107 protein-coding genes and 1 pseudogene (2 of these 108 running past the window's edge) are annotated in these 114,742 nt (G+C 68.1%); 54 read left to right on the plus strand and 54 right to left on the minus strand.

Translation table 11 applies throughout. The annotated features are described in order from the left end of the window. Together HDA44_RS21375 and HDA44_RS21380 are read left to right on the plus strand one after the other, a co-directional pair. Positions 1–775 carry the 3' portion of a hypothetical protein gene (locus HDA44_RS21375; RefSeq protein WP_184837100.1) on the plus strand. 209 nt of this gene lie to the left of the window's left edge, so only the last 775 of its 984 coding nucleotides appear in the window; its start codon lies off the left edge, out of view; its stop codon occupies positions 773–775. After that, a complete protein-coding gene (locus HDA44_RS21380; protein WP_184837102.1) occupies positions 759–2,972 on the plus strand; it encodes a heavy metal translocating P-type ATPase in 2,214 nt (737 codons plus the stop codon). The genes HDA44_RS21375 and HDA44_RS21380 overlap by 17 nt, the downstream gene beginning before the upstream one ends. A gap of 48 nt (positions 2,973–3,020) precedes the next feature. On the opposite strand, the gene HDA44_RS21385 is transcribed toward HDA44_RS21380, so the two are convergent. Continuing rightward, a complete protein-coding gene (locus HDA44_RS21385; protein ID WP_184837105.1) occupies positions 3,021–4,013 on the minus strand; it encodes a LacI family DNA-binding transcriptional regulator in 993 nt (330 codons plus the stop codon). Positions 4,014–4,090: 77 nt separating this feature from the next. Here HDA44_RS21385 and HDA44_RS21390 point away from each other — a divergent pair, with 77 nt between their 5' ends. Both HDA44_RS21390 and dgoD read left to right on the plus strand, forming a co-directional pair. Further along, positions 4,091–5,359, plus strand: a complete 1,269-nt coding sequence (locus HDA44_RS21390; protein ID WP_202887478.1) for a DUF4032 domain-containing protein — start codon at positions 4,091–4,093, stop codon at positions 5,357–5,359. A gap of 33 nt (positions 5,360–5,392) precedes the next feature. Further along, positions 5,393–6,538, plus strand: coding sequence for a galactonate dehydratase (dgoD, locus tag HDA44_RS21395; RefSeq protein WP_184837109.1), 1,146 nt, complete (start codon positions 5,393–5,395; stop codon positions 6,536–6,538). A 115-nt stretch (positions 6,539–6,653) separates the two neighbouring features. Here dgoD and HDA44_RS21400 read toward each other — a convergent pair whose 3' ends face one another. The 3 genes from HDA44_RS21400 to HDA44_RS21410 all read right to left on the minus strand — a co-directional run bounded on the left by HDA44_RS21400 (position 6,654) and on the right by HDA44_RS21410 (position 10,242). Then, complete coding sequence (locus HDA44_RS21400; protein WP_184837111.1) at positions 6,654–8,084, minus strand: sialidase family protein; 1,431 nt, start codon at positions 8,082–8,084, stop codon at positions 6,654–6,656. Between the two features lie 163 nt (positions 8,085–8,247). Beyond that, complete coding sequence (locus tag HDA44_RS21405) at positions 8,248–9,015, minus strand: SDR family NAD(P)-dependent oxidoreductase (RefSeq protein ID WP_184837113.1); 768 nt, start codon at positions 9,013–9,015, stop codon at positions 8,248–8,250. A gap of 78 nt (positions 9,016–9,093) precedes the next feature. Then, complete coding sequence (locus tag HDA44_RS21410) at positions 9,094–10,242, minus strand: acyl-CoA dehydrogenase family protein (RefSeq protein WP_184837115.1); 1,149 nt, start codon at positions 10,240–10,242, stop codon at positions 9,094–9,096. Positions 10,243–10,328: 86 nt separating this feature from the next. On the opposite strand from HDA44_RS21410, the gene HDA44_RS21415 reads away from it, so the two are divergent. From HDA44_RS21415 to HDA44_RS21425, 3 genes are all read left to right on the plus strand, one after another. Beyond that, positions 10,329–10,913, plus strand: coding sequence for a TetR/AcrR family transcriptional regulator (locus HDA44_RS21415; protein WP_184837117.1), 585 nt, complete (start codon positions 10,329–10,331; stop codon positions 10,911–10,913). 85 nt (positions 10,914–10,998) lie between these two features. After that, a complete protein-coding gene (locus tag HDA44_RS21420) occupies positions 10,999–11,877 on the plus strand; it encodes a S1 family peptidase (protein WP_184837119.1) in 879 nt (292 codons plus the stop codon). 121 nt (positions 11,878–11,998) lie between these two features. After that, complete coding sequence (locus HDA44_RS21425; RefSeq protein WP_184837121.1) at positions 11,999–12,883, plus strand: S1 family peptidase; 885 nt, start codon at positions 11,999–12,001, stop codon at positions 12,881–12,883. A 57-nt stretch (positions 12,884–12,940) separates the two neighbouring features. Here the strand turns inward: HDA44_RS21425 and rlmB are convergent, their stop codons facing one another. Together rlmB and cysS are read right to left on the minus strand one after the other, a co-directional pair. Continuing rightward, positions 12,941–13,912 (minus strand): 23S rRNA (guanosine(2251)-2'-O)-methyltransferase RlmB, encoded by a 972-nt coding sequence (gene rlmB, locus HDA44_RS21430; RefSeq protein ID WP_184837123.1) that lies wholly within the window; start codon positions 13,910–13,912, stop codon positions 12,941–12,943. Position 13,913: 1 nt separating this feature from the next. Further along, positions 13,914–15,341, minus strand: coding sequence for a cysteine--tRNA ligase (cysS, locus tag HDA44_RS21435; protein ID WP_184837125.1), 1,428 nt, complete (start codon positions 15,339–15,341; stop codon positions 13,914–13,916). A 133-nt stretch (positions 15,342–15,474) separates the two neighbouring features. Between cysS and HDA44_RS21440 the strand changes: the two genes are divergently transcribed. From HDA44_RS21440 to HDA44_RS21450, 3 genes are all read left to right on the plus strand, one after another. Further along, positions 15,475–16,332, plus strand: a complete 858-nt coding sequence (locus HDA44_RS21440) for a lysozyme (RefSeq protein ID WP_337906223.1) — start codon at positions 15,475–15,477, stop codon at positions 16,330–16,332. Positions 16,333–16,363: 31 nt separating this feature from the next. Next, positions 16,364–16,921, plus strand: a complete 558-nt coding sequence (locus tag HDA44_RS21445) for a GNAT family N-acetyltransferase (protein ID WP_184837127.1) — start codon at positions 16,364–16,366, stop codon at positions 16,919–16,921. 61 nt (positions 16,922–16,982) lie between these two features. Next, positions 16,983–18,275, plus strand: a complete 1,293-nt coding sequence (locus HDA44_RS21450; protein ID WP_184837129.1) for a peptidase C39 family protein — start codon at positions 16,983–16,985, stop codon at positions 18,273–18,275. A 59-nt stretch (positions 18,276–18,334) separates the two neighbouring features. Here the strand turns inward: HDA44_RS21450 and HDA44_RS21455 are convergent, their stop codons facing one another. Then, positions 18,335–20,020, minus strand: coding sequence for a DUF2207 family protein (locus HDA44_RS21455; RefSeq protein WP_184837131.1), 1,686 nt, complete (start codon positions 20,018–20,020; stop codon positions 18,335–18,337). Positions 20,021–20,396: 376 nt separating this feature from the next. Between HDA44_RS21455 and HDA44_RS21460 the strand changes: the two genes are divergently transcribed. Together HDA44_RS21460 and HDA44_RS21465 are read left to right on the plus strand one after the other, a co-directional pair. Then, positions 20,397–21,386: a neutral zinc metallopeptidase gene (locus tag HDA44_RS21460; RefSeq protein ID WP_184837133.1), complete on the plus strand. Its 990-nt coding sequence runs from the start codon at positions 20,397–20,399 to the stop codon at positions 21,384–21,386. 1,439 nt (positions 21,387–22,825) lie between these two features. Then, positions 22,826–23,827: a neutral zinc metallopeptidase gene (locus HDA44_RS21465; RefSeq protein ID WP_184837135.1), complete on the plus strand. Its 1,002-nt coding sequence runs from the start codon at positions 22,826–22,828 to the stop codon at positions 23,825–23,827. 24 nt (positions 23,828–23,851) lie between these two features. Here HDA44_RS21465 and HDA44_RS21470 read toward each other — a convergent pair whose 3' ends face one another. Further along, positions 23,852–25,576, minus strand: a complete 1,725-nt coding sequence (locus tag HDA44_RS21470; protein ID WP_184837137.1) for a DUF2207 domain-containing protein — start codon at positions 25,574–25,576, stop codon at positions 23,852–23,854. Positions 25,577–25,858: 282 nt separating this feature from the next. On the opposite strand from HDA44_RS21470, the gene HDA44_RS21475 reads away from it, so the two are divergent. From HDA44_RS21475 to HDA44_RS21490, 4 genes are all read left to right on the plus strand, one after another. Next, positions 25,859–26,872: a neutral zinc metallopeptidase gene (locus HDA44_RS21475; protein ID WP_202887479.1), complete on the plus strand. Its 1,014-nt coding sequence runs from the start codon at positions 25,859–25,861 to the stop codon at positions 26,870–26,872. Positions 26,873–26,947: 75 nt separating this feature from the next. Continuing rightward, positions 26,948–30,898 (plus strand): Pls/PosA family non-ribosomal peptide synthetase, encoded by a 3,951-nt coding sequence (locus tag HDA44_RS21480; protein ID WP_184837142.1) that lies wholly within the window; start codon positions 26,948–26,950, stop codon positions 30,896–30,898. Further along, the gene (locus HDA44_RS21485; protein WP_184837144.1) at positions 30,898–32,196 is read left to right on the plus strand and encodes a M1 family metallopeptidase; all 1,299 of its coding nucleotides are present in this window, start codon (positions 30,898–30,900) and stop codon (positions 32,194–32,196) included. The genes HDA44_RS21480 and HDA44_RS21485 overlap by 1 nt, the downstream gene beginning before the upstream one ends. Further along, positions 32,196–32,864 carry a hypothetical protein gene (locus tag HDA44_RS21490; protein ID WP_184837146.1) on the plus strand — a complete coding sequence of 223 codons (669 nt, stop codon included), beginning with the start codon at positions 32,196–32,198 and terminating at the stop codon, positions 32,862–32,864. The genes HDA44_RS21485 and HDA44_RS21490 overlap by 1 nt, the downstream gene beginning before the upstream one ends. Here the strand turns inward: HDA44_RS21490 and HDA44_RS21495 are convergent. Further along, on the minus strand, positions 32,861–33,754 hold the full coding sequence (locus HDA44_RS21495; protein ID WP_184837148.1) for a LysR family transcriptional regulator: 894 nt from the start codon (positions 33,752–33,754) through the stop codon (positions 32,861–32,863). The two genes, HDA44_RS21490 and HDA44_RS21495, sit on opposite strands and share 4 nt — an antisense overlap. A 70-nt stretch (positions 33,755–33,824) precedes the next feature. Here HDA44_RS21495 and HDA44_RS21500 point away from each other — a divergent pair, with 70 nt between their 5' ends. Next, positions 33,825–34,853, plus strand: a complete 1,029-nt coding sequence (locus tag HDA44_RS21500; RefSeq protein WP_184837150.1) for a nitrilase family protein — start codon at positions 33,825–33,827, stop codon at positions 34,851–34,853. Here HDA44_RS21500 and ispF read toward each other — a convergent pair. The 3 genes from ispF to HDA44_RS21515 are packed head-to-tail and all read right to left on the minus strand — an operon-like array spanning position 34,847 to position 36,649. Then, positions 34,847–35,317 (minus strand): 2-C-methyl-D-erythritol 2,4-cyclodiphosphate synthase, encoded by a 471-nt coding sequence (gene ispF / locus HDA44_RS21505; RefSeq protein ID WP_184837152.1) that lies wholly within the window; start codon positions 35,315–35,317, stop codon positions 34,847–34,849. The two genes, HDA44_RS21500 and ispF, sit on opposite strands and share 7 nt — an antisense overlap. Beyond that, a complete protein-coding gene (ispD, locus tag HDA44_RS21510; RefSeq protein ID WP_184837155.1) occupies positions 35,314–36,132 on the minus strand; it encodes a 2-C-methyl-D-erythritol 4-phosphate cytidylyltransferase in 819 nt (272 codons plus the stop codon). The genes ispF and ispD overlap by 4 nt, the downstream gene beginning before the upstream one ends. Before the next feature lie 31 nt (positions 36,133–36,163). Continuing rightward, positions 36,164–36,649: a CarD family transcriptional regulator gene (locus HDA44_RS21515; RefSeq protein WP_130446326.1), complete on the minus strand. Its 486-nt coding sequence runs from the start codon at positions 36,647–36,649 to the stop codon at positions 36,164–36,166. 287 nt (positions 36,650–36,936) lie between these two features. On the opposite strand from HDA44_RS21515, the gene HDA44_RS21520 reads away from it, so the two are divergent. Then, the gene (locus HDA44_RS21520) at positions 36,937–37,647 is read left to right on the plus strand and encodes a hypothetical protein (protein ID WP_184837157.1); all 711 of its coding nucleotides are present in this window, start codon (positions 36,937–36,939) and stop codon (positions 37,645–37,647) included. A gap of 120 nt (positions 37,648–37,767) precedes the next feature. On the opposite strand, the gene HDA44_RS21525 is transcribed toward HDA44_RS21520, so the two are convergent. From HDA44_RS21525 to HDA44_RS21540, 6 genes and pseudogenes are all read right to left on the minus strand, one after another. After that, on the minus strand, positions 37,768–38,670 hold the full coding sequence (locus HDA44_RS21525) for an IS3 family transposase (protein WP_337906823.1): 903 nt from the start codon (positions 38,668–38,670) through the stop codon (positions 37,768–37,770). Next, the gene (locus HDA44_RS37430; protein WP_238352485.1) at positions 38,637–38,978 is read right to left on the minus strand and encodes a helix-turn-helix domain-containing protein; all 342 of its coding nucleotides are present in this window, start codon (positions 38,976–38,978) and stop codon (positions 38,637–38,639) included. Before HDA44_RS37430 ends, HDA44_RS21525 begins: the two co-directional genes overlap by 34 nt. Before the next feature lie 30 nt (positions 38,979–39,008). Next, positions 39,009–39,146: pseudogene (locus HDA44_RS38960) on the minus strand (helix-turn-helix domain-containing protein); the annotation flags it as partial. Positions 39,147–39,236: 90 nt separating this feature from the next. After that, the gene (locus tag HDA44_RS21530) at positions 39,237–40,253 is read right to left on the minus strand and encodes an iron-siderophore ABC transporter substrate-binding protein (RefSeq protein WP_184837159.1); all 1,017 of its coding nucleotides are present in this window, start codon (positions 40,251–40,253) and stop codon (positions 39,237–39,239) included. Between the two features lie 83 nt (positions 40,254–40,336). After that, positions 40,337–41,014: a response regulator gene (locus HDA44_RS21535; RefSeq protein WP_184837161.1), complete on the minus strand. Its 678-nt coding sequence runs from the start codon at positions 41,012–41,014 to the stop codon at positions 40,337–40,339. Positions 41,015–41,121: 107 nt separating this feature from the next. Further along, complete coding sequence (locus HDA44_RS21540; protein WP_184837163.1) at positions 41,122–42,393, minus strand: ATP-binding protein; 1,272 nt, start codon at positions 42,391–42,393, stop codon at positions 41,122–41,124. Positions 42,394–42,588: 195 nt separating this feature from the next. On the opposite strand from HDA44_RS21540, the gene phoU reads away from it, so the two are divergent. Then, positions 42,589–43,296 carry a phosphate signaling complex protein PhoU gene (gene phoU, locus HDA44_RS21545; RefSeq protein WP_184837165.1) on the plus strand — a complete coding sequence of 236 codons (708 nt, stop codon included), beginning with the start codon at positions 42,589–42,591 and terminating at the stop codon, positions 43,294–43,296. A gap of 164 nt (positions 43,297–43,460) precedes the next feature. Here the strand turns inward: phoU and HDA44_RS21550 are convergent, their stop codons facing one another. The 4 genes from HDA44_RS21550 to mshA form a co-directional block, all read right to left on the minus strand. Beyond that, positions 43,461–45,494, minus strand: coding sequence for a hypothetical protein (locus tag HDA44_RS21550; RefSeq protein WP_184837168.1), 2,034 nt, complete (start codon positions 45,492–45,494; stop codon positions 43,461–43,463). Positions 45,495–45,658: 164 nt separating this feature from the next. Further along, positions 45,659–46,405 (minus strand): phosphoglyceromutase, encoded by a 747-nt coding sequence (locus HDA44_RS21555; RefSeq protein ID WP_184837170.1) that lies wholly within the window; start codon positions 46,403–46,405, stop codon positions 45,659–45,661. A gap of 9 nt (positions 46,406–46,414) precedes the next feature. Continuing rightward, a complete protein-coding gene (locus HDA44_RS21560) occupies positions 46,415–46,903 on the minus strand; it encodes a type III secretion system chaperone family protein (RefSeq protein WP_184844023.1) in 489 nt (162 codons plus the stop codon). 30 nt (positions 46,904–46,933) lie between these two features. Then, a complete protein-coding gene (gene mshA, locus HDA44_RS21565; protein ID WP_337906224.1) occupies positions 46,934–48,226 on the minus strand; it encodes a D-inositol-3-phosphate glycosyltransferase in 1,293 nt (430 codons plus the stop codon). A 104-nt stretch (positions 48,227–48,330) separates the two neighbouring features. Between mshA and HDA44_RS21570 the strand changes: the two genes are divergently transcribed. The 5 genes from HDA44_RS21570 (at position 48,331) to HDA44_RS21590 (ending at position 51,667) form a co-directional block, all read left to right on the plus strand. Continuing rightward, positions 48,331–49,326, plus strand: coding sequence for a hypothetical protein (locus HDA44_RS21570; protein WP_184837172.1), 996 nt, complete (start codon positions 48,331–48,333; stop codon positions 49,324–49,326). 89 nt (positions 49,327–49,415) lie between these two features. Then, positions 49,416–50,165: an SDR family NAD(P)-dependent oxidoreductase gene (locus tag HDA44_RS21575; RefSeq protein WP_184837174.1), complete on the plus strand. Its 750-nt coding sequence runs from the start codon at positions 49,416–49,418 to the stop codon at positions 50,163–50,165. 92 nt (positions 50,166–50,257) lie between these two features. After that, positions 50,258–50,644: a helix-turn-helix domain-containing protein gene (locus HDA44_RS21580; RefSeq protein ID WP_184837176.1), complete on the plus strand. Its 387-nt coding sequence runs from the start codon at positions 50,258–50,260 to the stop codon at positions 50,642–50,644. A 36-nt stretch (positions 50,645–50,680) separates the two neighbouring features. Beyond that, the gene (locus HDA44_RS21585) at positions 50,681–51,214 is read left to right on the plus strand and encodes a hypothetical protein (protein WP_184837178.1); all 534 of its coding nucleotides are present in this window, start codon (positions 50,681–50,683) and stop codon (positions 51,212–51,214) included. 108 nt (positions 51,215–51,322) lie between these two features. Then, positions 51,323–51,667, plus strand: coding sequence for a DUF2516 family protein (locus tag HDA44_RS21590; protein WP_184837180.1), 345 nt, complete (start codon positions 51,323–51,325; stop codon positions 51,665–51,667). Between the two features lie 100 nt (positions 51,668–51,767). Here HDA44_RS21590 and HDA44_RS21595 read toward each other — a convergent pair whose 3' ends face one another. The 4 genes from HDA44_RS21595 to typA form a co-directional block, all read right to left on the minus strand. Further along, positions 51,768–52,559 (minus strand): L,D-transpeptidase family protein, encoded by a 792-nt coding sequence (locus HDA44_RS21595; protein WP_184837182.1) that lies wholly within the window; start codon positions 52,557–52,559, stop codon positions 51,768–51,770. Positions 52,560–52,711: 152 nt separating this feature from the next. Next, the gene (locus tag HDA44_RS21600; RefSeq protein ID WP_184837184.1) at positions 52,712–53,308 is read right to left on the minus strand and encodes a L,D-transpeptidase; all 597 of its coding nucleotides are present in this window, start codon (positions 53,306–53,308) and stop codon (positions 52,712–52,714) included. A gap of 183 nt (positions 53,309–53,491) precedes the next feature. After that, positions 53,492–55,174 carry a glutamate--tRNA ligase gene (locus HDA44_RS21605; RefSeq protein ID WP_184837185.1) on the minus strand — a complete coding sequence of 561 codons (1,683 nt, stop codon included), beginning with the start codon at positions 55,172–55,174 and terminating at the stop codon, positions 53,492–53,494. Positions 55,175–55,237: 63 nt separating this feature from the next. Next, positions 55,238–57,100, minus strand: coding sequence for a translational GTPase TypA (gene typA, locus HDA44_RS21610; RefSeq protein ID WP_184837187.1), 1,863 nt, complete (start codon positions 57,098–57,100; stop codon positions 55,238–55,240). Positions 57,101–57,363: 263 nt separating this feature from the next. On the opposite strand from typA, the gene HDA44_RS21615 reads away from it, so the two are divergent. Further along, complete coding sequence (locus HDA44_RS21615) at positions 57,364–57,999, plus strand: TetR family transcriptional regulator (RefSeq protein ID WP_184837190.1); 636 nt, start codon at positions 57,364–57,366, stop codon at positions 57,997–57,999. A gap of 58 nt (positions 58,000–58,057) precedes the next feature. Here the strand turns inward: HDA44_RS21615 and HDA44_RS21620 are convergent, their stop codons facing one another. Together HDA44_RS21620 and ygfZ are read right to left on the minus strand one after the other, a co-directional pair. Then, positions 58,058–59,062: an asparaginase gene (locus tag HDA44_RS21620; protein WP_184837192.1), complete on the minus strand. Its 1,005-nt coding sequence runs from the start codon at positions 59,060–59,062 to the stop codon at positions 58,058–58,060. 261 nt (positions 59,063–59,323) lie between these two features. Continuing rightward, positions 59,324–60,316: a CAF17-like 4Fe-4S cluster assembly/insertion protein YgfZ gene (ygfZ, locus tag HDA44_RS21625; protein WP_184837194.1), complete on the minus strand. Its 993-nt coding sequence runs from the start codon at positions 60,314–60,316 to the stop codon at positions 59,324–59,326. A 109-nt stretch (positions 60,317–60,425) separates the two neighbouring features. Between ygfZ and HDA44_RS21630 the strand changes: the two genes are divergently transcribed. Beyond that, positions 60,426–61,247 carry an LLM class flavin-dependent oxidoreductase gene (locus tag HDA44_RS21630; protein WP_184837196.1) on the plus strand — a complete coding sequence of 274 codons (822 nt, stop codon included), beginning with the start codon at positions 60,426–60,428 and terminating at the stop codon, positions 61,245–61,247. 62 nt (positions 61,248–61,309) lie between these two features. On the opposite strand, the gene HDA44_RS21635 is transcribed toward HDA44_RS21630, so the two are convergent. Then, complete coding sequence (locus HDA44_RS21635; RefSeq protein WP_184837198.1) at positions 61,310–62,677, minus strand: cation:dicarboxylate symporter family transporter; 1,368 nt, start codon at positions 62,675–62,677, stop codon at positions 61,310–61,312. A gap of 131 nt (positions 62,678–62,808) precedes the next feature. On the opposite strand from HDA44_RS21635, the gene HDA44_RS21640 reads away from it, so the two are divergent. Then, positions 62,809–64,065: a sensor histidine kinase gene (locus tag HDA44_RS21640; RefSeq protein WP_184837200.1), complete on the plus strand. Its 1,257-nt coding sequence runs from the start codon at positions 62,809–62,811 to the stop codon at positions 64,063–64,065. Next, positions 64,058–64,735: a response regulator gene (locus tag HDA44_RS21645; RefSeq protein WP_184837201.1), complete on the plus strand. Its 678-nt coding sequence runs from the start codon at positions 64,058–64,060 to the stop codon at positions 64,733–64,735. The genes HDA44_RS21640 and HDA44_RS21645 overlap by 8 nt, the downstream gene beginning before the upstream one ends. 10 nt (positions 64,736–64,745) lie before the next feature. Here the strand turns inward: HDA44_RS21645 and HDA44_RS21650 are convergent, their stop codons facing one another. The 3 genes from HDA44_RS21650 to HDA44_RS21660 form a co-directional block, all read right to left on the minus strand. Next, positions 64,746–65,240 carry a heme-binding beta-barrel domain-containing protein gene (locus HDA44_RS21650; protein WP_184837203.1) on the minus strand — a complete coding sequence of 165 codons (495 nt, stop codon included), beginning with the start codon at positions 65,238–65,240 and terminating at the stop codon, positions 64,746–64,748. Positions 65,241–65,495: 255 nt separating this feature from the next. Next, positions 65,496–65,843 carry a DsrE family protein gene (locus tag HDA44_RS21655; protein ID WP_319038425.1) on the minus strand — a complete coding sequence of 116 codons (348 nt, stop codon included), beginning with the start codon at positions 65,841–65,843 and terminating at the stop codon, positions 65,496–65,498. A gap of 138 nt (positions 65,844–65,981) precedes the next feature. After that, positions 65,982–67,241, minus strand: coding sequence for an FAD-dependent oxidoreductase (locus HDA44_RS21660; protein WP_184837207.1), 1,260 nt, complete (start codon positions 67,239–67,241; stop codon positions 65,982–65,984). A 91-nt stretch (positions 67,242–67,332) separates the two neighbouring features. Between HDA44_RS21660 and HDA44_RS21665 the strand changes: the two genes are divergently transcribed. Further along, positions 67,333–68,340: a helix-turn-helix transcriptional regulator gene (locus HDA44_RS21665; protein ID WP_184837209.1), complete on the plus strand. Its 1,008-nt coding sequence runs from the start codon at positions 67,333–67,335 to the stop codon at positions 68,338–68,340. A 2,547-nt stretch (positions 68,341–70,887) separates the two neighbouring features. Here HDA44_RS21665 and HDA44_RS21670 read toward each other — a convergent pair. Together HDA44_RS21670 and HDA44_RS21675 are read right to left on the minus strand one after the other, a co-directional pair. Then, complete coding sequence (locus tag HDA44_RS21670; RefSeq protein ID WP_184837211.1) at positions 70,888–72,843, minus strand: hypothetical protein; 1,956 nt, start codon at positions 72,841–72,843, stop codon at positions 70,888–70,890. Next, complete coding sequence (locus tag HDA44_RS21675; protein ID WP_319038430.1) at positions 72,843–73,400, minus strand: hypothetical protein; 558 nt, start codon at positions 73,398–73,400, stop codon at positions 72,843–72,845. The genes HDA44_RS21670 and HDA44_RS21675 overlap by 1 nt, the downstream gene beginning before the upstream one ends. Before the next feature lie 162 nt (positions 73,401–73,562). On the opposite strand from HDA44_RS21675, the gene HDA44_RS21680 reads away from it, so the two are divergent. Together HDA44_RS21680 and HDA44_RS21685 are read left to right on the plus strand one after the other, a co-directional pair. Beyond that, positions 73,563–74,714 carry a molybdopterin-dependent oxidoreductase gene (locus tag HDA44_RS21680; RefSeq protein ID WP_184837213.1) on the plus strand — a complete coding sequence of 384 codons (1,152 nt, stop codon included), beginning with the start codon at positions 73,563–73,565 and terminating at the stop codon, positions 74,712–74,714. Further along, positions 74,711–75,166: a hypothetical protein gene (locus HDA44_RS21685; protein WP_184837215.1), complete on the plus strand. Its 456-nt coding sequence runs from the start codon at positions 74,711–74,713 to the stop codon at positions 75,164–75,166. The genes HDA44_RS21680 and HDA44_RS21685 overlap by 4 nt, the downstream gene beginning before the upstream one ends. Here the strand turns inward: HDA44_RS21685 and HDA44_RS21690 are convergent. Then, positions 75,103–75,933, minus strand: a complete 831-nt coding sequence (locus tag HDA44_RS21690) for a beta-keto acid cleavage family enzyme (RefSeq protein WP_184837216.1) — start codon at positions 75,931–75,933, stop codon at positions 75,103–75,105. The two genes, HDA44_RS21685 and HDA44_RS21690, sit on opposite strands and share 64 nt — an antisense overlap. A gap of 92 nt (positions 75,934–76,025) precedes the next feature. Between HDA44_RS21690 and dtd the strand changes: the two genes are divergently transcribed. After that, positions 76,026–76,451 carry a D-aminoacyl-tRNA deacylase gene (dtd, locus tag HDA44_RS21695; RefSeq protein WP_184837218.1) on the plus strand — a complete coding sequence of 142 codons (426 nt, stop codon included), beginning with the start codon at positions 76,026–76,028 and terminating at the stop codon, positions 76,449–76,451. Between the two features lie 186 nt (positions 76,452–76,637). Here dtd and HDA44_RS21700 read toward each other — a convergent pair whose 3' ends face one another. The 6 genes from HDA44_RS21700 to HDA44_RS21725 all read right to left on the minus strand — a co-directional run bounded on the left by HDA44_RS21700 (position 76,638) and on the right by HDA44_RS21725 (position 81,438). After that, a complete protein-coding gene (locus HDA44_RS21700; RefSeq protein WP_184837220.1) occupies positions 76,638–77,864 on the minus strand; it encodes a choice-of-anchor P family protein in 1,227 nt (408 codons plus the stop codon). A 302-nt stretch (positions 77,865–78,166) separates the two neighbouring features. Continuing rightward, on the minus strand, positions 78,167–78,463 hold the full coding sequence (locus HDA44_RS21705; RefSeq protein ID WP_184837223.1) for a DUF1416 domain-containing protein: 297 nt from the start codon (positions 78,461–78,463) through the stop codon (positions 78,167–78,169). Positions 78,464–78,465: 2 nt separating this feature from the next. Further along, complete coding sequence (locus HDA44_RS21710) at positions 78,466–79,314, minus strand: sulfurtransferase (RefSeq protein ID WP_184837225.1); 849 nt, start codon at positions 79,312–79,314, stop codon at positions 78,466–78,468. Between the two features lie 12 nt (positions 79,315–79,326). Continuing rightward, on the minus strand, positions 79,327–79,773 hold the full coding sequence (locus HDA44_RS21715) for a DUF4395 domain-containing protein (RefSeq protein WP_184837227.1): 447 nt from the start codon (positions 79,771–79,773) through the stop codon (positions 79,327–79,329). Positions 79,774–80,047: 274 nt separating this feature from the next. Further along, positions 80,048–80,956, minus strand: coding sequence for an RDD family protein (locus HDA44_RS38640; protein WP_184837229.1), 909 nt, complete (start codon positions 80,954–80,956; stop codon positions 80,048–80,050). Between the two features lie 47 nt (positions 80,957–81,003). Then, positions 81,004–81,438: a thioredoxin domain-containing protein gene (locus tag HDA44_RS21725; protein WP_184837231.1), complete on the minus strand. Its 435-nt coding sequence runs from the start codon at positions 81,436–81,438 to the stop codon at positions 81,004–81,006. A 79-nt stretch (positions 81,439–81,517) separates the two neighbouring features. Between HDA44_RS21725 and arfB the strand changes: the two genes are divergently transcribed. Genes arfB through HDA44_RS21745 form a run of 4 tightly spaced genes read left to right on the plus strand, consistent with a single transcriptional unit; the run spans position 81,518 to position 83,801 of the window. After that, the gene (gene arfB, locus HDA44_RS21730; RefSeq protein WP_184837233.1) at positions 81,518–81,943 is read left to right on the plus strand and encodes an alternative ribosome rescue aminoacyl-tRNA hydrolase ArfB; all 426 of its coding nucleotides are present in this window, start codon (positions 81,518–81,520) and stop codon (positions 81,941–81,943) included. Positions 81,944–82,003: 60 nt separating this feature from the next. Beyond that, positions 82,004–82,636 carry a hypothetical protein gene (locus tag HDA44_RS21735; RefSeq protein ID WP_184837235.1) on the plus strand — a complete coding sequence of 211 codons (633 nt, stop codon included), beginning with the start codon at positions 82,004–82,006 and terminating at the stop codon, positions 82,634–82,636. After that, complete coding sequence (locus HDA44_RS21740; RefSeq protein ID WP_184837237.1) at positions 82,633–83,199, plus strand: hypothetical protein; 567 nt, start codon at positions 82,633–82,635, stop codon at positions 83,197–83,199. The genes HDA44_RS21735 and HDA44_RS21740 overlap by 4 nt, the downstream gene beginning before the upstream one ends. Next, positions 83,196–83,801 (plus strand): hypothetical protein, encoded by a 606-nt coding sequence (locus tag HDA44_RS21745; protein WP_184837239.1) that lies wholly within the window; start codon positions 83,196–83,198, stop codon positions 83,799–83,801. The genes HDA44_RS21740 and HDA44_RS21745 overlap by 4 nt, the downstream gene beginning before the upstream one ends. On the opposite strand, the gene HDA44_RS21750 is transcribed toward HDA44_RS21745, so the two are convergent. Continuing rightward, positions 83,764–85,128 carry a hypothetical protein gene (locus HDA44_RS21750; RefSeq protein WP_238353222.1) on the minus strand — a complete coding sequence of 455 codons (1,365 nt, stop codon included), beginning with the start codon at positions 85,126–85,128 and terminating at the stop codon, positions 83,764–83,766. The two genes, HDA44_RS21745 and HDA44_RS21750, sit on opposite strands and share 38 nt — an antisense overlap. A 50-nt stretch (positions 85,129–85,178) precedes the next feature. Continuing rightward, the gene (locus HDA44_RS21755) at positions 85,179–85,418 is read right to left on the minus strand and encodes a MoaD/ThiS family protein (protein ID WP_184837241.1); all 240 of its coding nucleotides are present in this window, start codon (positions 85,416–85,418) and stop codon (positions 85,179–85,181) included. Positions 85,419–85,580: 162 nt separating this feature from the next. On the opposite strand from HDA44_RS21755, the gene HDA44_RS21760 reads away from it, so the two are divergent. Further along, positions 85,581–86,294, plus strand: a complete 714-nt coding sequence (locus tag HDA44_RS21760; protein WP_184837244.1) for a winged helix-turn-helix domain-containing protein — start codon at positions 85,581–85,583, stop codon at positions 86,292–86,294. Positions 86,295–86,341: 47 nt separating this feature from the next. Here HDA44_RS21760 and HDA44_RS21765 read toward each other — a convergent pair whose 3' ends face one another. Together HDA44_RS21765 and HDA44_RS21770 are read right to left on the minus strand one after the other, a co-directional pair. Then, positions 86,342–86,650 carry a hypothetical protein gene (locus HDA44_RS21765; RefSeq protein WP_184837246.1) on the minus strand — a complete coding sequence of 103 codons (309 nt, stop codon included), beginning with the start codon at positions 86,648–86,650 and terminating at the stop codon, positions 86,342–86,344. 108 nt (positions 86,651–86,758) lie between these two features. Next, positions 86,759–88,573: a bifunctional metallophosphatase/5'-nucleotidase gene (locus tag HDA44_RS21770; RefSeq protein WP_337906229.1), complete on the minus strand. Its 1,815-nt coding sequence runs from the start codon at positions 88,571–88,573 to the stop codon at positions 86,759–86,761. Positions 88,574–88,888: 315 nt separating this feature from the next. On the opposite strand from HDA44_RS21770, the gene mshD reads away from it, so the two are divergent. From mshD to HDA44_RS21780, 3 genes are all read left to right on the plus strand, one after another. Then, positions 88,889–89,809 (plus strand): mycothiol synthase, encoded by a 921-nt coding sequence (mshD, locus tag HDA44_RS21775; protein ID WP_184837250.1) that lies wholly within the window; start codon positions 88,889–88,891, stop codon positions 89,807–89,809. A 945-nt stretch (positions 89,810–90,754) separates the two neighbouring features. Beyond that, positions 90,755–91,237: a DUF6318 family protein gene (locus tag HDA44_RS38965; RefSeq protein ID WP_420488541.1), complete on the plus strand. Its 483-nt coding sequence runs from the start codon at positions 90,755–90,757 to the stop codon at positions 91,235–91,237. 116 nt (positions 91,238–91,353) lie between these two features. Then, positions 91,354–92,112 carry a PKD domain-containing protein gene (locus tag HDA44_RS21780; RefSeq protein ID WP_184837252.1) on the plus strand — a complete coding sequence of 253 codons (759 nt, stop codon included), beginning with the start codon at positions 91,354–91,356 and terminating at the stop codon, positions 92,110–92,112. A gap of 304 nt (positions 92,113–92,416) precedes the next feature. Here the strand turns inward: HDA44_RS21780 and HDA44_RS21785 are convergent, their stop codons facing one another. Next, on the minus strand, positions 92,417–93,706 hold the full coding sequence (locus HDA44_RS21785; protein WP_337906230.1) for an alpha/beta hydrolase: 1,290 nt from the start codon (positions 93,704–93,706) through the stop codon (positions 92,417–92,419). A gap of 177 nt (positions 93,707–93,883) precedes the next feature. Here HDA44_RS21785 and HDA44_RS21790 point away from each other — a divergent pair, with 177 nt between their 5' ends. The 10 genes from HDA44_RS21790 (at position 93,884) to HDA44_RS36760 (ending at position 105,487) form a co-directional block, all read left to right on the plus strand. Beyond that, entirely contained in the window at positions 93,884–95,971 is a 2,088-nt protein-coding gene (locus HDA44_RS21790; protein WP_319038535.1) for an RNA degradosome polyphosphate kinase, read from the plus strand. 108 nt (positions 95,972–96,079) lie between these two features. Further along, on the plus strand, positions 96,080–96,958 hold the full coding sequence (locus tag HDA44_RS21795) for an NUDIX hydrolase (protein ID WP_184837254.1): 879 nt from the start codon (positions 96,080–96,082) through the stop codon (positions 96,956–96,958). A 153-nt stretch (positions 96,959–97,111) separates the two neighbouring features. Further along, positions 97,112–97,585 carry a bifunctional nuclease family protein gene (locus HDA44_RS21800; protein WP_272956429.1) on the plus strand — a complete coding sequence of 158 codons (474 nt, stop codon included), beginning with the start codon at positions 97,112–97,114 and terminating at the stop codon, positions 97,583–97,585. A gap of 93 nt (positions 97,586–97,678) precedes the next feature. Beyond that, on the plus strand, positions 97,679–98,977 hold the full coding sequence (locus HDA44_RS21805) for a hypothetical protein (protein WP_184837259.1): 1,299 nt from the start codon (positions 97,679–97,681) through the stop codon (positions 98,975–98,977). Further along, positions 98,977–100,257 (plus strand): hypothetical protein, encoded by a 1,281-nt coding sequence (locus tag HDA44_RS21810; protein WP_184837261.1) that lies wholly within the window; start codon positions 98,977–98,979, stop codon positions 100,255–100,257. The genes HDA44_RS21805 and HDA44_RS21810 overlap by 1 nt, the downstream gene beginning before the upstream one ends. Positions 100,258–100,474: 217 nt before the next feature. Further along, positions 100,475–101,587 (plus strand): phosphate ABC transporter substrate-binding protein PstS, encoded by a 1,113-nt coding sequence (gene pstS, locus HDA44_RS21815; RefSeq protein WP_184837263.1) that lies wholly within the window; start codon positions 100,475–100,477, stop codon positions 101,585–101,587. Between the two features lie 119 nt (positions 101,588–101,706). Beyond that, positions 101,707–102,945 (plus strand): phosphate ABC transporter permease subunit PstC, encoded by a 1,239-nt coding sequence (gene pstC, locus HDA44_RS21820; RefSeq protein ID WP_238352511.1) that lies wholly within the window; start codon positions 101,707–101,709, stop codon positions 102,943–102,945. Next, positions 102,942–103,862 carry a phosphate ABC transporter permease PstA gene (gene pstA / locus HDA44_RS21825; protein WP_184837265.1) on the plus strand — a complete coding sequence of 307 codons (921 nt, stop codon included), beginning with the start codon at positions 102,942–102,944 and terminating at the stop codon, positions 103,860–103,862. The genes pstC and pstA overlap by 4 nt, the downstream gene beginning before the upstream one ends. Positions 103,863–103,884: 22 nt before the next feature. Next, on the plus strand, positions 103,885–104,661 hold the full coding sequence (pstB, locus tag HDA44_RS21830) for a phosphate ABC transporter ATP-binding protein PstB (RefSeq protein WP_184837267.1): 777 nt from the start codon (positions 103,885–103,887) through the stop codon (positions 104,659–104,661). Positions 104,662–104,836: 175 nt separating this feature from the next. Further along, positions 104,837–105,487 (plus strand): DUF4190 domain-containing protein, encoded by a 651-nt coding sequence (locus HDA44_RS36760; protein WP_202887487.1) that lies wholly within the window; start codon positions 104,837–104,839, stop codon positions 105,485–105,487. Positions 105,488–105,504: 17 nt separating this feature from the next. On the opposite strand, the gene HDA44_RS21840 is transcribed toward HDA44_RS36760, so the two are convergent. Beyond that, positions 105,505–105,945, minus strand: coding sequence for a DUF2752 domain-containing protein (locus HDA44_RS21840; RefSeq protein ID WP_319038451.1), 441 nt, complete (start codon positions 105,943–105,945; stop codon positions 105,505–105,507). A 104-nt stretch (positions 105,946–106,049) separates the two neighbouring features. Here HDA44_RS21840 and HDA44_RS38645 point away from each other — a divergent pair, with 104 nt between their 5' ends. Both HDA44_RS38645 and HDA44_RS37450 read left to right on the plus strand, forming a co-directional pair. Continuing rightward, the gene (locus tag HDA44_RS38645; RefSeq protein ID WP_184837269.1) at positions 106,050–106,733 is read left to right on the plus strand and encodes an RDD family protein; all 684 of its coding nucleotides are present in this window, start codon (positions 106,050–106,052) and stop codon (positions 106,731–106,733) included. A gap of 134 nt (positions 106,734–106,867) precedes the next feature. After that, entirely contained in the window at positions 106,868–107,299 is a 432-nt protein-coding gene (locus tag HDA44_RS37450; protein ID WP_337906232.1) for an RDD family protein, read from the plus strand. A gap of 13 nt (positions 107,300–107,312) precedes the next feature. On the opposite strand, the gene HDA44_RS21855 is transcribed toward HDA44_RS37450, so the two are convergent. The 3 genes from HDA44_RS21855 to thiC form a co-directional block, all read right to left on the minus strand. After that, positions 107,313–107,867, minus strand: coding sequence for a hypothetical protein (locus HDA44_RS21855; protein WP_184837272.1), 555 nt, complete (start codon positions 107,865–107,867; stop codon positions 107,313–107,315). Then, on the minus strand, positions 107,864–108,463 hold the full coding sequence (locus tag HDA44_RS21860) for a transposase (RefSeq protein WP_184837274.1): 600 nt from the start codon (positions 108,461–108,463) through the stop codon (positions 107,864–107,866). The genes HDA44_RS21855 and HDA44_RS21860 overlap by 4 nt, the downstream gene beginning before the upstream one ends. Before the next feature lie 185 nt (positions 108,464–108,648). After that, positions 108,649–110,250, minus strand: a complete 1,602-nt coding sequence (thiC, locus tag HDA44_RS21865; protein WP_184837276.1) for a phosphomethylpyrimidine synthase ThiC — start codon at positions 110,248–110,250, stop codon at positions 108,649–108,651. 139 nt (positions 110,251–110,389) lie between these two features. Here thiC and HDA44_RS21870 point away from each other — a divergent pair, with 139 nt between their 5' ends. Continuing rightward, positions 110,390–111,136 (plus strand): lysophospholipid acyltransferase family protein, encoded by a 747-nt coding sequence (locus HDA44_RS21870; RefSeq protein WP_184837277.1) that lies wholly within the window; start codon positions 110,390–110,392, stop codon positions 111,134–111,136. Between the two features lie 139 nt (positions 111,137–111,275). Then, on the plus strand, positions 111,276–111,830 hold the full coding sequence (locus HDA44_RS21875; RefSeq protein WP_184837279.1) for a hypothetical protein: 555 nt from the start codon (positions 111,276–111,278) through the stop codon (positions 111,828–111,830). 10 nt (positions 111,831–111,840) lie between these two features. Here HDA44_RS21875 and HDA44_RS21880 read toward each other — a convergent pair whose 3' ends face one another. From HDA44_RS21880 to HDA44_RS21895, 4 genes are all read right to left on the minus strand, one after another. Then, complete coding sequence (locus tag HDA44_RS21880; protein WP_184837281.1) at positions 111,841–112,074, minus strand: hypothetical protein; 234 nt, start codon at positions 112,072–112,074, stop codon at positions 111,841–111,843. Between the two features lie 13 nt (positions 112,075–112,087). Further along, positions 112,088–113,224, minus strand: coding sequence for an inorganic phosphate transporter (locus tag HDA44_RS21885; protein WP_184837283.1), 1,137 nt, complete (start codon positions 113,222–113,224; stop codon positions 112,088–112,090). 89 nt (positions 113,225–113,313) lie between these two features. Further along, positions 113,314–114,312 carry an inorganic phosphate transporter gene (locus tag HDA44_RS21890; RefSeq protein WP_184837285.1) on the minus strand — a complete coding sequence of 333 codons (999 nt, stop codon included), beginning with the start codon at positions 114,310–114,312 and terminating at the stop codon, positions 113,314–113,316. A gap of 2 nt (positions 114,313–114,314) precedes the next feature. After that, positions 114,315–114,742 carry the 3' portion of a DUF47 domain-containing protein gene (locus HDA44_RS21895; protein ID WP_184837287.1) on the minus strand. Its footprint extends 205 nt past the window's final position, so 428 of the gene's 633 nt are visible here — the last part of the coding sequence; its start codon lies beyond the right edge, outside the window; it ends in the stop codon at positions 114,315–114,317.

Below are 114,742 nucleotides of genomic sequence, written 5' to 3' on the forward strand. Positions count from 1 at the left end.
GGCGGTGTCCGACGCCGGCTACACGTTCGCACCGGCGGCGACGTTCTTCAGTCCTGGTACGAAGAACGAGTTGCGCTTCACGATCCAGGGACCGGACGGCAAGCCCGTCACGAAGTACACGAAGACGCACGAGAAGGACCTGCACCTGATCGTGGTGCGGCGGGACATGTCCGGGTTCCGGCACGTGCACCCGGAGCGGGCCGCGGACGGTACGTGGAGCATCCCGTTCACGTTCACCGCGGGCGGTACCTGGCGGATGTACGCCGACTTCCAGCCGGCCGGGTTCGACAGCACGATCACCTTGGGTACGGACGTGAACGTGTCCGGACTGTACATCCCGGTCCCGCTGAACGACCCGGCTCCGGTGACCAACGTGCACGGGTACGACGTGACGCTGGCGGGTACGCCGATCGCCGGCAAGGAATCCGAACTGACTTTCAAGATCAGCAAGAACGGTAAGCCGGTCACGGATCTGCAGCCGTACCTCGGCGCTTTCGGGCACCTGGTTTCGTTGCGGAGCGGCGATCTCGCGTACCTGCACAACCACCCGGCCGAGCATGCGGAGCCGGGTACGAAGGGCGGGCCGGCGATCAAGTTCGGGACAACTTTCCCGACCGCCGGAACGTACAGCCTGTTCCTGGACTTCCAGCACGCGGGCGCCGTACACACCGCCGAGTTCACCGTGAAGGTCGACGCGACCGGTACGGCGATCGTTCCACCGGGCACACCACCAAGTCACGCGGAGGAGGCACACGAACATGAGCCAGTCGGTTGAGCTCATCATCGGGGGGATGACGTGCGCCTCCTGCGCGGCGCGGGTGGAGAAGAAGCTGAACCGGATGGACGGGGTGACGGCGACCGTCAACTACTCCACCGAGAAGGCGAAAGTGACTTTCCCGGAGGGCGTTTCGACCGATGAACTGGTCGCGACGGTCGAGCAGACCGGGTACACGGCGGCGCTGCCGTCGCCGGCCGTCGAACCGTCCGCGACCGAGCCGGACGAGCTGAAGCCCCTGCGGGACCGGCTGACGGCGAGCATCGTGCTCGCGGTTCCGGTGATCGCGTTCGGGATGATTCCGGCGCTGCAGTTCGACTCGTGGCAGTGGGCGTCGCTGACGCTGGCGTTCCCGGTGGTGACGTGGGCGGCGTGGCCGTTCCACAAGGCCGCCTGGACGAACCTGCGGCACGGCGCCGCGACGATGGACACGCTGATCTCGCTGGGCGTGGTGAGCGCGTTCCTGTGGTCGCTGTACGCGCTGTTCTTCGGCTCGGCCGGCGCGCCGGGGATGAAGATGCCGTTCACGCTGATCCCGTCCCGGGGCGGCGGCGCCGAGGAGATCTACCTTGAGGTCGCGGCCGGCGTGACCACGTTCATCCTGGCCGGACGGTACTTCGAGGCCCGGGCGAAGCGCCGGTCGGGGGCCGCGCTGCGGGCCCTGCTGGAGCTGGGCGCGAAGGATGTCGCGGTTCTGCGGGACGGCACCGAGACCCGGATTCCGGCCGACCAGCTGGTCGTCGGTGACGAGTTCGTGGTCCGGCCGGGCGAGAAGATCGCCACCGACGGGATCGTTGTCACGGGCAACAGTGCGGTCGATGCGTCCATGCTCACCGGCGAATCCGTACCGGTCGAGGTCGGTCCGGAGGACGCGGTCGTTGGTGCGACCGTCAATGCGGGCGGCCGGTTGGTCGTACGGGCGACCCGCGTCGGCTCGGACACCCAGCTTGCGCAGATGGCACGGCTCGTGGAGGACGCGCAGAACGGGAAGGCCGCCGTACAGCGGCTGGCCGACCGGGTGTCGGGCATCTTCGTACCGATCGTGATCGGGCTTTCGCTGATCACGCTCGGTTTCTGGCTGGGCAACGGTTCACCGCTGACGGTCGCGTTCACGGCCGCGGTCGCCGTACTGATCATCGCCTGCCCGTGTGCGTTGGGACTGGCGACACCGACCGCGCTGATGGTCGGTACCGGGCGGGGCGCTCAACTGGGCATCCTGATCAAGGGGCCTGAGGTACTGGAGTCCACGCGGCGGGTCGACACGGTCGTACTGGACAAGACCGGCACTGTGACCACGGGCCGGATGGATCTGGTCGACGTACTGCTGGCTCCGGGCCAGGACCGGGCCGAGGTACTGCGGTTGGCGGGTGCGCTGGAGAATTCGAGCGAGCACCCGATCGCGCAGGCCGTCGCCCGCGCCGCGCTGGAAGCCGGGAAACTGCCGGAAGTCGAGGACTTCGGGAACGTCGAAGGCCTTGGCGTCCAAGGAATCGTCGACGGGCACGCCGTACTCGTCGGACGAACCCGGTTGCTGGAGGAGTGGAGCCAGTACCTGCCGGAGGAGCTCGCACATGCCAAGGAGCACGCCGAAGCCGAAGGCAGTACCGCGGTCGCGGTCGGCTGGGACGGTCAGGCGCGGGCGGTGCTCGTCGTCGCGGACACGGTGAAACCCACGTCCGTGGAGGCGATCGCTCAACTGAAGTCGCTGGGGCTGCGGCCGGTGCTGCTGACCGGGGACAACGAAGCGGTCGCGACGAAGGTGGCTGCCGAGGTCGGTATCGACGAGGTGATCGCGGAGGTCCTGCCGGCCGGCAAGGTCGACGCGGTGAAGAAACTGCAGGACGAGGGCCGCGTGGTCGCGATGGTCGGCGACGGCGTCAACGACGCGGCCGCCCTGGCCCAGGCCGACCTGGGCCTGAGCATGGGCACCGGCACCGACGTGGCGATCGAAGCCAGCGACCTCACCCTGGTCCGAGGCGACCTCCGCGCCGCCGCCGACGCCATCCGCCTCTCCCGCAGCACCCTCCGCACCATCAAGGGCAACCTGTTCTGGGCCTTCGCCTACAACGTAGCCGCCCTCCCCCTCGCCGCCGCCGGCCTCCTCAACCCCATGCTCGCCGGCGCCGCCATGGCCTTCAGCTCAGTCTTCGTAGTAACCAACAGCCTCCGCCTCCGCCGCTTCAAACCGCTGTCTTAGACGGAGATTGCAAGAATCTGACTATCGACGGCAGATTATTTGCGAGCGCTAGCCGCGGGGGCGGGTGGTGGAGGCTCGGACGATCAGTTCGGGTTCGAAGAGTAGTTCGTCGGGTGGGACGGTGGCTCGTTCGATCAGGGCGGTGAGGAGGGCTACGGCGGCTTGGCCCATGGCGTTGATCGGCTGGCGGACGGTGGTCAGGGGTGGGTCGGTGCAGTTCATCATCGCGGAGTCGTCGTGCCCGATCACCGAGACGTCCTCGGGTACGGAGAGGCCGGTACGGCGGGACGCTCGGATCGCGCCGAGGGCGAGGGTGTCGCTGGCGCAGACGATGCCGGTGACGCCGCGATGCACCAGTTTGGTCGCGGCCGCGTGGCCGCCTTCCAGGGAGAACATCGCATGCTCGACCAGCTCCGGGTCGGCGTCGGCGGTGGCCAGGAAGGCGGCCAGTTTGCGTCGCGACGGGATGTGGTCGCGGGGGCCGAGCACCATCCCGATCCGCTGGTGGCCAAGGGCCCGCAGGTGACCGATCGCGATCTCGGTGGCCACCTGATCATCCGACGAGACCTGCGGAAACCCGAGGTGGTCGACGGCCGCGTTGACCAGTACGGCCGGCAGTTTGCGCTCCTGGATCAGCTCGTAATGCTGATGCGGCGCGTCCGCCTGCGCGTAGTACCCGCCGGCGAACACGACGCCGGACACCTGCTGCTGAAGTAGCAGGTCGACGTAGTCCGCTTCGGACACGCCGCCGAGCGTCCGCGTACACAGCAGGGACGTGAAGCCCTGTTGCGCGAGCGCTCCCGCGACCACCTCGGCGAACGCGGGGAAGATCGGGTTCCGCAGCTCGGGCAGTACCAGGCCGACCAGCCTGGCCCGGTCGCCGCGAAGCTGGGTCGGGCGCTCGTACCCGAGCACGTCGAGCGCGGTCAGCACCGACTCCCGGGTCACCTCGGACACGCCCGGTTTCCCGTTCAGGACGCGGCTCACGGTGGCTTCGCTGACGCCGACCTTCTTGGCCACCTCTGCGAGCCGTCGTGTCATGCCGCAAATTCTATGTCTGATCACGCAAGTTCTTGCAAGAGGTTGCGGCACCCGGCGCCTGACGTTTCGCGGTGCGGATGCGCTGCCTGAGAGGTCAGGATGCTGACAGACTGGTACCCGTGCCCCGATTCGTCGCCACCCGCCCCGACACCGGACTGCTGTCGCTGCCCTGGGACGTCCCGCTGGAGGACTGGCCCGAGGACCAGCTGGTCGCGCTGCCGCGCGGTATCTCGCGGCACGTGGTCCGGTTCGTCCGGGTCAACGGCAGCGTGTACGCGATCAAGGAGGTACTCGAGCATCTCGCCATGCACGAGTACCGGCTGCTCCGCGACCTCGAACGGCTGGAGGCCCCGGCGGTCGAACCGGTCGGCGTGATCACCGACCGGGTGGACCGCAACGGCGAGCCGATCGACTCGATCCTGATCACCCGGCACCTGCAGTTCTCGCTGCCGTACCGCGCGCTGTTCTCCAGCACGCTCCGGCCGGACACGGTGAACCGGCTGATCGACGCGCTGGTCGCGCTGATCGTCCGGCTGCACCTGCTCGGCTTCTTCTGGGGCGACTGCTCGCTGTCGAACACGCTGTTCCGCCGTGACGCCGGCGCGTTCGCCGCGTACCTGGTGGATGCCGAGACCGGTGAGCTGCACCAGGACATCTCCGACGGACAACGCGCGCACGACCTGTACACGGCCGAGATCAACCTGTTCGGCGAACTGCTCGACCTGCAGGAGGGCGGGCTGCTCGACGAGTCGATCGACCCGCAGGAGACGGTCGAGTCGATCCAGAAGCGGTACGAGGCGCTCTGGGCCGAGCTGACCGCGCCGGAGGAGTTCGCGGGAGACGAGATGCACCGGCTGGACTCCCGGATCCGGCGGCTGAACGAGCTCGGCTTCGACGTCGCCGAGATCGACATCATCACCGACTGGGACGGCAGCCAGGTCCGCATCCAGCCGAAGGTCGTGGACGCCGGCCACCACTCCCGCCGCCTGCTCCGCCTCACCGGTCTGGACGTCGAGGAGAACCAGGCGCGCCGGCTGCTGAACGACCTGGACTCGTTCGCCGCCGCCACCGACCAGCAGAACGAGGACGAGGAGATCGTCGCGCACCAGTGGCTGACCGACGTCTTCGAGCCGGTGGTCCGCTCGGTCCCGCGCGACCTGAACCGCAAGCTCGAGCCGGCCGAGATCTTCCACGAGGTCCTCGAGCACCGCTGGTTCCTGTCCGAGGAGGCCGGGCACGAGGTCGACACGATGCAGGCGGCCCGCTCGTACGTGCAGGACGTACTGGCCGCGAAACCCGACGAGAAGCTGGCGCTGCCGACACCAGGTGCCCCCGAGCTGGACTGACCCGCGCGCCGCGCCGACCCTTAGGGTCGAGACGTGAAAATCGTCGGATACGAAACCTTCCTGGTGGCGCCGCGCTGGCAGTTCCTGCGGATCGACACCGATGCGGGCATCAGCGGCTGGGGCGAGCCGATCGTCGAGGGCCGGGCGGAGGCGGTCCAGGGCGCGGTCGCGGCAATGATGGAGAACCTGGTCGGCGCCGATCCGCTGCGGACCGAAGAGCACTGGCAGGTGCTGGCCAAGGGCGGCTTCTACCGCGGCGGCGCGGTGCTGTCGAGCGCGCTGGCGGGCATCGACCAGGCGCTGTGGGACATCAAAGGCCGGTTCCACGACGTGCCCGTCCACGAGTTGCTCGGCGGCCCGGTGCGAGATCGGGTACGCGTGTACACCTGGGTGCACGGCGCGGACAACGCCGAGCTGGTCGACCAGGCGCAGGCCAAGGTCGCCAAGGGCTTCACCGCGATGAAGCTGAACCTGTCCGAGGCGCTGCCGCCGATCCCGTCGGCCGCGCAGCTGCGCGCCGCGGTCAGCCGGGTCGAGGCGCTGCGCTCGGCGCTGGGTGACGACATCGACATCGCCCTCGACTTCCACGGCCGGTTCAGTACGGCGGCGACCCGGCAGATCCTGCCCTTGCTGGAGCCGCTGCTGCCGATGTTCGTCGAGGAGCCGGTCACCCCGGAGTACTCGCGGGACCTGCGCCGGATCACCGAATCCACCAGCATCCCGATCGCGGTCGGCGAGCGGCTGTTCTCCCGCTGGGACTTCCGGGACGTACTACCGACCGGGATCGCGGTCGCCCAGCCGGACATCTCCCACGCCGGCGGCATCTCCGAGCTGCGCCGGATCGCCGCGATGGCGGAGGCGTACGACGTGAACGTCGCGCCGCACTGCCCGCTCGGCCCGATCACCTTGGCGGCGAGCCTGCAGATCGACTTCGCCATCCCGAACTTCCTGATCCAGGAGCAGAGCCTCGGCATCGAGTACGGCGGCGGCAACGAGCTGCTCGACTACTTGGTCGACCCAACGGTCTTCGCCTTCGCCGACGGGCACGTACGGCGGCCGACCGGCCCCGGGCTGGGGATCGAGGTCAACGAGGAGGTCGTCCGCGCGGCAGCCGCCGAACCGCATCGCTGGCGATCACCGGTACTCCGGCACGACGACGGATCATTCGCCGAGTGGTGAAGCCGGGATGACATAAGCAACTCGACAGGAGGTGTCGCCCGGTTCGGGACCCACGCACGCGGGAGTAGGTGTGCGGGGCCTGCGGAGCCGGCGATACCTCCTGTCGAGCTGCCGATCAGAAGGTGGTGCTGTGCAGGTCTACCGGGTTGTTGGTGTTGCCGGTGGCGACGCTGTAGACGGCTACGAAGGACTTACCGGTGGAGACCAGGCCGGTGTAGTCGCCGAGCATTCGGCCGGAGCTGGTTGCCGGTACCTTGCGTGCGTCGAACGGTCCTTCGAGGTGCTTCTCGGTCCAAGAGCCGGCCGTGGTGCAGGCCGACTTGCAGGTGATGGCCCAGAAGTCCGTCGGCAGGCTCGAGTCGGCGGTGTTGTTGCGGAAGTCGTAGTACGTGATCGCGGCTGTCCCGTCGGACGAAACGGCGATTGCCGGTACGGCCGCCGAGCCCTTCGGGGTCTTGTCCACACGCGCCGGAGCGGACCAGGTCTTGCCGCTGTCGGCTGAGCGGGCGTACGCCACGTGGAACGTACCGTCGGCGGCTTGGCTCTGCCAGGTGGCGTGTACGACCTTGGTCCCGGGTTGAGCAGCTAGCAAAGGCAAGCTGGCATTGCGGATCGGGTCGCTGCCGCCGTCCGGGTCCGGGATGCGGGTGGTGACTGCGAGTGGGGCCGGTGCGTTCAGCGTCGGCTTCGACCAGGTCGCGCCGCCGTCGGTGGAGCGGATCACCTGCGTGGCGCCTGCTGTCGCGGTGAGGTAGTGCATGCCGATCAGCAAGGTGCCGTCCGCGAGCGGGGTCAGCACCGTGCCGATGGTGCCGGTGTTGTCCGGTACGTCGTAGATCTTCTTCGCTTTGGACCAGGTACGGCCGTCGTCGGTCGACTTGGACAGGTAGACCGGCTGCACCGAATGCTCCGCGCTGTCGGTGGAGGTGTCCTCGACGCGGTCCCACACCGTGTACACGACGCCGGGGTGGTACGGGTCCGCGGTGACGGCCGGGCGGTCGTTGAACAGCTTCGAGGTGGTGTCGCGTTGCAGGGTCACCGCGTCGGCCCAATGCTCGCCGCCGTCGCCGGAGCGGGCGACCTGCATCGCGGTGATCTCGCCGTCGCGGGACAGTGAGAACGAGGCCGCGATCGCCGCGCCCGATGGTGTGATCGTGAGCCAGTGGTCGGTGGTGACGTCGTACGCCCCGCCTGTGCAGGCAGAGAACGGGGGCAGTGCCGCGGACCGGTGCCAGCTCGCGCCCCCGTCGTTCGAGACGGAGGTGACCGCGCCGTTGCTGCCGTACCGGTTCCAGCGGTCCTGCTGGTACGCGGTGACCAGATGCGACGGGTGTTTCGGGTCGACGGCGAGGTGCGGCTGGACCTCGGTGTTCGGGTAGAGCGTGTAGCCGTCGGCCGGGCCGGCGCCACAGCCGGCCTGCAGCGGGCTGGTACCGGAGACCGGAACCGCGGCGGAAACACCGGTCGCGCTGGACTGCGCGACGACGGCGGAAGTAGCCAGGATGACCGCGGCCGAAAGCAGCAGCCGAGAACGGGTAGTCGTCAAGTGAGCCTCACAGTCTCCGGACAGCCGAACAGGACAGTGCGTTCCCCCAGGGTGCGCGCCATCTTGACCCAACCCGCGACCATCCCGCCACGTTCACTGCCCAGCTAGCTACCGCCTCAACAAGTTCCTCCCAAACCACCCAGAAACCGGCACTGGCCCGCACTCAGCGTGGGGGCATGCGGAGGGCTCCGTCGAGGCGGATTACCTCGCCGTTGAGGAGTTGGTTGTCGAGGATGTGGCGGACCAGGGCGGCGTACTCCGACGGTTTGCCGAGGCGGGACGGGTGTGGGATCTGCTGTTCCAGGACCGTGCGGGTTTCCTCGGGGAGGCCGGCCAGCATCGGGGTTTCCATGGTGCCGGGGGCAATGGTGACGACCCTGATGCCCTTGTCCGCAAGGTCGCGGGCGGCGGTGAGGGTGAGGGCGACGATCCCGCCCTTGCTCGACGCGTACGCTGCCTGCCCGACCTGGCCGTCGTACGCCGCGATCGACGCCGTCATCACCACGACGCCGCGGTCACCGTCAGCGGACGGGTCAGCGGCGAGCATCCGCTCGGCGGCCAGCCGGAGTACGTTGAAGGTGCCGATCAGGTTCACCTCGATCACCTGCCGGAAAGTTGCCAGCGGCAACGGACCTTTCCGGCCGACGACCCGGCCGGGGGTCGCGACCCCGGCGCAGGTCACCAGCACCCGCAACGTCCCGAGCGCCGCCGCCGCGTCCAGCGCCGCCGTCACCGCGGCCTCGTCGGTGACATCGGCGGGCGCGAACACCACCCGATCTCCCAGCTCGTCCGCGAGCGCCTTGCCCGCGGACGACGGCAGATCGACGATCACCACGCCGAGCCCGTCCGCGGCCAGCCGCCGGACCGTCGCCTCCCCGAGCCCCGATCCACCACCGGTGACCAGAGCGACATCGGACGGGCTGAACTCCATCACAGACTCCTCAACAGTCGACTCACACACTGCACGACAGATCACGCGGCCCACACGCTTCACACCAGATCGCGCGACTCACACGCCCCGCAACAGGTCGCGGCTGATGACCAACCGCTGGATCTGGTTCGTACCTTCGAAGATCTGGGTCACCTTGGCCTCGCGCATGTACCGCTCGGCCGGGAACTCCCGGGTGTAACCGTACCCACCGAGCACCTGGACCGCGTCGGTGGTGACCTTCATCGCGGCGTCCGTACAGACCAGCTTCGCGATCGCCGCCTCCCGGGTGAACGTCCGGCCGAGGTCCCGCCGGCGCGCGGCGTGCAGGTACGTAGCGCGCCCGGACTCGACCGCCGCGGCCATGTCCGCGAGCAGGAACTGCACCCCTTGGAACTCGGCGATCGACTGCCCGAACTGCTGCCGCTCCCGCGCGTACGCGGTCGCGAGGTCGAGCGCCGCCTGACCGAGACCGATCGCGCACGCGGCGATCCCGAGCCGCCCGGAGTCGAGCGCGGACAACGCGATCCGCATCCCGTCGCCCTCGGCCCCGATCCGGTTCGCCGCCGGAATCCGTACGTCGTCGTAGTTCACCAGCGTCGTGGTCGACCCGGTCAGCCCCATCTTCCGCTCCGGCGCGCCGAAGCTCAGCCCGGCCGTACCAGCGGGCACGTGGAACGCGGAGATCCCGTGCTTCGGATCATCCGACGTACGCGCGAAGGTGGTGAAGAAGTCCGCGTACGGCCCGTGGCTGATCCACGCCTTGGTCCCGTTCAGCACGTACGAATCACCGTCCCGGACCGCCCGCGTGGTCATCGAGCTGATGTCGGAACCCGCCTGCGGTTCGGACAGCGCGTACGCGCCGAGGAGCTCGCCGCCGACCATGTCCGGCAGCAGCCGCGCCTTCTGTTCGTCGCTACCGAACGTCGCCAGCCCGTAGCTCGTCATCGTGTGCACCGAGACGCCGACCCCGACCGACATCCAGGCGGACGCGATCTCCTCGAGCATCTGCAGGTACACCTCGTACGGCTGCTCCGCGCCGCCGTACTGCTCCGGGTAGGGCAGGCCGAGCAGACCGGCCTTGCCGAGCGTACGGAACGCGTCCCGCGGGAAGGTCTCGCTCTCTTCGGCCTTCGCCGCGTACGGGGCGAGTTCGTGCTCACACAGGTCACGCACCAGCGCGAGCAGATCAACGGATTCGTCAGTGGGCAGGAGTCGGTCGACCGTCATCAGGGGCCCCCTTTCGACAACTACCAAAATGATACTCAGAACGATACTGGCGCACCTAATTTAGTATCGTTCTATGCTGTCTCGATATGACAACAGTCGTTCCGGGGCGGCGTACCCGCCGACAGTCCGAGCTCCTCGACCGGCTCCTGTCGCTGTTCCTCGAGCAGGGGTTCAGCCGGTTCACCCTGGATGACCTGGCCGCCGAGCTGCGCTGCAGCAAGACCACCCTGTACGCGCTCGCGCGGAGCAAGGAGCAGCTCGCCGTCGAGGTGGTGAAGCACTACTTCAAGAATGCCACCGCCCAGGTGGAGTCGGCGGTCGCCCGGCAGACCCGGCACGACCGGCGGATCGCCGCGTACCTGAACGCGGTCGCGGACGCGCTCCGGCCGGCCAGCCGGACCTTCCTCGACGACGTGGCCACGTTCGCCCCGGCCCGGTCGGTGTACGAGCGGAACACCCGGATCGCCGCCGAACGGGTCCGGCAGCTGATCGAGGACGGGATCAACAGCAAGACCTTCCGGCAGGTCGACATCGCGTTCGCGGCCGAGATGATCGCGCACACGATGCAGGCGATCCAGCGCGGCGACATCGCCCGTCGTACCGGGCTGAACGACGCCGAGGCGTACCGCGAGCTGGCGTCCTTCGTCCTGCACTCCCTGCGCCTCGACTGAACCACCTGTCCCCTTAGGGTGGGTGACCGTCCTCTTGCTGCCACACCGTGCATCAGAGCCGTACGCCCCGGAAGGCTGATGACCTATGAGATCTCTTCGACGCGCCGCGGCGCTGGTGGTGGCCGCCGGTCTCACCCTGGCCGCTGCCGTACCGGCCAGCGCGGACCCGGTGAAGCCGCCCAAGCTGTCCGCCCGGGCGATCACGGCGACGCTGAACGACCAGATCCACACCGCCGGTACGGCCTGGATGACCAAACCGGACGGCACCGTGGTCGTTTCGTACGATCCGACCGTCACCGGCACGAAGCTGACGAAGCTGACCGGTCTGACCAAGCAGCTCGGTTCGAACGTCACGCTGGAGAAGCTGCCGGGCAAGCTGCAGAAGTACATCAGCGGCGGGATGGCCACGTACGGCGGTGAGTACAAGTGCACCGTGGGCTTCAACGTGCAGCGGCGCGGGAAGTACTACTTCCTCACCGCCGGTCACTGCGGCGTTGACGCGGCACGCTGGTACCAGGACCCGAACCACCGGGTGTACGCCGGCGCGGTGCACCACGCCAGCTACCCGTGGAACGACTACGCGCTGGTCGTGTACCGCACCGACATCAAGATGAAGACGCCGGGCGGCAGCGTGTACCTGTACAACGGGCGCTCGCAGGACATCACCAAGGCGATGACACCGGGTGTCGGACAGCTGGTGTACCGCTCCGGTGCGACCAGCGGCCTGCACAGCGGGCGGGTCACCGGGCTGAACGCGGTCGTGAACTACGGCGACGGGCGCGTGGCCGGCCTGATCCGTACCAACGTGTGCGCCGAGCAGGGCGACTCCGGCGGGCCGCTGTTCTACCGGCAGTGGGCGTTCGGGCTGACGTCCGGTGGTTCGGGCGACTGCAAGAGCGGTGGCGTGACCTACTTCCAGCCGGTGGTGGAAGCCCTCAACGCGTACGGCGTGTACATCTACTGACGCAGGATTCCCCACTCTCCGGATTCACCTGAATACTCAGGGCGAGAGTGGGTAGGACCCCTCACGGTTGAAGTCAAGGACGCCCCGCCCCGGGCGTCCAACTCGTGAGGAGGCTGAAACCATGAACCTGTCCCCACTCCGCCGTACCACCGCCCTCCTGGCCGCGGCCGGGCTGGCCGCCGCCGGACTGCTGGCGTCGCAGGCGTCGGCCGCACCGGTCAACCCGTCCGCGCTGTCCGCGGCGGCGATCACGTCCACGCTGAGCAAGGACGCGACCATCCCGGGTACGGCCTGGGAGACCGCTCCGGACGGCCGGATCATCGTGTCGTACGACGACACCGTGACCGGTGCGAAGCTGTCCAAGCTGACCGGTGTGACCAAGCAGTTCGGTCAGCGGGTCACGCTGGAGAAGATGAAGGGCAAGCTGACCAAGTACATCGCCGGTGGTGACGCCATCTACGGCGGCCAGTACCGGTGCTCGCTCGGTTTCAACGTACGCAGTGGCAGCACGTACTACTTCCTGACCGCTGGTCACTGCGGCAACATCGCATCCAGCTGGTACTCGAACTCCGCCAAGACCACGCTGCTCGGTACCACGTACGGATCGAGCTTCCCCGGGAACGACTACGCGATCGTGCAGTACAGCTCGTCGTACACGAACCACCCCGGCACGGTCGACCTGTACAACGGCTCCTCGCAGGACATCACGTCCGCCGGCAACGCGACCGTCGGCCAGGCGGTCAAGCGCAGCGGTAGCACCACCGGCGTACACAGCGGCAGCGTCACCGGCCTGAACGCCACGGTGAACTACGCCGAAGGCACCGTCAGCGGCCTGATCCGCACCAACGTCTGCGCCGAAGGCGGCGACTCCGGCGGCGCGCTCTTCGCCGGCACCGTAGCCCTCGGCCTCACCTCCGGCGGCTCCGGCAACTGCACCTCCGGCGGCACGACCTACTTCCAGCCCGTAACCGAAGCCCTGTCCCGCTACGGCGTCAGCGTCTACTGACCCGGCGCCCTGCGAAACGAAACGCCCGGTCCGGGGCTTCCCGGCCGGGCGTTCCCGTCAGCTCTCGGTGGCGCGGCGGCGGGAGATTTCGTAGAGGGTTACGCCGGCGGCTATGCCGGCGTTGAGGGATTCGGTGGCGGTGGTCATCGGGATCGAGACGATCAGGTCGCAGTTCTCCCGGACCAGGCGGGCCAGGCCTTTGCCTTCGGAACCGATCACCAGGACGATCGGCTCGGTCGCCGCCTCGAACTCGGGCAGGTCGACGGCGCCGTTCATGTCCAGGCCGATCACCAGCAGGCCGGCGTCCTTGTAGGACTTGAGCGCGCGGTTCAGGTTCCCGGCGCGGGCGACCGGGATACGGGCGGCGGCGCCGGCGGACGTCTTCCAGGCCGACGCGGACATCGACGCGGTCCGGCGCTCGGGTACGACCACGCCGTGCGCCCCGAAGGCAGCCGCCGACCGGGTGATGGCGCCCAGGTTGCGCGGGTCGGTGACACCGTCGAGCGCGACGATCAGCGGCACCTCGCCCGCGTCGTACGCCCGCTGCAGCAGGTCGTCCGGATGCGCGTACTCGTACGGCGGGATCTGCAGCGCGACGCCCTGATGCGCGCCACCGGCGGTGACCCGGTCGAGCTCCGTACGCGGCACCTCGAGCACCGAGACACCGGTCTCGACCGCGACCAGCAGCGCCTCGCGCAGCCGGGCGTCCCGCTCGGTGCCCTCGGCGACGTGCAGCGCCGACGCCGGTACGCCGGCCCGCAGCGCCTCGACCACCGGGTTCCGCCCGTAGACCCACTCGACGCTGGCGTCGTTGTCCTTGCGGGCCGGGCGACGGCCGCGCTGCTCGCGATCCTTGGCCCGCTCGGCCGCCTTGGCCCGCTTGTGCGCGGGGTGCTTGACCCGGTCGACCGCCTTCGGCGTCGGGCCCTTGCCCTCGAGACCGCGGCGGACCCGGCCCCCGGACCCGGCCGTCGGGTTGCCCCGCGGCTTCTTCCGGATGGCACCCTTGCGCTGGCTACTGCCTGGCACGTCAGCTTCCTTCGTCTGTAGTTGCGAGGGACCATCGCGGCCCCTGCGGGGTGTCCTCGACGACGACGCCGAGCGCCTTCAACCGGTCGCGGACGGCGTCCGCGGCGGCGTAGTCCTTGCGGCCGCGCGCGGCCTGCCGCTGCTCCAGCAGCGCCTTGACCAGCCCGTCGACCACCTCGGTGAGCTCGTCGCTGCCACCGGCCCGCGAAACCCACGGCTCCGACAGCGGGTCCAGCCCGAGCACCACGAGCATGCCCCGGACCGCCGCCAGCGCCTCGCGCAGCGCCGCCGAGTCACCGTCGGCGACCAGTTTGTTCCCGTCGCGGACGGTGTTGTGCAGAACCGCGATCGCGGCCGGCGTACCCAGGTCGTCGTCCATCGCCGTGACGAAGTCGGCCGGCAGCTCGCCCGCGGGATCGACCCCGCCGGTCACCTCGGCGGCCCGGGTGACGAAACCTTCGATCCGCTGGAAGCTCTTCGCCGCCTCCTCCAGCGCCTCGAACGAGAACTCCACCACCGACCGGTAGTGCGACTGCACCAGGTAGTAGCGCAGCTCGAGCGGGCGGACCCGCTCGACCACGTTGCGGACGACGGCGCTGTTGCCCATCGACTTCGACATCTTCTCGCCGGCCGTGGTGACGAGCGCGTTGTGCATCCAGAACCGGGCGAACTTCTGCCCGACCGCGGTCGACTGGGCCAGCTCGTTCTCGTGGTGCGGGAACCGCAGGTCCAGCCCGCCGCCGTGGATGTCGAACTCGGTGCCGAGGTACTTGCCCGCCATCGCCGAGCACTCCAGGTGCCAGCCCGGGCGGCCACGGCCCCACGGGGTCGGCCAGGAGGCGGTCCGCGGCGTGCCCTCGACGTAGCCCTTCCACAGGGCGAAGTCGCGCGGGTCGCGTTTGCCCCGCGGGTCGGCGTCCTCGGCGGCTTCCATGTCGTCGATCCGCTGGTGCGACAGCGCGCCGTACTCCGGCCAGGACCGGACGTCGAAGTACACGTCACCCGAGCCGTCCGGCGCCACGTACGCGTGCCCGCGCTCGATCAGCTGCTCGATCATCTCGAGCATCTCCGGGATGTGCCCGGTGGCGCGCGGCTCGTACGTCGGCGGGCGGCAGCCGAGCACGTCGTACGCCCAGTGCAGCTCGCGCTCGAACTCGTACGCGTGCGCCCACCACGGGACGCCGCGCTCGGCCGACTTGGCCAGGATCTTGTCCTCGATGTCGGTCACGTTCGCGATCACGGTGACCTCGTACCCGGACCGCTCCAGCCAGCGGCGGAGGACGTCGAAGACCACTTCCTTGTAGATGTGCCCGACGTGCGGCGCACCCTGCACCGTCAGCCCACAGTGGTAGATCCCGACCTGGCCCGGCTGGACCGGCACGAAATCTCGCACTGCTGCTGTCGCGGTGTCGTACAAGCGAAGTGTCACCGGTCAAGGGTAACGGGAGGCGACGCCGGTAAATAACCACCGAACTCTACGGCCGAGGGGTTGATTCTTTCCAGAGTCGGGTAAGAATCGGATCAGAGCGCTCTGTCCGCCCCTCATCGCTCTGGAGGAAACCGTGAAGTCCGCCCTTTTCACGGGTGCCGCCGTCACTCTTGGCCTGATCCTGGCCTCGATCGGCTCCGCCCAAGCAAACGCCGCAAGCCCTGCCGACGCAGGTAGCCGTGCCGCCGCCCACCAGCCCACCGCCCAGGCCCGTCAGCACGGGATCGAGAAGGCCGGCGACGCGTACATGGGCTGGCTGGCCAACAACTCCATGACGCCCGCTGCCGCCGCCCCGGCCGTGATGGCGCCCGCCGCGACCGTCGAAGGCATCGACGTCGCGAGTCACCAGGGAAACGTCGACTGGACCGCGCAGTGGAACGCCGGCCGGCGGTTCGCGTACGTGAAGGCGACCGAAGGCAACTACTACACGAACCCGTACTTCGCCCAGCAGTACAACGGGTCCTACAACGTCGGGATGATCCGCGGCGCCTACCACTTCGCCACCCCGAACGACTCCAGCGGCGCCAACCAGGCCACGTACTTCGTGGCTCACGGTGGTGGCTGGTCCAGGGACGGCAAGACCCTGCCCGGCGCGCTCGACATCGAGTACAACCCGTACGGCGCGACCTGCTACGGGCTGAGTGCATCCGCGATGGTCAGCTGGATCAGGGACTTCGCCAACACCTACAAGGCCAAGACCGGTCGTGACGTACCGATCTACACCAACCTGGACTGGTGGACCCGCTGCACCGGCAACAGCACCGCGTTCAACACCACCAACCCGCTGTGGGTGGCGAAGTACGCGTCCTCGCCGGGCACGCTGCCTGGTGGCTGGGGCTTCCACACCATCTGGCAGTACAGCTCGACACCGATCGACCAGGACAGGTTCAACGGGGACATGTCCCGGCTGCAGGCACTGGCCAACGGCTAATTCGGTTGCAGAGGTCGCATAGTCTCGATCGGTGAGCTACTCGCTGCCGATCGAGACCGACCGACTGACTCTGCGCCGGTACGTCGAGGACGACTATGACGACCTGCTGAAACTGCAGTCCAACCCTGATGTGACCCGTTTCCTGCTCTACGACGTACGTACGCCAGAGCAGGTGAAACAAGCACTCACCGGCCGGCTGGCCGACGTCCCGATGGACACGGACGGACAGGCGCTCACCGCTGCTGTGATCCGGCGGGACACCGGTCAGCATGTCGGTGAGGTCACGCTGTTCGTGAACAACGCCGAGCAGCGCACCGGCGAGCTCGGGTACGTGTTCCACCCCGAGTCACACGGCCACGGGTACGCGGCCGAGGCTGCGGTCGAGCTGCTCCGGCTCGGGTTCGAGGAGCTCGGGATGCACCGGATCATCGCCCGGCTGGACTACCGGAACACCGGCTCGGTGAAGCTGCTGCAGCGCCTCGGCCTGCGCGAAGAGGCGCATTTCGTCCGGAACGAGTACCTGAAGGGCGAGTGGACCGACGAACTGGTCTTCGCCATGCTCGCCGACGAGTGGAACAAACGCTCGTAAGTATTTTCCGCGCCACGCCGTCCCAGTGACAGCGACTGCCGTGCGGGCTAACGTCGAAAATATGACCACCGCCCGTTCCGTCATCGCGCTGTTTCTCGGCGCGTTCGTGCTCACTGCCGGCGCGTTGCCGAGCCAGGCAGTCAAGGTCGCGCCCGACCGGCAGGTCGCGTACCGCGGTTGGACGTCGGCCAGTGACTTCCTGGCCGGCGAACAGTCCGGTACCAGCGTCACCGGCGACGCGCTCACCATCGGTACGCCGACCGGCACCAGGTCGTACGTCGACCCGTTCGGCGACGGCACCGCCAAGACGTACGACCAGGCCAGCTGGATCTCGCCGCATGTCAGCACCGGCTTCGGGCTGACCGAGCTGATCGCGTCCTGGAACGCCACCACCCCACCTGGTACCTGGGTGGAGGTGTCGATGGCAGGTACTACCAACCTGGGCGTTGCCACCAAGTGGTACGTACTCGGCCGCTGGTCCAGTGGCGACAACACTGCCGCCGGAGACATCCACCGCACGTCCGTACCGAGCCAGGGCGATGCCAACGGGTCCGTAGCCGTCGACACCTTCCAGGCCGCGTCCGGAGGCTGGCTGGACCGCTGGCAGCTCAAAGTCACGCTGTACCGGCTCAGTGGTACGACGCAGTCTCCGGTGGTTCGTTCTGTTGGTGCCATGGCCTCCCGGCTGCCGTCCGACAAGAAGGTTGCCGCGAGCCCCCTTGGCGGCGCGGAGGGCATCGTTCTCGACGTACCGACGTACTCCCAGGAGACGCACATCGGCCACTACCCGCAGTGGGACGGCGGTGGCGAGGCATGGTGCTCCGCCACCTCGACTGCGATGGTGCTGGACTACTACGGCGCCGGACCGACACGTACCGAGACCGCATGGGTCGATCCGTCCGACGCCGACCCACAGGTGGACCACTCCGCCCGTTCGGTGTTCGACTACTCGTACGACGGTGCCGGCAACTGGCCGTTCAACACCGCGTACGCCGGGAGCCGCGGGGTGGATGGCTTCATCACCAGACTGCGCTCTCTGACCGAGGCGGAACAGTTCATCAAGGCTGGTATCCCACTGGTCGCTTCGCTGTCGTTCAAGAAGGGTGACCTGCCCGGAGCGGGCTACGGAACCAACGGACATCTCATGGTGATCGTCGGCTTCGACAAGGACGGCAACGTAGTCGTGAACGATCCGGCGTCACACCTGATCCCCAGCAACGACCAGGTGCGTACGACGTACGACCGGACCGCGTTCGAGAACGCCTGGGTACCGCACTCGGGCGGACTGGTTTATGTGATCCACCCGGAAGGGCTGCCGCTACCAGCGCCGTCCGACCCGCAGCACAACTGGTAAGAGACGACAGAGCCCGCCACGCCGGGGCGGCGTGGCGGGCTCTGTTTGTCCGACTACTACTACCGGGCGAACAGCGCGCCGGTCAGGCTGGTCGTCAGGTTGCGGAGCGAGTCCGGCAGGTACTGCAGGTGCCAGCCGCGCGGACCGCGGTACCAGGGGAAACCCTCGTCCGCTTCGCCCGGTGTGGTGTCAGTCGCGACCAGTGCGTCGATCCAGCGTTCCGAGCCGCCGAGCACTACCGCGTACGGCAGGGCGCGGGAGCACAGCTCGGCGTGCTGGTCGGTCGGCAGCTCGCTGACATCCATCTCCAGCAGCTCACCGCGGATCGCAGCGACCTGACCGAGTACGCGGCCGGCCGCGGGTGCCTTGGCCGGCATGTAGCGGCCCACCACGAGCAGACCGACACCGAGCAGGGTGATCGCGATACCGAGCAGACCCCAGGTCGACAGCAGTGCCAGCAGCACAGTCGCCACCACCCCGACCACGGTGGTCGCGATACCGATCGTTGCCCACAGCGACCGAGTCCGGTCCGGGCGCTCGGTGAACCAGCCACGCTTGACCACGCCGTCGTACAGCGCGTCCTGGACCTGCTCGAGGTTCTCGCGGACCTGCCGGCCCAGCTCGGACACAAGCACCGAGTCGGAGTCACCGAACAGCGCCCGGATCAGTACGTTCTCGTAGCGGTGCAGCTCCTCGGCCGGCGCGTTCTTGACCCGGCGCAGCTCCCAGTCACCCCGGGCGAACTCGCTCTGCCGCTCCAGCTCGGTGATCGTGATGTGACCACGGACCGCCAGGTCGATGATCGTCGCGGTCACGTCGACCGGGTCGATCACCTCGTCGATCAGCGTGCCCACCTCACCCGGTCGCAGATCCGACGGCGGAGTGAAGTCGATCCGCGCATCCGTACCCAGGCTGAACAGCGATGCCGGCACGACGCGACTCGGGTCGACCTGATCCCGGCCACGCAGCCGGTACAGCACGAACAGCGCGATCGCGCCGAGCAGCAGCAGCGCCAGCGCGGTGATCAGCTGTGCCGCATCGGTGGAGAACGCGCGCTTGAAGGTGTGGCGGTACTCGACGATCGAGTTCGCCGCGATCTGGCCCTCGGGGAAGCCGACCGACATCTTCACCGTGTTGCCCGGCGGCAGACCGGTCTGCTGGAACGTCGGGCCGGACGTCTCACCGATCTGCGCCAGCGTGCACGGGGTGTTGCTGTCCAGCGCACCGGCGAAGCAGGAGACGTGCGTTACCTCGGGGACACTGAAGACGATGTTCGCCTGCTGGACCGGGAGGTTGATCCCGGTCAGCGGCACGAACTCCACCTCGGTGCCGTTCAGCGACTTCGACACCGCGCCCTTCACGGTGTAGCTGAACTCCAGCTGGGTGGTGCCGCTGGTGACATCCGGTACGGCGATCGAGGTGACGTCGCCGTCCACCTTCAGCTCGGCCTTCTTCTCCTGGCCGCCCGCCTTCACCTGCAGGTCACCGACCTCCTGCACGTGGTCGACGTCGTTCGGCAGGTGCTCGCGGGTGACGATGAACCGGTTGAAGGTCCCGTTCACGTTGCTGAGCTTCCAGGTCTCGGCGACCCGGAGCAGGCCGTCCCGTTCCACCCGGACCTGGCTGTCGTAGTTGGTCACCACCGGATCGGCGGCAGCGCTCGTGACGGCCGCGCCGGCCGGTACAGCGGTCAGGCCAAGCAGGCCGAGGGCACACAGGGACAGCCCGAGGAGACGTAGACGCATCGCCCAATCACACCGTAGAAAGAGGGTCAGGTTGACACCGGGCACCCTAGCCGCTGCTCAGTTCAGCCCAGCACCCGCCCGTATCTTGAGCCAACGCTCCGGTAGCGTCCTTCATGTGTCAGGCAACCAATGGGGTCCTCCGCCCGGAAACCAGTACCCGCCGCAACAGCCGCCTCCACCCTGGCAGTCCGGCCCCGGGTACAACGGCCCACCCCCTGGCCAGTCCGGCCCGCCGTTCCAAGGGCCTGGGCAGCCGTTTCGGGGGCCGTACCAAGGGCCGCCGCCGCCAGGTCCGGGGCCGCAGTTCGGCTGGGGCGCACCTCCAGGTGGACCACCTCGGCCGCCGAAGAAGGGCGGCAAGGGCGGACTGATTGCCGTGTTCGTCATCCTCGGCGTACTCGTCGCCGGTGCGGTCGGCCTGAAGATCGTCTCGTCCGTACTGAAGGGCCACGGCGACCCGTCGTACGCCGAACCGACGACCACCTCGTCGTACAGCCCCACCAACGAGCCGAGCACCGAGCCGTCCGGTCAGCCGACCAGCGGGGCGACCACCCGGCCGACCGCGACGCGGACCACCCAGCAGCCAGTACCCACGGTCACCCGCTCCACGACCACCAGCAAGCCCACGACGAAGCCAGGTCCGAGCGACAGCGACCTGGTAGTGCGTAACAAGCTGTACACGGTCGGTGCGATGCGCGCGGTGAGCTGCAAGGAGTCCGACTCGCGGCCCAGCTCCGCGGCCGGCGCCCGGGCCAACTACAAGAACCTGTGGGGCTGCCTGAACAAGGCGTGGGCACCGATGGTGGCGAAGGCCGGCGGCCGGTTCCGCCCGCCGAACGTGGCGACCTTCACCGGTACCGTCCAATCGCCCTGCGGATCGATGCGCGACACCGGCCCGCCGTTCTACTGCGGCACCAACGACACCATCTACATGAACCTCACCCAGGACGTCGGCAACTACAACCGGTACCAGCAGTCGTACAGCAAGGTGTGGGCGCGGATGTGGATGCTGCACCAGTTCGCCCACGAGTACGGGCACCACGTGCAGAACATGACCGGGATCCTGTCGGCGTACAACCGCATCCGGTACGAGCGGGCGACGTACGCGAAGGGGCTGGAGGACAGCCGGCGGCTCGAACTGCAGGCGTCCTGCTTCTCCGACATCTTCATCGGGTCGAACCGGCGGACCTACCCGATCACCGGGAACTCACTGGTCCAGTGGAAGTGGCTGATCGCCAACACCATCGACCTCGGGCACGACCACGGCGCGCCGCCGATCCACAAGTACTGGGCGCAGCGCGGGTGGGACGCCCGGAACCCAGTGGCGTGCAACACGTTCGCCGCGTCCCCGAGACAGGTGCAGTGAGGCCTGCTCGACGCTCGTGGTGGTCTACTTCGCAACGACTGGCCGGGATAGCTGGCCTGGCCGGTCCGGATCGCGCAGAGTATGCCGCAAGATATGTCAGGGGGAGGCAGCTTCGGCACCTCACCAGCCTGCAGCTACACCCAGCAAGGTCGTGAGGAGCATTGATGTCGGACAACTGGAACCAGCCCCCGGGAAGCGAACCGGCTGACCCCCAGCCACCCCGCCCCCCGGAAGCGGGAACCGGGCAGGGTGAGCCGGACCCTGGGCAGGGTAGAGCCGGGCAGGGCGGGCAGGGTAGAGCCGGGCAGGGCGAGGCCGGGCAGGGTGGGGCCGGCGCGGAGCGGCCGGCGACGTGGTGGACCGGTGAGACCGAGGCGAAGCGGGAGTTCCAGAACCCGGCCCAGGGTGAGCCGCCGGCCAACAACTGGTTCGACGGCGGCTGGGAAACCAACCGCCGCGAACACCCGGACCAGACCCCCACCCAGCAACCACAACAATCAACCCACCGCCCCCAACCCACCTCCGCCAACCCCCAACCGCCCCAGCCCACACCCGGCAACTTCCAGCCGTCCCAGCCCACACCTGGCAACCTCCAGCCGTCCCGGCCCACTCCCGGCAACCTGCAACCGTCTCAGCCCACACCGGCCAACACCCCGCCGTCCCAGCCCGCCTCCACCAACCCGCGGTCCAACCGGCCGCAACCCACGCAGCCCCAGCCTGGCCAGCCACAGCCCGGCCCGGGTCGTACGAGCCAGCCACCACAGGACTCCTGGCAGTCAGCGCCTGCCCAGCCCAGCCACCCCCAACCGGCCCAGCCCCAGCCGCCTCAGTCCCAGCCGGGTCAGCCCCAGCCGGGTCAGTCGCAGCCGGGTCAGACCCACCTGGGTCAGTCGCAGCCTGGGCAGTCTCAGTCGGGTGGTCCGCAGTCTGGTGCCGGCCGCCCAGGGCAGCCGGGCCAAGGCTCCTGGCAACCCGGTCCGGCGCAGCCCACCCAGTGGCAACCGGCACAGCAGCCGAGCCGCACCGGACAATCGGGTCCCGCACAAGCAGGCGCTGGGCCGCGGCAGGGTGGGCAGTCTGGGTCTAGTGCTTGGCAGGCGGGGCCGTCGCAGGCTGCGGCTCGGCAGCAGAACGGGCCGCGGTCCGAGGACTCATATCTGTGGGGTACTCCCGGTCAGGCACCGCAGTCGGGCCAGCAGTCCGGTGGGGAGCAGTCGCCCTGGAGCCAGGCACTGGGCGGACAACAGAGCGGACAACAGGGCGGCGGACGCCACGCGGCACCCCAGGTCGGCCACGGCGGCCCAGCCGGACCCGGCGACCCGAGCGGCCGCGGGCCAGCCGGACCAGGCGGCCAGGGCCCGGCAGGCGGACCCGGCGGCCAAGGTGCAGCAGGCGGATCTGGGCCTGGTGGGCCCGGTGGGGGTGGGCAGATTGGGCCGATGGGGCAGCCGGTGCAGCAGGCGGCTGATTGGCAGTATCCGCCTATTCCTATTCCGCAGCCGCCGGGTGGGCGTCGGCGGAAGCCCAAGAAGGTCTCCCGCGGGTTGCTGATCGGCCTGGTAGTGCTCGCGGTTCTGGTAGTCGGCTCCGGCGTCACCCTGCTGGTACGCGGCCTGAGCGGCGACAAACCGGAAGCCAACCCGGCACCCACGGCCCCGGCATCCGAAACCCCGTCGCAGACCCCGTCCGAGACTCCGAGCACGCCCAGCGCGCCGCGTGGTCCGACGGCTGACGAGGTGGTGAAGGGCAGCAAGCTGTACTCGATCGGCCCGGTCGCGGCCTCCAAGTGCGTCGAGCCGCCGTTCGCCCCGGTGACGGTGCCGGCCTCGCAGGCGTACTACACCCGCCTGCTGCGCTGTCTGAACTACACCTGGTACTCGGCGCTGAAGAAGCAGAACCTCCCGTTCCGCGTCCCGAAGGCGGTCGTGTACGCCGGCAACGCCCCGTCCCCGTGCGGCATCCAGCGCAGCGTACGAGCGGCGTACTGCGCGGCGAACGAGACGATCTACCTCCCCTTCACCGTCGACGCCAAGTACTACAAGTCGAACCCGGGGTATGCCCGCGCGATCATGCTCAACACGTTCGCCCACGAGTACGGGCACCACGTACAGAAGCTGACCGGGATCCTCAGCTCGTCGATGACCCGGCAGAAGAGCATGACGCCGAACCAGAAGCTGACCGAGAGCCGCCGCCGCGAACTGCAGGCGACCTGTCTCGGCTCGGTGTACCTCGGCGCCAACGCGGCGTTCACGCCGATGAGCGGCGCGCTGCTGACCAACTGGCGGTTCCTGATCGCGCACTCCGGCGACGACTACGCGCGGCCGCGGGTGCACGACCACGGCAACCGGGTCAGCAACTACCAGTGGTCGATCGCCGGCTTCAACGGCAAGAAGCCGGACTCCTGCAACACCTTCACGGCGGCCGACGTCCGCGTCAACTGAGTCGGGTCACGCCGGCCACCGCCCTCAGCCGAACAGGCGCCGGGCGGTGGTCAGCGTCCCGCCGAACGTGGTGACGAAGTTGCTCAGCGACTCCCCGATGTCGGACAGGTGCCAGTTCTCCGGTCCGGAGTACCAGCCGATGCCGGCGTCGGGGTCGTCGTCGTCATCGGTCGCCGCGATCTCCAGCGCCCACTTCTCGGTCAGCCCGAGCACGGCGGCGTACGGAAGGCAGCGCGACGCGAACTCCAGCCGGTGGCTCTCCGGCAGGTCGGCCGAGCTTTCGTTGGCCAGGTAGTGCTGCAGACCAGCCACTCGTCCCAGCACCGCCGCACCACGCGCCGTACGCGCCGGCGCCGCCTGGCCGATCAGTGCGAGCACCACACCGGCAGCCATGACCGCGAAACCAACCAGACCGAACTTGCTGACGATGGCCAGCACGATGGTCAGCACCACGCCCGCACCGAGCAGTACCAGACCCGCCGTGGTCCAGCGGTTCCGGTCGGCGTCCGGTCGGCTCGTGAACCAGCCCTGCGTGACGACATCCGAGTACAGCTCTTCGCGGACCACGTTGAGCCGCGGTCGCAGCGCCGGTCCGAGTGCGGAGACAAGCACAGCGTCGCCGTCCGCGAACACCGCGTCCAGCAGCGCCTTCTCGTACGGCAGTAGCTCCGGACCGCCCTGGTGCAGTCGCTGCAGCTCCCAGTCCAGCCGGCCGAAGTGCGAGTCGCGTGGCTGTTCGACGATGGTCAGGTAGTTGCGTACGGCAAGGTCCAGCAGCGTGGCGGTGATGTCGACGACGTCGGCGCTCTCGTCCACCACAGTGCCGACCTGCCCCGGCCGGATACCGTCCGGCGCGGCGAACTGCGGTCCGTCCGTACCGTCCAGCACTGGTCGCTCCGGTCCACCAGGACCGACCTTCGCGGCGTCCCGGCCACGGAAGAACCACATCCCGACCGCACCCAACAGGCCGAGCCCGAACACGATCACGGCCAGACCGGCGGTGCTGGAGTCGACCGTGAACGCCTTGCCGAGCGACCAGTGGTTCGCGTACTTGGCGTTCGGCTGCACGGTGGCGCGGTCGCTCAGCCCGGTCAGGAAGGTCACGCGGCCACCTGCCGGTACACCGTTCTGCTCGATCTCCAGCTCGGCCGACTCGGCCAGTTGCGACGACGTACACGGCATGCTCGACCCGATCCGGCCGGCGAAGCAGGTGACCCAGGTGGCGAACGGTACGTTCACGTTCAGTTTGGCGGTCGGGATCGCCGAGCTGAAGCCCTGCACGACCGGCCAGCTCACCTCCCGGCCCTCGATCGAGTCGGCGACCACGTTGTCCACGGTGTAGCTGTAGACGATCCGCGACTTGCCGGACACGTTCACCGTCAGCTTGCGGCCGTCGTCGGTGCTCTCGTTCTTGAAGCCCTGGGCCGGCTGACCGTTCACCGTCGCGGACACGTCCTTGAGCCCGTACGTCCGGTCCCGCTCGGAGTCGGACCGCACCTTGGTGGCCAGCGTCCGGCTGAACGTCGCACCCCCGGCGGCCAGGTCCACTGTCTCCTTGACCTGCAGCGCACCGTTCTTGGTCAGCGTCGCGTCCGCCGTGTACGCCGTGATCTGGTCATCCGCCTGACCGGCCGCGTACGCGGGCACCGGGCCGGCAGCAACAAACCCAGCGGCAACGAACAGGGCGGCGACCGGGGCGGTCAGGGGGATCAGCAGGGCAGCCGGAAGGAGGCGGCGCTTCGGTGACATGGGTCGAGAGTAGTCTCGTGCCGGTTCGTGCAGTGAACCCGAGGGAACTCGGCAGCACACGACAGACCGGCAGGTACGACCACACGGAGGCCAAGAGCTGTGAGCAGCCCGTACGGCTACGGTGGCCCCCCACAAGGCCCACCACAAGGTCCCAACCAAGGGCCGTATCCACAGCAGGGCCCACCGCAAGGCAGACCGCTCGGCCCGCCGCCCGGTGTCCTACCACCACCCCAGGGCGCACCCTGGCCACCACAGCAGGGCCAGTACCCGCCGGGACCGCCAATGCAAGGGCAGTACCCGCCGCAAGGGCAGTACCCGCCGCCGCAGGGGCAGTACCCAGGTCAGTGGGGTCAGCCCTACTACGGCCCCGGTCAGTTCAACAGCTTCCACCCACCGCGCCGGCGCGGCGGCCCGCTCCGCCTGGTCCTGCTCGGCTCGGTCCTACTTATCTTCATCGGCGTGTCGGTAGCAGTGCTGGCAGCTCTGCTCGGCAACCAGAGCACTGACGACACAGCTGAGCCGGAGGTGTCCGGTCCGTCGATCGTCCCGACCGCGACGACGACACCGGAGAAGGGCACCGCCGAGGACTTCCTGCTGAACGCCGACATCTACCGGACCGGCTCGCTGGTGGAGCAGAACTGCAAGGCGGCGCCACTCGGCAACGGCAGCCTGGCCGCGCAGAAGGTGTACTACACCAAGCTGTTCAAGTGCCTGAACGACGGCTGGCGCCCGATCTTCCATGACCTCGGCCAGGACAAACCGGACCCGGGCCTGGTCGTGTTCGACCAGCCGGTCAAGACCCCGTGCGGAAACTTCGAACCGCTGTCCGGCCGCGTACTGGCGTTCTACTGCTACGGCAACCAGGTCATGTACGTGGACGTGAAGCAGATGAACCGTGCCTTCGGACCGAAGCAGGACCTGGCGTACCTGATGACGATCGCGCACGAGTACGGACACCACGTCCAAGGCGTGAGCGGGCTGTTCTACGCCCGGATGGCGTACCTGCAGGATCACCCGGAGCAGAAACTCGAGAGCTCCCGCCGGAACGAGGTGCAGGCGTCCTGTTTCGCCGGGGTGTTCAGCAAGTCGGTCGAGAAGTCGTACCCGCTGACCAACCGGCTGGACGAGTTCAAGCAGCAGTCCAGCAACAGCTTCGGCGATTCACCGGACTCGCCCGCGGACGAGCGCACCCACGGCCAGGCCACCACGCAGGGCTTCTGGATTCAGAACGGCTTCAACATCGGCGCCAACAAGGCCTGCGACACGTACGCGGTTTCGGCCGACCTGGTGAAGTAACAAGCGATTGATGGACTGTCCCGCGCGTTTGCTTCGCGTTATCGAACTGGTAACTGGGCGGCGTATTATCCGCCCGTGACGTTGCGACGCGGGGAGTTGGCGACGGGCGCGCGGACGTTGGTGCAGGTGCTGGAGGAAACAGCCGACCGGTACGCCGACGAGCCCGCGCTGGATGACGGCAGCGTCAGCCTGAGTTATCGCGAGCTGCTGGTGCAGACCGGCAAGTTCGCGCACCGGCTGACCGCGGCCGGGATCGGGCCGGGTGACCGCGTCGGCATCCGGATCTCGTCCGGCCACAACGACCTGTATGTCGCGATTCTCGGCACTCTCCAAGCCGGCGCCGCGTACGTACCGGTCGACGCCGACGACCCGGACGAGCGCGCCGAGCTGGTCTTCGGCGAGGCGGCCGTCGCGGCGACGGTCGGTGACGACCTGACCCTGACCCTGACCCGTTCGCAACCGGCGCCGATCACGGACAACGACGCTGCCAACGGCACGTTCGACTACCCGTACTCGGCCCGGATGGACGGCAGCAGCACCACGGGTTCAGTACGCGACACGCCCGGCCCGGAGCCGACCGACGACGCGTGGATCATCTTCACCTCGGGCTCGACCGGCGTACCGAAAGGTGTCGCGGTCACGCATCGCTCGGCGGCAGCGTTCGTCGACGCCGAGGCGCGGCTGTTCCTGCAGAGCGAGCCGATCGGTCCGGACGACCGGGTCCTGGCCGGCCTGTCGGTCGCGTTCGACGCTTCCTGCGAGGAGATGTGGCTGGCCTGGCGGCACGGTGCCTGCCTGGTCCCGGCGCCCCGCTCGCTGGTCCGTACCGGGATGGACCTCGGCCCGTGGTTGGTTGCCCAGGGCATCACTATCGTCTCCACCGTGCCGACGCTGGCCGCGCTCTGGCCGGCCGACGCGCTGGACCAGGTCCGGCTGCTGATCTTCGGTGGCGAGGCCTGTCCGCCGGAGCTCGCCGAGCGGCTGGCGATCGACGGCCGCGAGGTCTGGAACACGTACGGCCCGACCGAGGCGACCGTGGTCGCGTGCGCCGCGCGGCTGACCGGCGAAGGACCGGTTCGGATCGGTTTGCCGTTGGACGGCTGGGACCTGGCGGTAGTAGATGCTGCCGGCAACGAAGTCGGCGACGGCGAGATCGGTGAGCTGATCATCGGCGGCGTCGGGCTGGCCCGGTACCTGGACCCGGTCAAGGACGCCGAGAAGTTCGCGCCGATGCCCACCCTCGGCTGGGACCGCGCGTACCGCAGCGGTGACCTGGTCCGATCCGACCCGTTGGGCCTGCTCTTCCAGGGCCGCGCCGACGAGCAGGTCAAGTTGGGCGGTCGCCGGATCGAGCTCGGCGAGGTGGATGCCGCGCTGCAGGCCCTGCCGGGCGTCACCGGCGCGGCGGCCGCGGTACGCAACAGTGCCGCTGGTAATCAGCTTCTGGTCGGGTACATCGTGCCGGACGACCCTGCCGCTTTTGACAACGCGAAAGCGACCGAACGGCTCCGGGAAGCACTGCCCGCGGCTCTCGTGCCGCTGCTCGCCGTCGTCGACACGTTGCCGACCAGGACGTCCGGCAAGGTCGACCGCAACGCGCTCCCCTGGCCGCTGCCCGGCATGGACAGCGACGGCCCAGCAGCCGAGCTGAGCGGTACCGCCGGCTGGCTGGCCGAGCGGTGGACGACGGTCCTCGGTGCCAAGGTCACCGGCCCGGACAACGACTTCTTCCTGCACGGCGGTGGCAGTCTGGCCGCGGCTCAGCTGGTCTCGGTGCTCCGCGAGCGGTACCCGGAGGCGACGGTCGGTGACATCTACGAGTACCCGCGGCTCGGTGCGCTCGCCGAACGGCTCGACGAGTTCCGGCCGGCCGCCGTCGAACCGGTCGAGTTGCGCGAGATCCGGCCGACGCCGAAGAGCACCCAGCTGCTGCAGACCGCGCTCACCCTGATCCTGCAGACCGTCGTCGGCGTTCGCTGGCTGGTCTATCTGTTCACGCTGAACAACCTGCTCGCCGAGCTGGTCGATCCGCTGCCCTGGGCGCGGACCGTCTCCTGGTGGTGGATTCTGGTCGGCTGGCTGTTGCTGATCAGTCCGGCCGGCCGGATGGGCATCGCCGTCGTCGGTGCCCGGATCCTGCTGCGCGGCCTGCAGCCCGGAACGTACCCGCGTGGTGGCAACGTGCACGTCCGGCTCTGGGCAGCCGAGAACCTCGCCGACGCGGCCGGCGCCGCGAACCTGGCGGGCGCGCCCTGGATCGCGTACTACGCCCGCGCGCTCGGCGCCAAGGTCGGCCGCGGCGTCGACCTGCACACACTGCCGCCGGTCACCGGCATGCTGACGATGGGCCGTGGCGCCTCGATCGAGCCCGAGGTCGACTTGGCCGGGTACTGGATCGACGGCGACCAACTGCACGTCGGCCCGGTCATGGTCGGCGCCGAGGCCGTCGTCGGTTCCCGCAGCACGCTGCTGCCCGGCGCCGAGATCGGCCGGAACGCCGAGATCATGGCCGGCTCCGCCGTCTCCGGAAAGGTCCCGGCGAGCGAGCGCTGGTCCGGCTCGCCGGCGGCCCGGATCGGCCGCGCCCGGCACCCGTGGCCGGACCACCGCCCGGACCGCGCGCCCTGGTGGGTCGCCGCGTACGGAGCGCAGTCCGCGCTGATGTCGTTGATCCCGGTCGCCGGCGCGGCCGCCGCGTTCCTCGTACTCGGCCATGCCCTGCGCGGCACCCAGACGCTCGGCGACGCCGCGCTCAAGGCGCTGACCGCGATCCCGCTGATGACGCTGGTCGGCTTCGCCACGATCGCGGTGCTGACACTGGTCGGTGTCCGCATTCTCGGGATCGGCATCAAGCCCGGTCATTACCCGGTCCGGAGCCGGATCGGGTGGCAGGTCTGGGCGACGGAGCGGTTGCTCGACTCGGCCCGTACGCTGCTGTTCCCGCTGTACGCGAGCCTGCTGACGCCGTGGTGGCTGCGGGCGCTCGGCGCGAAGATCGGCCGCGATGTCGAGGCGTCGACGGTGCTGCTGCTGCCGAAGATGACCACGGTCGGCGAGGGCGCGTTCCTGGCCGACGACACGATGATCGCCTCGTACGAGCTCGGCGGCGGCTGGCTGCACGTGGCCGGCGCGAAGGTGGGCAAGCGGGCCTTCCTCGGCAACTCGGGGATGACCGCGCCGGGCCGTGCGGTACCGAAGAACGGCCTCGTCGCGGTGCTGTCCGCGGCACCGAAGAAGTCGAAGGCGGGGACGTCCTGGCTCGGCTCGCCACCGGTGAAGCTGCGCCGGCAAGCGGTGTCGGGCGACCAGAGCCGGACGTTCAATCCGCCGTTCAAACTGAAGGTGGCGCGGGCGCTGGTCGAGCTGTGCCGGTTCGTGCCGATGATGTGTACGGTGCTGATCGCGCTCGGCGTCCTGTTCGCGCTGCAGGCACTCGACATCTGGCTCGGTCCCTGGCTGACCGTACTGCTGTCCGGCGCGGTGATCCTGGCCGCCGGCGCGGTCGCGGGCGGGATGGCGACAGTCGCGAAATGGCTGATCGTCGGTAGGACGCGCGCGGTCGAGTACCCGCTGTGGAGTTCGTTCGTCTGGCGCAACGAGGTCGTCGACAGCTTCGTCGAGCTGGTCGCCGCGCCCTGGTTCGCGAACGCGGCCGCCGGGACGCCGGTGCTCGCGCTCTGGTTGCGCTCACTCGGCGCCAAGATCGGCAAGGGCGTCTGGTGCGAGACGTACTGGCTGCCGGAGGCGGATCTGATCACCCTGGGCGACGGTGCCACGGTGAATCGCGGTTGCGTGCTGCAGACGCACCTTTTTCATGATCGAGTTCTCTCCATGAACACAGTCACCTTCGGCCCCGGAGCGACCCTCGGGCCTCACGGCATCGTCCTACCGGCCGCCGGCCTCGGCGCGGGGGCTACCATCGGCCCGGTGTCTCTGGTGATGCGTGGCGAAGGTGTTCCGGCGGGGACGCGGTGGGCGGGAAACCCCATCGCACCCTGGCAAGACAGGGCACCGTGGCAGGGCTGATGGTTGATCCGTATGTGCCGACCCATGGAAACGCCGGTTACAAGGTCGAGTCGTACGACCTCGAGCTCGACTACCGGGTCAACAGCAACCGGCTGAACGGCAAAGCGACGATCACTGCCGTCGCCGGCCAGGCGCTGTCCCGGTTCAGCTTCGACCTGTCCGGTCTGCGGGTGTCGAAGGTGACGGTGAACGGCCGCCGCCCGCAGCGGTACACGCAGCGGTCCGGCAAGCTGTACATCACCGCGAACATCGCGGACGGCTCCGAGTTCTCGGTCGACATCCAGTACGGCGGCAATCCGAAGCCCGAGGACAGCCCGTGGGGCGAGCTCGGCTGGGAGGAACTGACCGAGGGCGTGATCGTCGCGAGTCAGCCGAGTGGCGCGGCCACGTGGTTCCCGTGCAACGACCACCCCGGCGACAAGGCGCATTACCGGATCGCGATCACGACCGACTCGCCGTATCGGGTGGTCGCGAACGGGCGGCTCGTGTCGCGCCGGGTGAAAGCGAGCCGGACCACCTGGGTGTTCGATCAGGCGGCGCCGATGGCCACGTACCTGGCGACGGTCCAGATCGGGCCGTACGACGAGGTGCAACTGGCGACCTCGCCGGTGACGATCCGGGGTGTACTGCCCGGCCGGCAGGTGCGGGAGTTCCGGCACGACTTCGCGCGGCAGCAGGACATGATGAAGCTGTTCTGCCGGCAGTTCGGGCCGTACCCGTTCGGTGGGTACACGGTCGTGGTGACGGACGATCCGCTGGAGATTCCGCTGGAGGCGCAGGGCATCTCGGTGTTCGGCAGCAACCACGTGGACGGCCGGAACGGGTCCGAGCGGCTGGTGGCGCACGAGCTGGCGCACCAGTGGTTCGGGAACAGCCTGACCCCGTCGAGCTGGCAGCACATCTGGCTGAACGAGGGTTTCGCCTGCTACGCCGAGTGGTTGTGGTCGGAGGAGTCGGGCGGTCTGTCCGCCGACCAGCAGGTCTCGAAGGCACACTCGCGGCTGAAGGGCCTTCCACAAGATCTGCTGCTGGCCGATCCCGGTCCGGAGCTGATGTTCGACGACCGCTTGTACAAGCGCGGTGCGATCACATTGCACGTACTCCGCAAGCACCTCGGCGACGAGGCATTCTTCAACTTGCTGCGTACGTGGACCAGAACCCACCGCCACGGCTCGGTCACCACCGCCGAATTCATCGCCCTGGCGGCAACATTCAGTCCGGACGAGGATGCGCTCGGGCGCCTGTTCGGAGCCTGGCTGGACTCCTACGAGCTACCGCCACTGCCCAGGAAACGCTGATGAAGTACGCACCACTGGTGTTCTTCCTCGGGGTCGCCGCGATCCTCGCGATCGTGATCGTCGCCGGGAAGCCGCTCCGGCGGCGCGGGTCGCCGCACGGGCCGATGTGGCGCTACATCGCTCTCGGTGCGGTGCTCTTCCTGCTCGCGGGCGTGCTGTACACGTTCCCGCCGCATTCGACCCTGTTTGCCTGTCTGGTGATGGTGCTTGGGGTCGGGTTCTTCTGTGTCGGCATCGCGATTCTCGGCGGCGGGTACTACACGTACCTCGGTGCGGTCGCGAGTGGCTTGGCTGCGGTGCCGTTCGTGATGACTCCTACACCGGTCGGGCTGTCGCGAGTCGGTCAGACGTTGACTTGCACGATCCGCGACTACAAGTCGTACGGCGTCTCGGAATTCACCGCGGACTGCCCGAACGGGCACAGCTATCCGTTCACCGTGCAGGGGCTGCGTCAATTCCCCGCTGGGAAGTTGCAGGTCATCGTGGACCCGCATGGGCTGCTGCGAGCACAGTTCGTCGGGCAGGCCCACGTACGCATCGATCTGATCGCGGGCATCCTGTGCCTGCTCGGCGCGACGGCCATCGTGATCGCGGCCCCTCTGCACCGCCGGAAGCTGGGCGGCCAGGTCAAACCGGCGATGAATCCACGGCCGTTCTCGGGCCGCTAGCCGTTACCTGTTCGCGGCTCGGTGCGCGCGGCTCGGGCGACCTCGGCGGCGGCTTTGACGAAGCGTTCGGTGAGCGGCGTGCGGGTGGACCAGGCGACGCCTGTCCACCAGGTCGCGGCGCGGCCGGGTAGCGGGACCAGGCGGACCTCGGGTGGTGCGATCCGTTCCGCTGTTGAGGGTACGACGGCCGGTGCCACGCCGGCGGCGACCAGCGCCAGTACCGTCTGCAGGTCCCCGGACTCCTGGAGTACTTGCGGACGGCAACCAAGCTCCGCGTACAGGCTGTCGATCTGGGCAGTCAGCCCGGGGCCCCGGGCCGGGGTCAACCGCACCAGCGGGCGCGCGTCGATCCAGCGCGCCAGGTCGCGGGGGACGCGCTGCGCGGCCGGCACCGCGAGTGACAGCCGATCGCGCCGCAGCCGGTGGTGCTCGAGACCGGCCGGCACCGGCAGCCGGACGAACCCGATCTGCAAGCCCCCGGTCAGCAGCCGCTCGAACTGCACCGCCGACGGCAGGTCTTCGAGCGAGACCGTCACCCCCGGCCACCGGCTCCGGAACACCGCCACAGCCCGCGGCGCCAGCTCGATCCCGGACAGCCCGAACCCGATCGCCAAGGATCCCTCGGCGCCGGACGCGACCTGATCGGCACGCCGGTCGAAGGCCTCGGACCGCTCCAGCAGCTCCAGCGCGTCCGGGAGCAGCAGCTCACCGGCCGGGGTCAGCCGGGCACCGTGCCGGCCTCGGTCGAACAGGACCGCACCGACCCGTCGCTCCAGCACCTGGATCTGCTTGGTGAGCGCCGGCTGACTCGTCGACAGCTCCGCCGCGGCGGCACCGAAGTTGCCCAGCCGCGCCACCGTGACGTACGCCCGGAGCAATCGAAGATCCATAACCTCAGGATATGGAAGCTGAGCAAACAACTATTGGACGCCATGGATGCCCCAGAGTTTTCATGGGCCCATGACGTCCTTTCGCGCCGCCGTCGTCCAGTTCGAAGCGACCCCTGATGACACCGCGGCGAACCTTCGCACCGTCGAGCGGCTGGCCCGCGAGGCGGTCGGCGACGGTGCGCGCCTGGTGGTGTTCCCGGAGCTGTGCCTGCTCGGGTACTGGCACCTGCGCCGGCACACCGCCGCGCGGCTGCACGAACTCGCCTCGCCGGCCGATGGGCCGCTGATCGGCCAGGTCCTCGCACTGGCTCAGAAGCTCGGCGCCGGGATCGGGGCCGGTTTTCTGGAGGAGTCCGGCGGTACGTTGTTCAACTCGTACGCGGTGTGCTTGCCGGACGGTCAGGTACACGTCCACCGGAAGCTGCATGCGTTCGAACACGAGGCGATCGCGAGCGGCTCCACGTACACGGTGTTCGACACGCCGTGGGGGTTCCGGGCCGGGGTGCTGATCTGCTGGGACAACAACCTGGTCGAGAACGTCCGGATCACCGCGTTGCTCGGGGCGACGGTGCTGATCGCGCCGCATCAGACCGGCGGAACGAAGTCGCGCAGTCCGTACGGGATGAAGCCGATCCCGCTGCCGGTCTGGGAGAACCGGGAGACCGATCCGGCGGGCGTTGAGGAGGCGTTCAACGGGCCGAACGGGCGCGGCTGGCTGATGCGGTGGCTGCCGGCGCGGGCGCACGACAACGGTCTGTTCGTCCTGTTCAGCAATGGTGTCGGGCGGGATGACGACGAGGTACGGACGGGGAACGCGATGATCCTCGACCCGTACGGCCGGATCGTGGCCGAGACGCCCGTACCAGCCGAGTCGGTCGTGACCGCCGACCTGGACCTCGACCTGGTCCCCCTCTCGACCGGCCGCCGCTGGCTCCGCGGCCGCCGCCCAGACCTGTACGCGCCGCTAACCCACCCCACGGGCACAGAACTGGACCCCAGAGCCGCCCGCTTCTCCCCCGATCCGGTGCAGGTGGAGGGACTTGCGGATCAGCAAGACCCGCTCGCCCCCTCCCGCATCCTGTGGAAGGTGGATCAGTAGATGAGAGCAGTCGCGAAGGCTGCGATGCCTTCGCCTCGGCCGGTCAAGCCGAGACCATCGGTCGTCGTCGCGCTGACGGACACATCCGCGCCGCAAGCCGCGGCGAGTGCCTTCTCCGCTTCCTCGCGGCGGGCGGCGAACCGCGGCCGGTTGGCGACGATCTGCACCGACACGTTCCCGATCTCGAACCCGGCGGCGCGTACTCGGCGCGCCGCCTCCGCCAGCAACGCGGCACCCGACGCGCCGGCCCACTCCGGCTCGGCGGTCCCGAAGTTCGACCCGAGATCACCCAACCTGGCCGCGCTCAGCAACGCGTCACAGATCGCATGCGCCGCGACATCACCGTCCGAATGCCCCGACGGCCCCGACTGCTCCTCCGGCCAATGCAAACCAGCCAGCCACATCGGGCGGCCTGCTTCCAACGGGTGCACGTCGACCCCGTTGCCAACCCGTGGAACCTTCACCCGGCCTGTCCTCCGCCCGACCCGTCACCCGGCCACCCGCTTGGCTGACCGATCACTCGCTCTTCCCTTTCAGGCGCAGCTGCCGGTCCGGTGCCGGCGTTCGGCTGCCCGCCCAGTTGCTCCCGCTCGCGGCGGGCCAGCAGCGCCTCCGCCAGGACAAGATCCTGTGGCCGGGTCACCTTGAACGCGTCCGGCGAACCCTCGACCGTCTGCACCGTCACGCCGAGCCGCTCGCACATCATCGCGTCATCGGTCACCGCCGCATCGGCACCAGCGGCATGCGCGCGCCGCAGCACCTCAGGACTGAACCCCTGCGGCGTCTGCACGGCAACCAGCGTCGACCGATCCGGCGTGTCGACCACCTCGCCGTGCGGACCGACCACCTTGATCGTGTCGGTCACCGGCACCACCGGCACGACCGCATCAGCACCGGCCCGGACCGTCGCGAACACCCGCTCGATCACCTCGGCAGGTACGAACGCGCGCGCCGCGTCGTGCACCAGGATGCAGTCGATCCCGTCGACCGGAACCACGTCCAGCGCGGCTCGTACCGAAGCAGGTCGCTCCGCGCCACCGGCGACGACGAGCAGCCGGGCGTCCCCGACGTACGGCGCCAGTTCTTTGCCGACCGTCTCCTCGGAACCGGGCGGCACCGCGACCACGAAACAGACGAGGTCGGCGGCGGACGCTGCCCGCAGTCCACGCACCGCGTGAACCAGCAGCGAATCGCCACCGACCTCTCGAAATGCTTTTGGTGTCTCACCACCCAGCCGCAGCCCGAGCCCGGCCGCGGGAATCACGACCGCGCTACTCATGCTGGGTTACTTCGGACAGGTTCGCCCGAAGTCAGGAGGCGAGAACCTCGTCAAGGATGGCTTCCGCCTTGTCCTCGTTGGTGTGCTCGGCCAGGGCCAGCTCGGAGACCAGGATCTGGCGAGCCTTCGCCAGCATCCGCTTCTCACCGGCGGACAGTCCACGGTCACGCTCACGGCGCCACAGGTCGCGAACGACCTCTGCCACCTTCAGCACGTCACCGGAGTGCAGTTTTTCGAGGTTCGCCTTGTAGCGTCGCGACCAGTTGGTCGGCTCCTCCGTGTGCGGTGCGCGCAGCACGTCGAAGACGCGCTCCAGGCCGGCCTGATCCACGACGTCACGCACGCCGACAAGATCGAGGTTGCACGCGGGAACCCGAACGACCAGGTCGTTCTGAGCGACGATCCTCAAGACCAGGTAGGTCTTGTCCTCACCTTTGATCTGACGGGTCTCGATGTCCTCGATGACGGCCGCTCCGTGATTGGGGTAAACAACCGTCTCGCCGACTGTGAAAGTCATGTGTGAAGTGCCCCTTTCCGAGATCCATACTACCACGTGACGGATGGTCCGGTCGGGGCGTTTGCGCTGGTCAGGGCCCACTTCGTGCCTTGACAAACGCTCGGTGCCGTGCCTCGTGCGCGCGTACACCGTTGCCCTGGACATCGCTTCGAGGATCGCACCGGACGGCGCCGGTGGCATCCCGGCGTCCGGCCCGGGTTCGCCGCGGGCTACGCTGTGGGGCGCCGGAGGCCGCTGCCCGACGGTGTTCGCAGTTGCCGAATCAGCTTTGCACGAGAGGGATTCCAGTGCCGATCACGTTGTCCTCGCGGTTCGCCCGGCGCGCCGCGCTGGCTGGTGCCGCCGCCACTCTCAGTCTCGCGCTGGGAGCGTGCAGCGCGAGCTTCAATGCGCCGACCCTGCAGCCGTACCAGGCCGCCGAGGGCACCAACCTCGAGTCCGGTCAGCTCAAGCTCCGGAACCTGCTGGTCCTGGCCGACGCCCAGGGCAAGGGCGAGCTGCACGGCGTGATCGTGAACGACGGGGACAACGCCGACACGCTGGTCGGCATCGCCCAGGCCGCGGCCGGTACGCAGGACGGACAGAGCGGCGGCTGGCAGCCCGGCGAGGTCACCTTCGCCGGCATCAAGGGCCCGATCGAGCTGCAGCCGAGCGCCGCCCTGCTGCTCGCCGGCACCACCGCCGCCGAGGCCGCCGGGACCGCCACCACCCAGCCGGCCACCCCGAGCACCCCGGCGACGTCCGGCGCCCCGTCGACACCGGCCACCCCGAAGACGTCCGGCGCTCCGTCGACCCCGACCAGCCCCGCGGCGACCGAGACCCCCTCGGCCTCGTCCCCCGGCGCCGAGAACAACGGACCGGCGATCACCGTGACCGGCGCCAAGCCCGGCCAGATGGTCAACGTGACCATCACCTTCGGCCAGGCCGCCCCCATCTCCGCCTACGTCCCCGTCCTGACGGACGACCACTACTCCCCCACCCCGCTACCGGCCGGCTAGGGGTTGCGCTCCGGCCGGCCGGAGCTTGCCCCCTCAATTGACCCCATGCCCCCTCGAATTCCGAGGGGGCAACCCTGCACTGAACTGGTCCCCGAAAGTTGGACTGGCTGGGTAGGGAGCCTATGCCGTGAGGGTCTGGGTGCGGTATTGCACTGGGCTCAGGCCCTTGAGTGTTGTTGAGGTGCGGTGGTTGTTGTACCAGTGGATGTAGTCGGCGAGTGCGGTGGTGAACGCGTCGGCGCTGGTGAAGGTGGTGTGGTGGAAGAGTTCTTCTTTGAGGTGTCCGAAGAAGTTCTCGATGATGGCGTTGTCGTAGCAGTTGGCTTTGCGGGACATCGACTGGGTCGCGCGGGCGGTGGTGAGTAGGGCCTGCCAGGAGTGGTGCTGGTATTGGAAGCCTTGGTCGGAGTGGACCAGCAGGCCGGGGCTGGGGCGCTGGGTGGTGAGTGCTTGTTGCAGGCTGGAGTTGGTGAGTTGCAGGTTAGGTGAGTCGCTGGTTGTGTAGGCGATGATCTGGCGGTCGAACAGGTCCATGACCGGCGACAGGTAGAGCTTGCGGCCGGCGATGGCGAACTCGGTCACATCGGTGACCCACTTGCGGTTCGGAGCGGTGGCGGTGAAGTCACGGGCCAGCAGGTTCGGTGCGGTCTTGCCAGTCGCGCCGGTCGTGCTGGTCTGGCCTTTGAACGAGTTGTAGCGGCGGCGGCGCCGGACCAGGCAGACCAGCCCGAGGCGCCGCATCAGCGCCAGGACGGTCTTCTTCGCGACCCGCCAGCCGGCGGTCACCAGTTCGCGGTGGACGCGACGATGCCCGTAACGGCCTTTGTTGTTCTCGAACACTTCCCGGATGGCGGTCTTCAGGGCGGCGCGTGGGTCCGGCGAGGCGAGGCGGGCCTGGTGGTAGAAGAACGTCGACCGGGCCAGACCAGCAACCTCCAGCAATACCTCGAGGCGGTGGTCAGCCTTGAGAGCGGTGACGGCCTGGGCCTTCAGCGTCGTTGCTGGGCTCTCAAGGCACGCAATTTTCCCAGGTAGGCGTTTTCGGCCCGCAGCCGCTCGTTCTCGCGACGCAACCGCTCCAACTCACTCACCTCACCCAATTCACCCGCAGACCGGCCACGATCACCACCACCGGCACCCGGTGGGCGGCCCGGACGTTTCGGGCGCAACCCGTCATCACCCTCGTCGCGGTACTTACGGGCCCAGTTCTCGATCAATTTCGGCGACGACAACTCGAACTCCCGCGCGAGCGCGACCTTCGTCTCGCCCGCGAGAAACCGCCGGACCACCTCGCGCTTGACCTCGAACGAGAAGACCCGTTTCCCCGGCATCGCCACCAACGCTCCCGTACCTCGAACACGCCACCGGTCGTACAACCGGTTCACCGCTGAAGCACTCCCACTCAGCCGCACCGCGACCGCCTGCCGGCCCCAGCCAGCCTCGAACAACGCTACCGCCTCACACCGCTGCTCCTCAGACAACGAACTACCACCACGCATACAACCACTCCCCAGAATCAGAACTGAATTTCTCAGTCCAACTTCTGGGGAGCAGTTCACACTTCAGGGGGCACCCCTTGAAGTGCAGGGTTAGTTCTTCGCGGCCGCGGCGGCCTTGGTCAGGCCGGGGAGCATCTTGTCGAGGACCCAGGGCACGCTCAGTACGCTGACCGCGCTCATCCCGGAGATCACCTGCTGGTCCTGCAGGGCGTACGCGCCGCCGCTCTTGACCGCGTGCAGCGAGGAGTAGACCGGGTCGGACAAGAACTTCCGCGTACCGATCCCGTCCACGTACGCGATCAGTACGTCCGCGTCGACGTCCGCGACCTTCTCCTTGCTGATCGTCAGCGAGAACTCCTTCTTGGTGTTCGTCTTCTCCAGCGCGTCGACGCCGGGCGCGTTCTTGAAGCCCATCTCGTTCAGGATCCGTACCCGCGGATCGCCCGGCATGTAGATGTAGTTCTCGGCGCCGAACGAGCCGACCGTGACGGTCTTGCCCTTGAATTCCGGGTGCTCGGCGGCGACCTGCTTGATCTTGTCCTGGATGCCGGTGATCAGCTTCTCGGCGTCGGCCTTCTTGCCGAGCGCCTCGCCGACGAGCAGGGTCTGGTCCTGCCAGGTGGTCTGCCACGGCGCGCCCGGGTACGCGACCGTCGGCGCGATGTCGCTGAGCGTCTTGTACGTGGCCGCGTCGAAGCCTTCGTACGGTGCCAGGATGACGTCCGGGTTCAGCGCGGCGATCTTCTCGAACGGGTACTTGTCGCCGGTGTCGAGCAGCGTCGTCTTGGTCTTGTCGAACTTCGCGGCGTCCCAGGCGGTGACACCGTCGGCGGTCTGCCCGTAGGTGACCTTCGGGATCGCGACCGGGGTCTCGCCGAGCGCGTAGACCACGTCCTGCGCGTTCCAGCCGAGCGTGACGATCCGCTCCGGCTTCTTGGTGATGGTGGTATCGCCGAACGTGTTCTTCAGGGTGACCGGGAACCCCGACGACGATGCGTCCGCCGGGCCGGCGGACTCCTTGCCGTCGCTGCCGCAGGCGGCCAGTGTGGTCGTGGCGAGCAGCACGGCGGTGACCGCGCTGACGACCTTCGGACGGGACCAGGACATGGTGAACTCTCCTCAGACGATTGCCTCAACTAAGGAGAGCCTAAGCTAACCCGAGCGGCCGTCGCGACCTGCCCGGATGTGAGTCAGGACTCGAACTTGTACCCCAGACCACGCACCGTGACCAGATGCGCCGGGTTCGACGGGTCCTTCTCCAGCTTGGAACGGAGCCGCTTCACGTGCACGTCCAGGGTCTTGGTGTCGCCCACGTAGTCGGCGCCCCAGATCCGGTCGATCAGCTGGCCGCGCGTGAGCACCCGGCCGGTGTTCCGGAGCAGCATCTCGAGCAGCTCGAACTCCTTCAGCGGCAACCGGATCTCGGTCCCCGCGACGGTCACCACGTGCCGCTCGACGTCCATCCGGACCGGCCCCGCCTCCAGGGTGTCCGGCAGCAGCTCGACGTCCTGCCCCCGGCGGAGCACGGCGCGTACGCGGGCCAGCAGCTCCCGCGGACTGTACGGCTTGGTGACGTAGTCGTCCGCGCCCAGTTCGAGCCCGACCACCTTGTCCACCTCGGTGTCCTTGGCGCTGACGATGATCACCGGTACGTTGCCCCGGCTGCGCAACGCCCGGCAGACCTCCGTACCGGACAGGCCCGGCAGCATCAGGTCGAGCAGGACGATGTCCGCACCGGCGCGGTCGTACTCGTCCAGCGCGTCCGGCCCGGTCTCCGCGACGGCGACCTCGAAACCTTCCTTGCGCAGCACGTACGACAGCGCGTCGCTGTAGCTCTCTTCGTCTTCGACGACCAGCACTCGGGTCACGAAGCTGTCTCCTTTGCAATCCAGCAGCCTGCATCGCAGGATGCTTCAGTAGCGGCGGTGTCCAGGCGGGTGCATCGCAAGGCGGAGGAGGTGCCTCGATGCGGGTTTCATCGTGGCTCCTCCTCCAACGCGGCGAGGTGCCCGCCTGGGCGCCGCCGCTGCGAAGGATCCTGCGATGCAGGCTGCCTGCCTGACGGGGTAGGCGTCAGGTTTACGGCCGTCTCCTCCTGGCTGGTGGAGCCGGTCTGGCCCGGCGCGGGTTCGAACCGCAACGGGAGTCTCACGGTGAAGGTCGAGCCCTGGCCCTCGACACTCCAGACCCGTACGTCGCCACCGTGGATGGAGGCGATGTGCTTGACGATCGACAGGCCGAGGCCGGTGCCGCCGGTCTCCCGGCTGCGGGCCCGGTCGACCCGGTAGAACCGCTCGAAGATCCGCTCCAGGTCACCGCTCGGGATGCCGACGCCCTGGTCGGAGACGGTCACCTCGACCAGGTCGCCGATCGGGTGCGCGGCGACCGCGACCCGGGTGCCGTCGGGGCTGTAGTTGATCGCGTTCTCGACCAGGTTGCCGATCGCCATCGCCAGCTGGTCCTGGCTGCCCAGCACCTCGAGCTCCGGCTCGGTCTTGACCACGATCTTGATGTCGCGGTCCTCGGCGTCGATCCGGCAGCGGTCCACCGCGGTCTCGATCACCGCGTTGATGTCGACCGGGCCGGGGTTCTCCAGCGGGTCGTCGCCCTGCAGCCGGGACAGCTCGATGATCTCCTTGACCAGCCGGCTCAGCCGGGACGCCTCGACCCGCATCCGGTCCGAGAACCGCTGCACCGCCTCCGGGTCGTCGGACGCCTCGGAGACCGCGTCGGCGAGCAGGATCAGCGCGCCGACCGGGGTCTTCAGCTCGTGGCTGACGTTGACGGTGAAGTCCCGCCGGATCGCGTCCAGGCGGCGCTCCCGGGTCCGGTCCTCGACCAGTACGAGCACCAGCTGGCTGCCCAGCGGCGCGACCCGGGCGCTGACGTACTGGGTGGCGCCGAGCCGGCCACGGACGATCTCCAGGTCCTGCTGGCGGATCTCACCGTCCCGGCGGACCTGGCGGACCATGATCAGGATGTCCTCGACCACCAGCCGCTCACCGCGGACGATACCCAGTACGTGCGCCGGCGCGCTGGCCTGCAGCACCTGGTCCTCCGGGCCCATCACCACCGCCGACGACCGCAGCACCGACAGTACGGTCGCGACGCCGGACGGAACCGCCGGCTCCGGGGACTCCGGGATCTTGCGCTGGGCCCGCTCGGACAGCATCATCGCGCCGAGCGAAAGCAGGGCCAGGGCCGCGCCGATGACGCCGCCCAGCACCGCAGCCAGCGTGGGGTCCACGGCATCGATGCTACGCGGGCAACCAGCAGGGAAAGACCGAATGAGCACCGGATGACCGGGACGCGTCTCAACTGTTCATCGGGCGTTCACCACTCGTCGCCGATCGGCAACCTCGACGGCATACGGTCACCGCAGGGCGGGTACCGTGCTGGTGCCCCGCCCGGCACCGGACACCACAGATCGGATTCGAACACCATGCGTGACAGCTACCACGAGCAGCTCGACGACATCCTCGCCGAGCTGGAACGGATGACGCGGACGGTGTCCACCGCCGTACGCCGCTCCACGGCGGCGCTGCTGGAGGCGGACATCCGCAAGGCCGAAGAGGTCATCGCGGCCGACATCCAGCTCGATGCCGCCGGCGAGGGTGTCGAGGAGAAGGTCTTCGAGCTGATGGCCCGGCAGTCGCCGGTCGCCAACGAGCTGCGGATGCTGGTCGCCGGGCTGCGGATGGTGGCCGACCTGGAGCGGATGGGCGACCTGGCCGCGCACGTGTCGAAGATCGCCCGGATGCGCTACCCGGCCCCGGCGATCCCGACCGAGCTGCACGACGTGATCGAGTCGATGGGGTCGGTGGCCGGCAAGATGGTGGACGCGGCCGGTGACGTGATCGCCACCCGCGACGTCGAGGCGGCCGGCAAGCTCGAGGCCACCGACGACGAGATGGACAAGCTCCGGTCGAACCAGTTCCGGCTGATGATGGACGCCGACTGGCCGCACGGCGTCGAGGTGGCGGTCGACATGGCGCTGCTGAGCCGTTACTACGAGCGGATCTCCGACCACGCGGTCGCGATGGCCCGCCGGGTCGTCTACCTGGTCACCGGTGAGCTCCCGGTCGCCGTCGGCGGCACCGCGGCCGGCTCGGGCGCGGGCGCCTCGGCCCCGAACCCGAACGGCAACTGACCGCACTGAGCCCGACGCCCGATCCGCACCGCCCGAGCCCGCCCCAAACCGGTTCGGGGAGGCCTACCCGCCCAAAACAGGCAGTTGCCCGCCCCAAACCGGTTTGGGGCGGGCTCGGCCCCGGGCGATTGGTTGCCGGGGGCGCCTGTTTGTTCTGCTGATGCTCAGCGGGCGATGTCGATCGCCGCGGTCAGCGGTTTGTCGGCGGTCAGCGTCCAGGCCGACCGGTTCTCGAAGCCGGTGTTGTGGATGTCGAGGTTGATCCCTTCGATGTGGTCGAAGTTGACGAACAGGCCGGGGCTGGTGGCCGCCTGCCGGGTACAGATCCCGAACTGGATCGACACCGAGGACTTGCCCTTCACCAGGTCCGTCACATCGATCCCGCCCTGGTGGTCGGACGCGTTCATGTAGAACCACGGCCAGTAGTCACCGGCGTCCCGGCTCCAGATCAGCTGCCCATCGACCCACAACTGCTTGAACATCTCGCCGAACCGCGCCTGTTCCGGATCCGCGTGCCAGAACGACACCTCGTACCGGGACTGGCCCGGTTTCACCCGCACCTGCTGGCTGGCGGTGGCACAGGTGTTCGCCGGGATCGGCCCGTTCGGAACCGTGAATGTGAGCCACCCGTTCCCGTACATCGCCCGGTTGGCCGGTTCGATCCGTACCGAACTCGCGCGCGGCCCCTGCACCGGCCAGTACGACTGATGCTGGTACCGGGCGTACGCGGCGCCGATCGCGTTGAAGATCCGCGCCGGGCGATCGACCGAGTAGATGTCGATGTACGGCTGCATCGTCGGCTGGTTGCGGGTCAGCGTCCAGTCCCGGTCCCGCTCGAAGCCACCGTTGCGTACGACCACGCCACGGCCCGTGACGTCGTCGATGCTCCAGTCCAGCGGCCACCAGCCGACCCCGCGCTGATGGAACAACCGGAACGTGACCTTGGCGGAGGTCTTGCCCTGGAACGCAGCGGTCAGGTCGACCGTTGTCGTCTCCCAGGTCTCCTTCGGATCGACCTCCACATCGCTCTGCCACACCACCTGGTCGTCGACCAGTACCTGTTTGAACTGATACCCCTGCAAGCCACCGACGTCCGGATCTCTTTGTTTGAAGGTGATCGATCGCGGTCCGTTGCCGGTGACAATCATCTGTTGCGATGCGGCGGCGTAGCTTCCGTCGACGGTCGGCGTGAAGTTGCCGACGCTCAGACTCAACCGCCCGTTTCCGGTGTGTCCCCAGTAGTCCCAGCTCGGCTGTTGCAGATCGATCCGCACCGGGGCGCCGTACGCGATGACGCCGTCCAAGCGACCATCGGCCAGGTACGGCGTGGCGCGCCGCAGTACGTCGGCCACGTACCGTTCGTCCGGATGGATCATGCCGTCGAGGAAGCGGCCGGTGTACACGAGTAGCGCCAGGCTGAGGCCTCTTGGACGCAGGACGTCGAGCGAGGCGTCCAGCCGTGGTTCCAGCCAGGTCGGGTCGATCGAGCTGTTCGCGTAGCCGGTGTACGGGTAGATCACGCCGTCCAGAGCGCCCTTGATCTTGTCGGCGGTCGCGGGCGTGATGTCCCAGGAGTACAGCGTCACGTACCACTTGAGCCGTGGGTTGACCGCGTCCTGCGCGGCCCGGACCTGACCGAGGTACTCCTTGGTGAACAGCGTGCTGTTCGAGCCGACCAGGAAGTCGTCGATACCCCACGACTTCACGTTCGGGTACGTCAGCGAGAGCTTGGCGAGCTCGGTCGCCCAGCGGAGGTAGTCGGTGTCGAAGGGTCGTGAGCAGCGCCCGTCGAGGTACCGGACCGGGTTCCGGAAACACTCCGACGGCGGCACCAGGTACACCATGATGTCGATCCCGGCCCGCGCAGCCGCCGGCGCGAACTCCAGCCGGAGGTCGTCCCAGTCGGTCGCCTTGTCCCAGATCCCGAACGTGTACATGGTCGCGTGCATTTGCCGGAGCCGGCGGATCGTGGCCGGCGTATCGATGTGGCGGAAGCCGTCCGCCCGCGGTCTGGTCTCGCGAATCTTCGCCTCGACCGTGTTCCCGCCCTCCATCGCGGACAGGAACGGTCGCTTGGCCACCTGATCGGGCGGACCCGCCGAGGGCGGACCCACCATGGGTGGCCCGGCCGCGGCCCGCGGCACCACCACCATCGGGATCAGCAGGAACGCCAGTAACAGGATCCGGGCACGTCGCATCATTCCGTCCTCCAGAGCGGTGGAATACGGATATCTTCGAAATACGGGAACTATATCCCGTAAATAAGAGATTAAGACGCGATTCGCCCACCGGCAAGACCTCGGCCCGGCACGAAAAAACGCTCCCGGCCGAAGCCGGGAGCGTCAGTGCGGTTTTGGTTTGGTCAGCGGCCCTGGTTCTTGACTGCCTCGATGGCGTTCTTGGCGGCCTGCGGGTCGAGGTACTCGCCGCCGGGCGTGACCGGGTTGAAGTCCTCGTCCAGCTCGTAGTACAGCGGGATGCCGGTCGGGATGTTCAGGCCGACCACGGTCTTCTCGTCCAGGTTGTCCAGGTGCTTGACCAGGGCGCGCAGCGAGTTGCCGTGCGCGGTCACCAGCACGGTCTTGCCGGTCCGCAGATCCGGCACGATCGCGTCGTACCAGTACGGCAGCATCCGCTCGACGACGTCCTTCAGGCACTCGGTCGCGGGCAGCAGCTCCGGCGGCAGTCCGGCGTACCGCGGGTCGCCGGCCTGGTCGTACTCGGAACCGCGCTCGATCGCCGGCGGCGGGGTGTCGTACGAGCGGCGGAACAGCATGAACTGCTCCTCGCCGAGCTCGTCAAGGGTCTGCTTCTTGTCCTTGCCCTGCAGGGCGCCGTAGTGCCGCTCGTTCAGCCGCCAGGACCGGCGGACGTCGATCCACTGCCGCTCGGCGACCTCGAGGGCGATGTTCGCGGTCCGGATCGCGCGGCGCAGCAGCGAGGTGTGCAGGACGTCCGGCAGCAGGTCGCGGTCACGGAGCAGCTCGCCACCGCGCTGCGCCTCCTCGACGCCCTGGGCGTTCAGGTCGACGTCGACCCAGCCGGTGAACAGGTTCTTGGCGTTCCAGTCGCTGTGGCCGTGGCGGAGCAGGATCAGGCGATAGGTCATGGCGGGATTCTATCGAGGCTCCAGCCAGCCCTTGAACGCGTCCAGGTTCCGGGTCGATTCGCCGCGGGACAACCGCCACTCGTACTCCTTGCGGATCGAGGACGCGAACCCGAGTTCGAGGATGGTGTTGAAGGACGTGTCCGCGTACTCCAGCACCGCGCCGAGCAGCCGATCGACCTCGGCCGGCGTGATCGCGTGCAGCGGCACCCGGCCGTCGAGGTGGATGTCGCCGAGATGGTCGACCGCGAACGCGACGCCGTACATCTTCAGGTTCCGCTCCAGCAGCCAGCGGTACACGGCGGCGTGGTTCTCGTCCGGATGCCGGGCCACGAACGCGTGCACCTGCACCGCCTGCGCCCCGACCGTCAGCGTCACGGTCGTCTTCAGCTTCCGTTCACCGGGCAGATCAGCGGTGAACGCGCCCGGCGCCGATTCGGTGAACTCGATCTCGTTCTCGGTCAGCACCTGACGGATCACGTCCGCCGCCGCGACCCTCACAGCACTCTCACCCAACTACCTCCATGACTCTCACCCGGCCACCTCGGCCGCGATCTCCGCCGCCATCGTCTCCGCGGCGGTCCGGTACGCCGCCAGCGTCTTCCGCGCGGTCAGCTCCCAGCCGAACCGCCGTGCATGCTCGACCGCCGCGTGGCTCATGCTCTCGCGGACGGCCGTGTCCGTCGCGATCCGGGCCAGCGCGTCGGCGAAGTCGTCGACCCGGTGACCATGCACCAGGTACCCGGTTCGCCCGTCCAGAACCGCGGTACTCAGACCGCCGACCGCCGCGGCCACCACCGGCGTACCGCAGGCTTGTGCCTCCAGCGCGACCAGCCCGAAGGACTCCGAGTACGACGGTACGCACACCACCGACGCCGCCCGGTACCAGTCGGCCAGCCGCGCCCTTTCCATCGGCTTCACGAACCGGGTCACCTCGCCGATCCCGAGCGCCCGCGCGAGCTCGGCGTGCGATTCGGGATGCTCCATCCCGTTGCCGGACGGACCGCCGATGATCGCCACCACCAGGCGGTCCCGGAGCGCCGGGTCGCGTTCGAGCATCCGCGCCGCGGCCCGGATCAGCAGGTCCGGCGCCTTCAACGGCTGGATGCGGCCGACGAACGCGAGTACGACGGCGTCTGCCGGCAGCCCGGCTGCTTGACGGGCGGCGCGCTGGTCACCGGGGCCGAACAGCTCCAGATCCACACCCGGATTGACCACGCCGACCTTCGCGGGCAGCGCGCCGTACAGGTCGATCAGCTCGCGCGCCTCGTCGTCGGTGTTGGCCAGCAGCCGATCCGCGGACTCCACCACCTGCTCCTCACCGAGCAAGCGGGCCGGCGGTTCGGGTACGTCGTCCTCGGCCAGGCTGGCGTTCTTCACCTTCGCCATCGTGTGCATCGTGTGAACAAGTGGGATCGCCCAACGATCGCGGGCGAGCAGACCGACCTGGCCGGACAACCAGTAGTGCGAGTGGATCACGTCGTACCAGCCGGGCTCGTGGATCGCTTCGGCCCGAAGGACGGCGCGGGCGAACGTACACAGCTGGGCCGGCAGTTCGTTCTTGGTCAGTCCCTCGTACGGGCCGGCGGCGACGTTGCGTACCGTCACGCCCGGCAGCAGCTCGACCCGGGCCGGCAGCGCCGACGCGGTCGCCCGGGTGAACACGTCGACCTCGATGCCCAGACCGGCCAGCTGTTTGGACAGCTCGACGACGTAGACATTCATCCCGCCCGCGTCGCCCGTACCCGGCTGATCCAGCGGCGAGGTGTGCAGGCTGATCATCGCGACCCGCCGAAGCGGACGCTCAGCGGCGGTTTCGGTCACCTCGTCAGGGTAGCTCCGCAGTGTTCTCGGGGTGGGTCTACCACCACCTGCACTGGCGGACTCGGCCCACTGTGCCGGCGGCCGTCCGGCGAAAGCATTGAGTCATGCGAACAGTCCTCGAAGAAGTGAAGTCCTGGCACCGGCCGTTGATGCTGATGGTGCTGGCGATGGCCGGTCTGGTCCTGACCGCCGGCGTCGGGCTGCTGGTCGACCACCGCGAGATTCTCAACGAGTCGGTTTGGCTCAAGCCGTTCAAGTTCGGCATTTCCTTCGTCATCTACGGCGCCACGCTCGCGTGGTTGCTGTCCAAACTGCGCAAGGCGCGACGGCTCGGCTGGTTGACCGGCACGGTGTTCGCGCTGACCGGCATCGTGGACGTCGGCTTCATCGCCATCCAGGGCGCCCGGGGTACCTTCAGCCACTTCAACACCAACACCGACACCTTCAACCAGGTCGGTCAGAAGATCTTCGCGAGCGGCGTATTCGGACTGTTCGGCGCCAGCCTCGTGGTGGCGATCATGCTGCTCTTCCAGCGCATCGGCGACGCACCGCTGAACCGCGCGATCCGGACCGGGATCGCCCTCGCGACGGCCGGCATGGCGCTGGCGTTCTACCTGGTCGGCGCGAACCAGGACAAGTACCAGGTGTCCGACGCTTCCGGCCACCCGGTCACGCTGGCCGGCAGTCACGGCATCGGCGTCGAGCCCGGCGGTCCCGGAATGCCGTTGACGAACTGGAGCACGGTCGGCGGCGACCTGCGCATCCCGCACTTCGTCGGTCTGCACGCGATTCAGGTGCTGCTGTTCACCGTACTCGCGCTGAGCCTGCTGGCCGCGCGGGTCGAGTGGCTGCGTCCTGAGCGGGTCCGTACCCGGCTGGTCGGGGTCGCCGCGTTCGGGTACACCGGGTTGATGGTGACCGTGACGGTGCAGGCGTTCCGGGGTCAGTCGCTGATTCATCCGGACGGGCAGACCTGGACGATGTTGGGTGGGTTCACCGCGCTCACGCTCGCGGCATTGGCGCTCGTCGTCGCGACCGCCCGGCGGCAGGCCCCCGTACCCACCGAGCGGGTGGAAACTCGCCGGCCGGTCGGCGTCTGACCAGCTCGGACCTGAGGTGCAAGGCAGCCCGGTCGGGCGCAGTCTGAGACTGCCCGGCCGGGCAGCTGCACGTTTGAGAGACTCGGAGCATGACTTCGAGCGCGCGTCCTCTTGCCGTCGTGACCGGAGCCAGCAGCGGGATCGGGGCCGCCTCCGCGCGGCACCTGGCCCGGGCCGGCTTCGAGGTGATCTGCGCCGCCCGGCGGCTGGACCGGATCGAGGCGCTGGCGAAGGAGATCGACGGCCGCGCGGTGCAGTGCGACGTGACCTCGGCCGAGGACGTCGCCGCCCTGACCGCGGCCGTCGGCGGCAACCTGCAGGTGCTGCTGAACAACGCCGGCGGCGCCTTCGGCCTGGAGCCCGTCGCCGAGGCGGACCTGGACGCCTGGCGGCAGATGTACGAAGTGAACGTGATCGCCGTCGCCGCGGTGACAAAGTCGTTGCTTCCGGCCCTTATCGCCGGACAGGGCACCATCATCGTGATGGGTTCGACCGCCGGCCAGGTCGCGTACGAGGGCGGCGGCGGGTACGTCGCGGCCAAGCACGGCGCCAAGGCCGTCGTCGACACGCTCCGCCTGGAGCTCTACGACCAGCCGGTCCGGGTCACCGAGATCGCCCCCGGCATGGTGCAGAGCGAAGGCTTCGCCCTGACCCGCTTCAAGGGCGACCAGGCCAAGGCGGACGCCGTGTACGCGGGCGTCCGCGAACCCCTCACCGCCGACGACATCGCGGACATCGTCACGTACGTCGCCACCCGCCCCGCCCACGTCAACCTGGACCGCATCACCGTCCGCCCCCGCGCCCAGGCCGCGCAGCACAAGGTCTTCCGGCAGCCCTGACACGGAGGTCCTGACACCGGCCGGCGGAGCTGGTGAGCGGGGTCACGGGGTGGGTGCTTGCAATTGCAAGCAGGTGCAAGCAGACTGGTGTCATGGCCAGGTTGAGTGACAAGGCGGCTGGGGCGGTGGGCTCCCTCGGGGAGTACCTCGCCGAGCAGCGGCGGCACGCGCAGCTGTCGTTGCGGCAGCTGTCGGACCTGGCCGGCGTGTCGAACCCGTACCTCAGTCAGATCGAGCGCGGCCTGCGGAAACCGTCGGCGGACGTACTGCAGCAGCTCGCGAAGGCGTTGCGGATCTCCGCGGAGACCCTCTACGTACGGGCCGGCATTCTCGATCCGGAAGACAGTCCGGACGGAACTGGGCGTACTTCCGGGGGCGTGGTCGACGCCGTCCTGCTCGACCCCGCGCTGAACGAGCGGCAGAAACGCGTCCTGCTGGACGTGTACGCGTCGTTCGTCCGGGAGAACACGTCCGACTGACCTCACACTGCTGAAAACCCTCCGAGGAGAAGCCTGATGGCTACCCGTACGCCCGTTACCCCGTTCTACGCGATCGCCGGCGCCGGCGACCTCGCGGTGGAGAAGGTTCGCGCCACCGCCGGGGACGTGTCCGCCCGGTTCGCGAAGCTCGACCAGAAGACGCTGCAGGCCGAGCTGACCAAGGCGCAGGGCGAGCTGACCAAGCGCTTCGAGGCGATCGTCGCCGACGCCCGGACCGCTCCGGCCCGGCTGCGCGAGCTGCCGAAGACCGCGTCCGCCGGCTTCACCACCGTGCTCGGCCAGGCCGAGGAGACGTACGAGGACCTGGCCGGCCGTGGAAAGGAGCTGGTCGAGCGGATTCGCCACCAGCAGGCCACCGAGGACCTGGTCGGCACCGCGAAGACCACGGTCAGCAAGGCGAAGGCGACCCGGACGTCCGCCAAGAAGACGGCCCAGAAGACCGCCCAGACCGCGAGCCGGAACGTGAAGGCGACCGCGACCAGCGCCCGCAAGACTGCCAAGGCCGCCGCGAAGGCCGCCGAGTCCGCCGCCGACAAGGTCGGCGACTGACTTCCGTCACCACACACGGTGACGAGTGACTGACCTTTGCGTGAAGGGCGGTCCACAGCTGCCACTCGGCAGAGGTGGACCGCCCGGTCCGTCGGCTAGGCTCGTAACATGATCACCTTCCAGAGCCTGATCCCCGGGTTCACAGATCCGCTGTCGGTCATCTGGTGGGTGCTGCTCGGGTTCAAACTGGTCGCCCTGCTGGACGCGGCGTTCCGGCCGCGGGCGGTGTTCATCGCCGCCGACAAGCTCACCAAGCCCGGCTGGGTGCTGATCCTGGGCGTGTTCACGCTCAGTCAGTTCTTCCAGGGCTGGCTCAGCTTCTTCGGCCTGATCGGCATCGTCGCGTCGGCGGTCTACCTGGTCGACGCCCGCCCGGCGCTGCGGGCCGCGACCGGCCGGGGCCGGGGCGGCTGGGGCGGAATCCGCCGCCGCCGGGGTCCCCGCCCGCTGTAGACAAACCGCCCCAAACCGGTTCGGGGCGGACAACTGTCCTTTTCGGGCGGGCAGGCCTCCCCAAACCGGTTCGGGGAGGTTCGGGAGGGCGGCGAACTGGTTACGAGCGGTAGACGATGACCTTGTCGCCGACGTGTACCTCGTCGAAGAGGACCTTGATCTTGCCCAGGTCACGGACGTTCACGCAGCCGTGCGACGCGCCGTTGTACCCGCGGGCGGCGAAGTCCGACGAGTAGTGCACCGCCTGGCCGCCGCTGAAGAACATCGCGTACGGCATCTTCGAGTCGTACAGCTTGGAGACGTGGTTCCGGCTCTTCCAGCCGACCGTGAAACTCCCCTCGCGGGTCGCGGTCTTCACGGCGCCGAACCGTACGTCCAGTTGCATCTTCACCACGCCGTCGACCACGTACCGGAGTTTGCGGGTGCTCTTGTCGATGCACAGCGCCACCCCGGTCGCGCAGCGCGCGTCGAGCTTCTTGCCGTCCACCACCGGCGCCGGCGGGTACAGCTCGGTCTGGGTCGGCTCGTGGGTGACCTTGGCGAGCTGGTCCAGGGTGTTCTGGTCCACGTACCCGAGCTGCGGGATGTCCTTCGACTTCTGGAACTTCTTCACCGCGGACCGGGTCATGGTCCCGAAGTCGTCGTCCAGGTAGCGCTTCTCGAGCAGTTTGAGCTGGACGAGCCGGGCCTCGACCTTGCGTACGTTCGCGCCGCTGGAGCCGTTCTTCCAGAGCGCCTTCGGGTAGATCGGAAGTTCACCGCTGATCTCGAACGGCACCGCCTGCACGTCGGCCGGAGCAGCATCCGCGCTGGTGCCTGCGGTCAGCAGGCCCGCGAGTACGCCACCGACGACCAGCCCACCGACCAGCTTCCGAACAAACAGCCCACGCATCGGACACCCCTCCGTCGCCCCAGACCTACCTTGGTAGGACGCCCCAACCCCGCCATTAGTTGACTTCCCAGCGTACCGGACGCTCTACCAGGCGTGGCGGGAACGCAACAGCGGCCGAGGGTTGAGCCCCCGGCCGCCGGTGATCAGCTGATTCACTTGCTGTAGACGAGGACCTTGTCGCCGACGCGCACCCGGGCGAACACCCAGGCGATCTTGTTCTTGTCGCGAACGTTGACGCAGCCGTGCGAGGCGCCGTTGTAGCCGCGGGCGCGGAAGTCCGACGAGTAGTGCACTGCCTGGCCGCCGCTGAAGAACATCGCGTACGGCATCTTCGAGTGGTACAGCGTCGAGACGTGATTCTTCGACTTGCGCTGGATCTTGAAGGAGCCGTTGCGGGTCGGCGTCTTCATCGCGCCGAACCGGACGTCCATCACCTGAACGGCCTTGCCGTTCACCAGGTACACCAGCTTGCGGGTCTTCTTGTTGATGCAGAGGACCCGGCCCTTCGTCATACAACGGCTGTCCAGCCGGTACTTGGCCATCGTCGCCTTCGTGGACGAGGCCGGAGTGGCCTTCTTCGCCGCGGCTGCCCGCGGCGGCTGGCCGACCGGTGCCGGAGCCGTTGCCGTTTTCTGCGCCGCCCCCACGACCTGTGGCGCGGCCTCAGCAGATGTGGTCGCCGAAAGCGCCCCGACGCCCACGAACGCGGCGGCCGTCAGAGTCGCGCAGACCTTACGCAGAATGCCCATGATTCCCTTGTCCTTCCCCCAAAGAGTGCTTCCACAAGACAGACGTCGCTACTGAACGTCTGGTTGGTAACGATCCGGAACTTCTAAAACAACCTCTTGCCCCCGAGACCGGCCGAAGAATGGTGTATCACATAGCAGAGCGATGTATCTCATCGGCCGGACGACCGTTTCCGGTTCGTGCCCTTAGCTGTTGCCGTCGGACCCGTTCTGCTCCGGGCCGATCAGCGCGCGCAGCCGGCGCAGCACCTCGGCCGCGCCGAGCGCCTGCGCGGTCGCATGCAGGTCCGGACTGCGGGTCGCCCCGGTGATCGCGACCCGAACCAGCTGAGACGCCTCCCGGATCGAGCCCACGTACGCGTCCGGGTTCTTCTTGTACTCCTTGGCGTTCGGCGCGAAACCATGCGCACCGGCCAGGGACCTGATCTGGTTGAACCACTCCTGCGAATCGTCACCGTGCTCGTACCCGGTGACCAGCTCGCGCGCGAAGGCCGTGACGACCTCCGGCGCGACCCCCAGCGGCACGAGGCGATCGTCGGTAGGACCATCAACCGGTACGAAGATCTCCGGGAAGAAGAAGCCGTACTCGGCCCGGAAGTCCGACCACTTGCGCAGGTCTTTGCGCGGGTTGTCGACCCCTTCGCGCTCGACCGCGAGCGCCCGCAGCGCGAGCTCGTTCTCCTTGTCCAGCACGGGTACGAGCTCGGCGTCGTACTCCGTGGCCCACTCCCGTACCGCCGCGAGGATCTGCGGACCGCTCAGCGTCGCGATGTGGTCGGCGCTGATGTCCTCCAGCTTGACCAGGTCGACGAGCGGTCCGGCAACGCCGCACTGACTCAGGTCGAGCGGTGTCGCCAACGCGGTCTCGAGCGGCATTTCAGCCAGCCGGCCGTTGGCCAGACCACGCAGGTAGTACAGGACCGCGGCGGCCGGGTACCCGGCGCCGATGTAGAAGTCGACGCTCGCCTCAGGGTCCTTGCGCTTCGACAGCTTGCGCTTGCCGCCCGGGATCTGCTTCATCAGCGGCGCGATGTGCGCGTACGTGATCGGGTCGAACTCGAGCGCCGCGAACAACTGCTGGTGCAGCGGAACCGAGGAGATCCACTCGTCGCCGCGGATCACCAGGTTGATCCGCATCAGGTGATCGTCGACCGCGTGCGCGAAGTGGTACGTCGGCAGCCGCGGCGACTGGTCGGACGCCTTCAGGATGACCGCGTCGTTCCGGTTCGCCTCGTGCTCGAGCCGGCCCCGGATCGCGTCCACGAACCGCGCCCGCTGCCCGTCCGCGTCATCGGGCGCGCGGAACCGCACCACGTACGGCGTACCCGCGGCCAGCTTCGCCGTCACGTCGGCCGGGTCGGCGTCGCGCCACAGCGCCCAACGGCCGTAGTACCCGGTCGGTACTTTCGCTGCCTGCTGCCGCGCGGTGATGTCGGCCAGCTCGTCCTTGGTCGCGAAGCACAAGTACGCCTTGCCCTGCCGCAGCAGGTGCCGGACGTACGTGAGGTAGATCTGCTCACGCCGCGACTGCAAGTACGGCCCGTACGCCCCGTGGTCATCGCTCTCGTCGGCGTTGATGCCGAAGTACCCGAACCCGCGCGCGAACTGCTCCCGTGCGCCCTCGACCTCGCGGGACTGGTCGGTGTCCTCGACCCGGACCAGGTACACGCCACCGGAATGGGTGGCGATGTCCCGGTCGATCATCGCCGCGTAGATGCCGCCGATGTGGATGAAACCGGTCGGCGAGGGACCCAACCGCGTGACCTTCGCGCCGTCGGGCAGGTCACGCCGCGGATACTGCTGCTCCCAGTGCGCGGGCTCCGGCAGGTCGCTCGGGAACAGGTCGTCGATGACCGCACGGTCCAGCATGGTTCGGTGTCTCTCGCTTCCGGTTTCAGTTGTCGGCGGTACGGCCGGTGCCCGGCCTGGTACTCAGCTCTTGGACTTACGGCCCAGCTTGGCGCGCTCGATCTGGGTCAGCGCGACCTTGCGCATCCGGATCGCGTCCGGGGTGACCTCGACGCACTCGTCCTCGCGGCAGAACTCCAGCGACTGCTCCAGCGAGAGCTTCCGGGCCGGGACCAGCTTCTCGAACTCGTCCGCGTTCGAACGGACGTTGGTCATCTTCTTTTCCTTGGTGATGTTCACGTCCATGTCGTCGGAGCGCGAGTTCTCACCGATGATCATGCCCTCGTACACCTCGGTGGCCGGCTCCACGAACATGGTGCCGCGCTCCTGCAGGTTGATCATCGCGTACGAGGTGGCGGCGCCGGCCCGGTCCGAAACCAGCGAGCCGGACGGACGCGTACGCAGCTCGCCGAACCACGGCTCGTACCCCTCGAACACGTGGTGCGCGATACCGGTACCGCGGGTGTCGGTGAGGAACTCGGTGCGGAAGCCGATCAGGCCACGCGCCGGGACCAGGAACTCCATCCGGACCCAGCCGGTGCCGTGGTTGGTCATCTGCTCCATCCGGCCCTTGCGGACCGCGAGCAGCTGGGTGACGGTCCCGAGGTACTCCTCCGGGCAGTCGATGGTCAGCCGCTCGACCGGCTCGTGCCGCTTGCCGTCGATCTCGCGGGTGACCACCTGCGGCTTGCCGACGGTCAGCTCGTACCCCTCGCGGCGCATCTGCTCGACCAGGATGGCCAGCGCCAGCTCACCACGACCCTGCACCTCCCACGCGTCCGGACGCTCGGTCGGCAGCACCTTCAGCGACACGTTGCCGACGAGCTCGCGGTCCAGCCGGTCCTTGACCAGGCGCGCGGTCACCTTGGTGCCCTTCACCCGGCCGGCCAGCGGCGAGGTGTTGGTACCGATCGTCATCGAGATGGCCGGCTCGTCCACCGTGATCAGCGGCAGCGGCTTCGGGTTCTCCGGGTCGGTCAGGGTGTCGCCGATCATGATCTCCGGGATACCGGCGATCGCGACGATGTCACCCGGGCCGGCCGAGTCGCCGGGGACTCGCTCGAGCGCCTCGGTGACCAGCAGCTCGGTGATCTTCACCTTCTGGATCGAGCCGTCGTGGCGGCACCAGGCGACCTGGGCGCCCTTCTTCAGCGTGCCTTCGTGCACCCGGACCAGGGCGAGCCGGCCGAGGAACGGCGACGCGTCCAGGTTCGTGACGTGCGCCTGCAGCGGCGCGTCCTCGGTGTACTCCGGGGCGGGCACGTTCTTCAGGATGGTCTCGAACAGCGGCTCGAGGTCCTCGGAGTCCGGCAGTCCGCCGTCGGCCGGCTGGTTCAGCGAAGCGCGGCCGGCCCGGGCGGACGCGTACACGACCGGGAAATCCAGCGCGCTCTGGTCCGCGTCGTGGTCGAGCAGGTCCAGGAACAGTTCGTACGTCTCGTCGACCACCTCGGCGATCCGGGCGTCCGGCCGGTCCACCTTGTTCACCACCAGGATCACCGGCATCTTCCGGGCCAGCGCCTTGCGGAGCACGAACCGGGTCTGCGGCAGCGGGCCCTCGGAGGCGTCCACCAGCAGCACGATCGCGTCCACCATCGACAGGCCGCGCTCGACCTCACCACCGAAGTCGGCGTGGCCGGGGGTGTCGATGATGTTGATCGTCATCTGCTCGCCGTTCGCCATCTTGTGGCGGACGGCGGTGTTCTTGGCCAGGATCGTGATGCCCTTCTCACGCTCCAGGTCACCGGAGTCCATCGCACGCTCGTCGACGTGCTGGTGGGCCCCGAACGCGCCGGACTGCCACAGCATCGCGTCGACGAGAGTGGTCTTCCCGTGGTCGACGTGGGCCACGATCGCGACATTGCGCAGGTCGTTACGGACAGGCATGAGGAAGCGCTCCAAGCAGTCAGTGGGTTCTGGCGGTGGCTACGGCTGGTTTCACGTGCCACTCGACACAGGGCGCAGCCCCGTCATCTTACCTGTCACCGTCCGTGTCCAGAAAACGGGACGGCCTTTGACTTTGGTTGACTGGACGTCCAGTCTATAGACGGCGCCTGGGGAGGGGCCGAAAAACGGGGGGTCAGCCCGAAGCGCCGGGCACACGATGGGGGTTGCCCGGCGCTTGGGGCCAGGACCGGAAGAAGGGGACAGTGCCGCGTTCGGCCACCGTCAACCAGGAATTACGGGAACGTTCCCGGGAACGCATCCTGACCGCGGCGCTGGAAACCTTCGCCGCCAAGGGCTACGAGGCCGCGTCGATCTCCGACATCACCGCCGCCGCCGGCGTCTCCCGCGGCCTGGTCGCCTACTACTTCGGCACCAAGGAACAACTCGCTGCCGAACTCCTGGACCGCTGGCTCGACGGCATCGCCGCCCTGCTCACCCTCCAGGGCACCCCCGACGAACGCCTCGCCGCCATCATCGACGCCACCCTGCTGGCCGCCGCCACCACGCTCCCGGTCCAGCGCCTGGCCATCACCCTGATGATGCAACCCACCACCCACGCCGTCTTCGCCCGCGTCGAACAGGCCAAGACCGCCCGCCTGACCGAGGTCGAAGACACCCTCCGCGACATCTTCGCCGCCCGCGGCGCCCCCGACCCGGCCACCGAAGAAATGTTGCTAAGAGCAACCTTAGAAGGAATCACCGTAAAACTGGCGATCTACCCCGAAACCTTCCCCCTGGAAGCAATCCGCCACCGCCTGTACACGTCCTATGCGCTACCGGCACCGCCCACGCCCCTCCCGATCCGGTCCCCCGCGGTCGACCGCCTCCGGGCCAGGTAGCGCTCTACGGAAAAGAAACCGTCACCAGGCGGCTGAAGAGTTCCGGAAAGCGTTGGGTTCAGCCGAAGAGCTCGGGGTTCGGGCGGGTTTCGCCGACGCGGACGCCGCCGCCGAGTACCGGCAGGCTGATGTGCCGGTCGATCACGTCACCCGTGATCCCGAGGCGCCGCAGCGTGGCGGCCAGAACCACCTCGCGGGCACGCTTGCCATCACCGTCCTCGACCTTGATCGCGATACCCCTGCCGTCGGCGAGCCCGGCCGCGTACACGCCTTCCGCGCCGACCTTGCAGAACAGACCGTCGACCTGGCGGATGAAGTCCGCCTCGTCGCGCCTGGTCCCGCTGGCGTACTCCGGGTGCGCGCGGAACGCGTCCGCGATCCGGCCCTCGTCGGTGTCCGGTGCCGCTGCCGCGAACAGACCGAAGGACCGCGCCAGACCGGCCAGACTGATCGCGAAGATTGGGGCACCACAGCCGTCCACCGCGACGTACGAGACCTTCTCGCCGGCCGTGTCCTCGACGGCAGTACGAATCGCCTGCTGCAACGGATGACCGGGCGAACGGTAATCGTCGGCACCCCAGCGCGCCTGCGGGTCGTTCTCGGTCGCCGGATCGTGGATCTGCCAGCCGTTGAGCGTACTGGTCAGAATCATCGCCGCGTGCTTGCCGGAACAATTCATCGCGACCTGCCGCGGTTCACGATCCGCCCGGATCCAGGCCGCGTGCGCATCCTCGTCCAGCGGGTACGCGACCGGCGTACGCAGCGCGGACTCGTCGAGGTCCGCCTTCGCCAGGATCTCGCGTACGCCGTCCAGGTGGAACTGTTCGCCGGAGTGGGAGGCGGCGGCGAGGGCCAGTAAGTTGGCTTCGAGGGGGAGGCCGTGGCGGAGCATGGCCAGGGCCTGCATCGGCTTGTTGGAGGAGCGGGGGAACATCGGCTCCGCCACGATGCCTGCGGACCAGCTGACGGTGCCGTCGGGCTCGGTCACCACGACGGAGCCGCGGTGGTGGCCTTCGACGAAGCCGTTGCGGACGACGTCGGCCAGGATCACAGGTTCGGTCACGGCTGAACTGTACAGGTGCAAAACCGTCGGACGTGAATGATTCTGGGCAGCTCATCCGCGGCTGGAGTCGCGGTGAAACAGGTCACAGTTGGGTCGTCGGGCGTGAGGATAGCGGGGGCGGGCGGGTCCAACTCACGGACCGCATCAGCCCCAGGCGCAGGTGGCCGGTGCGGCACGTCGGCGGGCGTTCAGGGGCGCCCGCCGACCCACCTTCGGCCAGGTGCGCGTGGTGCGGGTGTGCCGGCGGTGGGCACGGGCCGGTTACAGGCGGGCGCGGACGTGTAGGCCAGCTTCGGGGTCCACCAGGAGTTCTTGGGTGGCGGTGACCGTGGGCTGGTCGTCGGCGGTTACTTCCAGCGTCGCGCTGGGGTCGACGTTGCGCTTCACGACGGCGAGGGCGATCGGGCCGAGCTCGTGGTGGCGGGCCGCGGACCCGATGAAGCCGACCTGCTTGTCGCCGACCCGCACGGCGTACCCGTGCGCAGGCAGGTGGTCGACCGAACCGTCCAAGTGCAGCCGAACCAACCGACGCGGCGGCCGGCCGAGGTTGTGTACGCGAGCCACCGTCTCCTGACCGCGATAACACCCCTTGTTCAAATGCACCCCAACCCCGAGCCAGCCCAACTCGTTCGGGATCGCCCGCTCGTCGCTGTCCAACCCGAACCGCGGCACGCCGGCCTCGATCCGGAGCGCCTCGTACGCCCAGACGCCCGCCGCCGGACCCGCCAGCCCAGCTAGGTCCGCCCGCGGCAGAAACACCTCAAACCCGCCCAGCGAATCCGCGCCACTACGAGTCAGGTACTCACCGCTCGGCGCCCCGAAGCGCCAAACGATCGCGTAGTCGTCGGTCACGTCAGCGATCTCGACCCGCGACATGAAGACCATCTTCCGCAGCCAGTCGATCAGCGCCTCGGCCGCACCCGGCTCCGTGTGGAACCAGAACGTTTCGCCGTCGTCCACCCCGTACATCACATGCTCGACGTGGCCGGTCGGCGAGAGCAGCAGCGCGGTCGTCGACGTACCAGGTTTGAGACCCTCGAAGTACTGCGTGGTCAGCGCGTGCAACCAGGTCAAACGGTCCGGCCCGGTGATCGTGACCACGTCGCGGTGGGACAGATCGGCGAACGCCTTGCCGTCGATCAGCGCGCGCTGTTCGCGCAGGTCGGAGCCGTAGTGCGCCGCGACCCCGGCGTCGAGTCCGTCGGCCTCGACCGCACCGGGCCGGTCCAGCAGGGGGCTGCGGTTGCGTGACATGTCACCAGAGTACGTCGGCCGGCGTACGTGGAACGCCTCCCGTCGTGGGATGTGGACAACGCCACGAATCCGCCACTCTGGAATCAACACACGACCGAGGGGACGAATGATGAGTGACAGGCGATTCCGGTTCGGCATTGTCGGGAGTCCGAGATCCGGCGCGGAATGGACCAAGACCGTCCGGCAGGCGGCCGACCTCGGCTACACGACCGTGCTGATGCCCGACGGCCTGCAGCTGCCGTCACCGTTCCCGTCGCTGGCGATGGCCGCTGCGGTCGCCGATATCAGGGTCGGTACGTTCGTCGCGGCGGCCCCGCTGCGTACGCCCCGCGCCGCCGCCTGGGAGGCGCACACGCTGACCGTACTCACCGACGGGCGGTTCGACTTCGGTATCGGCACCGGCCGGCCGGTGGCGGAGCAGCAGACCGCGGAGCTCGGACTGCCGTGGGGTTCGCCAAGAGAACGTCGCGACCAGGTTCGGGAGACGCTCGATCACCTGGTAAAGCTCGACGGCGAGCAGCGTACGCCGATCATGCTCGCCGCCGGAGGCCCGCGAGCACTCGCGCTCGCCGCGGCCCGGGCCGACATCGTCTCGCTCGCCAAGGACGCGCTGACGCCGCGGGCCGAGGTCGCTCAACTCGTCCACGACCTGCGCGAACTGGCCGGTCCGCGCGCCGACGACATCGAACTGGCGATGAACCTGTTCGCGGCCGGCACGCGGGAGCTGCCCCCGTGGACCAAGCAGGCGGCCGGCGTCGACCCGGACGTACTGGAGGCAACCGACTCGCTGATGATGCTCCGCGGCACCCCGCAACAGATGGCCGACGAGCTGCAACGCCGCCGCGACGAGTTCGGCACCTCCTACATCACCGTCAACTCCACCTTCCTGGAAGACCTGGCCCCCGCGGTAGAGCTCCTGCACGGCAAGTAGATCGGCACAGCGCTGCCCGCCGGTCTGTGGCCCGGCGGGCAGCGCCTGGAGGGGGAAGGTGGCTAGTGGGCCGCGCCGGCCGGGGCGGTGGTCTGCGCGGGCTCGCTGCCGTGGGTGTCACCGGCGGCGAAGGCGACCTCGTCGAACGGATCGTTGCCCGCGAACACCTTCCGGGCCTGTTCCTTGTCGAACTCGCCGACCCAATGCCCGACCAGCAGCGTCGCCACCGCATTGCCGGCGAAGTTCGTCAACGCGCGGGCCTCCGACATGAACCGGTCGATACCGACGATCAGGCCGACACCATCCACCAGCTCCGGCCGGTGCGACTGCAGACCGCCCGCCAGGGTGGCCAGCCCGGCACCGGTGACGCCGGCCGCGCCCTTCGACGCGACGATCATGAACAGCAGCAGCGACACCTGCTGCCCGAGCGAGAACGGCGTGTTCATCGCCTCCGCGATGAACAAGGACGCCATCGTCAGATAGATCGCCGTACCGTCCAGGTTGAACGAGTACCCGGTCGGTACGGTGATGCCGACCACCGACTTGTCGACGCCGAGGTGTTCCATCTTTCCGATCAGCCGGGGCAGGGCGGTCTCCGACGACGAACTGGACACGATCAGCAGGAACTCACGGCCGAGGTACCGCAACAGCTGGAAGATCGACAGCCCCGTGACCAGCCGCAGAATGGTGCCCAGGACAACGACCACGAACAGCAGACAGGTCAGGTAGAAGGCGAGCATGATCTTGCCGAGGCTGATCAGCGCATCCGTACCGGTCGCGCCGACGACCGCCGCGATCGCGCCGAACGCACCGACCGGCGCGACCCACATGATCATCGACAGGATCTTGAACACCAGCCGCTGAATGTGCGCGATCCCGGTCAGGATCGGCTGGCCCTTCGTACCCATTGCCTGCAACGCGAAGCCGACGAGCAGCGCGACCAGTACGGTCTGCAGCACCTCGCCCTCGGTCAGCGAGGAGAGCAGTGACTTCGGGATGATCCCGATGATGAAGTCGCTCGTACTCTCGTGGGCGCCGGCGGCCTGCTTCTGGCCGGCCTCCCGGAGCTTGTCGGTCAGGTTCAGGCCGGAGCCGGGCTGGACCAGGTTGCCGACCAACAGGCCGATGGCGAGCGCGACCGTCGACATCACCAGGAAGTAGACGAGCGCCAGACCGCCGACCTTGCCGACGCTGGCGGCCTGCCGGACCGAACCGATACCGAGCACCAGCGTGCAGAAGATGATCGGGCTGATCAGCATCTTGATCAGGTTCACGAAGCCGGTACCGAGCGGCTTCAGCTCGGTCGCGAAGTGCGGGAACAGGAACCCGACACCGATACCGAGCAGCACGGCGACGATGACGGCGATGTAGAGGAAATGGGTCCGGTCGTTGCGGACCGGCGTGGGGCGGGGTTCGGTCGGGCTCGACATTGGTGGGACTCCTGTATCGGCCGGGCGGAGGGGTGTTTGGGGTACTTGGTGGGCCTGGTCAGTAACTGTGACGTGACGCACAGGAGAAGTGAGCATTTCGTTCATATCGTTCGCCGTGCAGACTGTTCGCCATGAAGCATCGACCGTGGGAGCTGCGCCGCCAGGTGTTCTGGCTGCAGACCGTCACGGTCACCGTACTGATCGCGATGGCGTGGATCACCATGGTCAGCCGGACCCGGGCCCAGGCGCTGCGGGACGCGGCCGCGAGCGGACTGCCCGCGCCGACCTGGTGGGAGCTGGTCCGGCTCGACCTGCGCTCGATGCTCGGGATCGCCAGCCTGATGCTCGGCATCGCGATCGCCGGCAACGCGCTCGTCACCTGGCGGGTCCGCCGCGCGACGCGCGGGATCGGTACGCAGTCGCTGGCCCGGATGCTCGACTTCTACGAGGGCGTACTGCACGCTGCCCGCGAAGGCCTGATCCTGCTCGACCTGGACGGCCGCGTCCAGCTCGCGAACGACGAAGCGCTGACCCTGCTCGGCCTTCGCGAGGTCGCGCCGGGCACCCCACTCGAGGAACTGCACCTCGGCGCACCCCTCGCGGAACTGCTCGCGACCGGCCGGACCGCGTACGACGAACTGCACCTCGGCGCGCGCGGTGTCGTGGTCGTGAACCAGCAACCGTCCGGACGCGGCCGGATCGTCACCCTGCGGGACCACACCGAGCTGCAACGACTCCTCGGCGAGCTGGACGCGGTACGGAGTTTGGCGGAATCCCTGCAGGCACAGAATCATGAGGCGTCGAACCGGCTGCACACCGTCGTCAGCCTGATCGAGATCGGAAAACCGGAACGGGCACGGGAGTTCGCGGTGTCGGAGTTGCAGTTCGCGCAGGCGATGACCGACCGGGTGGTCGGTACGGTCGGCGACCCCGTACTCGCCTCGCTGCTGCTCGCGAAACTGGCTCAGGCCCAGGAGCGTGGCGTCGTACTGTCCCTCGATCTCGGCCACGAAACGCTGAACACCCGGCTGCCGGCCCAGGACGTGGTCACCGTGGTCGGAAACCTGCTGGACAACGCGATCGAGGCCGCGCGCGGCGGTCCGGCACCGCGAAAGGTCGAGTTCCGGGCCGCGACCACGCCGGACGCCGTCGACCTGATCGTCACCAACACCGGCGCCGAGCTCGGTTCGGTGGAGCTGGCGCACATGTTCGAGCGCGGCTGGACCACGAAGGCGGAGCCAGGTCACGGGCTCGGGCTGGTACTCGTACGCGGCACGGTCGAACGATGGCAAGGTTCACTGATGGTCGATCCCGATTCCGAGCTGGACGAGGTACCGGCGCTGACCGTACGCGTCCGCCTGCCCCGAGCGGTGAGCGCCAGTGCCTGATCTCCGGGTCCTCGTCGTCGAAGACGATCCGGTCGCGGCGGAAGCCCACCGTACGTACGTGGACCGGCTGCCGGGGTTCGTCTGCGCCGGAATCGCCGGCACCGCCGGCCGGGCCCTCCAGGTCCTTGCCCGCGGCAACATCGACCTGGTACTGCTCGACATGCACCTGCCGGACGGTCACGGCCTCGACGTCGTCCACCGAATGCGGGCCCTGGGCAACCAGGTCGACGTGGTCGCGGTGACGTCGGCGCGCGAGGTCGCCGCGGTCCAGGCCGCGGCACGGATCGGCGTGGTTCAGTACGTGCTGAAACCCTTTGCTTTCGAGACATTGCGCGATCGGCTGTCCGCGTACGCCCGCCGGCGCCGCGCGGCCGAATCCGGCCAGGTGGTGGCCGATCAGGACGAAGTGGACCGCTTGTTGCACCCAGCAACTATCTCGTCGGTCCCGAAAGGGCTCGCCGGTCCCGTACTCGATCGGGTGGTTCAGCTGTTGGGTAATCGTGAAGGGTGGACGGCCGAGGAAGTGGCGACGTCGTTGGGTACGTCACGGATCACGGCGCGCCGGTACCTCGAACACCTCGCGGACCAGGGGCAGGCGCTTCGTACGCAGCGCTATGACGGGCGCAGCGGGCGGCCGAAAGTGGAGTACTCCTGGGTCGCGGAAAGCTGACCTTCGCCGGTCAGGACCGGACGAGGGTGGCCCAGAGGTGCGGCTGAAGCGCCTGGCCCTCGGCTGCCATGTCGTACGCCCAGAGCAGCTCGCCGTTGACCAGCCCGTACAGGCGGTGTCCGGCGGTGACTTCCTTCGCCGACACCGTACGCGCGACCATGTCCGTCTGCAGCTCGATCTTCGCGCCGTCGATGTCGCCGTACCAGATCTCCGCGAACCCGGTCGGATGCGCCAGGATCACCTCGATCTTGTTGTCCGGCCGCGGCCGCCAGAACCCGGTCTCGACCGCGAGCGGACGCTGCTTGGTCCCATCCTCGCCGACCACGAACGTCTGGCTGACATAGTGCAGGTACGGCTTCCCGTTGTGGGTGAAGTCGATCTGCTGCCCGAACTCGAACTTCTCGATCGTCGGGTAGTCCCCGTGCCCGCGTCCCTCCCAGCGCCCGAGCAGCCACGCCAGCGGCACCAGGTCCGGATGCAGATCCTGCGGGATCTCGAACGCCATCGAACCCCTCAGCTCGCGTTCCGGCCGCGGTACAGCCGATAGACGACAAACGCCGAGAACCAGCCCATGAACACACAGACCAGCACCAGCAACGAGGTAAAGACGACGTGCAACACGTTGGCCAGTCTAGAGGATGCCGCCCCTCCCCCGAGGCCCCCACCGACGTGACCTCCCGCACCACCTGGGTTCCCGCACGACCGTCAGCCCGCGTGGGCTCACGCGCCATCGTCAGCCCGCGTGGGCCGCGCGCGGCCGTCAGTACACGATCGCCTGGGCGCCGTCGGCGAGGATCTCCTCGACGAAGGCGGGCGCGCCGGCGATCCGCGTACCCGGGATCAGATCCGCCTCGGTCAGCTCCCGCCGCTTGGCGCACTGCGTACAAACCGTCAGCCGGCCGCCCTCCAGCACCGCCGCGACCAAGTCCGCCAGCGGCGCGGCGTGCGGCAACTCAAACCCCTCGGCCCGCCCCGGCACGGCGAAGAAGACCGCATCCCCGGTCAACCAGAACGACACCGAGGCCCCCGCCGCAACCGCGCTGGCCCCCACCGTGAACGCCTGATTAACCCGCTCCGCCTCGCCGGCCCCCGCCGTCAACTTAATCACCAAAGCCCGCTCCACCCCACAACGCTAACCGACCTCACTCCTCCCCAGGTACGCCCCGACACTTCGGCTCGAAGCGGGCCCCGCTCTCCGGCTCGGGGCCGGCCCCGCTCTCACGCTCGACGGAGCCGGCCCCAGCAGTTACTTGTGGTGACCGGCTCCCAGGAGCGCGGTCGGGAGGCGAAGCCGAGCGCCGGCCGCGAGCAGCGGGCTCAGGGTGGCGGTAGCCACAGCACCCAGCGTCCCGTCCGTCGCCAGAATCAGCCGAACCGTTTTCATGGCAGCCGTGAGCACCTCCGCACCACGCTGCCGCGCCTGCTCCTCGTACCGACCGACCGCCTCCGGAATGGCTTCGTGCGTACCCAGCTGGCCAATCAGATCGGCAGCATCCTGGATCGCCGCACCAGCGCCCATCCCCGCGGTCGGCGGCGTGGCATGCACCGCATCACCCAGCGCGGTGATCCGACCAGCGGACCATGGCGCGAGATCAACCGCACTAGTCGAGGCAGCATTGAACCGGAACGCCGCCACGCTGCCCGGATCGGCGCGCGCGATCACCTCCAGCGTGTGATCGGCCCACCGATGCTCCCTGAATCGATCGACCAGCGCGGTCTGCAGCGCGGCACCATGCAGGTCGCGCAGCGAAGCGGTCCGTTCGGACTCAGGAAACATCGCCCCCCAGATGTACGTCGGTCCAGTGGTGACCGACCTGCTCAACTCAGGAGCATCGAGCGCCGCGTTCCCGACCGGATCAAGGAACCCGACGTACATCGCGGCACCCCGCGGACCGATCCCCATCGACGAACGCGTACCGAGACGGTCCACCTCAGCCGTACTCAGGTCCGCCCGCACGGTACGACCGGAGAACCCGATGATGCCGACCGGACGATTGGTCCGCGCTCCCGCCAGGTGACGAGCGACGATCGAATGAGTCCCATCGGCACCAACCACCAAGTCCGCCGAAACCGACGTGCCATCGACAAAGCTGACCTGCGGCGTACCGCGTCCGTCAGTACCCACACTCGCGACGGTCTGCCCAAGCCTCAGGTCTTCACCAGCAGCCTCAGCCAGCAGCGTACGCAAGGTAATGCGGTCAACATCGATGCTCGAACTACCGGACAGATCTGGACCATGCCCGAGCACGCGGCCGCGGTAATCCCAGAACACGTCGCGATCCCTCGCGCGCAATGCCGACGCGGAAGCCAAGAGCCGGCGCATGGTCTCCGGTTCGACCAGCCGTCCCAGCGCCGACTGGGCTCGCTGATCGAGGGTGATGTGGTACCCGCCGGTTGCAGTGACGTCGGTATCGCGGTCATACACCGTCACCTCGTACCCGCTCCGCCGCAACCCCGCCCCCAGAGCGAGCCCGCCGATCCCTCCGCCAACCACGACAACCTGCATTCCCAACCGCCTTTCGTCCACTGCCCGTCGAGTCCGACTCTGACACCAGTACTGGCCATCGAGTGACCAGTACTCCTGGCAAGATGAACTAATGGCGACCACGTCACACCGCGCGCTACAACTGCTGTCGTTGCTCGGAACCGGCCGGACCTGGCCGCTACGCGACCTCGCCGCCAAGCTCGAAGTCAGCGAACGCACCGCGCGCCGCGACCTCGACACCTTGCGCGAGCTCGGATACCCGGTCGCGACCGTCCGCGGCCCACACGGCGGCTACCGCCTCGGCACTGGCCACACCCTGCCGCCACTGCTGTTCGACCACGAGCAGGCACTCGCGATCGCCATCGCGCTACAAACCGCCCCGCGATCCGTGTACGGCCTGCAAGACGGCACCGCCCGTGCCCTGGTCACCGTGCAACAAGCCATGCCCGCCACACTCCGCGCCGCGATGGAATCCCTGCGCCTGACCAGACTGCGCAACTACTGGGAGTTCCCCGGACCCCCGATCGACCCCGCCGCACTGACCACCGTCGGCACCGCCGTCCGCCTCCACCACATCCTCACCGCCGAAGTCCTACGCCCCGACGGCACCCGCATCGCCCCTGATAAGGCCGACTTCGCCGCCCCACACCGCCTCGAGCCCCACCACCTCGTCGTCTGGACAGGCCGGTGGTACCTCATCGCGTACGACCTGAACGACCAGTGCTGGCGAGTAGACCGCGTAGACCGCCTGCACCCACGCCCCACCGGCCGCGCCTTCACACCCCGCGAACTCCCCGGCGGCGACCTGGCCCACTTCGTCATGACCAGCCCCGACCGCGGCGACACCCCCGCCGCCGACTGGCCCTGCACCGGCAGCGCCCGCCTGAACCTCCCCGCCCAAGTAGTCGCCCACTGGGCCCCCGGCGGCTCCGTAGTAGAGCACCTCGACCCCCACCACAGCCGCCTAACCCTAGGCGCCTGGTCCTGGGCCGGCGTAGCCGGAATCCTCGCCACCTTCGACACCGACCTAACAGACCTACACCCACCCGCCCTAACCCAAGCCTGCCAACAAATAGCCCACCGCTACACCACCCTCCAACCAACACCCCCACCGACCTAGCCCCACCCGCACCCGCCCCACCGACTCGCCCCGCCTCACCCGACGCCAAACACACCCCGCCACAGCTCTGCTCCCATACCGCCATCCATCACCTACCCACGCGCCGCGCCACACCGCCGCCCGCAACCAACCTCTGACCCCACCCACACGCGCTCCACGCCACCGAACACGCACCGTCACGACGGTTCGGCTCTCCACCCGCCGCCGGGGCACCGCAGGGCACCCCGTGCCCGCCCGGCCATACCGGGCCACCCAAGCCCCACCAAGGCAACCCGGGGCAGACCCACTCCCCACCAACACCAGCACCCGACCGCGCCGGACCACACGCCACCGCCCTTGGTGGGGGCAGCCGATCCACCCCGCTCGGACAGGCCCTGCCCTTCCCAGCCCCGTCAGGCCCACTCCTACCGATCAGGCCAGTCCGCGTACGGCACACCGCCAGCCAGAACACCCTCCGTACAGAACAGATTGGTGAGGGCAGAACCGGCCTACCCACATCCTGGGGCGGGCACGGCGTACATAGATCTCGGCCAGGCGGCCGACGTACCGAACGAGTGCAGACGCGACCTACGCCTGCCAGACGACGTACCGCACAAAGCTCGCCTGGGGCAGACGACCTACACCTCGGACCTCGACTGAACACTCGGCGTACCCGCCCGCAGCCCCGCGCTGATCGAACCGGCCCGAGACGCGCTACGCACCTGGAGTGCTCGACGGGGCAGCCCTACCTCAGTCCAGGGCAGATGTTGCGCATCGGGGCAGCTCATCCAGACGGCTAGCGACCCGCACTTCCGGCACGAGCAGAACACTCGGCGTACTACGCGGGGCTGAGCCGGCCACCCGGCCCACAACACACGGGCAGCAGGCGCGTCGAACCCGGCCAGGGATCGCCGCGCGCCGCCCTCGACGGCTGGGCCTGGGCGGCGTACACCCTGCGGGGAGAGCGGGCCACGCCTGACGGCTGGGCCGGGCAGGGCACTGGGGATTGGCCTGTATGTAGCAACGGACCGGCCAGATCGCGCGGACAGGAAGTAGACGCGTGCCAAGGCAGAGCTGCACGGATGCACCTGCCGGGCGCGTACGCAGCGCAGGCGAGTACGCAGCGCAGGCGAGTACGCAGCGCAGGCGAGTACGCAGCGCAGGCGAGTACGCAGCGCAGGCGGGTACGCCGCGCAGGCGGGTGCGCGCAGGACGGGGTGCGCATCGCAGGCGGGTGTGCGCAGGGCGGTTGTGCGCCCGCCCGGGGTGGGCGGTCAGCAAGTCGAGCGCCAACGTACGCGGATGGCCAGCTGAGTCGGGCAGAGGCTGTGCATGAACGGCAGCTGACTTAGGCGGGCATGTGCCGGACACCGAATGGTTAGCTGGCCCGCGGCCGGGGGCGGGAAGACCGAGTGCTGCATGGAGGCCGTCGCTGCGCGTTCCGTCAAGCCGTGGTTGGACTTGGAGTTGATCGAGGCTTGCCCCCTCAATGACAGGGTTGCCCCCTGAATATTCGAGGGGGCAACCCTGCATCTAAGGGGATGCCCCTCAAGCGGACGGCTGGCCGGCGGGCGGCGGCGGGGCAGCCGCGGGGCGGCGGGCAGCGGGCAGCCGACGGCGCGCGGGTCTAGCTGTTCGCGGCAGGACACCAGCTCCTCGCGGCGGGAGGTTTGCCGCGTAGGCAGGGATGTTTGGCCCGTTGTGCAGGTCGTTTGGCGCTTGGGGCAGGCGGTGGGTGGACGGGCCTCGGTGAGCGGGCCTCGGTGGGGCAGGCGGCGGGTGGGCCTCGGTGAGCGGGCCTCGGTGGGGCAGGCGGCGGGTGGGCCTCGGTGAGCGGGCCTCGGTGGGGCAGGCGGCGGGTGGGCCTCGGTGAGCGGGCCTCGGTGGGGCAGGCGGCGGGTGGGCGGGCCTCGGTGGGGCAGGCCGGCGGGTTGGGGTGGGCAGCGTACTGGGCCGGGCGGGCGGGCGCTGGCGGCGTGGTGGGGTGGGTGCGGTGGCGCTCGGTGAGGGTGTCCGCGTACGCGGTGGGCGTGGGCGGCCGACTGGTTTGTCGGGCGGCGTGCTGGGTGGGAGTGGAGGGCGCACTCGGTTGCGGGCAGGCGCGTACTCCGTGGGAGTGGGCGCGTAGTGGTGAGGGTGGGCGCCGAGTTGGTGGAGTGGCTGAGTACTCGGTGCGGCGCGGCGTACCTGGCGGGTGGCGTTGGTCGGGCGCGCCGGCGGGCGGACTCGGTCGGAGGCGCCCCCGGGCGGAGTTCGGGGGCGCCTCCAGTGAGGTGCCGGGGCGATGTGGCGCGGTGCTGCTGAGTGATGCGACGCGGCGTGCCTCGCGGGTGGCGTTGGTCGGGCGCGCCGGCGGGCGGACTCGGTCGGAGGCGCCCCCGGGTGGAGTTCGGGGGCGCCTCCGGTGAGGGGGTGGGGCGATGTCGTGCGGTGCTGCTGGGTGGTGCGGTGCTACTGAGTGGTGCAGGCCCGCTGAGTGGTGCAGGCCCGCTGGGTGGTGCAGGCCCGCTGGGTGGTGGGGGCTGCGGGTTGGGGGCCTGCGGGTGGTGGGGGCCTGCGGGTGGTGGGTTACTCGCCTCGGCCTCGGCCGGTGTCTTGTTGGGGGGCTCGGGGGGAGGCGGTTCGGGTGTCGCGGAGGTGGTCGGGGCGTTCGCCGGCGGCGCTGGGGGTTGTGCTGGGGGCGTGGCTGGGGGCGGCGGAAGCGCTGGCGAGGCCGTCTTGGGTGCGGTGTCGCTGGGCGTCCTGCTCCTCGCGGGTCATGGTGGAGGTTCGGCCTTGTTGACCGCCGTTGCGGGCCGCCTGCTGGGCACGTTCTTCGCGATGGCCGTCTAGGAGCGGCTCTTCTGCGGCGCGGACGGGTTGGGTGTTCTGGCCGGATGGCTGGGCCGCGCCGTTCTCACCGAAGTTGATGTCGCCGCCGTCGGCCTGGATCGCCGGGCCCGGCTGATCGCTGACTTGGGTCGGTCCCTGGGTGTCCTGGTCCTGCGCCAGGCTCTGGGTGTCCTGGCCTTGAGCCAAGCTCTGGGTGTCCTGGGCTTGTCCCGGGGCCTGGGTGTCTTGGGCCAAGGGTTGGGCGTCGGGGCCTTGAGTTGGGCCTTGGGCGTCTTGGGCTTGGGCCAGGGTTTGGGCGTTCTCGGTTTGGGTCGGGCCTTCCAGGTCCTCCGGATCGGCCTCGAGTTCCTGGTCCTGGTTCAGGGTTCGGGTGGTTCCTGGTCGGTCTGGGGATTCGAGGTCTGGGGATTGCTCGGCCTCGGCTGCCGTGTCGGTGACGTACGGGTTCGACTCTGGCTGCTGCTCGGCCTCGACCGCCGTGTCGGTCACGTACGGATCCGACGCCGGGACCTGCTCAGGCTGCTGCTCTGCCTCGACCGTCGAGTCCGTCACGTACGGGTCCGACGCCGGGACCTGCTCAGGCTGCTGCTCTGCCTCGGCGGCGGTGTCGGTGACGTACGGGTTGGGCTGGGTGTTGTCTGTTTCTAGGGGTGGGTTGTCTTGGTCGAAGACCTCGTTTGTCAAAGGGTCGTTGTAGGAGTCCCACGGGTTGACCTGCTTGGCCTCGGGGTTCGGCGGGGCGCCTTGTTCTTCGACGGCGGGGATGGCTTCGGTTTGTTCGCGGAGGGGGTCGGTGGTGTCCTGGGCGGTTGCGTCGACCGCGTCGGGACTCTGCGGGGAATCGCCGCTCACGACGTTGTAGCCAAAGCGAGAATTTCCGTCGCCACTGATGACTTGAGTATTGTCGCCAAAGGTCATATTGACCGTACCCTGTTGGTCGACGCTGTCGGTCAGCTCGCCGGTCTCGGCGTTCGCCGCGGTGTCGACGCCGGGCTCATCGCTGCCTGGCTGGTCGGCATCGGTGCCCTCGTCCAGCCGGTCCTCGACTTCTTCGGCTGCTACCGCGGCACCAGCCGCTGTTCCGGCCGCGCCGGCAGCGTCGGCGGCGTCGGGGCCCTCGCGACCTGACTCCTTCTTCTGCTTGGCGTCCTCTTGGCGCTGCTGTTCGTCGTGTTCACGATCCAGGCTGTCGACCACGCCGTTGTTGTCCAGGTCGCTCGCATCGGCGTTCTGCTGCACCTGCGCATCCCGGACGCGGTTCTGCTCATCCGTCCGGACGTCGGCGTCACGATTGTCGTCGACACCGTTGTGGTTGCCATCGGTCCGATTCAGCTCAGCGTTCTGATCGGCAAGCAGTTGTTCCTGCGCCCGCAGTCGCTCCTCGGTGACGGCCTGTTGCGCCTGCAGTTCCGCGGTCTGGCGGCGCAGGTCGTCGTTCTGAGCGTTCACGCCCTCGAGCTGCCGGGCCGTGCGGTCCAGCTGGCCGTACAGCTCGCGCTCATCGACGTTGGCGGTCTGCTGCTGGACCGGGGGCTCCCATCGTCTGCCGTGGGCCACGCGTTCGGCCGCGGCACGGCGCATCTGGGTCCGGTTCAGCCGGCCCCGCAGATACTTTCGCAGGATCTGGTAGATCTGGCGCACCTGACCCGCGACCGTCATCAGCATCTCGTCCGCTTGACCCTCAGTTGCCATCAGGCCACCTCGCTGGAGTAGACGGAGTAAGCAAACCCGGCTGCGGTGTCTTCCGGTCCGGGCTGGGACGCGAACAGGTGGATCTCGGCGCCGGGCCGGAGCCACACGGCCAAGTGCCGGCGGCGGCCGCGCCACTCGGGCGGAACCCGCAGGTCGTTGCCTGATCCGACGAAGACGGGTGGACCCCAGTAGCGGCGGCCCAGCGCGAGTTGCTCCGGCCAGTGCGCGTCCAGGCCTTCCTCGGCCTGGGGCAGCTCGGCCGCGGCGATGTCGTACGCCGACCAGCCGCTGCGCGGGCTCTCCGGGATCACCGCGTCCGGAAGCACCAGCATCACGGTCTCGCGCTGCGTGACCAGACCCCAGGTGTACCGGTCAGGATCGATGTCGCCCGGCGCCCAGGGGCGCCAGCCGGTGGCGGCTGTGACGCGGTTGACCAAGGCGCGGATGGCGTCCATGCCGGTGGCCGGCGGTCCCCAGACCGGCCGCCAGTCCACGACCTCGGCCAGATCCGCCATCGCGCGCTCGTCGTCCTCGGACGACCGCTCCTGCGTCTTCACTCCGCCACACTCCCTTCGTCAAGTTTGCACAGAGTATGCCCCGATCGGTGCCACCATCTCCTGTACAGACGCAAACCTGTGGACAACGGCTCCACCCAGCCGTTCGCGACCAGTAATCGGCTCTCGCCGTCCACAGGTCTCCGGTTGGGCTGTAGTGGAAACATGAAGCTGCCGGAGGCTCCGACGGAGAAGTCGTTCCGTTCCGCTCTGCACCATCCACGGGTGGCGACAGTGCTCGGGCGCTGGCTGGGGACAGCCGTGGCGGTCTGCTTCCTGACCGGCCTCTACAGCCATTTCCAGCAGAACACGCCCGGCTGGCTGCACCTCCCGAGCCGTCCTGCCGAGTTGTACCGCGTGAGCCAGGGACTGCACGTCCTGAGCGGAACCATCGCCGTTCCGTTGCTGTTGGCAAAGTTGTGGACGGTCTACCCGAAGCTGTTCGCGAAACCACCCTGGCCGCCGAGCCGAAAGGCCGTCCGCATCCTGCTCGAACGAGCATCGATCCTCGTCCTGGTGTCCGCGCTGGCCCTGGAACTCTTCATCGGCTTCGTCAACACCCTGCAGTGGTACCCGTGGCCGTTCCCGTTCCGCCAGACGCACTACGCGCTGGCGTGGATCATCATCGGCGCGCTCTTCGTGCACCTCGCCGTCAAACTCCCGTTGGTCAGGGCGCATTGGCGGCGTACGCCGAACGCACGTCCGGAGACACTGCCCGCGGGGGTCACCGGGCTCACCCGTCGAGGCCTGTTCCGTACGGTCGCCGGCTCCGCCACGCTGGTCGGCATCACCTCGGTCGGTCAATCGGTACCGACGCTGGGCCCGATCGCCGTACTCGCGCCCCGCAAACCCAACATCGGCCCGCAAGGCGTACCCGTGAACCGTACGGCGGAAGCGGCCGGCGTCACCGGAATCGACGTGAACTGGCGCTTCACCATCAACGGCCCTCGGCAACTGTCGTACACACTCGACGAATTGAGAGCCCTCCCACAGAGCCGCTCCGACCTGCCGATTGCATGCGTCGAAGGGTGGAGTCAAGGCGCCAACTGGGAGGGCGTACGCATGCGCGACCTGCTCCGCCTCTGCGGCGCCCCGCCGAACGCCAGAGTCCGTGTCGTGTCAATGGAACAAGGCGGCTTCTACGCGACGAGCGAGCTCCCGCCCGAGTTCGCCGCCGATCCGCTGACTCTGCTCGCGCTCCGCCTGAACGGCGCGGAACTCGCACTCGACCACGGTTTCCCCGCCCGGATCATCGCGCCGAACCGGCCCGGCGTACTGCAGACCAAGTGGGTCCACCGCCTCGAGGTGATCGAATGAAGACGCGGGCGGCACTCGCGACGATCGGCGTCGGCTTCGGACTTTGGGGACTGTGGCTTCTGCTCACGGCTGTGGATAACCACGGTCTGATCCGGCTGCCGATCTGGCTGGCGGGCGCTGTAATCGCCGACGACTTCATCCTCGTACCGCTCACGCTGGCGGTCAGCTGGCTGCTCACCCGCTGGTCGACCGGCCCCGATCGGCACCGAACAGTGGCAGCCGTACGAACCACGCTGCTCTCGATCGGGATCACCACGTTGCTCGCGCTGCCGCTGCTCATCCGGCAGGGCAAAGGCGCCAACTTGACCGTGCTCCCGCGCGACTACCTCCGCGACTGGTTATTGCTGGAAGCAACAATCATCGCGGCCGGCGTCGCGGCGTACGTAGTTCAGCGATCGCGCTTCACGTTGAGCAGGTCACGGGCCTCGTCCGGCGACATCGGCGGCCGCTGAGCCAGCGTCGCGAGCACGGCCGCGCGTTCGACCAGTTCGGCGTTGTGCGTGACCGGCTGACCCTTCGCCAGCGTGAGCGTGTCTTCCATGCCGACCCGGAGGTTGCCGTCCTTCGAAAGCGCGGCCATCGCGACCGGGAGCGCCGTACGCCCGATGCCGGTGGCTGACCAGGACGTGACCTCGTCCGGTAGTGCGTTCACTGCGGCGACGAGCGCATCCGTCGTACCGGGCATGCCGCCTGGTACGCCCATCACCAGGTCGCAGTGCACCCGCCCGCCGTACGGCAGACCGTACTTGTCCAGCAGCCGATGCAGCGCGGCCACCTGACCGAGATCGAACAGCTCGAACTCAGGCACGACCTCGCGCTCCTGTGTCAGCTGGTAGAGCTCCGTGACGAACGGCCAGGGGTTCATGAACACGTCGTCGCCGAAGTTCACCGTGCCCATCGTCAACGAGCAGGAGTCGGGTACGGCATCCAGTACGCGGAGCCGATGCTCGTACGGATCCGTGACTGCTCCGCCGGTCGAGAGCTGCACGATCAGCGCCGTGTTTTCCCGGACCGCGGCGACCGTGTCGGTGAGCCGGTCCAGATCGAGCGTCGGCCGGTGCTCGCCGTCGCGGATGTGAATGTGGATCATCGCCGCGCCGGCTGCCTCGCAGCGTTTCGCGGTCTCGACCAGCTCGTCGAGCGTGGTCGGCAACGCCGGGCAATCCGCCTTCGCGGTCTCGGCACCGGTGGGAGCAACTGTGATCAGAGTCGACGCCATGGATGAATCCTGCCAGATCGCATCTCGAAACGGATATTTGCCTGTCCACAGCACTGTTCACCGGACGATCTCCGGTACGCGAGGATGTTGTCATGAGAGCCGTAGTACAGCGAGTCAGCACCGCGTCGGTCACCGTGGACGGCGAGGTGGTCGGGGCGATCGAGGAACCGGGACTGCTCGTCCTGGTCGGCGTCACCCATGACGACACCCCCGAGCAGGCGGCCGCGCTGGCCGCCAAGATCTGGACCCTGCGCATCCTGGAGGGCGAGCGCTCCGCCGCCGACGAACAAGCGCCGATCCTCGCGATCAGCCAGTTCACGTTGTACGCGGACACGCGCAAGGGCCGCCGTCCTTCCTGGAGCGCGGCCGCTCCGGGCCCGGTGTCGGAACCGCTCTACGACGCGTTCTGCGCCGCCCTGACCGGGCTCGGCGCCAAGGTCGAACGCGGCCGCTTCGGCGCCGACATGCAGGTCGCCCTCGTCAACGACGGCCCCGTCACCCTCATCCTCGACGCCTGACACCCTCACACCCCGCGCCCGAGTCGGCTTCGAGAAGCCACCGCGCAAAAATCCGCTCCGGAAACGCGCGGTGGCTTCTCAAAGTGGGAGGCAGGCCGGAGAACAGAAACGGCCCCCGGTTCCGTGTGGAACCGGGGGCCGGATTCTGGAGTCGGTGAGGTTCGACTCAGACCGTGCCTACTGCATTCAGCTGACGACGCCGGCGGCCGAGTGGCCGACGATGACCTTCGTGTTCAGGCTGTAGACGTCGATGACCAGCGCGTTGACCTCGATGTAGCGCTTCTGCCGCATCACCTGGTTGAAGGTCAGCTTGGCGACACCCGGGATGTCCAGGGTGGCGTTCTCGCCGGTCTTCACCGGGTAGGTCTTGTTGCCGACCTTGATCGACGCGATGCTCGAGGACGAGCTCACGCCGGCCTTGCCGTCCTTGGTCTTCCAGGCGGAAGCCGCGGACTCGATGGCGCCGATGGACAGGTTGCCCACCTTGACACCAGCGACGTGCGAGGTGAAGTCGATGTACGACTTGTCCTCGCCGATGGCGCCCTTCTTGGTGGTGTAGACACCGCCGACGTAGGCGACCTTCGGGATGTTCAGCTCGCCGACGGCGACCTTCACGGTCTTGCCCTCAGTCCCCTGGCAGGTGGTCTGGAGCGACGTCGGGCCGGACACGACCAGCTTGTCGGCCTTGGCCTGGGTGCCGTACGCCGACCCGATCACCAGCGCGGTGGCCGGCTTCGAGATCTCCGCACGGGTCTTCAGCACCGCGACGTCGACGCCCTGCGGGATGAACTGGTTCTTCACCGTCGCGTGCAGCACGACCGCCTGCGCGTACGAGTAGATGCCCGACGCGGTCTTCACGCCGCCGACGCGGTTCAGCACGATGTAGCCCAGGCCCGGAACCGCGACCTTGGTGTTCGGGCCCGGCTTCAGCAGCGACGGAACCGCGATGTTACCGATCTTCACGCCGGCGAAGCTGGTGTCGCCGGTGTAGGACAGCTGGCCCTTCGAGTACCGCGCCGTGGTGGTGGTCTTCACACCCGTCAGCGTGAGCAGGTTGCCCACCTTGACGTCGGCAGCGGTCGCGGTGCTGGTGACGCCCGTACCGCTCTTGTCGTTGAACGCGTGCGTGTCGGTCTTCACCGTCCGCGCGATCGCCTGCTGGTTCACGTTCGCCGTGGCCAGGTCGTTCTTGTCAGCCTTGGTGGCGTCCGTGGTGCAGCCGAACTTGCTGACCACCTGCGGGCCGCTGTTCGCCAGACCGGTTTCGACGTCGGTGCCGTACGAGTAACCGCTGTATCCGAAAACCGGCGAGGCGGATGCCGAACCCGAGGTCAGCGCGATCGTAGAAGCCACGCCGACTACCGCCGCAACTCCGACGGCGGCGAGCTTCTTGTATCCGATGCGGGGTCGCATTGACCCCTCCTCCCTGAGTGATGACGTGACCCGAAGCGCGGGTCAGGACACAGACACAACTTGGCCGATTGCGGTAGGTAACGAGAAAATTCCGCTCCGAGACCAAACCGTTACATTGGCAGTTCGTTGCCCGCGACATCAACGTCACCCGGTAACCCCGGAGCGATGACCGGAACCCATGCCAGGCAAGGCGGTTCCGGACATGCCGAAGGGTCCGGACGCGCAAGGTCCGGACCCTTCGGTGCTTACTTCAGGGTGGGCCACCTCGGGTGGTGGTGGCACCTTGTGTAACGAGCAACCACTCAGACGGTGACGGCCACTTCCGCGACTTCGCCGTACTGCGCGACTACTTCGTTGTCGACCGGCTGGGCCTTCGGCGCCAGCGTGCGCAGCGTCCAGTTGCCCGGCGCCGCGAAGAACCGGAAGTGCCCGGTGGCCGAGGTGGGTACCTCCGCCGTGAACTCACCGCTGGAGTCCAGCAGCCGCACGTACGCGCCGCCGACCGGCTCCTCGCCGCGCAGCACCTGGCCCTGGATCACGGCTTCCTTGTCGACGTCGACGCCCTTGAGGTCGAGGCCGCCCTTCTTCGCTCCGCACATGGTCAGGCCTCCCCGGGCTCGTCGCCGAGGGCAACGGGTACGCCGACCAGCGAACCCCACTCGGTCCAGGAACCGTCGTAGTTCTTCACGTTCTCCTGGCCGAGGATCTCGTGCAGGACGAACCAGGTGTGCGCGGAACGCTCACCGATCCGGCAGTACGCGATGGTGTCCTTGCCGAAGTCCACGCCGGCGTCGGCGTACAGCTGCTTCAGCTCGGCGTCCGCGCGGAACGTACCGTCGTCGTTGGCCGCCTTGCTCCACGGGATGTTCGCCGCGGTCGGGATGTGACCCGCGCGCTGCGCCTGCTCCTGCGGCAGGTGGGCCGGGGCGAGCAGCCGGCCGGCGTACTCGTCCGGGCTGCGGACGTCGACCAGGTTCTTCACGCCGATGGCTTCGTTGACCTCGTCGCGGAAGGCGCGGATGTCCAGGTTCGGGTCCTTGGCCTGGTACTCGGTGGCGTCGCGCTTGACGACCTCGTCGGTCAGTTCGCGGCTGTCCAGCTCCCAGCGCTTGCGGCCGCCGTCGAGCAGCCGGACGTCGCCGTGGCCGTAGAGCTTGAAGTACCAGTACGCGTACGCGGCGAACCAGTTGTTGTTGCCGCCGTACAGCACGACGGTGTCGTCGTTCTTGACGCCCCGCTCGGACAGCAGCGCGCTGAACTGCTCCTGGTTGACGAAGTCGCGACGGACGGCGTCCTGCAGGTCGTCCTTCCAGTCCAGCTTGATCGCACCGGCGATGTGGCCGGCGTCGTACGCCGAGACGTCTTCGTCGACCTCGATCAGGACGACGCCGGCGTCGGACTTGTGTTCCTCGACCCAGTCGGCCGAGACGAGAGCGGATTCCCTGCTCATGTGTGCTGCCTCTCAGTTGGTAGCGGTTGTTGGCGTACGAATGCGATGGATCAGCAGATAGGCCTCGCAACCGAGGCAGAGCCCGACCGCGGCGTTCACGAACGCCGCGACCAGGGCGAATCCGGTGGCAACCACGCCGAGCACGGTCGCACCGGTCAGGTACCCGACCAGCCCGACGACCGCGAAGACGAGGCCGACCAGCTGGGCGAACCGCGGTGGCGCCGCGTCCTCCAGCTCCTTCGGCGGGGCCAGCCGGGGCCGGACCAGCCGCTTGAACAGCCACCCGTACGGCGACGCCTGGACGCCGAACGCGACCGAGACCGCGAACACCACGGCCTGTACCGCGAGCGGCCAGGGGCTGTTGAGTACGAGCGTCAGCGCAAGAACGACGGAGGTGATGCCGGCCGCGAACCGGAGTCCGCGCGGATCGACCTGCCGCACCGCCTGTTGTTCGGACATGACAACTCCAGGAGTTGGAGGATGTCGAGCCGGAACCCGCCCGAATCCGCGGGAGGCGACGTACGCGAAACCGTGCTCAGCGACCGGTTCCGCAGCGCTCGGGACGCCGCCTGGTCAGCGGCGTCGACACAGGGACGAGCGCACCCGGCAGTTGTCCACTGCCCGGCGCTTCGTCAGCCATGTCCGGTAAACCACGCATCGAGCGTACGGAACGTAGGCGGATGCGCCGGCCGTTGTCCCATTGAGTGAGACAACTGATCATATTATGGGATATCTACTTCCGGACCACGTTGGTGGCTGCCACCTTGTCGTGCAGTGCCTGCTTCTTGTCGTCCCAGAGCGGCCACAGGTAGTCGAGCAGCGCGGCGAAGCCGGTCAGCGTACCGATCAGTGGAATCAGACCCAGCACGCTCAGCCCGATCTGGAAGCCGTACCGCTTGGCGACCGCGGAGCCGGGCGGGTTGCCCGGTACGTCCCGGAGCCGGACCGCGATACCGAGCGCCATCTTGCCCGGAGTGGCGCCCTTCTTCGTCACGAACAGGTACTCGTACACGAACGAGACCAGGAAGCCGATCAGGACCGCCGGGATCATCCACTTGTAGACCTCTGGTGGCAGCGTGGTCGTGGTGGCCGGGTTACCGGCCTCTGCCTGGTCCAGGGTGTTCCTGAAGTAGTCCCAGAGCACCTGGGAGTACTGGTAGTAGAAGTAGCCGGTCAGCGGGAGCCCGATGATGCCGACGATGATCGAGTCGATGATCCGCGCGAACACCCGCCGCCACCAGCCGGACAGCATTTGGCCATCCGGAGTGGTGTGTGGGCGCTGCCCCGGATAGCCATAGCCCTGCTGGCCCGGCTGCTGACCCGTGTACTGGCCGTACTGCTGCTGGCCGTACTGCTGTTGGCCAGCCTGCTGTTGCTGCTGGGGCTGTTGTTGCGCGTACTGCCCGTACTGCGGTTGCTGCGGCTGGGCGTACTGGCCGTACTGCGGTTGGGCCGGGCGGCTCTGCTGGGTCGGTGCGGGACCGCCGTACACCTGCCCGTGCTGTGCCGCTTGGCCGTACTGGCCCTGGTACGGCGGCGGGGTCTGCTGGGGGCGGCGCTGATCCGTCCAGGTGCTGCCGTCCCAGTACCGCTGCTGGGTCTGGTCCTCGGGATCGTCGTACCAACCGGCTGGAGAGCTCACCCGGAGAGTCTTACTTACGCAGCGGTGATTCCGCCATCCGGTGGCACTTACCGGACGCCGGTGGGCTCGATCGCGGTAGCCAGCGCGGCAATAACGTCCGGCTTCCGGGGCGCACCGCTGGCCCGCTTCACGACCGCTCCGGTGCTGTCGAGCACCAGCGTGGTCGGCGTACGCAGGATGTCCAGCCGCCGGACCAGCTCCAGATGTGACTCGGCATCCAGCTCGACGTGCCGTACGCCGTCGACCATGCCCTCCACCTCGGCGAGCGTCCGCCGGGTGGCCCGGCAGGGCGCACAGAACGCCGACGAGAACTGCAGCAGCGTCGCCCGCTCCCCCAGCTCCGCACCAACCTCAGCCGCCGTCACCCGCTCCACGCCGACCTCACTCTTCCCCCGAAACCGTCCGTCCACCCAGGCCTTGAGCACACTGAGCACCGCACCGACGACCACCGCGCCGGCCAGCACCCACAACCCAAGACTCACAATCACCCACGGTACGACTCCCCGTACACCTTTCAACCACCCGTTTCACCCACTGAGAACCGTCTGACTTAATAGGGGTGTGGACAGTGGGCTGGTGGTGCGGGAGGGGGTGGTGGTGCCTGAGGGGGAGTTGATGTGGCGGTTCTCGCGGTCCGGTGGGCCGGGTGGGCAGTCGGTGAACACGACTGACAGCCGGGTGGAGTTGAGTTTCGATGTGGCCGGTACGGCGGCGTTGAGTGACGTACTGAAGGCCCGGGCGCTGGAGCGGCTGCGGGCGCGGCTGGTCGACGGGGTGGTGACGATCGCGGCGTCGGAGTACAAGTCGCAGTGGCGCAACCGGGAAGCAGCACGGGAGCGGCTGGCTCAGCTGTTGCGGGAGGCGATCGCACCGCCACCACGGAAGCGCCGGCCGACCAAACCGAGCAAGGGCTCGGTGCGGCGCCGGCTGGACGACAAGAAGCGCCGCGGCCAGACGAAGCGCCTCCGCGGCCGTCCCGACGACTGAGCGACCACCGCAGGCCCGATCAGCGCAGCGGGCGGCCCTCTGGGTGGTTACGCTGCGGGCGTGCAGGAAACGGGGACCGGGGGGTCTGAGCAGGAGGAGCCGGAAGAGCTCCCGGAGCTCAAGGATCTGAAGGTACGGGGCCGAACGCTCCGTACCTGGGTCATCGGCGCGGTCGTACTGCTCCTCGCCGTCTCCGCGGTCTTCGGCGGACTGAAGAAGGCCGGCGAGGAAACCCCACAGGTGGCAGCCGGTGACGCGATCGACGCGGGCCGGTTCGACGTCACCGTCCAGCGCGTCGTCGCCGTGAAGGACCTGAAGCCGCTGTTCACCCCCGACCAGGGCGGTGCGCTGATCGCGGTCGTGACGAAGCTCAAGGTCACCGACGCCACCGGTACGACCCCACCGCTCGATCTGATCCGCCTCGTCGGCGTACCCGGCGTCGACGAGACCGCACGGCCTCTCGGCACCACCAACCTCCGCGACCAGACGATGAACCCGGTCCTCACCCCGGACGCGGCCGAGGACGTCGCGTACGTCTGGAAGCTGCCCAAGGCAACCGATCTGCCGACCGAGGTCCACCTGACCGTGCAGGGTTACAGCTTCGGGGAGTCGATCCTCGACCACCACGACAAGTGGTCGCAGGACAAGCTCGCCGCCGAGAGCACGGTCCCGGTGAAGGACAACGTCAAGTGACCGGCCGCAGACTGCTGAACGTCGGCCTCACCCTGGCCGTCCTGGTCGCGATCGTCGGCCTGTACCGGCTGACGCCGACGCAGAAGGACATCCAGCAGCCCACTCCGGTCCGCGGCATCGTCGGCCGCGCCGTACAGACACCGCGCTTCGACCTGACCGTCGACAGCATCCGGATCGGCAAGCAGCTCCGGATTCCGCACTCGACGCCGGATCGGGACACGCTGACCGATTTCGTCGTCGTCGACGCCTCCGTCACCGCCAACCGTGAGCCGCTGCACATCGCCGACGTCCGGATCCGGTCCGCCGACGGCGTCACGTACCTCGGCTCCAACCGCAACGGTCTCGACCAGGTCGACCTGACCGGTACCGAGTTCGCGCCGGACATCCCGGTCCGCGGCTCGTTCGTGGTCGAGATGCCCGCCGACAAGGTGCCGGGGGCAACGTTGCTGGTGATGGAGAAGCCGATCCTGAACGACCTGGAACCACAGGTGACCGTTCCGCTCGGCTCCGACGCCCCACCGGTACAGGACGTGGTGGCACTGACTGCTGCGAGTGACACGTGACCGGCGCGCGCCGCGCCCGCCGCGGCTGGTTCCAGCGAAACCGCGTCGCATTCGGCGTACTGGTGCTGGCGATCCCCCTGGCCGGCTGGTGGACCACCCGGAGCGACTACACCTCCTGGTACGACGCTGAGCCCCGTGACGCCGTGACGGTGTCATCCGGTGGTACTGCGTACAACGGCGCCACCTGGTACGCCACCAGCGTCGAGGAGAACCCACAGCCCAGTGAGAGTGGTCAACAGGACGCACTGCCACAAGGAACTACGCGCATCCGCGTGTACTACCGGCTGCAGGTAGACAAGCTGTCCGCACTGGATGGACTGGGCGGTTGCCAGCTGCACCTACGTGCACCGGACGGCAGGGTGTGGGATGAGACGCAGGTCGCGGATGCCTTCCAGGACCGTCCGACCGGCTGCACAGGTGGTTCCGATGACAAGCCGGCCAGCTGGCGTGGGGCGGCCGGGCAGTACTACTTGAAGCCCGTGGCCGGTAAGCCGTTCGAAACAGTGGCGATCTTCGTCGTACCGACATCCGTGGCCGGCAGCGTGCAACCGACGATCACGTGGGCTACGACGCTCCCTCAGTATTTGGCATTCCCGAGGTAGCCGCAGTCAGGTCCGTGACGCCCTGGTCACCTGCTGGTTGGCTGTGTACCGCACGCGTCCTGGGACTCAGGTAGCCGGCCAGTCCGCCGATCATCCGGTCGTACGCGGCCGCCAGCAGGCTGACTTGCAGCATGATCTTCAGTCCGTCGGTGACCAGGTTCAACGGCTCGTCAATAACCAGCCAGAACTGCAATGTGTGCGGTCCGAGCACCCAGAGCTTCAGAACGATCCAGACTGCACTGGCGGCGAACGTGACAACCGCCCAGGCCAGGAAGTACCCCAGCATCGGTCGCAGGCCGGACCGAACGACCAGCCGGAACGCATCCATCACCGGAGTCCAGCGGTCCTTCCAGTCGGCCACCACAGAGTTACCCGCGACCCGTACGATCCGTGGCGTCTGCTGCCACCGGTTGGTGAACCGGTCGAACCGCCAGCGTGGTTTCTCCAGCTTCTGCAGGGCTCTGCCGTAGATGACCGCGGTCATCGTGATCCACATCAGCGGAAGTACAGCCGCACTCCACAGGTCGCCGATGCCCGCCGCAATGAACCCAGTGACCGCATCCCACACCTCACGTACCTGGTTGACGCCGAGGACGTGGTCCAGCACCCAGTTGTACCCGTCGTGCAGCCACTGCCAGGCCACACGTTCCTTCAGCCAGGTCATCGGTGGCGGAATCACGGACGACGCCTGGTACGCGACCACGAAGATCCAGAGCGCCTCCAGGTACGTGATGAACAGCTTCCGTACCGGGCCTTCCTTCTCCTTCTTCCACTTCTTGAACACGAAGCGGAGCAGGTACGCGGTGACACCCAAACCGAGGAACAGCCACGCGGACAGCGACTGCAGTCCTTCCGACTGCTGTGGAACAGTCCCGCCACTCAGTACGGTCGCGGCGGTCTCATTCGCCTGGTGTGCGGCGAGTCGGTACTCGTAATCGAGTGCCTCGTTCTGCAGGAACTTGTAGGCCGCGTAGAACGCCAGGAACGGCAGCATCGCCGCAGCGATCGCGTCCAGCGGCTTGTGCTCGTTACCTGGCTCGACACCGTCCGGTGCGAGTACGCCCTCGGACACGGCCCGCCGGTGGAACGGCAGCTCACCGCGCAACACCAGGAACATGCCGACGTACATAGCGAGCGACACAACGACGAGCAGCGCCAGTACCGCGATACCGGCTGCCTCCGCCTTGGCTCCTGCTTGTACCGCTACCCACTGCAAACCCCGGTGCACCAGTTGTGCGACCAGGAAGACCGCGAGGAGGCGTGGCCAGGCCTTCCCGAACAGAACCCCCGCGCGCCCCACTGTCGTGAGCAGCGTCCCCGACTCCATCGCCACGCGAGGAATCTACCTCTCCGGAGGTATCACCCGGGTCGGTGAAGTCAGCCGCCGGCGAACGGCGGCAGCGCGTCCACCAATGCGCCCTGCGTGAGCGGTGTGCTCGACTCGGCCCGCTCCCCATCCATCAGGAAGGTGCAGATCGACAGCACCCGCGCCAGCTCCGGACGGTCGACCGAAACAGTCGTCACCAGGTCACCGATCGACCTGGCCTCGGCGGTCGCCGACGACTCCCCGGCCGCCGAACGCGCGGCAGCGAAGTACCTGATGGTCACTTCCGGCATCTGGTCCGCGCCTCACTCATCGGTTACGTCATCCGCTATTATGTCAGCTTGCTGTTACTACCCAGTGTGTCCCAGACCCCCGGCAACGACGCCGTCGGGGCCTGACGTGCACGAGGACCGGGTCACATCGCCAAGATCCGATGATCAGCACCGGGAGACGGCGTGAGCACGTTACTTCTGCTGACGAATGCTTTGCAGGCCTCCACCGAGGTGCTGCCCTCGCTCGCCCTGCTCCCGCACCAGATCCGGATTCTGCCACCTGAGATCTCCGCGCTCGTCGACGCGCCCGAGGCGGACGCGGTCCTGCTGGACGCCCGCCGCGACCTGGTCGCCGTCCGCGCCGCGTCCCGGCTGATCCGCACCACCGGCATCGACGTACCGCTGATCCTGGTCGTGACCGAGGGCGGCCTGACCGCGGTGAACGCGGACTGGGGCGCCGACGACGTCATGCTCGACACCGCCGGCCCGGCCGAGATCGAGGCCCGGCTGCGGCTGGTGATCGGACGGCTCGCCGCGACCCGCGACGTCGAGCCCGAGTCGACGCTGATTCGCAGCGGTGACGTGGTGATCGACGAGGCTTCGTACACCGCCAAACTGAACGGGCGCGCGCTGGACCTGACGTACAAGGAATTCGAGCTGTTCAAGTTCCTCGCGCAGCACCCCGGGCGGGTCTTCACCCGTGAACAGTTGCTCCAGGAAGTGTGGGGGTACGACTACTTCGGCGGTACGCGGACGGTCGACGTGCACGTACGCCGCCTGCGCGCGAAGCTCGGCCCGGAGCACGAATCGCTGATCGGTACGGTCCGCAACGTCGGCTACCGGTTCGTCGTACCGCCCGCGCCGAGCACCCGGGAGCCGGCCGAAGCCAAGTCCTGAGGCGCTTGCCCCAGGAATCCCGCGCCCCAGAAATCCAGGAATCCTGCTCAGAAGAAGAACTTGAGCAGGGTGAACGCGAGCCCGGCGCCGGCCAGCAGCGCGGCCTTCCAGGAGCCGAGCCCCTGCCGGAACCCGGTCACGAACGTGCCGATCGTGACCGGAACCAGCATCACCAGCAGCGTCACCCCGGCCGCGTGTACGCCGACATGCGACTGCGCCGTCAGGATCCACCCGACGACGAACGCGAACGCCAGTCCGAGCCAGCTCGTGATCCGGATCGATCCGTCATCGCTGCGATGTCCGCGGTGCGACGCGCGCGCGGGGCGTCGATGCGAAGTCGGAGCAACGTGGGCCATCGCTCACCTTCCGTAAATACTTGAGTACGCAAGGTACCAGCATCCCCGTCCGGAGCGAAAACCCTCCGGGACGCCGGGCGGACGGCCCGCCCAGCGCCCCGGGAGCGGCTACGAACCGATCGAGATCCGGTCGGTGGCGACCGGCGTGTACGGGTCGTGCGCGGTCAGGTAACTCGCGAACGCGTCGATGTCGAGACCGCCGAACACCTTGTTCGTGGCGGTGGTGAAGGCCGGGAAACCGTCACCGCCGTCGGACAGGAAGTTGTTCGTGACGATCCGGTACGACGTACCGTCCACCAGCGGCTGGCCGCCGATCTTGATCGAACCGGCCACGATCTTCGAGCCGGCCGCGGCCGCCGGGTTCCAGGTGTAGGTGATACCCGCGACCTGCAGCACCTTGAACTTCGCCGCCTCCGGACCGTTCACGCCGGAGAACTGCTGCTCCAGCAGGGCCTTCAGCTGCGTACCGGTCATGTCCATCGAGACCAGGAAGTTGTTGAACGGCTGCACCGTGAACGCCTTGCCGAAGGTGACCTCACCGTTGTTCGACGCGAGGTCGGCGCGGATACCGCCCGGGTTCATGAACGCGACCACCGGCTTCTTCCCGCCGGACACCACGGACGGATCGGCCAGCTGCGCGTCCGCGATCAGGTTACCCAGCGGCGATTCCAGCGAGTCATCGTTGGTACGCACAACGGACGGCGTGGTGAGATGACCGATCACCTTGCTCTCGATCGGCGCGACCAGCTTCTTGTACTTGTCGATCAACTTCGTCGTCTGCCGGTCCGGCACCACGTCCTGGGTGACGATCTGGTTGTTCGCCAGCGTGTTCACCCGGTCGACGTCACCGGTGGCGTTGTCGATGCTCAGCCGTACCTCGGTGATCAGGCGGCCGAACGACGACGCGCTGGTGATCAGCCGCGGCTTGCCCGCCTTGTCCGGCAGCGAGCAGTTGTACGCCTGGTGGGTGTGACCCGAGACGATCGCGTCGATCTCCGGGTCCAGGCCGGCGTTGATGTCCACGATCGGGCCGGAGATCCCGGGGCAGCTGTTGTACGCCTTCGGGTCGGCCGGGAAACCACCCTCGTGCAGCAGCACGACGATCGACTTCACGCCCTGCTTCTTGAGCTCCGGGACCAGCGCGTTCGCGGTCTCGACCTCGTCCTTGAAGCTGAGGCCCTTGACGCCGGCCGCGGTGACGATGTTCGGCGTGTTCTCCAGCGTCATGCCGATGAAGCCGACCTTCTTGCCGTCCTTGAAGGTCTTGATCGTGTACGGCGCGAACAGCGTCTTGTGGGTGCTCTCGAGGAACACGTTCGCGGACAGGTACTTGTACTTCGCGCCCTTGAACGGGTGCTTCGGGTCCGGGCAGGAGTTCTGGTTGTTCTGCCCGTCGCCGTCCGGCAGGCAGCCGCCGGTCTGCATCCGGAGCAGTTCCTTCCAGCCCTCGTCGAACTCGTGGTTGCCCACCGACGCAGCCTCGAGGCCCATTCCGCTCAGCGCCTCCACCGTCGGCTCGTCGTGGAACGCGGCCGACAGCAGCGGCGACGCGCCGATCAGGTCACCGGCAGCGACCGTGACCGAGTCCTGGCCCTTCGCCTTCGCCTCGGCGCGCAACTGCTTCAGGTGTGTCGCCAGGTAGGCCGCGCCGCCGGCCGGGATGTCGTTGATCTTGCCGCCTGAACCGGTGGCCGGCTCCAGGTTGCCGTGGAAGTCGTTGATCGCCAGCAGCTGGATCTGGGTGTGCGTCGGCTTCGGCTTCTTCGACTGGTCCGCCTGGGCCTGGGCCGCCTGGCCTGTCTGCTCTGCCTGTGCTTGAGCTGCCTGGGCTGCCTGGGTCGCGGCTGCTTGCTGGGTCTGCAGCGCCTGCTGGGCCTGCTGGGTCGCAGCGGCCGTCCCCGGCGCGGCTCCTGCCTGGCTCACGGATCCCCCCGTGGCCAAGGCGAGCGCCACGGCGGATCCGGCAGCGAGCAGTCCGACCACTCGCCGACCCCCCAGCCGCGCTCCGTCTCGTCCTGTCAGAGCCATGTCTTCTCCGTCGTCCTCTCGGCACCGCGGTAGCGGTGGCCTCTCGGCACCGCCGTCAGGGTCGCCTGTCGGCCCTGCGGTCGCGGTGGCCTCTCGGCGCCGCGGTGGCGGTGGCGCGGAATCATCCGCGGTTCCGGGCAAGGTACCGGCGGCGACGCGACCTTGCCAGGACCTGAGCATGAACTCGACCGGACCTTTTACGGTATTCGAGTGACTCTCGAAGCCGTACCCTCACCGTTGCCCCCGGCCACCGCCGCCGCCGTCACGGAGCTCGCTCACGCCGCCGCTCAGAGCGACGGCGTCCACCCGCTCTCCGAACGCACCCTGCTGCACCTGGACGGCGAGCACCCCGACGACGTCCACGTCCTCGCGTACGTCGGCGACCCTGGCACCATCGAGGTCTCCGGCCTGCAGAGCGCCCGCAACCTGGCCGGGTACGCAGCACTCGCCGCCGACGGCTCAGCCGAACTGTTCGTCGCGCCCACCTACCGCCGCCAAGGATTCGGTACGGCGCTGTTGCGCATGCTCCTGGACCACGGCGGCGCCCGTACCCGGGTGTGGGCCCACGGCCGCCTGCCCGGCTCCGACGAACTCGCCCAGCACCTCGGCCTCGAAGTGACGCGCGAGCTGTACTTCCTCCGCCGCACCCGCGCCGACCTACCAGATCCCGTCTGGCCGGACGGCATCACCGTACGCACCTTCGTACCCGGTCAGGACGACGCCGCCTGGCTAGAACTCAACGCCCAGGCCTTCGCCGACCACCCCGAACAAGGCAGCTGGACCGCCAAGGACCTCGCCGAACGCCGCCAGCAACCATGGTTCGACCCCGAAGGCTTCTTCCTCGCCGTCGACCCCACCGGCACCCTCGCCGGCTTCCACTGGACCAAAGTCGAAGACGGCGTCGGCGAGGTCTACGTAGTAGGTGTCTCCCCCACACACCAAGGCATGGGCCTCGGCAAAGCCCTAACCCTCCAGGGCCTCCACCACCTACAAACCACCCGCGCCCTCAACACCATCGTCCTCTACGTAGACGGCACCAACACCCCCGCCCGCACCCTGTACACCCACTTGGGCTTCCAAACCGCCACCCTGGACGTCCAATACGCCCCCACCACCCAACCTCCGACATAACCCACCTACACCCGCCCCCTGCACAGCCACCCTCCACCCAACCCGACCCAGCCACCCCTCCGCCGACTAGGCCCAGCCACCGCTCCACCCGAGCACCTCGCCGCTCAGCTCGGCACAGGCACTCCCGGTTAGCTCCACGCGAGCACCCCTCGGGGTCTCGGCCTGAACACGCCCCCGCGAACCGGATGTGACAACGCCCGACCCAACCCCGGCACGACCACACCCAACCCAAGTTGGAGTGACCTTGCCCCGCCGAGCCCAGTCCGGGCACGCCCTTCGGCGGCTTGGCGCATCCGCGGTCACCGGGGCGATCGGCCGTGCGGTCAGCAGTACGAGCGAATGCGCAGGTCCGCGCCTCCACCTGTGAACGACATCACAGCGAATCCACCCCCTCACCCCGCGTCATAACTCCCCACCCCACCCGTCCCACCACCAACCAGGAGCCGCCCGAGCCTCTAACCCCCCAGCCGGACGGCTCCTGGTCCCATCACCTCGCACAGCGACTCGCGCCGCGCCCACACCGACACCTGGTTCATTCCCCAGCGGCACCCCTCCCCGCCCCCAAGCACCCGCCGATGTCCTCGATGTCGGCGACGATCGCCTCGAGCTCCCCCAACCGCTCCGATCACCCAGCCCACCAAGCCGCAGCACTCAACCACCGCCCCGCACCACTCGACCACCGCCCCCGCACCACTCGACCGCCGACCGACCCCGGGGTTATCCACAGCCTGCACCTTTTGGCATCGACCCACCCCACCCTCCCGATACGATCAAATCGACTACGGAGGGCAGACACCCGTGACATTCCGCAACATCCCCACCCAGGCCCTACTACTAGCCTGCCTAACCACCACCCTCCTAACCGCCTGCACCCCCAACCCCAAAGCCGGCCACCCCAACCCAGCCCCGCCACCGTCCACGTCGGCGAGCACGTCGCGAACGCCTGTGTCGCCAACCGGTTCTGCCACACCAGGCAGCCCCGGGTCAGGCACACCAGGCACCGCTCCACAGCGACCGAAGACAGCGACAGGTCTGAGCCTGTCGGCTGGCGAAGCATTCGTCAGGTACTACGTCAGCCTTCTGAACTACGCCTCCACCACTGGCGACAGCGAGCCGATGATGTCGGCGGCAACAGGTGAATGCAGCCAGTGCAAGCTGTACGCGGACTATGTGTCGAAGGTCAACGCCGCAAATGGGGGTCTGACCGGGGACTACTTCGAGCGCGTGAATGACGTTCCGGATCTCTTCCGCGGAGAAGGTGGGCTCCTGGGTGGACACGCAACCGTGACAATTGGCGCGTATACGTCGAAGGACTCCCCATCCGCGAAGCCTGTGACGAGCATGGTGCGGAAGTACAAGCGCGAGTTCACGCTGTCTCCCCAACAGGGGTCCTGGGTCATGTCCGCCATGCGATTGGTACCGCAGTGAGATCGCATCCGCGCTCGGCCGGTCTGATGCTGGCAACGGCCGCAGGCCTGATAGCCAGCACGTGCGCTCCAGCGAGCGCACAGGATCATGCACCTGCCACCAAGCCTTCATCGCCGGTGGTGATCGTCAACCCGATCCGTGAAGGCATCCAAGCGAGCTCGAAAGGCATCATCAGACGTCACGGAACAAAACCTTCAGATACGTCGCAGGCCAGCGGCGGCAAGCGCCAGCGTGACAACAAGCAGGTGCGGGACAATCGGCCACAGACGGTTGAAGACGACCTCAAGCTGAATATTGGTATTTGTGGGCGTGTGCTGGCTGATGGGACTGTGCCTGGGCCTAATCGGTGTCAGCCGGTGGTGCCGGGGGAGACTCGGGGGGCGGTGCGTTCGTTGCCGCCGGGGGTGGTTCGGGTTCGGGCTCGGGATGTTACTTGGGAGCAGGTGCTTGCGGAGACCAAGAGTGTGGTTTTTCCGGGGCTTACCGTGAAAGTGCAGCCGAAGGATCGTACGTTGGTGAATTTTGAGAACAACGTTTACACCGACGACAGCAAGGTGTCGGATACGACCGTCACTTTGCTGGGGTTTCCGGTGGAAGTTCAGGCCACGCCGATCAGTTATACCTGGCGCTTTGGCGACGGGACGCCCGCGCTCACCACCAGTACGCCGGGCAAGGCGTCCCCCGGAAAAGAGATCATCCACAAGTACCTGAAGCGCGGCAATGTCAGACTGACGGTCACGACCAATTACGCCGCGCGCTACAACGTCGCCGGGACCGGCTGGCAGTACGTACCCGGCACCGTACCGATCACGGGCCCAGCCACCCCGCTCGCCATCCACGAGGCAATCCCTGTGCTCGTCGACCCCGAACGCTGATCGGTCGACACCAGCGCCTGGTTCTGCTGGGTGTCGGCAGTCAGCACGGGACGCAGGCGGAGTACGTAGCCACGGTCGACGCCGCGTACGGGCTGCTGAGCTGGGACGACGTCCCGGTCATGCGCTCAGGGAACGGACAGGTGCTGGGTCAGGATCGCTGACTACGGCGACTGCCTCGTCGCGCCAGCGAGGTGCGGCTCAGTGCGGCGTTCTGTTCGGCGGGGGAGGTTTCCGCACGCGTTGCGCGGAGGTCGGCTTCCTTGTTGTGGGAGGCGCGGTTGGCTATACCAGGTGCGGTGAGGGGCTATTGGAGGGTGGTGCGGAGGTGGTTGGTCAGGTGTTGGTGGGCTTCTTGGGTGGTGCCGGGGACCGTGCGGAGGTTGGCGTGGCCGTGCGGGAGGGTGGGGTGGAGGACGTGGGTGATGGCGTTGCCGGCTGCTTTGAGGGCCTCGGCGTACTCGTTGCCTTCGTCGCGGAGGGGGTCGAAGCCGGCGGTGGTGAGGTACGTCGGGGGGAGGCCGGTCAGGTCCCCGGCGCGGAGCGGGGAGACGATCGGGTCGGGGCGGAGGGCGGGGTCGGGGGTGTAGTGGTCGCGGTACCAGATGATGTCAGCCTCGGTGAGGATGAAGCCGTCGGAGAAGAGGTCCCGGCTGGGGCGGCGGGCGACCAGGTCGAGGGACGGGTAGATGAGGACCTGGAGCGCGGGCAGCGGGAGGTCGCGGCGTACGCACTGCTGGGCGACGACCGCGGCCAGGTTGCCGCCGGAGCTGTCGCCGCCTACTGCGACGAGTGAGGGGTCGGCGCCGAGGTCCTCGGCGTGGTCGACGGCCCAGGTGAAGGCGGCGATCGCGTCCTCGGCGGCTGTCGGGGCGGGCGCCTCGGGGGCGCGGCGGTAGTCGACGGCGAGGACGCGGATGCCGGAGTCGGCGGCGATCGCACGGCAGAGCGTGTCGTGGGTGTCGAGATCCCCGACCACCCACCCGCCCCCATGGAAGAACACCAACAACCCCCGAGAACCACCCGGCCTCCGCGAACCACCAGAACCCCGCGAACCACCAGATGCCGGCGACGCCGGCGACGCCGGCGAACCGCCCGAAGCCGCTGCAGCGCCGGTGGCGCCCGGAGCGCCGGACGGGCCCGAAGTCCCCGCGGCATCCGAAGTCCTCAGAGCGCCGGTGGCGCCCGGAGTGTCGGACGGGCCCGAAGTCCCCGCGGCATCCGAAGTCCTCGGAGCACCGGGTGCGCGGGAAGTGTTGAAGGGGATGTAGAGGCGGGCGCCTAGTTGGCCGGCGGCGCCGCGGACTGTCAGGTCGGTTACTCGTTGTAGTTCGGGTGGGGTGCCGGGGATGAGTTTGCACAGGTTGCGGAAGTGCGTGCGGGCGCTGGCGGCGTCCTTTTTGGTTGTGTGTGGCAACAAGTTTTCCAGCCGGAGCATGAGCTGGATCTCGGGGTCGAGGGTGTTCCCGTCGATCTGGATCGGCCGGCCGGCCAGCCGGCGGCGGACCGCGGTGGGCAGGGCGTACAGCGGGGTCAGCGCGTTGGCCTGGACGGCCGTGAGCGTGTCGCGGAGTACCGAGTCCAGTCGTGGGTTCACAAGGAGTGACGCTAGCAACGATGGCCGCGGTAGTGGTCCGGAGGCAACGAAAACGTCACATCGGCCAACGCGCGGACGGCTACCCTATGTTCATCAAAGGGTGCGATCCTGGTCAGCGTGGCTGGAGACTTGCTGGCATCCCACAACCGGGAGTACGACGTCGAGCCGCCGTACGACATCAGTGCGGCCGGCGATCTTCCCCCGGACCGGTTCTCGGACCGGGAGCTGAGCTGGCTGACGTTCAACCAGCGGGTGCTGGAGCTGGCGGAGAACGACCGCATCCCGCTGCTGGAGCGGGCCAAGTTCCTGGCCATTTTCGCGAGCAACCTGGACGAGTTCTACATGGTCCGCGTCGCCGGGCTGAAGCGGCGGATCGCGGCCGGTGTCGCGGTGAAGGCAGCCAGCGGCCTGCTGCCCCGTGAGGTGCTGGACCGCAGCCTGGCGAAGAGCCGGGAGCTGATGGACCGGCACGCGGAGACCTGGCGGAAGTCGGTTCAGCCGGCGCTGACCGAGCAGGGCATCGACATCCTGCGCTGGGACGAGTTGGAGCACAGCGAGCGCGAGGACATGACCCGGTTCTTCCGGGACCGGGTGTTCCCGGTGCTGACCCCGCTGGCGGTCGACCCGTCACACCCGTTCCCGTACATCTCCGGCCTGAGCCTGAACCTGGCTGTCGTGGTCCGTAATCCCAGCTCGGGCGGTGAGCATTTCGCCCGGGTCAAGGTGCCGCCGCTGCTGCCGCGGTTCGTGAACGTCGCGGAGGGCCGGTTCGTACCGCTGGAAGATGTCATCGCCACTCATCTGGGCCAGCTGTTCCCGGGGATGGAGGTCATTCAGCACCACACCTTCCGGGTGACCCGCAATGAGGACCTCGAGGTCGAGGAGGACGACGCGGAGAACCTGCTGGCAGCTCTGGAGAAGGAGCTGCTGCGCCGCCGGTTCGGTCCGCCGGTACGGCTCGAGGTCGAGGAGTCGATCGACCCGCAGGTGAAGGCGCTGTTGCTGTCCGAGCTGGGTGTCACCCAGGCAGAGGTGTTCGAGCTCCCCGGGCCGCTGGACCTGCGTGGTCTGTTCACCATCGCCAGCCTGGACCGGGCCGAGCTGAAGTACCCGGCGTTCGTACCGTCCACACACCCGCATCTGGCGGAGGTGGAGACTGCCAACCCGGCGGACATGTTCCACGCGCTCAAGCAGCGTGACGTACTGGTCCATCACCCGTATGACTCGTTCTCGACCAGCGTCCAGCGCTTCATCGAGCAAGCAGCCGCCGACCCGCACGTGCTGGCGATCAAGCAGACGCTCTACCGGACCAGCGGTGACTCCCCCATCGTCGACGCACTGATCGATGCGGCTGAAGCCGGCAAGCAGGTGCTGGTACTGGTGGAGATCCAGGCCCGCTTCGACGAGCAGGCGAACATCAAGTGGGCCCGTCAGCTGGAGCATGCCGGCTGCCACGTCGTGTACGGCGTGATCGGTCTGAAGACGCACTGCAAGCTGTCAATGGTCGTGCGGGACGAGCCAGACGGTCTGCGCCGCTATGCGCACATCGGCACTGGTAACTACCACCCGAAGACCGCCCGGCTGTACGAGGACCTCGGACTGCTCACCAGCGACAAGGTGGTGACGGAGGACGTCGCACTGCTCTTCAACCACCTGTCCGGCTTCGGCCGCAGCGCCGGCTACCGCCGCATCCTGGTTGCACCCCAGTCGGTGCGGCGTGGTCTGCTGGACCGGATCGACCGCGAGATCCAGCACCACCACGCGGGCCGTCCGGCGCGGATCCGGATCAAGGTGAACAGTCTGGTCGACGAGGCGCTGTGCGATGCGCTGTACCGGGCGTCACAGGCCGGCGTACCCGTCGACCTGTGGATACGCGGCATCTGCACGCTCCGGCCGGGTATACCGGGTCTGTCGGAGAACATCCAGGTACGCAGCATCTTGGGGCGCTTCCTGGAGCACAGCCGGGTGTTCTTGTTCGCGAACGGTGGTGAGCCGGAGGTGTGGATCGGGTCCGCCGACCTGATGCACCGGAACCTGGACCGCCGGGTCGAGGTGCTGGTGCAGCTGAAGGAGCCGGACCATGTCACCGAGCTGAGCGACATGTTCGACCTGGCGATGGACGACAGCACCGGTTCGTGGTGGTTGCAGGCTGACGACTCCTGGCAGCCCAGACTGAGCGGACCGGACGGTGAGCCGCTCCGTGACCTGCAGGAACGCCTGATCCGTTCCCGTGGCCGCCGCCGGGCGATAGACCCCATCAGCTAGCTACGGAGCACGTTCCTAGGGTGAGAACATGAGTGAGCGCAGCGAGCTCATCATCAAGCACAGCCTTTCTCGTGCCTCATGCGCGCCCGGAGCGAAGCGAGGACGTGCATGAGCTTCCCGGCGACGGTTATCGCCGCGGGTGGTGTTGTTTGGCGGGAGCGCCGCGGCACCCGTCAGGTGTTGCTGGTCCACCGGCCGCGCTACGACGACTGGTCGCTGCCGAAGGGCAAGCTGACGGCACATGAGCACGTACTGCTCGGTGCGCGGCGTGAGATCGAGGAAGAGACCGGGCTGCAGGTAGTACTCGGCCCACCGCTCGGTGTGCAGCGCTACACCATCCGGAAGAACGGTGCGACCGCGCAGAAGCTGGTGCACTACTGGTCAGCCGTACCGGTTGACGACAGTGAGTTCGAGCCGAACGACGAAGTGGACGAGATCAGCTGGCTGCCGGTGGACAAGGCCCGCGGCAAGCTGAGCTACCCACGTGACGTGGACATCCTGGACGCACTGGACGGTGTGGTGCCGGTAGTGGCCACGCTGGTTGTCGTACGGCATGCGGAGGCGGTGAAACGGAAGGACTGGGATGGCAAGGACGCCGTCCGGCCGCTGAACAGCACCGGCGCTGAAGTAGCAGAGCGACTGACCGGCGTACTGGCGGCTCTTGGTGTGAACCGCATCATCAGTAGCGATGCGGAGCGGTGCGTCGCCACGGTCACGCCGTACGCCGCGGCGATCGACCGGCACATCCACCTCTGGCCGGAGATCTCCGAGCGGGGGTACGACGCCGCCCCGGACGGACTGCACGGCCTGGGTGAGCGAGCGTGGCGGACCGGCAAGGTGACTGCTGTCTGCTCGCACCGGCCGGTACTGCCCGCGCTGGCCCGGGAGCTCGGTCTGAAAGTGGGCAAGTTCTCCACCGGAGCGTTCCTGGTCGCGCACCGGCTGGCTGACGGCCGGGTGGTACACGAACGCTTCAGCGCACCGTAAAACACCCGAACCGGTCCGCCGTGACACGGCTCGGTGACGATCCAGGCACACCCGACGGGGTGGCCGGGTGACACTGGAGGTGACGGGTATGTTCCTACCCGAGGAGCCGGCGCCCCACCGGGTGCCGGTCTGAGGAGAGGTTCGGGGCGCACCATGACGATGATGCGAGAACTGACACTGATCGGGATCCGGATGGAATCACCCAACCGGGCCCCGGTGATGATGCTGCGCGAGTCCGAGGGCTACCGCTACCTGCCGATCTCGATCGGTTCGGTCGAGGCGACCGCGATCGCGTACGAGGAGCAGGGCCTGCGCCCGTCGCGGCCGCTCACCCACGACCTGATGCGCGACCTGATCCAGGCGTTCGACGTGGAGATCGAGGCGGTCGAGATCGTCGAGCTGCGGGACTCGGTGTTCTACGCCGAGCTGGTACTGGCCAACGGCGCCCGGGTGTCGGCCCGCCCCAGCGACTCGGTGGCGCTGGCGGTACGGCTCGGTACGCCGATCCGCTGCACCGAGGAGGTGCTCCGCGAGGCCGGTGTCGCCACTCCGGAGGAGGAGCAGGCCGAGCTGGAGCGTTTCCGTCAGTTCCTGGACAGCGTCGCCCCGGAGGACTTCTCCAGCTGACTGTCGCGCGGGTGCCGGACAGTGCGCTACCGTTCGATCGCGCGCTGTCGGCAGGGGTGACCGCCAGGCGCACGTCACCTGGGGGATTCCCGCATGCGCAAGCTCGTCGCCACCACGAGCGCTGTACTCCTGTTGGCCGGCACACAGGCCATCAGCACCTCCGCAGCGACAGCGGCTGCACCAGCCGCACCGACCGACGTCAAGATCGCCTGGACGGACAGCGGCAAGCTCCGCATCAGCTGGCAGGACAGCGGCGAACAGAACTACATCCGGGCCGAGTACCCCGATCGCAACCAGACAATGCTGCTCGACCTGACTACTGCGGACGAACCCAACGAGCTCGTCATCCCCGGCGCCATGCTCGACGAGGACCGGGTCCGAGTGACGGTCACCTCCCGCGACGGGACGGTGGAGAGCGCAGCGGCTCCGACTGCTTGGTTCGATGCCCGGACGCCGGCGTACCCGTTCGTCCAGGACGCCGAGCTGCTGCCGGACCTGTCAGTACGGATCACCTGGAAGCAGGCAGTTCGCGGCGCGGACACCACACCTGGCGATCCGCTGGACCGCCCTGACTCCGACGAGTGGCTCAAGACGACGGTCCAGAGCGGTGAGAAGACACAGGTCATTCCGCTCCCACCAGGTACGAGTCAGGCGATCCTGCCGGCGGTCAGCCGACCGGCGTCGATCCGGCTCTCCACTGGGAACGAGTGGGGTACGACGGGCAAGCGGGTGGATGAGCCGACGGCCCGCAATGTAATCGTCGGCAACTTGACCGCCAGGACGACTGTTCCGGCTCAGACGACGTTCGGCACCTATGTACCCATCACCACCTCGCTGGACGAGTACTGGTGCATCTGCGCCGAGCAGGCCGACTACGGAATCCCCGTCTGGCTGCAGGCACGTGCGAACAGCAGTACTGCCTGGCGGACCGTTGGTAAGTACACAGGGTCCACTACACGGCCGTTCTCCACGCGCATCACTTCAGTGGGCGGACGGCAGTTCCGGATCTGGGTACCGGCTCGCAAGAGCATCAGCCAGCAGGCCATCTCCTTGACGCCCGCCTCCTCTACGACCGCGCGCTCATCCAGCACGCTCGCACAGTTCCGCACCGCCGGTTTCGACGTGGCCAGTGCACGAGCCGGCCAACTGGTGAAGCTGACCGTGGACGTACGCCCTGGCGGAACGGTCAAGGGTGCCCTGCAACGCTGGGACGGCAAGAGCTGGCGCAGCGTACTCACAGTGCCAATAACCAAAGGGAAGGCGACCATGTACATACGCGCGGCCGGCCGAGGTACCACGACGTACTACCGCGTCGCTGTGCCCGCCATGACCTACTACGGCCTCCCCATCGCAACCACCGGCAGCAAGTCGTTCAAGCTGGCGGTGCGGTGATGCGGAAGACACTGATCGCTACCGCGGCATTGGCGCTGCTTGCCGGCACCCAGGTCCCGGCGTGGGCTGCCACGCCAACCAGTCCCGCTGACGTACGGGTCAGCTGGTCCGACGCGGCCAGCCGCCTGATGCGAGTCACCTGGACGGACGACGGCGCTGCGAACAAGCTGCGCATCGAGTACCAGGGCAGCACAGTCGTAGGCGACTGGCTGACTACTACCGACAACGACTTCAACCACCGCTGGTCGGTACAGACCGGCAAGATCGCCCGGATCGCAGTGGTCTCGACAAGCACGACAGGCGACAGCACACCGGCGTACTCGCCGTGGTTCGACACCAATGTGCCTGCGGCGCCGAAGCTGATTGCCGCAGTACCGCAGACCGACGGATCGTTGCGGCTCAGTTGGTCCAACTCGCCACTGCCCGCGGACACCACGCCGAACGACCCACTCGATGCGCCGGCGTCGTCGCTCGGCGTCGGGGCGAAGATCTGGTCGATCCTCGACGACAAGGAAGAGTACTTCCCGTACAAGGCTGGTACGACGACCGCGGTAGTACCTGCTCGCCGGCACCCGCAGTACACCTGGGTGCTGGCAACGAACGAGTGGGGCTCAGCTCCCTCCATGCGGATCGACTACACCGACATGAAGTTCGCGCTCTCCGGAGTACCGCGCTTCGGCGTCTTCGGTAAGCCGATGACGATCTCGGGACTCGCCGGTGGGCTCGACTGTCAGTTCGGCGGCAAGTGCAGGATCTACCCCGGTTCCGGCGTGCCGCTCACCATGCAGACCAGGGCGAGCGCATCCAAGCCCTGGGCGTACGCCGGGCGCTACACGTCGTACGACCTGGTCGGCTTCCAGGCGGAGTCGGTCGCCGTCGGCGGTCGCGAGTACCGGTTCTACGCACCGTCCTGGAAAGACGCCAACGGCGACCTGATCGTCACCGCGCAGGCGATCTCGGAGTCCAGGTACATCCCCACGCTGGCGAACTTCGCGGTGGTCGGCTTCAACGTACGAACCGCACAGGTGGGCCAACTGGTGAAGCTGACCGTGGACGTACGCCCGGGTGGCACCGTCAAGGGTGCGTTGCAGCGGTGGGACGGGAAGTACTGGCGGAGTGTCCTGACGGTGCCGATCACGAAGGGCAAGGCGGTCATGTACGTACGCGCGGCCGGCCGGGGCACTACGACGTCCTATCGTGTCGCGGTGCCGGGGATGACGTACTACGGGTTGCCGATCCAGACCACCGGAAGCCGGTCGTTCACGTTGTCAGTGCGCTGAGCGTTACCAAAACGTGAGCGGATTCGCATTTACTTATACGCAGAGTCACCGCTCTTAACTCAGTTCACCTATTGGCTGCCTGTCGGCACGCCAGCCGTCGCGCACGCTACCGAAACCGTTCACCGCCAGTTCACCAGCGACGGACCGCCGCGTCACCTGCTCTCCCTACCGTCTGTGGAAGTTCAGAAGTCTGATCCCGCAGAAGGGCAACATTCTCGTGTCCGTCAATCGCCTGTTCCGCGTCGGCTCCGTCGCCGTGGCATCCCTTGGCGTCCTCGCGCTCAGCGCGTGTGGCAGCGACCCGCAGCCGTCCGGCTCGTCGAGCCCCGACTCCTCGACGTCGTCCGCCGGGGGCGAGTGCCCGAAGGGCACCCTGAACGCCGAAGGCTCGTCGGCGCAGAAGAACGCCATCGAAGAGGTCATCAGCAAGTACAACGAGAAGTGCGCCGACGTCACGGTGAACTACAACCCGACCGGTTCCGGCGCGGGTATCAAGCAGTTCAACGCGAACCAGGTGGACTTCGCCGGCTCCGACTCGGCCCTGAAGCCGGACGAGATGACCGCGGCGACCAAGCGCTGCGCGAACAACCCGGCCGTCGACCTGCCGATGGTGATCGGCCCGATCGCGATCGCCTACAACGTCGACGGAGTCAGCAAGCTGACCCTGGACGGCCCGACCGCCGCGAAGATCTTCCAGGGCTCGATCAAGACCTGGAACGACCCGGCGATCGCCAAGCTGAACGCCGGTGTCACCCTCCCGTCGGCGCCGATCTCGGTGTTCTTCCGCTCCGACGAGTCCGGTACCACCGAGAACTTCACCAAGTACCTGAAGGCCTCCGGTGGCGGCGCCTGGACCGGTGAGCCGGCCAAGAAGTGGACCGGTACCGGCTCCGGCAAGGAGAAGTCGGCCGGTGTCGCCGAGGGTGTGAAGAGCACCAAGAACTCGATCACCTACGTCGAGTGGTCGTACGCGGTGGACAACAAGCTCGGCGTCGCGCTGATCGACAACGGCTCCGGCACCCCGGTGGAGCTGTCCACCGACTCCGCCGGCAAGGCACTGGTCGCCGCGAAGCCGGCCGGTACCGGTTCGGACCTGGCGCTGAAGCTCGACTACGCGACCAAGGCCCCGGGTGCGTACCCGATCATCCTGGTCACCTACGAGATCGCCTGCACCAAGGGTCTCCCGGCCGAGAAGACCGCGCTGGTGAAGAGCTTCCTGAACTACTTCGTCAGCAAGGACGGCCAGGCAGCCCTGACCGACCTGAACTACGCGCCGCTCCCGGCCGAGATCCAGACCAAGGTCGAGGCCGCGATCCAGGCGATCAGCTGATCGCGAAGCAGCACTGATGCGAGCCCCGGCCGGTCCCCGAGTCATCGGAGGACGGCCGGGGCTTCGCCTCGTCAGACCCGACGTCACAGTTCACGACTCAGGCGCTTGGAGCACCATCGATGAGTAGTCCAGACGGCACGGCACCGCCCGACCGGCCGGACGGCACGGCCGCGGACCAGGTGGCCGCGGCGGATGCCGTTGAAGCAAAGATCGAGGATCTGGTCCACGAGGACGCCGGTCCGGCCCCGAGGTTCGGCGGCCTGGCCGAAGAGCACGCCGAGCAGGAGCAAGCCGAGCAGGCGGACAAGACCGCCGGGGTGCCGGCCGCGGACGGCACCGAGCCGCCGGCGACCGGTGGCAAGCTCGAGCTCGGCGCGGTCGGTCACCTCGGTGACCGGCTGTTCGGCGGGCTGGCCCGCGGCTCCGGCGGCCTGGTGGTCCTGATCGTCGCGTTCGTCGGCATCTTCCTGCTGGCGCTGGCGATTCCGGCGCTGGCCGACGACAAGAGCAGCTTCCTGTTCTCCCGGATCTGGGAGCCGGGCGGCGACAACCCGCGGTTCGGTATCGCCGCGCTCTTCTACACCACCGTGGTCAGCTCGATCATCGCGATGATCATCGCGGTGCCGATCGCGATCGGGGTGGCCCTGTTCATCACGTACTACGCCCCGAAGAAGCTGGCCGCGCCGGTCGCGCACGCGGTGGACCTGCTGGCCGCGGTCCCGTCGATCGTGTACGGCCTGTGGGGCGCGCTGTTCTTCGCCCCGATCCTGCTCCCGGTGATCAACGGGCTGTCCGACGCGCTCGGCTGGATTCCGGTGTTCGCGAAGCCGGTCGGCGACAACGTCGGCGTGGTCTTCACCGCCTCGGTGGTGCTGGCGATCATGATCCTGCCGGTGGTCACCGCGATCAGCCGGGAGATCTTCGCCCAGACGCCGATCGCGCACCGCGAAGGCGCGCTGGCCCTCGGCGCCACCAAATGGGAGATGGTCCGGATGGCGGTCCTGCCGTACGGCCGCTCCGGCGTGGTCAGCGCGTCGATGCTCGGCCTCGGCCGGGCGCTCGGTGAGACCGTCGCGGTGCTGATCATCCTGTCGGTGCCGAACGGCAACGACCCGTGGAACTCGTCGATCTTCGCCGGTGGCGAGACGTTCGCGTCGAAGATCGCCAACAACGCCGCCGAGTTCGACTCGCCGGAGAAGACCGGCGCGTACATCGCGGCCGGCCTGGTGCTGTTCGTGGTCACGTTCCTGGTCAACTCCGCGGCCCGGATCATCGTCGACCGCAGCGCCCCCGGCAAGAAGCGGCCACGCCGGAACCGCCGCGCCGGCTCGACCGCAGCCGAAGGAGCTGAGTCATGACCGCGATCGCCGAAAACAAACCCGCGTACGACGGCAAGGTGCTGGATCTGAGCGGTAAGTCCGGGGCGCGGGCGTTCCGGAACACGCTGGCCACCGTACTGATCGTGCTCGCCTTCGTGCTGGCGATGATCCCGCTGGTCTGGATTCTGTTCACGGTGGTCAGCAAGGGGTACCACCTGCTGCTGACCGCCGACTGGTGGAGCCAGTCGCAGCGCGGCATCACCGTCCGCCGGGCCGGCGGCGGCGCGTACCACGCGATCATGGGCACGCTGATCATGTCCCTGATCACCGCGGTGATCGCGGTACCGATCGCGATCCTCGGCGCGGTCTTCCTGGTCGAGTACGGCAAGGGCACCCGGATCGCGAAGGTCGTCAGCTTCATGATCGACATCCTCACCGGGGTCCCGTCGATCGTCGCCGCGCTGTTCATCTACGCGGTCTGGATCACCATCTTCGGCTTCAACCGGGTCGGCTTCGCGGTCTCGCTCGCGCTGGTACTGCTGATGCTCCCGGTGGTACTGCGCTCCACCGAGGAGATGCTCAAGCTGGTACCGGACGAGTTGCGGGAGGCGTCGTACGCGCTCGGGGTACCGAAGTGGAAGACGATCCTGAAGGTGGTCGTGCCGACCGCGTTCGGTGGCATCGTCACCGGCGTGATGCTCGGTCTGGCCCGGGTGATGGGCGAGACCGCGCCACTGCTGATCCTGGTCGGCTACTCGAAGAACATCAACCTGAACCCGTTCAACGGCTTCATGGGCGCACTGCCGACGATGATCAACCAGGACCGGACCGAGCTGGCGCTGCCGAACGCGGCCGACCGGGTCTGGGCCGCGGCGCTGACGCTGATCCTGCTGGTCCTTGCCCTCAACCTGCTGGCCCGGCTGATCGCCCGGTACAGCGCCATCAAGTCGAAATAGTCACGAGAGGTTCTGAGTCGATATGGCGAAGCGCATCGAGGTCAGCGGCCTCAACGTCTACTACGGCGATTTCAAGGCCGTCGAGGACGTGTCGATGACGGTCGAGCCCCGCTCGGTCACCGCGTTCATCGGTCCGTCCGGCTGCGGCAAGTCCACCTTCCTGCGCACCCTGAACCGGATGCACGAGGTGATCCCCGGCGCCCGGGTCGAGGGCAAGGTGATGCTGGACCAGCAGGACCTGTACGGCTCCGGCGTGGACCCGGTCGCGGTCCGGCGGGTCGTCGGCATGGTCTTCCAGCGGCCGAACCCGTTCCCGACGATGTCGATCTTCGACAACGTCGCGTCCGGCCTGAAGCTGAACGGCGTCAAGGACAAGAAGAAGCTCACCGAGGTGGTCGAGTCCTCCCTGAAGGGCGCGAACCTCTGGAACGAGGTCAAGGACCGCCTCGACAAGCCCGGCGCGGGCCTGTCCGGTGGTCAGCAGCAGCGGCTCTGCATCGCCCGGGCGATCGCGGTCGAGCCCGAGGTGATCCTGATGGACGAGCCCTGCTCGGCACTGGACCCGATCTCCACGCTGGCGATCGAGGACCTGATCGAGAAGCTGAAGGACAAGTTCACCGTGGTCATCGTCACCCACAACATGCAGCAGGCGGCCCGGGTCTCGGACCAGACCGCGTTCTTCAACTTGGCCGCGACCGGCAAGCCCGGCCGGCTGATCGAGATGGCACCGACCAAGCAGATCTTCTCCAACCCGGCGGAAAAGGCCACCGAGGACTACATCACCGGCCGCTTCGGCTGATCAGTAGGCCCTGTCTCACAGGCCTGTCTGATAGCCCTTGCACCGGCCGTCGCGACGAGTGGTCGCGGCGGCCGGTGCCCGTTTCCGGCCGGTGGTCCGGTGTGGGGACGTGACCGTGAACCGCTGGGAAAGATAGCCTGCGAAGATTCCTCGACGTTCTCAGAAGGGAACCGCGGTGAGCACTCCGACGCCTCCTCCCGGCGACGACCAGAACGACCAGAACAGGCCGCAGGACACCCCCGAGACTCCGGGTGAACAGCCGAACCCCTACGGCCAGAGCGACCCGTACGGCCAGCAGCAGCCAGGTCAGTACGGGCAGCCTGGTCAGCCCGGTGAGTACGGGCAGCCTGGGCAGCAGCCGCCGGGCCAGTACGGGCAGCAGCCGCCCGGTGAGTACGGGCAGCAGCCGCCGGGGCAGTACGGGCAGCAGTACCCGGGTCAGCCCGGGCAGTACGGGCAGCAGCCGCCGGGCTACGGACAGCAGCCTGGGTATGGGCAGCAGCCCGGTTACGGTCAGCAGCAGCCGGGCGGTTATGGCCAGCAGCCAGGTGGCTACGGTCAGCAGCCGGGTCAGTACGGTCAGCCGGGCCCGGGCGGTTACGGGTACGGCGCGCAGCCGCAGAACAACACCCCGAAGACGCTCGCCATCATCGGCATCGTCTGCTGGTTCTGCTGCGGTATCGCGTCGGTCGTGCTCGGTCTGATTGCCCAGGGCAAGTTCCGCGAGCAGGGCCAGTCGGACACGCTGGCGAAGGTCGCGTGGATCGGTGGCGTGGTTTCGATCGCGCTCTCGGCGATCAGCTACTTCGTGCGTTACGCCAACTGAGTAGTGCTCCCCGGCTGTCAGTTCAGGTTGCGGGCGATACCGTACGCGACCAGCAACACGATCAGGCCCTTGATCAGCCAGTCCGCGGCGCGCGGGCTCATCGACAGCCGGGGCAAGCGCACCAGCCGCAGGGACTCCAGTGCCCAGGCGAGCACCTGGTAGCCGAGGGCGATACCGGCCAACGGGCCGAGCACCAGGATCACGGGGTTGAAGTGCCACGCGGCGTCCAGATCGCCGCGCAGCAGCGCGGCCGCCATCCGGGTCGATCCGCAGAGCGGACAGTTCAGCCCGGTGGTGGCGTGCAGGATGCACGGGATGCCGATCCGCTGGTTGGACAGCTGATACACGCCTGCCAGCGCGAATCCACCCACGCCGACTGCTGACAGCCCCCACACTCGTCGATCCAACGGCCGGACCGGACCCGTGGGGCGGAGGACGACGCTCTGGGAGAGGCTCACCCCTCAACGGTAACTCCCCGCCGGTGGGATCCGTCGACAGGTCTGATCCGTCCGACCACTAGCCTGCAACTCACTCCTCCACGTAATACACAGAAGGGATCGTCGTGAGCAATCCGACGCCACCGCCGGGTTACGGCCCGCAAGACCCACAGCAACCGGGTCAGTACGGCCAGCCTGGGCAGCAGCCCGGTCAGTACGGGCAGCAGCCCGGCTACGGCGGCCAGCAGCAGCCCGGGTACGGACAGCAGCCTGGTTATGGCCAGCAGCCTGGTCAGCCGGGACAGTACGGGCAACAGCCCGGACAGCCTGGTCAGTACGGGCAGCAGCCGTACCAGCAGGGCTTCGGGCAGTACGGCCAGCCGGGCGGCTTCGGTGGTGGAATCCCCGGCAACCTGGCAGCCTGGCCGAACCGGGTGGGCGCCTGGTTCGTCGACGCCGTCATCATCGGTGTCCCGTGTGGTCTGGGTTCCGCGATCGCCAGCGTAGACAACACGGTGGTTCAGATCTTCGGCGTCCTGCTGTACCTGGTCGGCCTCGGTCTGGCGATCTGGAACATCATCATCCGCCAGGGCAGCACCGGTCAGACCGTCGGCAAGCAGGTGCTCGGCCTGAAGCTCGTCGGTGCGGACACCGGCCAGCCGCTGGGCGCCGGCAAGACCTTCCTGCGGCAGATCACCCACGTCCTCGACGGCGCGGCCTGCTACCTCGGGTACCTGTGGCCGTTGTGGGACGAGAAGCGGCAGACGTTCGCGGACAAGATCAACAACACCTACGTCATCAAGCTCTGACGCTCGTGACCACCCCTCCCTCAGGGCCTTACGGCGATCAGTACCCACCTGGGCAACCGGGACAGTTCCCGCCCGGTCAGCACCCGGCACAGGGCTACAACCCTTACCCACAACCCGGTCAGGGCTATCAGTACGTGGCTCCCGGCCGGCTGGCGGACTGGCCGATCCGCGTCGGCGCTTACCTGCTCGACGCGCTACTGACCGCGATCCCGTCGATCGCCGGCGTACTGATCGCGCTGGTCATCGACGGCAACAAGGAGGATCTCGGGCCCGGCGGTGGGTTGGCGATGGTCGGCGGTTTCGTGCTGGCGTTCGTGGTCTGGGTCTGGAACCGCATCGTCCGGCAGGGCCGTACCGGTCAGTCCTTCGGCAAGAAGGTGACCGGGTTGCGGATCGTCGACGCCCGTACCGGTCAGCTGATCGGTACGGGCAAGACCGTGGGCCGCGAGGTGTGTGCCCAGATCTTCAACCAGCTCTGCGTTCTGAACGTGCTCTGGCCGTTGTGGGACGACAAGCAGCAGACCTGGCACGACAAGGTTGTCGACGACGTCGTCATCCGCGGCTGAGGTCAGTACTGGATCAGTGCGAGCGGAGCAGCCCCGCGCAGGTGACGGCCCAGAGCACGCTGGTGAACGTACCGATGATGAAGCGTTCCGCCACTGCCTGGGGTGTCACCGACGCGGGCTGGTCCGGACTACGCAGCTCCGGGTAGCGGGCCAGGCCCTTGATGGCCAGCACTACCGCGATTCCCTCGGGCCACCCCGAGACCAGTGCGCCGTACACGGCGAGCCGCTCGAGCGCACCGATCAGCGCGCCGCCCCGCAGCACCTCACCGGCCTTCTGAGTCGACTGGGCACGAGTACTGCGCCGGTCCGCCAGTGCCAGCACCGACGTCGTCAGTGGGCCGCCTCCGGTGACGGCCAGGCCGCCTGCCAGCAGTAGCAGTACGTTCCACCAGCGCTCGGGCCACCCGGCCACGCCGTCCTCGGCCAGCAGCAGCACGCCAACCGCGCCCAGACAGGCAAGCATGACCGCACTGATGATGATTTCGAGAGTGGAACCGGACTTCGGCACCCACGCCAGTACGGCGAGGATCAGTCCGGCAGCGGTGAGCGAAAGGATCAGCGCCGTCACGCGGCCGCCCCGGCGGCGAGGAGGTCCGCGGCCAGCGCCCGGCCGCGTTGCTCCTCGGCGACGCCGGCCGCTTGGGCCCGCTGGGTCACCGCTGACTGACTGATCCCGAGTTTCACGCCGATCTCCCGCCTGGTGAGTCCTTCGGACAACAGATCCGCCACGGCCCAGCCGCGCTCACTGCGGCGCCGCAGCACTGATGCCATCAGCCACAGCACGGTTTCGACCTGCTCGGCGCCGCTCACGTCCGGCCCGACCACGTTCACCGGATGTGGGCTCGTTTTGGCCCGGGTCACCGCTTCCCGCGCGTACACGAACGCCGCGCCGCTGCCCGCCCGCGTACTTCGCGGCAGCGGCTCGACCACGTCGCCGATACCAAGACCGATGTACCAGGCGTCCGCGCGCAGCAGCTCCACGATCACGTCGACGGTCGCGCGAGCCTGCGACAGTACGCCCTGCACCTCGTCGCCGGCGGTCCGCTCGAACTTGCGGAGCAGTCCGGGCAACCGCGGCCGGCGGTTCAGGGAGTTCAGTAGCTCGGGTACGAGATCGCTCGTGCTTCGGCTGCCGCGCTGATCTACGGTTAGGACGAACACCATCGCCCGGCACCTCCTTCCGACGGGTTAAGGCTACAACCTTATTCACGTAGAGTGAAGGACAGAACCTGAATCGCTTCAGTCCGTCACTACATGTGACCACTCCGTCAGCGGCGATTTCACCCAGAGTCAACCAAAAGCGCCCTCCGGGCCTGCTCCCGGGCGAGCCAGGAGCAGGCCCGGAGCGGTCAGTCGGCGATCGGCAGGTACAGCTTCTTGCCGTCGGCGCGGAACGTCTCCGACATCTCCGCGAAGCCGGCCTCGACCGCCTCGGCCGAGGTCAGCCCGTGCTCCTCGGCGTACGCGCGGATGTCCGCGGTGATCCGCATCGAACAGAACTTCGGGCCGCACATCGAGCAGAAGTGCGCGGTCTTGGCCGGCTCGGCCGGCAAGGTTTCGTCATGGAAGGACCGGGCCGTGTCCGGGTCCAGCGAGAGGTTGAACTGATCCTCCCAGCGGAACTCGAACCTTGCCTTCGACAACGTGTCGTCCCAGGACTGCGCGCCCGGGTGCCCCTTGGCCAGATCGGCCGCGTGGGCAGCGATCTTGTACGTGATCACGCCGGTCTTCACGTCGTCGCGATCGGGCAGTCCGAGATGCTCCTTGGGTGTGACGTAACAGAGCATCGCCGTACCCAGCCAGCCGATCTGGGCGGCGCCGATCGCGGACGTGATGTGGTCGTAGGCCGGCGCCACATCAGTTGCCAACGGCCCCAATGTGTAGAACGGCGCCTCGCCGCAGAGCTCCTCCTCGAGCCGGACGTTCTCGGCGATCTTGTCCATCGGTACGTGCCCTGGACCCTCGATCATCACCTGGACGTCGTGTTCCCAGGCGATCCGGGTCAGTTCGCCGAGCGTCCGCAGCTCCGCGAACTGCGCTTCGTCGTTCGCGTCCGCGATACATCCCGGTCGCAGCCCGTCGCCCAGCGAGAACGTCACGTCGTACGCCCGCAGGATCTCGCACAACTCGGCGAAGTGCGTGTACAGGAACGACTCCTGATGATGCGCGAGGCACCAGGCCGCCATGATCGAACCGCCGCGGGACACGATCCCGGTGATCCGCCGCGCGGTCAGCGGCACGTACCGCAGCAGTACGCCGGCGTGCACGGTCATGTAGTCCACGCCCTGCTCGCACTGCTCGATCACCGTGTCGCGGTACACCTCCCAGGACAGCTCGGCCGGATCGCCCTTCACCTTCTCCAGCGCCTGGTACAGCGGGACCGTACCGATCGGGACCGGTGAATTGTGCAGAATCCACTCCCGGGTCTCGTGGATGTTCTTGCCGGTGGACAGGTCCATCACCGTGTCCGCACCCCAGCGGGTCGCCCAGACGAGCTTCTCGACTTCCTCCTCGATCGAACTACTGACGGCCGAGTTGCCGATGTTCGCGTTCACCTTCACCAGGAACTTCTTCCCGATGATCATCGGCTCGCTCTCGGGGTGACACCGGTTCGCCGGGATCACCGCCCGGCCGCGCGCGACTTCCGCCCGGACGAACTCCGGATCGAGCCCTTCCCGGACCGCGACGTACCGCATCTCCGCGGTGATCACGCCGGCCCGGGCGTACCCGAGCTGGGTACGCGGCTCACGCCCCGCGATCCAGTCCCGCCGCAACGGCGGCAGCCCTGCTTGCAGGTCGATCTTCGCGTCTGCCTCGGTGTACGGACCGGAGGTGTCGTAGAGATCGAAATGTTCGCCGTTGGTGAGGTTGACGCGCCGGGCCGGTACGCCGAGCTCGCCACGACGGATCTTCTCCGACCCCGAGATCGGGCCGGTGCTGACATTGACCATGTTGCTGCTCCCTACGCCGGAATTACCCGGACAGGTTCGGCGGTCGGCGGCGCCGGATTTCTGGTCCAGCCGCCCTCTCAGCCCACTTCGGTGCGAGCTCCCGCGGTCTCTAGTTGTCGGCAACCACCATAATCGGGACATGCGAGACCTCGTCTACCCGCCCGTCATCGCCTTCGCGAAGACTGCTTTCACGGTGCTGGATCTGCGGATCCGCCGCACCGGGACCGAGCATGTCCCGCGCACGGGTGGCGCGCTGATCGCGCTCAACCACATCAGTTACGTCGACTTCGTCCTCGGCGGCTACGGCGCGCTGCCGAGCAAACGGCTGGTCCGGTTCATGGCCAAGGAGGTGCTGTTCCGGAACCGGTACTCGGGCCCGTTGATGCGCGGTATGCACCACATCCCGGTCGACCGGGAGGCCGGCGCGGCGTCGTACCAGCAGGCGATCCGGCACCTCGAGGCGGGCGAGCTCGTCGGCGTGTTCCCGGAGGCCACGATCAGCCGGTCGTTCCAGCTCAAGGAATTCAAGACGGGTACGGTGCGGATGGCCGCCGAGGCGGGCGTACCGGTGCTGCCGATGATCCTGTGGGGTACGCAGCGGATGTTCACCAAGGACCACCCGCGTGACTTCACCCGGCACCGCCCGATCGCGATCAGCATCGGCGCGCCGATCACGGTGACCCGCGAGGACGACCCTGGCGAGGCGACCGCGCGGCTGCGCGAAACGATGGCCGGCATGCTCGACGAAACCATCCGGAGCTACCCGGAGCAACCGGCCGGCGCCTGGTGGCTGCCGGCCGCGTACGGCGGCGGCGCGCCGACGCCGGAGGAGGCCGAGCGGCTGGACCGCGAGGAACTCGCCCGGCGGGCCGAGCGCCGCCGCTGAGCCTGGTGCGGACAAGACCTTGACCCTCGGGGCGGTCCGAGGGTACGAAAGCACTCGTTGACGAAACAGGTACCTGGGGGGTGTCTGTTCGGCGGGCCGGCGGTCGCGGCCCGTGCATTCGAACGGGCGGGGGGAAGCGGTGTTTTTCGATTCTGGGCTCAATTCCGGGTTCGATTCCGGCGAAGAAGAGCTGCACCTGTTCGACCCGGGGGCGCTGACGGTCGCGCCGCAGGTGGCCGAGCAGATCCCGGACGCCGGCGCGTTCTTCGTCGACTGGGCGATCCGTGGGCTGACCGCCGAACGCGCCCGCGAGATCGAGTCCGCCGTGAACGGCCGGCGCAACCAGAACGGCTGGTTCCCCTTGGAGACGCTGGACGCCATCGGCAGCAAGGGGTTCTGGCGGGGTCCGTTGACCTATCTGGCCCAGATGACCGCCGACGATCCGGCGATTCTGCAGCAGTGGGCGACAGATGGCCTTGCCAGTGACCAGTCGAGCCGCATCCAAGCCACGGTCGACCACCTGTTGCATCAGCAAGGTCACGCGGCAGCCGCCACTTGGGCAGTCGCGGTACGGCCGCGTACACACCTTGACGCGGAGGTACTCGGCGAGCGGCTGCTGGCCGCGTGGGAGTACAACCTCGGGTCGATCCGCAGTAAGGACGTGGCCAAGGCTGTACGCCGCTGGAACCGCTGATACGCCAGTGCTAGTGGAATTGCGGGATGATCAGGTACAGCCCGTACAGAACGGCTGCCAGACAGGCCGCGAAGCACAGTGCAGCCAGTCCGGTGTCGACGAACGACGGCTGGCGCTTCGCATCGATCGCCACCGCGCGCCGCGACATCGCATTCACCCCCAGCGCGAACAGCACCGCCACGCCGACGCCGAAGACCAGGCTGACGATCGCCACTTCACCCAGGGCACTCCAGTCGATGTGCATCGCCGTACTCCTCTCAGACCGTCGCGGCCGTCGCGGCCGGCGTCGGGGCGCTGGGGTACTCGTTGACGTTGTCCGGTGTCACTGGGCGGCGCCGGGAGGCCGCGTAGATGGCACCACCAGCAGCAACCGCCAGGATCGCGATGATCACGACACCGAGGTTCCCGGAGTCAGCCACCTCACCGGACAGCGCACCGACGACCGCAGCGGCCGGTAGCGTCAACAGCCAGGCGACGGCCATCCGGCCGGCTACTGTCCAGCGCACCTCGGCCAGCCGCTTGCCCAGACCGGCACCGAGGATGCTGCCGGAGCAGACCTGAGTAGTGGACAGCGGGAAGCCCAGGTGCGACGAGATCAGCAGCACCGAGGTCGAGCTTGTCTCCGCCGCGAAGCCCTGCGGCGACTCGATCTCGGCCAGGCCCTTCCCCATCGTCCGGATGATCCGCCAGCCGCCGAGGTAGGTGCCGAGCGCGATCGCCGTACCGGCCGCGAGGATCACCCACAGCGGCGGCCGGGAGCCCGAGGCGAGGCTGCCGGAGGTGATCAGCACCAGCGTGATCACACCCATCGTCTTCTGCGCGTCGCCGGTGCCGTGCGCCAGCGAGACCAGCGAGGCGGAGGCGATCTGACCGGCGCGGAATCCGTCGCTGACCGTCTTCTTCCGGGCCCGCGCGGTGATCTTGTAGGCCAGGTACGTACCGAGCACCGCGACCACGCCGGCCACGATCGGCGCGGCGACGGCCGGGACGATGATCTTCTGCACGACGGTGCCGAAGTGCACGGCGCTGCTCCCGGAGGCGATCCAGGTGGCGCCGATCAGCCCGCCGAAGAGCGCGTGTGACGACGAGCTCGGCAGGCCGACGTACCAGGTCATCAGGTTCCACAGGATGGCGCCGACCAAGCCGCCGAAGATCACCGGGACGGTGACCTTGGCGTCGTCGACGATGCCGCTGGAGATCGTCTTGGCCACCTCGGTGGAGATGAACGCGCCGACCAGATTGAGCACGGCCGACACGGCGACCGCGACCTTGGGTTTCAGGGCGCCGGTGGCGATCGAGGTCGCCATCGCGTTGGCGGTGTCGTGGAACCCGTTGGTGAAGTCGAACACCAACGCGGTGATGATCACCACGACGACGAGGAACGACAGGTCCATTGCGCATCACTTCCCCTACGGCGACGAGCTGCAGCCTCGATCGACCGTAGGCCTGGTGAGTGAATTCGAAATGAACCGGCCCGATGTAGTTACTCGAGAATCAGGTGGGCCAGCCCGTAAACCAGCGCGGCGACCAGGCCGGCCGCCGGGATGGTCAGCACCCAGGCGGTGACGATGCCCTTCGCGACCCCCCACCGGACGGCCGAGAGCCGCTTGGTCGCGCCCGCGCCCATCACCGCGGAGGTGATCGTGTGGGTGGTCGAGACCGGGGCGTGCAGGCCGATCGCCATCACGTACAGCACCGCCGCCGAGATCGCCTCGGAGGCGAAGCCGCGGGCCGGGTCCAGGTGGATGATCCGGCGGCCGAGCGTACGCATGATCCGCCAGCCACCGGAGTACGTACCGAGCGAGATCGCGGTCGCGGCCGAGATCTTCACCCAGAGCGGGATGCCGTCGCTCTGCTGGGCGTGCCCGGTGGTGACGAGGGCCAGGAAGATCACGCCCATCGTCTTCTGCGCGTCCTGCAGACCGTGCCCGAGCGCCATCGCGGCCGCCGACAGCGACTGCGCCATCCGGAAGCCACGCGTGGTCCGGCCCGGGTTGCTGCGCCGGAACAGCCAGAGGATGCCGACCATCAGCAGGAAGGCGCCGAGGAAGCCGACCGCCGGCGACAGCACCATCGGGATGACGACCTTGTCCACGATGCCGGACCACAGCACCGTGCTGGTCGAGGCCAGCCCGGCACCGACCAGGCCACCGATCAGGGCGTGCGTCGACGAGCTGGGCAGGCCGAAGTACCAGGTGATCAGGTTCCAGGTGATGGCGCCGATCAGCGCGGCGATCACGATCACCAGACCGTGTTTGCCGCTCGGCGTGTTGATGATGCCCTTGCCGACCGTCTCGGCCACCTCGGTACCGGCCAGGGCGCCGAGGAAGTTGAAGGCCGCGGCCATCCCGAGCGCCACGCGTGGCGTCAGCGCCCGGGTGGAGACGGAGGTGGCGATCGCGTTGGCGGCGTCATGGAAACCGTTCGTGTAGTCGAACGCGAGCGCGATGACGACGACGGCGATGACGAGCGCGAGCTCCACGCTCAGCTCTCCTTGACGGCGATCTGCTCGACCGTGTTGGCGACGTGCTCGAAGGCGTCGATCGCGGCCTCCAGCAGGTCGACCACGGTCTTGAGTTTCATCACGGTGAGCGCTTCGTACTCACCGCTGAACAGCTTGGCGATCAGCCGCCGGTGCACCGCGTCACCGGTGTTCTCCAGCCGGTTGATCTCGATCCAGTACTCGGCCAGGTCCTTCATCGTGCGCAGCCGCGGCATCGTCTCCGCGGTCAGCTGGGCGGCGCGCTGCAGGACCTCGATCTGCTCGGCGATCTCCTCCGGCAGCTTCTCCAGGTTGAAGAGGTGGATGGTGTCCACCGCCTCCTCCATGAAGTCCATCACGTCGTCGAGATCGGAGGCCAGCCGGTAGATGTCCTCGCGGTCGAACGGGGTGACGAAGGTCGAGTTGACCC

This window comes from Kribbella solani (assembly GCF_014205295.1).
GTDB classification, from domain to species: domain Bacteria; phylum Actinomycetota; class Actinomycetes; order Propionibacteriales; family Kribbellaceae; genus Kribbella; species Kribbella solani.

Excerpts from the sequence above, each read along its gene's own strand:
- HDA44_RS21465 (WP_184837135.1), top strand. The coding sequence starts at position 22,826 with ATGGGGCAGCCGGTGCAGCAGGCGGCTGATTGGCAGTATCCGCCTATT.
- HDA44_RS21570 (WP_184837172.1), top strand. The coding sequence starts at position 48,331 with ATGCGAACAGTCCTCGAAGAAGTGAAGTCCTGGCACCGGCCGTTGATG.
- HDA44_RS21515 (WP_130446326.1), bottom strand. The coding sequence starts at position 36,649 with ATGACTTTCACAGTCGGCGAGACGGTTGTTTACCCCAATCACGGAGCG.
- HDA44_RS21415 (WP_184837117.1), top strand. The coding sequence starts at position 10,329 with ATGACAACAGTCGTTCCGGGGCGGCGTACCCGCCGACAGTCCGAGCTC.
- HDA44_RS21765 (WP_184837246.1), bottom strand. The coding sequence starts at position 86,650 with ATGGCCCACGTTGCTCCGACTTCGCATCGACGCCCCGCGCGCGCGTCG.
- HDA44_RS21755 (WP_184837241.1), bottom strand. The coding sequence starts at position 85,418 with ATGCCGGAAGTGACCATCAGGTACTTCGCTGCCGCGCGTTCGGCGGCC.
- HDA44_RS21530 (WP_184837159.1), bottom strand. The coding sequence starts at position 40,253 with ATGTCCTGGTCCCGTCCGAAGGTCGTCAGCGCGGTCACCGCCGTGCTG.
- HDA44_RS21580 (WP_184837176.1), top strand. The coding sequence starts at position 50,258 with ATGGCCAGGTTGAGTGACAAGGCGGCTGGGGCGGTGGGCTCCCTCGGG.
- HDA44_RS21670 (WP_184837211.1), bottom strand. The coding sequence starts at position 72,843 with ATGGCAACTGAGGGTCAAGCGGACGAGATGCTGATGACGGTCGCGGGT.
- HDA44_RS21640 (WP_184837200.1), top strand. The coding sequence starts at position 62,809 with ATGAAGCATCGACCGTGGGAGCTGCGCCGCCAGGTGTTCTGGCTGCAG.
- pstC (WP_238352511.1), top strand. The coding sequence starts at position 101,707 with ATGAGTAGTCCAGACGGCACGGCACCGCCCGACCGGCCGGACGGCACG.
- typA (WP_184837187.1), bottom strand. The coding sequence starts at position 57,100 with ATGCCTGTCCGTAACGACCTGCGCAATGTCGCGATCGTGGCCCACGTC.
- HDA44_RS21660 (WP_184837207.1), bottom strand. The coding sequence starts at position 67,241 with ATGCAGGTTGTCGTGGTTGGCGGAGGGATCGGCGGGCTCGCTCTGGGG.
- HDA44_RS21485 (WP_184837144.1), top strand. The coding sequence starts at position 30,898 with ATGGTTGATCCGTATGTGCCGACCCATGGAAACGCCGGTTACAAGGTC.
- HDA44_RS21885 (WP_184837283.1), bottom strand. The coding sequence starts at position 113,224 with ATGGACCTGTCGTTCCTCGTCGTCGTGGTGATCATCACCGCGTTGGTG.
- HDA44_RS21715 (WP_184837227.1), bottom strand. The coding sequence starts at position 79,773 with ATGTCCGAACAACAGGCGGTGCGGCAGGTCGATCCGCGCGGACTCCGG.
- HDA44_RS21870 (WP_184837277.1), top strand. The coding sequence starts at position 110,390 with ATGCGAGACCTCGTCTACCCGCCCGTCATCGCCTTCGCGAAGACTGCT.
- HDA44_RS21495 (WP_184837148.1), bottom strand. The coding sequence starts at position 33,754 with ATGGATCTTCGATTGCTCCGGGCGTACGTCACGGTGGCGCGGCTGGGC.
- pstB (WP_184837267.1), top strand. The coding sequence starts at position 103,885 with ATGGCGAAGCGCATCGAGGTCAGCGGCCTCAACGTCTACTACGGCGAT.
- HDA44_RS21750 (WP_238353222.1), bottom strand. The coding sequence starts at position 85,128 with ATGGAGTCGGGGACGCTGCTCACGACAGTGGGGCGCGCGGGGGTTCTG.
- HDA44_RS21700 (WP_184837220.1), bottom strand. The coding sequence starts at position 77,864 with ATGCGACCCCGCATCGGATACAAGAAGCTCGCCGCCGTCGGAGTTGCG.
- HDA44_RS21475 (WP_202887479.1), top strand. The coding sequence starts at position 25,859 with ATGCAAGGGCAGTACCCGCCGCAAGGGCAGTACCCGCCGCCGCAGGGG.
- HDA44_RS21665 (WP_184837209.1), top strand. The coding sequence starts at position 67,333 with ATGGCGACCACGTCACACCGCGCGCTACAACTGCTGTCGTTGCTCGGA.
- HDA44_RS21685 (WP_184837215.1), top strand. The coding sequence starts at position 74,711 with ATGAAGACGCGGGCGGCACTCGCGACGATCGGCGTCGGCTTCGGACTT.
- HDA44_RS21455 (WP_184837131.1), bottom strand. The coding sequence starts at position 20,020 with ATGCGTCTACGTCTCCTCGGGCTGTCCCTGTGTGCCCTCGGCCTGCTT.
- HDA44_RS21805 (WP_184837259.1), top strand. The coding sequence starts at position 97,679 with ATGCGCAAGCTCGTCGCCACCACGAGCGCTGTACTCCTGTTGGCCGGC.
- HDA44_RS21425 (WP_184837121.1), top strand. The coding sequence starts at position 11,999 with ATGAACCTGTCCCCACTCCGCCGTACCACCGCCCTCCTGGCCGCGGCC.
- HDA44_RS21590 (WP_184837180.1), top strand. The coding sequence starts at position 51,323 with ATGATCACCTTCCAGAGCCTGATCCCCGGGTTCACAGATCCGCTGTCG.
- HDA44_RS21385 (WP_184837105.1), bottom strand. The coding sequence starts at position 4,013 with ATGACACGACGGCTCGCAGAGGTGGCCAAGAAGGTCGGCGTCAGCGAA.
- HDA44_RS21690 (WP_184837216.1), bottom strand. The coding sequence starts at position 75,933 with ATGGCGTCGACTCTGATCACAGTTGCTCCCACCGGTGCCGAGACCGCG.
- HDA44_RS21490 (WP_184837146.1), top strand. The coding sequence starts at position 32,196 with ATGAAGTACGCACCACTGGTGTTCTTCCTCGGGGTCGCCGCGATCCTC.
- thiC (WP_184837276.1), bottom strand. The coding sequence starts at position 110,250 with ATGGTCAATGTCAGCACCGGCCCGATCTCGGGGTCGGAGAAGATCCGT.
- HDA44_RS21600 (WP_184837184.1), bottom strand. The coding sequence starts at position 53,308 with ATGGGCATTCTGCGTAAGGTCTGCGCGACTCTGACGGCCGCCGCGTTC.
- pstA (WP_184837265.1), top strand. The coding sequence starts at position 102,942 with ATGACCGCGATCGCCGAAAACAAACCCGCGTACGACGGCAAGGTGCTG.
- HDA44_RS21410 (WP_184837115.1), bottom strand. The coding sequence starts at position 10,242 with ATGACGGTCGACCGACTCCTGCCCACTGACGAATCCGTTGATCTGCTC.
- HDA44_RS21575 (WP_184837174.1), top strand. The coding sequence starts at position 49,416 with ATGACTTCGAGCGCGCGTCCTCTTGCCGTCGTGACCGGAGCCAGCAGC.
- HDA44_RS21800 (WP_272956429.1), top strand. The coding sequence starts at position 97,112 with ATGACGATGATGCGAGAACTGACACTGATCGGGATCCGGATGGAATCA.
- HDA44_RS21880 (WP_184837281.1), bottom strand. The coding sequence starts at position 112,074 with ATGCACATCGACTGGAGTGCCCTGGGTGAAGTGGCGATCGTCAGCCTG.
- HDA44_RS21595 (WP_184837182.1), bottom strand. The coding sequence starts at position 52,559 with ATGCGTGGGCTGTTTGTTCGGAAGCTGGTCGGTGGGCTGGTCGTCGGT.
- HDA44_RS37430 (WP_238352485.1), bottom strand. The coding sequence starts at position 38,978 with ATGCCGGGGAAACGGGTCTTCTCGTTCGAGGTCAAGCGCGAGGTGGTC.
- phoU (WP_184837165.1), top strand. The coding sequence starts at position 42,589 with ATGCGTGACAGCTACCACGAGCAGCTCGACGACATCCTCGCCGAGCTG.
- HDA44_RS21420 (WP_184837119.1), top strand. The coding sequence starts at position 10,999 with ATGAGATCTCTTCGACGCGCCGCGGCGCTGGTGGTGGCCGCCGGTCTC.
- HDA44_RS21705 (WP_184837223.1), bottom strand. The coding sequence starts at position 78,463 with ATGTGCGGAGCGAAGAAGGGCGGCCTCGACCTCAAGGGCGTCGACGTC.
- HDA44_RS21650 (WP_184837203.1), bottom strand. The coding sequence starts at position 65,240 with ATGGCGTTCGAGATCCCGCAGGATCTGCATCCGGACCTGGTGCCGCTG.
- HDA44_RS21635 (WP_184837198.1), bottom strand. The coding sequence starts at position 62,677 with ATGTCGAGCCCGACCGAACCCCGCCCCACGCCGGTCCGCAACGACCGG.
- HDA44_RS21390 (WP_202887478.1), top strand. The coding sequence starts at position 4,091 with ATGCGCTGCCTGAGAGGTCAGGATGCTGACAGACTGGTACCCGTGCCC.
- HDA44_RS21550 (WP_184837168.1), bottom strand. The coding sequence starts at position 45,494 with ATGCGACGTGCCCGGATCCTGTTACTGGCGTTCCTGCTGATCCCGATG.
- HDA44_RS21710 (WP_184837225.1), bottom strand. The coding sequence starts at position 79,314 with ATGAGCAGGGAATCCGCTCTCGTCTCGGCCGACTGGGTCGAGGAACAC.
- HDA44_RS21795 (WP_184837254.1), top strand. The coding sequence starts at position 96,080 with ATGAGCTTCCCGGCGACGGTTATCGCCGCGGGTGGTGTTGTTTGGCGG.
- HDA44_RS21380 (WP_184837102.1), top strand. The coding sequence starts at position 759 with ATGAGCCAGTCGGTTGAGCTCATCATCGGGGGGATGACGTGCGCCTCC.
- HDA44_RS21680 (WP_184837213.1), top strand. The coding sequence starts at position 73,563 with ATGAAGCTGCCGGAGGCTCCGACGGAGAAGTCGTTCCGTTCCGCTCTG.
- HDA44_RS21470 (WP_184837137.1), bottom strand. The coding sequence starts at position 25,576 with ATGTCACCGAAGCGCCGCCTCCTTCCGGCTGCCCTGCTGATCCCCCTG.
- dtd (WP_184837218.1), top strand. The coding sequence starts at position 76,026 with ATGAGAGCCGTAGTACAGCGAGTCAGCACCGCGTCGGTCACCGTGGAC.
- HDA44_RS21450 (WP_184837129.1), top strand. The coding sequence starts at position 16,983 with ATGACCACCGCCCGTTCCGTCATCGCGCTGTTTCTCGGCGCGTTCGTG.
- HDA44_RS21810 (WP_184837261.1), top strand. The coding sequence starts at position 98,977 with ATGCGGAAGACACTGATCGCTACCGCGGCATTGGCGCTGCTTGCCGGC.
- HDA44_RS21860 (WP_184837274.1), bottom strand. The coding sequence starts at position 108,463 with ATGGTGTTCGTCCTAACCGTAGATCAGCGCGGCAGCCGAAGCACGAGC.
- HDA44_RS21500 (WP_184837150.1), top strand. The coding sequence starts at position 33,825 with ATGACGTCCTTTCGCGCCGCCGTCGTCCAGTTCGAAGCGACCCCTGAT.
- HDA44_RS21555 (WP_184837170.1), bottom strand. The coding sequence starts at position 46,405 with ATGACCTATCGCCTGATCCTGCTCCGCCACGGCCACAGCGACTGGAAC.
- HDA44_RS21405 (WP_184837113.1), bottom strand. The coding sequence starts at position 9,015 with ATGGAGTTCAGCCCGTCCGATGTCGCTCTGGTCACCGGTGGTGGATCG.
- ygfZ (WP_184837194.1), bottom strand. The coding sequence starts at position 60,316 with ATGTCACGCAACCGCAGCCCCCTGCTGGACCGGCCCGGTGCGGTCGAG.
- HDA44_RS21630 (WP_184837196.1), top strand. The coding sequence starts at position 60,426 with ATGAGTGACAGGCGATTCCGGTTCGGCATTGTCGGGAGTCCGAGATCC.
- ispD (WP_184837155.1), bottom strand. The coding sequence starts at position 36,132 with ATGAGTAGCGCGGTCGTGATTCCCGCGGCCGGGCTCGGGCTGCGGCTG.
- HDA44_RS21585 (WP_184837178.1), top strand. The coding sequence starts at position 50,681 with ATGGCTACCCGTACGCCCGTTACCCCGTTCTACGCGATCGCCGGCGCC.
- HDA44_RS21605 (WP_184837185.1), bottom strand. The coding sequence starts at position 55,174 with ATGCTGGACCGTGCGGTCATCGACGACCTGTTCCCGAGCGACCTGCCG.